We start from the raw sequence: 115343 nt of genomic DNA on the forward strand, positions 1-115343 counted from the left end.
CTTCTTCGGCGGTATTCACGAGATCTACTTCCCGTATGTCCTGATGAAGCCAGCCCTACTGATCGCGGTGGTCCTCGGCGGCGCGACCGGTGTCGGCACGAACATGGTCTTCCACGCCGGCCTGCGAGCCCCCGCATCCCCGGGCTCATTCATCGCGATCATGGCCCAAACCGCGAGCGACAGCTATCTCGGTGTGATCCTCTCGGTCATTCTCTCCGCCGCGGTCTCCTTCCTCGTGGCCGCATTTATCCTGAGGCTGTCGCGCAAGCGCGACCTTGAGACAGAGGATGCGCTGGCCAAGGCAATTGCGCAGACCGAGGCTAACAAGGGCAAAAAGTCGGATGCACTGTCTGGCTTGGCAGCGTCCGGCGCCTCCGCAGGTGCGGGCGGAACTCAGGCAGCAGCAGCGACGGCCTCGGGAACCGCGGCAGGCGCATCCCCGTATGCCTCGACAGGTGAGGCGAGCGCCGGAGCGGGTGGCGCATCCACCCCGGCCACCGCGACCCCCGATCGCGAGATCAAGAAGATCGTCTTCGCCTGCGATGCCGGAATGGGGTCGAGCGCGATGGGCGCGAGCGTCATGCGCAACAAGATCAAGAAAGCCGGGTTCGATGGCATCGAGGTGACCAACCTCGCGATCGCGAACCTAGATACCTCCGCCGACCTGATCATTACCCAGAAGGAACTCACTTCGCGGGCGCAGATGAAAAACCCAGACGCAATCCATGTTTCGGTTGATAACTTCATGAATTCACCACGCTATGACGAGGTCGTGGAGAGAATCCGCGAACAACGCAGTGCTGATGGCGGCGCTGGTAGCAGTGCCGATAGCGAATAACGAACCACCATTAAGGAGAACCGCATGTCCGTGCTAACCCCCGATCGCGTATTTGCCAGCAGCCCGATCACCGACAAGGACGAAGCGATTCGCGAGGCGGGCCGCCAGCTCGTCGGCGCGGGCGCGGTGACCGAGTCCTATGTCGACGCCATGTTTGATCGCGAGAAAACCCTGTCCACCTATATGGGCAATTTGCTCGCGATTCCGCACGGCACGAATGAAGCGAAGGACGAGGTGCTCGACTCGGCGCTCGTGTTCATCCGGACCGCGGCGCCCATCGACTGGGACGGCAATGAGGTGCGGTTCGTGGTTGGCATCGCGGGGAAGGACGGCGGCCACCTCGAAATTCTCTCGAAGATTGCGCTGGTTTTCTCGGAGGAAGAAGAGGTCGAGAAGCTGCTCGCGGCGAGTGATGCTGCCGAGCTTTATGAGCTGCTGGGATCGGTGAACGAAGAATGACGAAAACAGCTGTCCACTTCGGCGCGGGCAATATTGGTCGCGGATTCATCGGACTCGTCCTCCACGAATCCGGCTATGACGTGGTGTTTTCCGACGTCAATGCCGAACTCGTCGACGCCCTGAACACGGCCGGTACCTACGAGGTTCACGAGGTGGGTGCCGAGGCGAAGACGCACGTGGTTGATCGCTATCGCGCAGTGAATTCGGCGGCCAATGAGGCGGATGCGGTGGCTGCGGTTGCCGAGGCAGAGATCATTACCTGCGCGGTCGGGGTGGGGATTTTGAAGTTCATTGCCCCGGTGATCGCGAAGGGGCTTGCGGCGCGTTCGGCGGATGCGCCGAAGGCGGTTGTGATGGCCTGCGAGAACGCGATCAACGCGACCGACCAGTTGCGCGAGCACGTGCTTGAAGCTGATGCTTCGGTCGCGGCGAAGGCCGTGTTCGCGAATACCGCGGTGGACCGAATCATTCCGGCGGTCGACGCCAAGGGCGTGGACGTGGTCGTCGAGGACTTCTCGGAATGGGCCATCGAACGCGGGCCGTTCGCCGGCCGGGAGCCTGAGTTGTCAGGCGCACACTATGTCGACGACCTCAGCCCCTATATCGAGCGGAAGCTCTTTACCGTGAACACCGGCCACGCCACCGCGGCCTATTGGGGCCACCTCGAGGGGGAGCGGTCGATCGCTTCGGCGCTCGCGAACCCAAAGGTTCGGGCCGAGGTGGATGCGGTGCTCGCCGAAACGAGCGCCTTACTGATCGCAAAATACGGCTTCTCACGGGAAGAGCACCAGGCCTACGTGGATCGCACGATCCAACGATTCGAGAACCCCGAATTGCCGGACACCCCGGTCCGGATCGGCCGGCAACCGATGCGGAAGCTCGGGCGCCACGACCGATTCGTGCAGCCTGCGTATGAACTCGCCGAGCGAGAGATGTCCTATGACGCGCTGCTGCGCGGGATTTCCGCGGCGCTACGTTTCCGGGAAGATTCGGATCCGCAGTCGCAAGAGCTGTTCAAAGTGCTGACCGGATGCACGGCCGAGAGTGTCTTGGACCGTGTATTTAGTATCGACCAGGGCGATCTGCTCTACGACGAGCTCGTGAAGATCGTGCTGGCAGCGAAGAAGGACTTGGTTTAGGACCGATTTTGTTCTAGGTCGAATGCAACCTTCGCGAACCTGACCCAAGCCCAAGCCCGAGCCGAGCCTAGGCAGGGTCTGAGCCCGCCGCATCCACGTTGATCAACTGAGATATTCGACAAACTGATCCGAAGTCAGGATCGGCGCGAAGAAGTTGTTGATCCGTCGGAATGCGGCGGGCTCGTCTTCTTGACGGTGGCATCCGGTGGCATCGCCAATGATGATCGGCAAGAGCCCGTGGTCGCGGGCCGCGCGAGCGTTGCCCTCGATGCACCAATCGAGGTGGATGCCCGTGATCACGAGCACCTCGACTCCGAAGCGTGCGAGCGTGCCCGGAAGATCCGTCCCGACGAACGCCGTCTGGAGCGCGGTCTCGGGGAACTCGCGGTCACCGGGCTCGACGAGTTCCTTGAGCTCATCGACGAGCGCATCGTCCCACGCGATCTGTTCCGGAGTGGCGTCGATGTCGCCGGTCCAAGCGTTGTACTGTGCCCGATCAAAAGCGCTCTGCGGGTAGCCCGAACGGAAGATTGTGTAGCCAATCCAGTTGAAGAGTTCGAAGTTCCCCGTAGCTCGCGCGGCTTTGGCCACCTTGACCGTGGCCTCGAGGCTGCCGCGGAAGGCGTGACCTTCGGCGTACTGCACACCACCGGGCTTGTAGAGCGAATTCGACTGACTGACCGACAGGAACGCAGCCTTGCGCGAGAGGATTTCACGAAAATCAAGGTCCTGCCAGTGCTTCGCTAGCTCCGGAATCGACGCCAGATTGTTCGGTTGGAGCGGCGGATTCTGCGCGGCAGGGTCGAGCGCGACTGGTTCAAATGGGGTGATGCGTTCTTGCGCGACGGTGAGCGTGGTCATCAATTCTCCTAGGTGTCGCTGGGCAACCAACAGTGTTCAGGCTGCGTTCGGACAGTGTTCAGGCTAGGAGGAAGCGAGGGGATGCGCTCGCAGTGTTTCGAATTGTGTCGGAATGTGCCTGATCGCTTGGGTTTGATTTGGCACCCGAGCGACTGCAGCTCTTGCGGCGACGGTTGCAGTTACTGCTGCAACCGTCGCTGGGGAGAATGGTCAAAAATGAGGCTGGTGTTGGTCGCGGCGACTTCTTCGCGGGTGCTGATCTGATCCGAGACGAGTGTTCGCAGAGCCCCGGCATCCCGCACCGCTACGTGCATGAGAAAGTCTCGCTCACCGGCGACGAAGTACACGTGCTTCGACTCCGGCAGCCGTTCGAGATAGGCCTGAAACTTCCGCAAGGTGCCGCGGGCATGTGGATGGATACGGATCGAAATAAGCGCTTCGATCTGTAAACCGATGGCGGCGGGGTCGACTTCGGCATGGAAACCGGTGATCACGCCACTGTCCACGAGCGCGCGGAATCGCTTATGACAGGTTGAGTCGGCGATGCCAAGCCGAGACGCGAGCTGACTATTGGAGATCCGACCGTCCCGCTCGAGTTCACGAATCATCGCGAGATCAAGCTCGTCGAGGGTTCGGCGCACGGTATCGGAAGAATCAGTCACGTCGGCGTCCTTTCAGCATTGAAAATTCACAGGAGGAGAGTCGTACTCGAAGAATCTACCGTGACCCGCAGCCTCGAGGTGTGCCAGACGCACATGATCCAAGAACGCAATGTGGCCGACTTCGAAATCGAAGCCGGCCACAGCATCCTGCATGTCCCTCAGTGAGGTAACGAAGCCCCGTCGGATTACTACCGGCCAGGTGCCCACGCCACCAAGAATTACAGCGAAATCCGCTCGCTTTCGCCAATGCCGAGCGCGATCACAGTGTCAGGAGAGCCTGACGTGGCAAATAGCTCGCTAATACTCGCGGCATCTTGGCTAAAGTGAGCCCAGGAGTCCTCATGTACCGCGATCATCTTCTTTGCCCCGAGGATTCGCGTGGCCTCGAGCGCCCGCTCATTGCTGAACGTGATGTAGGCACCGTCGGCGATCACATCGAATTTCGCGCCACCCACATTGAGCACCGCGACGTCGATATTCGGGTGGTTCGCCGCGATACCTTCGATGATGTCGAGTTCGGAATTGTCGCCGCTGAAGTAGATCGTCGGCGCGCCCTCGACCTCGAGCACGAAACCAATCACTGGCCCCAGCGCTTCCCAGACACCTTCTGGGCCGTGATGGGCCGGAACCGCAGTGATCTTCATTGAACGGCCATCGGGTAACGCCAAGTCATAGGTCTGACCGTCTTCGAGACCAAGCACGTTCGCACCGAAATTGCTTGCCGTCTCGACAGTCGTGAGCGTCAGCGGCATCATCGTGAGAAAGCCGCGGCCCGCGACATCGAGGTTGTCGATGTGCTCATGCGAAGCCAGAATCAGGTCGATCGCGCCGAGCTCTTCGGGCGTCATCGCCGGACCGTTCTTCTTGATGACGGGCCCGGCTATCGGGTGGTGATAGGTCTGTGGCGGGTCAAACGTTGGGTCGGTGAGGATACGGACTCCCGCGTACTCGATGAGCAGGGTTGGACCGCCAATGAGGGTGACGTTGATTTCATCCATGGTGTTGTGCTCCAAAAGTTGTTGGCTATCGCGCGTTCTGCGCCTTCATCTGTTCGGTGATGTCCTCCGCGCCGTGCAGGACATAGAGAATTTCGCCCGCATCATCGAGCACCGGCGCATTGAGCGGCTGAAACCATCGCTCGTTGAAAGTGCCATCGCCCTCATCGAGGTCGTAACGAACGGCAGGCAAGATATCGATTTGTTTCGACGCGAGCACCCGCTCAATCGATTCGCGCAGAATTGTCGTTCCCTTGGCCTCGGGGTCATCCGGGTTGTCTGGAAACACCTCAAGAATGTCGCGGCCCATGGCACCTTCTCGGGTGCGCGCGGTCGACTCGAGGAAGCTATCCGTCGCGGCCACCACAATTCGGTTCGGGTCCACGACAATGTACTGACTCGGCAGCGCTTCAAACATCCGCTTGAAATCAGGTTCGGTGTTGGTCATGCCTCACGGCTCCTTCAACTTCGTTGTTGTTTGTGGAGGTTGAGAGTGTTCTTTCACTCTTGGAAGCAAGTAGACGCCAAGGGAAAACCTTGGACTAGTGCGAAATCTGTACCGGTAGTGACGCAATTTCTTCGCGACGACAGGCGGTTGGATGCGGTGCCTCCCGCATCCAACCGCCTGTCAGGTGTCAGACCGCGCGCAAGTATCAGACCGCGCGAAGGTGACGACCCCGTTCCGCAGTAAACCAGCTGCTGAACGATAGCGAGTACCGCGTGGGACCATCGAAGCCGATATCGCCTCTGAGGCGCGCATCCTCACATTGGCGATAGCCCCACCACAGCTCGTGCAGGATGCGTGGGGCGACAGTGACTCGCAGGTCCAGGTCGACCTCATGCGGGCCGATCGCGGCGACCGGATTGCCTGCCCGCGCGCGGATCCAGCCGAGGGGCGCATCCGAGTCAAGAAACTCGAACCCGATCGTCAAATCATTCGCCGGCAACTGCTCGAAATTGAGGTTGTCCGACATGTGCTGCAGGATGCGCGCAATTGCGTGAGGTTCCTCGCCCGAAATCATCGGGCCCCAGTCCCGGGCCCAGATTCCATAAGCATCGAGCAGCGGCCGCAGCGCGAGGCCCGCGGGCGTCAACCGATAGTCTCGTTGACCGCGCGCATGCTCAGCGGGCGACCGTTCAAGGACTCGGATGCTGGCAAGATACTTCAACCGGGAGGACAACAGGGTGCGCGAGAGCGCGGGCAGTGCCCTCGCGAGGGCATTGAACCCGCAGGATGCGATCATGAGTTCCCGCACGATAAGCAGCGACCAGCGGTCAGCGAGGATGCGCGTGGCGAGATCCAGCGGATAGAAATCGAGCGGATCGAAATCGAGTGCGGGACCGGGTTTCGGCGTATCTTCGCGGTCGAAACGACTACCTGGATGCATTAGGTCACCATCCGTTCTTGGTGCTGGTGCTGGAGCTGGTGCTGGCGTTCGCTGAGCAGTGCAAACCCTCCTTCGATCTGGTCGCGGACCTCATCGAGCACCTCGCGGATTGCGTGCGTGATGGTCTCGAACTCGACGTCTTCGGCGACGAGTGGTGGTGCGACATTGATGATGGGAATGTCATCGTCGAATGCGATTCGGGTGAGGACCCGGCGCTCGCGGAGCCGTCCGGTGATGTCGGCGTCCTCGTACACACTCCGGGTCGCATCCCGTCTCAAATGCTCCGGCGAGCGCAGCTCGATCGCCCAGAGGAACCCCGCGCCACGCACCTGGGCGACGAGCGGATGCGACGCGAGGGAACGCATCCACCCCTCGAGCGCGGGTGTGCGCGCTCGCACCTGCGCTGGCAGGCCGATGCGCGTCATAATCTCGAGGTTCTTGAGTGCGACTGCCGCCATGACCGGATGGCCGCCAAAGGTATTGCCGTGCTGGAGCAAGGCACCCGGCTCGCGGTACGGCTCGAGCACCCGGTCGTGCACGATCACCGCACCGATCACGGCGTGGGCCGAGGAGAGGCCCTTGGCCGTAACGATGATGTCGGGATCGAATCCGAAGGACTCCGACGCGAACCATTCGCCGACGCGTCCGAACGCCGTGATGGTCTCGTCTGCCACGAGCAAGATGCCATAACGGTCGCAGAGGGCTCGCAAACCTCGGGCATAGGACTCGGGTGCGTGGAGCATCCCACCGTGGTTTTGTACCGGCTCGATGATCAGCATCGCGATAGTCTCTGGACCTTCACGCTGGATTGTGGCTTCGACCTCGGCGAGGATGCGCTGGACCGCCGCCGCTTTCTCCGCCGCGGAATCGGCCAAGGCGACTTCGCGCGTATTGGACACCTGCACGCCGCCGCGAAGCAGTGGCTCGAAGGGCTCGCGGAGGTGATCGATGCCGTTGAGGCCGAGCGCGCCGAGGGTCGTGCCGTGGTACGCCGTCTTTCGCGAAATCCCCTTATACCGATTTTCGCCGCGCAGAAGGAAGTATTGCCGAGCGATTTTCCAGGCGGCTTCCACTGACTCGCCACCACTCGGGGTGAAAAAGACGCGGTTGAGCCCCGCCGGAGTCATCTCCGCGAGCCGCTCCGCGAGTTCGATCGTCGCGGGATGCGCATTGCCCCAAGTCGAGAGAAACCCGAGTTCTCGATACTGCGCGAGCGCTGCCTGGCCCAGCTCTTCACCATAGGAATGCCCGAGGTTGACGCAGTACAGATCGGATAGCGCATCCAGGTAGCGGTCGCCATTCGCATCAAAAAGGTAGGACCCCTCGCCACGAACAAAAATCTGCGGTGCGGGCCCAGCGACCGGGGCGAAGTGTCGCCACAGATGCGCCTGTGAACGATCTGCCCAAGCGAGTGCATTCATTGAACTGCTCCGAACTATTTGGGGTTGCACTATAGGGGCGCCGACTGGTGATCTACCCCGATGACACGATCGCCGAGGAAGAACCGCACGCCATTCCGCGGGCCATGGCCGCCGATGCCACTCGTGCCCCAGAACGTCTGTCGTGAGCCTTCCGCGAGATCGACCATATAGGTGCCATTAATCCGCACTTCGCCGGCCCGGATGCGCGAGGCGAGTGAGAGCGTCGCCTCGCGGTCGCTCCCGAATACGAAGGCATCGAGCCCGGTCACCGGGCCATTCGCGTGGCGCAGCGCCTCCTCGGGGGAATCGACCGCGTGAACCGTCACGAGCGGACCGAACAGTTCCTCGGTGGCATCCTCAGGGCGAGTGCCGGTCACCATGCCGGGCAGCAAGAACCAGCCGTCCATCGGCGGCAACGTGCCGGGGGCGACGAGTTCGCCACCCAAGGACGTGAGCCGATCGACGGCCTTAGTCAACGCATCCCGGTGACTTTCAAAAGCCAAAGGACCGACCTCGGTACCTTCCTCGAGCGCGTCGCCGAGCTGCAGGGTGGCGAGGCGATCTCGCATCGCCGCCACAAAGGCATCATGGATGCTCGCGGCCACGAGGATCTTGCCGGGCGCCTCGCACCATTGCCCGTTGATGCGGGTCATGCCAGCGACGACGGCATCCGCAGCGGCGGTAACGTCCGCATCCTCGAGGATAATGGCGGGGTTATTCGATCCGAGCTCCATTTGCGCCACGGCGAGATTCGCACCGGCGGCGCGGGCGACGGTGCGCCCGGCGGCATCGCCACCGGTGAACGAGATGACTTCGATTCTGGGGTCTTCGGTCAGCAACGCACCGATTCGTGAACTGCCGTGGACGAGTTGGAAGGCCCCAGTCGGGAAGCCCGATTCTGCCATGGCAGCAACGATGATTTCGGAGAGGAGCTGGCAGCCACCGGGAGCGTTTTGTGAGGGCTTCAGGAGTACGGGGCAGCCGGCTGCGATGGCGGCCGCGACTTTGCCGACCACGGTGAACGTCGGCGCATTCCAGGGCGCGACGATGAGTGCAGGCCCGAGCGGTCGGTGGAGCAGCAGTACCGGCCGATCGCCGTCGTGCAGCGTCTCGGATTCGCCGAGGTCTACTGCATCGGCAATAGCGCCGCGTACCCGGTCACCGAGCGAACCGGCGATGATCCGCGCCGTCGCGATCGGAGTACCGGTGTTGATGGAGTCCTGCTGCGCGATCGCCTCAACCGCGGTATCGAGGGCATCCGCCACGCGGTTGAGCAGCGCTACCCGATCGGCGAGCGGTATCGCTTCGAGCGTGCCGTCCGCGTGGATCGCCGCAGCCGAAGCTAGAGCCCGTTCGACGTCGGCCGGGTCAGTATCGCGTTTCGGTTGCCGGTCCTCACCGGTGTTCGGATCGGTGAGCATTGCGGAACTGGGTTCAAGTGTGAGCCAAGCGCCGTCGATGAACGAGCGTTGTTCGACGAGGGCGGGGGAGATTCGGGACAATGAAGCCTCCTGTGTTTGCGAGTGAGCTGTGGTGGGTGCCGGATCGGCCTAAAACATTGGGACGGCTGCGAAGGTCAGGACGGCTTAGAACGTCACGACGGCGCGGATGGAGTCGGGCGACCGCATTGCGGCGAACCCGTCGTTGATATCGGGGAATGACCAGTGCGAGGTCACCATGTCGACGAGGTTGAGGGTGCCCCGTTCAAAGTGATCGGCGAAGGCGAGCATGTCGCGCGAAAGCTGATTCGCGCCCATGTATGCACCCGCAATCTTGCGGTCGCCCTCGATGAGTTTCTCGGCATCGATTTCGATGCGCTTGCCGGCGGCTTGCAACCCAAGGATGGTGGCGGTACCACCAGGGGCAAGAATGTCGAATGCCAGCCCGGCCGTGGTGGGCGACCCTACCGCTTCAAAGGACTTATCCACGCCACCGGGACACAGCGCATCCACCTCGGCTACCAATTCGGAAGTCGAAAGCAGCGTGTCGGTGGCCCCAAACTTCCGTGCCCGATCGAGCTTCTCTGCATGCAAGTCGATGGCGATAACCCTTCGGGCCCCGGCAATCCGCGCGGCCTGGATTGCAGCGATACCGACCCCACCGCATCCCAACACCGCGACCGTATCGAGCGCGGATACCTCGGCGCCATGGACGACCGCGCCAAAACCCGTCGCGACACAGCAGCCCAGTAGGCAAGCGGATGCGGAATCGAGGGTATCGGGCACCGGCACGGTTGCCGACTCGGGCACGATGAATGCCTCCGCGAAGGCACCGATCGAACCGAGCAGGTTGATAGGTTGGCCGTTGCTATCGAGCAGTTTGGGGCGCTCGCGGATGCGCATTTCAGCGGTTCGAAGACAGCGAGTGGCTTTTCCGCTGACACACTGCGGGCATTGCCCGCAAGACGGGGTGATGCTCGCGATGACTCGATCGCCCAGCTGCAGTGACCGACAGTCTGGGCCGACCTGTTCGACCTCGCCGACGACTTCGTGACCGAGCACCGCTGGCGTCTCAATGGCTAAGCCGCCCTCGAGGTAGTGGAGGTCACTGTGGCAGAGCCCCACCGCCAGGGTCCGGATGCGTACCTCGCCCACCAGCGGCACGTCGATAAAGGCTTGTTCGAGCGCCAATGGTTCGCCCAGGGTGCGGAGGACTGCGGCGGTGATCTCGGTTCTGTGATCGCGATCACGCTGGGTTCCGCTGACCGAAGTCGATATCGATGTCATCCTCGACACCCTTTCTGTGCTTGCGTTCTTTGCTTACGAACTCTGCTTACGAACTCTGCTTACGACGCCGATATGCGCCCGTGCTTCTCGTGACGATCACGATACGAAGAAATTCAGGTGCGCAGGGCATTATCGAAATACGTTCAACAACCGCCGCGAGATATCCGTGGATTTCGAAGAAAAGAATCAATTCGGCAAATTTTGTCGAGGAATCTTCGCAATATCCGATGCTTCGTCGAAAGATGCGGATACTTGGCCGAAAGCATTCACGGCAATTATCGCCGCATCGGTTGCGATTGAACTAAGGAGGAACAATGCGCACTGCCATCGTTGTCGGAGCAGGCATCGTCGGACTCTCAACGGCCTGGCACCTGCAGGAACGGGGCTACGAGGTCACGGTCGTGGACGGTAAGGGGGTTGCCGCAGGTTCATCCTGGGGTAACGCCGGCTGGTTGACGCCCGGGAAAGCAATTCCGCTTGCGCACCCGAGCCTGTGGCTCAGTGGCCCGCAAGGCCTGCTCGACCCGGACGCTGCGCTCCACGTGCCGCTTCGTTTTGACCTCAACCTCTGGTCGTTCTTTGCACGCTTTATGGCGCACGCGAACAACCGTTCCTGGGATAAGACGATGGCGGGACTCACCCCGATCGACAAGATCGCCCTCGAGCACTTCGACGAAATGGTCGACGGTGGTGTTGACTCGTGGACGCGTGAGGGACCATTCGTGATCGGCTTTGAGGAAGAAAAGCAGGCGGTCGGGTTCAAGCACGAGATCGCGGGCGTGGTGCGGCACGGTCAAGAGGTGCCATTTGAGCGACTCAGTGACCCGAGCGAACTCGCGCCCGTATTGTCGGAACGCGTGAAGTCGGTGTACCGCCTCGATGGTCAGCGCTTCCTCGAACCGGGTCCCTTCACGCACGCGCTGGGGGACGCTGTGGCCGCGCGTGGTGCGAAGATGAAGTTCGGACACAACGTCAGTGCGGTGCTTCAGGGCCGACAGCCCGCGGTGCTACTCAAGAATGGGGAACAGCTTCGCGCGGACAAGCTCGTGCTTGCCACGGGCGCCTGGCTGCCGAAACTCGCTCGTCAATTCGGCGTACGCACTCGCGTTCAAGCAGGACGTGGGTACTCCTTCTCGGTGGCAACCGAGAAACCACAGAATTACCCGGTTTACCTGCCGCACGCGCGTCTCGCCTGCACGCCGTACCAGGGCCGATTCCGCATTGCCGGAACCATGGAGTTCCGTCGTCCGGACGAGCCGCTCCAGCCCCGCCGCATCCAAGCGATCGTCAAGCAAGCAAGTCAGCTCTTTACGGGCGTGGACCTCTCGGACCGCAAGGACGAATGGGTTGGCTCTCGACCTGTTACCCCGGACGGGCTGCCGCTGGTCGGTGCAACCCGAGCAGAGAACATCTTTGTTGCGGGTGGACACGGCATGTGGGGCTTCGTCCTCGGCCCCGCCACCGGCAAGCTCCTCGCCGAGAAGATCGACACGGGCCGTACCAACCCGGCGATCGCACCGTTTGACCCGCTGCGATGAGCGATAACCAAACCCTCACTGACGCAGCCACGCGCTTTCGTCACGCGATCATTGATACTGCAGCGATCACTGAGAACGTCGCGCACCTCAAGTCCCTTGCAAGCGTCGGTGAGTTCATTGCAGTAGTCAAGGCTGACGGGTATGGCCACGGCGCCGCACGGGCCGCCCGCGCGGCGATTGCCGGTGGCGCGACGCGAATCGGTGTGGCGGATCTTGATGAGGCGCTCGACCTCGTTCGGGCCGGGCTTCGTGAAGTGCCCGTGTTGGCCTGGCTGCATCCGCCGGGCGAAGACTTTCGCACCGCCGTCGATGAAGGGATCGAACTCGGGATTGGCACGGAAGCACAACTCGAGGCGGTAGCTGCGGCGAGCGCCACGGTTGGACCCGCAAACGTGCACCTCAAACTCGAAACGGGTCTCGGCCGCGGTGGCGCGGCACCCTCGACCTGGACCGAACTATTCGCGCGGGCGCGTCAATTCGAGGCTGCCGGGTTGCTCGAAGTCGTTGGCATCTTTAGCCACCTGTCGGGCACCTCGGCCGAGGATGATCTCGCACAGCTTAAAGAGTTCACCCGGGCCGTGAGGCTCGCACAGGATGCGGGCCTACAGCCTCAACTCACGCATCTCGCGGCCACTGCGGCGACGATTTCGCTTCCGCAGGCCAGGCTCAACGCCGTGCGAGTCGGGCTCGGCATCTATGGCCTATCGCCCTTTGCTGACCGGTCTGCATCGGACCTCGGCCTGCGGGCAGCCATGACCTTGCGTGCACCAGTTGCCGCAGTGCGTCGTGTTCCCTCCGGGCAGGGCGTGTCCTATGACTACAAATATCGCGCGAGCCGGGAAACCACACTTGCACTCGTTCCGCTGGGCTATGCCGATGGCATTCCTCGGCAAGCGAGCGGGCTCGGTGAGGTCTCGATCGCTGGGAAACGTTATCCGATTGCCGGGCGGGTGGCGATGGACCAATTCGTGATCGACGTGGGGGATGCACCCGTCGCGGTGGGAGATCTCGTGACCGTATTCGGCGACGAACGCGAAAGCATCCCGACGGCGGCAGATTGGGCGGACGCGGCGGGCACGATCAACTACGAGATCGTTACTCGCATCGGTCATCGCGTCACCAGAGTCGAACGATAAAACAAATTGAAGTTCCCGGCCTAAAAAGCCGGGAACTTCAATTTGGCGGCACGTAAGCCTTGAGTACTAAAAGAGTCGCCTAAGTTGGGCTAGATGCTTATCGGTGTTGGCCAGCGCGGAGCTCAGCGCGAATGATGCTGGGGACGCGAAGCGTGAGCGGTGCGAGCTCTTCACCGACGGCATAGGTATCGTCAAAGAGGTAAGCGCCGGCTTCAGTGAGTGTCGTTTTCGCGTCGCGCCAAGTGGAGGTAAGACCGTCATCTTCTGGATTGGGGAGCGCCACATGCGCGACGTGCAGCCAGGTCACGAGGCCGGATGCTTGAGCACGCTCGGTACCAGATCCACCGGCCGTCGAACCGCCGCCCTCAGGACCGTGGTCTTTTGCTCCAACAGCTCCAACCGTCACGGCCGCGTCACCGCGATGAACTGCAATCGCGAGCTCTGCGGACGATTCTCGTAGCAAGAGCCTTGGGTTTCGGAGCGTGACATCGAGCATCCCGAAATGGGCTTTGAACTGAACTGCACCGCGAAATGCGAGCCGGAGTTCGTCCGGCTGTTGGTCGTACTGCTCGAGCCCAAATTGAAACTGTTCGCGAACTGTGCCCGAGTGGTTCTCCGAGGCCTGAACTTCAGCCTGAACCGCAGCACCGTCAGCAGACTCTGCGGAGCTGCGCGACGCCGTCAACTCGCTCGAGACCAAAGCTGCGCCATCAGCCAGCGCGATTTGGCCATCCCGAGCGGACCGAATATAGCGGACAAAGCTATCTTTGACGGCCCAATAAAGTCCAAGCCCGGCTCGGTTCGGGCCGTCGCCCGCCTGGCCCGCTCGGCCCGCAATGTTCTGCGTCATTCCTGTCTCCATCGACGGTGATTACTTCTTTGACTGGCTCGTAATTCTCGACGGGGCAGGGATAGTACCCATGTGCACAGTGCCCATACCCCTGCGGCCGGACGTGCCGCCGAGACACCATCAACAGGGATTCTTCCCGTGAGATGAGTGACGCAATGACGCATGCCCGTTGTGCTTCCTTGCGCTTAAAAGCCATCCAATGAAAAGAGGAATGAATGAACACATCAGTAGGCGCTGAGGAAAAGGTGCGCACTACGCCGACGGGGCCAAAGATCTTGGTCGTCCAACCTGACGTGCGCTGTGACATGGCTCGAATCGAAGACTGGATTGCGGAGTCGGCGACCGAGGTGGAGCTTGTGCGACCCTTTCTTGGCGAATCTGTCCCCGCGCATCCTGACGCGGATGGCGTGATTGTGCTGGGTGGTTCGATGAACGTGGGCGAGGAAGACCGTCATCCTTGGCTCACGGATATTGCTGTGATGCTTCGCGAAGCCGAAAAAGACGCCTTGCCATCGCTCGGGATTTGCCTCGGTGCGCAGCTCATGGCGGATGCGTTTGGTGGCGTCGTCGAAAAAGGCCACGACGGACTCGAATCCGGAGTAGTGGAGCTGCAGCGGACTGAGGCTGGTAAAGCTGACGCGCTGTTCGGTGCTCTCGACGATACTTTCCATTCGGGGGAGTTCCACTATGAGGCGATTTCGCGCCTGCCTGATCGTGCTGTGCGACTCGCAACGGGATCGCGGTATCAGAATCAGGCTTTTCGCGTTGGCCAATCTTGGGCAGTGCAGTTCCATCCGGAAATTGGTCCGGAGCGATTTCAGGAATGGGCCGAGCACGACGGTCGTGATGACCCGGCACGCGCCGCGGAATTTGAGCGTCAACGGGGAGAATTTCTCCGTTTGGATGCGCAAGCCGCTGAGTCGAATCAACGATTGATTGGCCGGTTCCTTGCGATTGTGAGCGAAGCGTGCGCCGCTCGGTAATAAGAACCGGGTGCATGGCGGGAATGTGACTGGTCACAATGCACATTCCCGAACTTGCACGAGTCAATGCGCACATATTCACTGGGCACATAAAACGCGGCGACAGTGTTCATTTCTGCCGCATTCCCGACCTGGCCGCGGCGGATGATTTCCTTCAGGCAGCGTGAAAGTCGCATTCTCTGAATTCAGTGAATGGTGCAGTCTCGGTGGCAATTAGCTCAGCAGCAATTAGCTCAGTGTCGTTCGAAGCACAGTGTCGCTCGAATTTCAGTATCGCTCGATAAATGGCACGGAGTAGTGCCAGGGAATTGCTCGCTGCTACGTACTCAATGGAGAGGCAATAAAACAATGACCATGAGGAATACTCATTCGGACGTGGCAAGTGCAAAGGCACCAGCCGAAGTCTCGACCAATTTGCTGAAAGGATCGATTCGCATCGTCACCATTGTCCTGATGGTGACCGCTGCGGCAGCCCCGCTTGTCGTGGTGTCCACCTATATCCCGATTTCATACGGCTATGGTTCCGGGTTTGCGACCTCGCTTACTTACCTCGCCGCGATGCTCATTCTGCTGCTCTTTGCAGTTGGCTTCGCGCAAATGGCGAAACGGATTACCGCCGCAGGGGCGTTTTATAATTTCACCACCCAGGGGCTCGGCCGTCCCGCGGGTCTCGGCGCCGGCTGGACGGTGATGCTGGCCTACAGCATGATTGCTCCGGCGATCAGTGGCGGGTTTGGTTACTTCACCTCGGCAATGTTCCGTGATTATCTCGGGCTCGATATCCCTTGGTGGGTCTGCAGCATCGGTGGCCTCGCCCTGATGTTCTTGATGTCTTATTTCAAGGTCACCTTCGCCGGCAAGGTGTTGGGAATTGCCCTCGGTCTTGAAGTGCTGGTGGTGTTCTTTGTGGCCACCGCCATCATCGTGCAGGGTGGGGCGGAAGGCCAGATGGTCGAGGCCCTCAACCCAGCAGCCTTCCTCGCAGCTCCCGCGGTTGGCCTGGGATTCTTCTTCGCCTTCTGGTCCTGGATCGGTTTCGAAACCACGGCAATCTACGGTGAAGAAACCAGTGACCCGAAGAAGTCCGTACCGAAAGCCACCTACATCGCGGTAATCACCTTGGGTCTCTTCTACGCGTTCGCGGCCTACGCCGGCATCGTCGGCTTCGGAAGTGAAACTCCAGAACAAGCCACGAACCTGCTCGGCGAATACTTCTTCGTGCTCGCCGACATGTACACCTGGCCGGTTGTCGGCGTGCTCATGGACTTCCTGGTGATCACCGGATTCTTTGCCTGTGCGTTCGCATTCCACAACAACGCATCGCGTTACTTCTTCTCGATGGGTCGCGACCGAATTCTTTCCCCGAAGCTCGGCCGCACCCACAAGGAACACAAGTCTCCTTACGTCGCGAACGCGGTGCAGGCAGGAATCGCGATTGTGACCGTGTCAATCTTCGCGCTACTGGGCGCTGACCCGCTCTTGCACCTTGGTACCTGGTTGCCGATCTTCTGCACGGCTGGCGTGGTCTTCGTACAGATGACCGTATCCATTTCGGTGATCGCCTACTTCAATCGGATCGGCAGAACCGGATGGCTGGACCGATGGAAGTCCTTCATTGCACCACTCTTAGGGGCTGTGGCGCAGTTCATCGTGCTCGTGCTGCTCACGATCTACATTCCATTCATTGCTGAGCACGACATCCTCGCGCTCAACCTCATTCCGCTCTACGTGATCCTGATCTTCGGGTTTGGTGTTGGCTATGCGCTTTACCTGAAGCGACGCCGTCCGGAGACGTACCAGCGCATTGGCACCATCTACGAGGATGAGGAGGATGCTGCCGTGCAGCCCGAAACTGTTGCCGCGAAGACGCGCTAAGCCGCGCATCCATAGCTAAATCGCGCAGCCAATAAGCCCAGCGGGCGTTGCCAGATCTACCCATCTGGCAACGCCCGCTGTTGTCTTTCCACGGCTCCCTAACCCCTGTGCCGGGGATGCACTGGGGCCGAAAAGATCATGTGCAACTTGCACATTGCTGCGGGGTTGCGCCCCCGTACCTTTATCAAAAGCTAAGCATCGTCAAAGAGATGAAAGTGAAGGAAACGCTTTGAACAACGTCGTTCAACGCGATGAGACGAAGGAACTCGTCGAATCGCTCATTGAAGAAAACCAGGCTGACGCGGCGAAGAAATTCGTCGAATCATTCATCGAAGAAAACCAGATCAAGGTTGTCAAGATGGGTGCTGTCGACACCGACGGACTGTGGCGAGGCAAGCGCGTAGCGGTGCGATACTTCGCTGACGCGGTGCACGCAGCTGGATCGAATATCTGCGACATCCTGTTCGGTTGGGATATCCAGGACACCCTGATCCCTAACCTGACATTTACGGGCTGGCACACCGGATACCCGGACGTCAATCTCCGCCCAGACCTGTCCACGCTGCGCGTGGCACCGGGCGAACCGAACACCGCACTCGTGATTGCCGACCTCTACACCCGCGAGGGTGAGCCGCTGGCGATCTCGCCCCGCGGCGTACTCCGCAAGGTCATTGAGCGCGCGAACAAGCTCGGCTACAAGCCGATTGCGGCATACGAGTTCGAGTTCTACATTTTCGAAGGCACCCCGCGTGAGGTCGCACGGGCAGGCTACCGCAACCTCGAGCCATACTCGGTTGGATCGCACACGTACAGCGTCTACCGCGACTCGGGCTCCGAGTTCCTGCTCGGCACGATCCGCGACCGACTCGCGCAACAGGGCATCTTCATCGAAGCCAGCAACAGTGAAAACGGCCCCGGCCAGTTCGAGGTGAACATTCACTACGGTGATGCGCTGCGTGCCGCGGACGACGCCCTCATCCTCAAGAACACGGTCAAGGAAGTTTGCGCCGACCTCGGCTACACGGCCTCCTTCATGGCCAAGATCAACGACGACCACGCGGGTTCCTCGGGCCACGTGCACCAGAGCCTCGAGAGCCTCGAGGACGGCACCGCGCTGTTCGCCAACAAGGAAGACCCGAAGACACTCTCGAAGCTCGGCCAGTCCTACCTCGCCGGTCTCGTCGAGACCTCGAAGGAATTCACCGCACTGAACCTGCCGACGATCAACTCGTACAAGCGAGTCGAAGGCGGCCAGTGGGCCGGATCTAGCGCCACCTGGGGTTATGACAACCGCACTGTCGCGATGCGCTCCATTCCGTCCTCCGGCGCAGCTGCTCGGGTTGAGAACCGTACCCCGGGAGCGGATGCGAACCCGTATCTCGTCCTTGCATCCACCATCGCCGCTGGTCTCTATGGCATTGAAAACAACCTCACGCCACCCGAGGCCGTCTATGGCAACGCTTATGACCTTGATGTCGCCGAAGAACTCCGCTTCCCGAACTCGCTGATCAAGGCAACCGAAATGCTCGAGAACAGCGCCGTCGCGAAGGAATACCTCGGTGAGGAATTCGTCCGCCACTACAGCGAGACCCGTCGCTGGGAAGTGCACTGCGCGGCAACCTCGGTTACCGACTGGGAGGTCGCTCGCTACCTCGAGCACATCTAGATCGCGGCGGCCGAGTCGCTGAGGTTGATTCTCTTAGGCTCGCCCCGCTCCCACACTGACTCATCGATCAAACCACTAGCCAGTTACATCGATTCACCCAATGGCGCGTCGCCACGACGTTCGTCGCGCCTTCGCAACTTATCCGACAGGACACTTTTATGACCAACCGACTCCAGGGCCGCATCGCCGCCGTGACGGGTGCCGCTTCCGGCAACGGCCGAGCCATTGCTGAAAAGCTGCTTGCTGAAGGGGCGCGCCTGGCCGCGATCGACCTCAACGCCGACGCCCTGAACAGCGTCTTCGGCGACCGCGACGACGTGCTCTGCGTACAGGCCAACGTGACCGACGAAGCCTCGCTTCGCGAAGGCTTTGCGCGAATCAAGGAAGAATTCGGTCAACTCGACATCCTCGTCAACAACGCGGGCATCGCGAAGTTCGGCACCTTCGAGGACCTCTCGACCGAAGAGTGGAACCAGGTCTTCGCGGTCAACTCGACCGGACCCTTCCTCGTCTCCCGCGAGGCGTACCCGCTGCTGACCTCGGGCGAAGGCGACCACACCCGCGCGATCGTCAACATCACCTCGGTTGAGGCCCACATCGTTATCTCCAGTAGCGGACACCCACAGGTGCACTACAACGCATCCAAGGGCGCGCTGCTGCAGCTCACTCGTGCGCTTGCCGTCGAGGGCGCGGGGAAGAACGTCCGAGTCAACGCGGTTGCCCCCGGCTTCATCGAGACGCCGTTCACGGCGGAGACGCTCAAAGCACAGGAGACCCGCGACTGGCTCATCGAACGAACCCCGCTCGGTCGCATTGGCCAGCCGGAGGATGTCGCCAATGGCGTGGCGTTCCTTGCCTCGGATGAGGCGAGCTGGGTCACCGGTACGACGCTCTTCGTTGACGGCGGCTGGACGGTCTACTAATGGCCGCACCAATCATCGGACTCTCTGCCGAACGCAGTGTGCAGAACTCGGCCTTCGGGCCGAAAGAGTCCATCATCCAGGTCTTTGAATATGCGGAGGCCGTCGCGGCCGCCGGCGGCAGGCCGGTCCTGCTGCCCGCGACCACGCGAATTCCCGAAGGCGTACTCGAAGGAATCGACGGGCTCGTGCTCGTCGGCGGGGGAGACCTCACCCCGGAGCTCTACGGCGAAACCGCCGGGGAGCACAACTACGGGATGAGCCCGATTCGGGATGCCTTCGAAGTTGAACTCGTCAATGACGCGCAACGCCGCGGCTTGCCGATCCTCGCGATATGTCGAGGGATGCAGCTCATTAACGTGCTGCGCGGCGGTAACCTCATCCAACACATCGAAGGCCACTGGCAAGAACAGTCGCCTAATGAGGTGCACCACGAGGTCGAGATCGACGCAGATTCAGAGCTCGCGCGCGTGGTCGGATCGACTCGCATCGGCGTCAACAGCTACCACCACCAAGGTCTTGGCCGCATCGGTGAAGGGCTGCGCGTCGTGGCCCGAGACGGCGAAAGTATCGAGGCGGTCGAGGACCTTGACCACAACATCCTGGCTGTGCAGTGGCACCCAGAGCACCTTGCCCTCACTTCGCCTACCCAACGCGCGCTCTTTGAAGACGTAATCGCCCGCGCCGAACGTCGGCGCAGCCAACACCACAATCAGCAGAAAGGGGTTGCGACTCATGTCTGACAACCAAGCCGTAATGAACGACTTCGATTTTCACGGCAAAGCCCTCGACACCATTTTTGACGACTACGTGGAGATGCTCGACTCGAAGCCGGTCGGGTACTCCAATAAATATGGCGGTTTCTGGTACATCGCCAAGAGCGACGATATCTTTGACGCCGAACAGGACCCGGAGACTTGGTCAGTAGGACCATCCATGCTCCTGCCTTCCTTCGGTACCGACATGCCGCTCATCCCGATCGACATTGACCCACCGACGCACGCCGGATTCCGCAAAATCCTGCTGCCGATGTTCACCCCGATGGCCGTGGCGAAGCTCGAGCCGGGGATGCACGAAACGGCACAGTCGCTCGCGGATGACGTCATGAACTCCACCGAGGAAGCCGTCGATGTCTCGGCGCTCTTTGCCCGGCCCATGCCGACGATCATCTTCAGCCGCCTGGCCGGGTACCCCGAAGAGGACTGGGTGCTCTTCGACCGCTGGGTCGACGAGATCATCTATGACCGCACCACGCATCCTGAGCGCGCGCACGCGGCCGGCGATGAATTGATCGCGTACATGGACAAGCTGATCAACCAGCGTCGCAACGACCCCGCGTCCTATGACGACATCACGAACCAGCTGCTGACGGCGAAAACTGACGGTCGCGAGCTCACCCACGAAGAGCTCCTGTCCTACGGATACCTCCTCTTCCTCGCCGGTCTCGACACGACCGCTTGGGCCATCCGCGCGGCACTCTGGTACCTCGCCCGGAACAAGGACGCGCAGCAGAAGCTCCGCGAAAACCCGAAGCTCATCCCGAACGCAACCGAGGAGTTCCTCCGCACGCTGTCGCCGGTACAGGCGATGGCCCGCACTGCACTCAAAGACACCGTGGTGCGCGGTCAGGAAATCAAGCAGGGCGAGCGCGCGGTGCTGGTCTTCGGCGCGGGCAACCGCGACCCGGAGGTCTACGAGGCCCCGAACGATATCGACATTGAGCGCGAGAACAACCGTCACCTCGCCTTCGGTGGCGGCATCCACCGCTGTCTCGGTTCGAACCTTGGCCGCAAGGAAGTGGTCATCTCGCTCGAACACTTCCTCGCCACCGTGCCCGACTTCGAGCTCGCCGAGGATGCACCTTGGCACGGCGTAGGTCCACTCAAGATCAAGATTAACAAGGAGCACTGAAATGGCTGAACTCTACGTCGACCAGTCTCGCTGCCAGGGACACGCGCGCTGCTACATGCTCGCGCCGGAGACATTCATGATCGATGACGAAGGCTACGGCTTCGTCCGCGAGGGCCGCGAAGGCTCTTACGACGAAGAGAACGTCCGCAAGGCGATCCGTAACTGCCCCGAACGCGCGATCAAGATTCGCGGTGAGGAAGAAGCGAAATGACCGATGGAATCGTCGTGGTCGGCGCCTCGGTCGCCACCACCGCTTTCTTGGAACGACTGCGGGAGCTTGGCAACAAGGAGCCTGTCCAGATCGTTGATTTCGATGGCGATGCACCGTACGACCGGCCACCGCTGTCGAAGCAGTATCTCGTTGACGGAGATACCGAAGCGATCCGCGTTGACTGGGCTGATCTCAATGCGCAGCTCGTCCGGGCCCGTGCCGTCGGTGTCGACGCTGCGGCTCGAACGCTCGCGGTTGAAGATGCCGTAACGGGCGCTGCCACGTCGATTCCGTTCAGCCAACTCGTCCTTGCGTGCGGGGCAACCCCCGCACGCCTGCCCTTCGAGCCGAGCAACACGCTCGTGCTCCGAAGCGCACAGGACGCTCGGGCACTTCGCGAATCAATCGCTCCGGAAGGCTCGGTACTCGTGATCGGCGCCGGCGCGATCGGCGTGGAACTCGCTTCCTCGCTCGCCGCGCGCGGTGTCACCGTCACCGTGCTCGATCGCGCGACCGGCCCACTCGAGCGATTGCTCGGTGGTCACCTCCAAACTGACATTGTCGATTGGCTTGCGGATGCAGGGGTCACCACGCGCTTCGACGTCGGCATCCGTCGGGTCGAGCAGGTCGGTGACGGCTGGGAGATCGAGATCGATGAGGGCGAGATCCTCCGTGCCGACCGCGTGATCAGCGCGGTGGGGGCTCGGCCCGCCGTCGCTTGGCTCGAGAACTCTGGCTTGCTCACCGATGGTGCACTCCTGGTGGATGCATCGGGCTCGGTCCTCGTGGACGGCCAACCTCTCGAGGTGGTCAGCGCGATCGGTGACGTGGCTTCCCGCCATACCGGTGGCGAACGACCCACTCGAACCGAGAGCTGGGCCGCGGCGAGAGAACAGGGCACCAAACTTGCCGAGCGGCTGTGCGGCGCTGAAGCCTCACCCACCGGCTGGGACTACTTCTGGACCGAAGTCGCCGGACGACGCGTCCAGGTAGTTGGCTCCCTCGACCCGAGCGGCGAACTCGTCCTCGAAAGTGAAAACCCCGAACGGCGGTCCTCGCTGTACCGAGTCGATACACCGACCGGCACAACAGGGTGGCTCGGCATCAACGCCGCCCCCAAAATCGCCAAACTCCTCATGGCTCCGACGACGTAGCCGAACGCATCCGCGGGCACTGCACTGCACAGTACTGAACTGCACTGCATTACCCGCAGACAAGACTCTGCGGGCTTGCCCCGCGCTAAGAAAGTGAGCACCGATGACGGACTCCAAAATCGACGTGTGGAACCCCGCGACCGAAGCAAAGATTGACGAGGTCAAGGCATTTACCCGCGAAGAAGTTGCCGATGCGGTCGAACGGGCACAGCGCGCACAGCGCGAATGGGTCGCCCTGTCCTTCGCCGCACGACAGCAGCTGCTCTACGACATCGCCGATACGGTCATGCGCCACCGCGACGAACTCGCCCAGCTCGAATCGCAAGACGTTGGCAAACCGATGCGCGCGGCACTCGCCGAAGCCGAAAGCGTTGCGGGGGTCTTCCGCTACTACGCAGGCGCAATCGACAAGCTTTCGGGCGAGAGCATCCCGGTGGATGGTGGCGTCACCCTGACCTTCCACGAACCGGTTGGTGTCGTGGGCATCATTACCCCGTGGAATTTCCCACTCCCTATCGCATCCTGGAATATCGCTCCTGCGCTCGCGGCCGGTAACGCCGTGATCGTCAAGCCAGCGAGCCTCACGCCGCTATCCACCCGCCGACTCGGGGAACTCGTCGAAGAGATCAGCCCGGTTCCAGGCCTCCTGCAGGTCGTAACCGGCGGTGGCGGTTCGGTTGGCAGCACGCTGATCGAGCATCCGGGCGTCCGGAAGATCAGTTTCACCGGTTCCACCGAGGTCGGGCGATCAATTCTTCAGTCGAGCGCACAAGACTTCACCCGCGTGACCTTGGAACTCGGCGGCAAATCAGCCAATATCGTGTTTGCGGATGCGGACGTCAAAGCGGCCGCACAGGCCGCACCTTGGGCAGTCTTCGACAACAGCGGGCAGGACTGCTGTGCGCGCAGCCGCATCCTCGTGCAACGAGATGCGCTGGATGAATTCCTCGAGGAATTCGTCAGTGCCACTGATGCGCTGCGCGTCGGCGACCCGGGGCAGCTCGAAACCGACCTCGGCCCGCTTGTCTCTGCGGAACACCGCGACACGGTCCTGAGCTTCATCGATGATGACCTCAACCTGCTGTTTAAGGGGCGTGCCCCGGAGGGTAAGGGTCACTGGCTCGCACCGCATATCGCGCTTGACGAGTCCGGGGCAACCCGCGCTGCCCGCGAAGAAATCTTCGGACCGGTCGCGGTGGTCATCCCCTTTGACACCGAGCAGGATGCGATTCGGCTCGCGAATGAATCGGTCTACGGCCTGAGCGGCTCGATCTGGACTGGCAACGTCGGTCGTGCACTGCGCGTCGCCCGCGGCGTGGAAAGCGGAACGCTCGCGGTCAATTCGAATTCATCCATCCGTGTGCAGACGCCATTTGGCGGTTTTAAGCAATCGGGCATCGGCCGCGAGCTGGGGATGGAAGGCCTCCGCGGCTACACCGAACTCAAATCGGTATTCCTGAACGGACAATCATGAGCACCACAACGATCACCAGCAGCGAGGGCAACACCATGACGGAGGACTCTACGCCCGTCGCCGATCTCAAAATCCTCTACGGCAGCGAGACCGGCAACGCGGAATACCTTGCCTATCAAATCAACGAGTTCGCAGGCGAGCAGGGGCTCACGAGCGAACTCCAGAGCCTTGAAGACTGGCTGCACGACGAAGATCACCGCATCAGCCGCTTACTGATCGTCACGTCCACGCATGACAACGGTCACATGCCGACGAACGCCGAGGACTTTTGGGGCTGGCTCGGGCAACTCCCGGCTGGCGCCTTCGAGGGCCTGCCCTATGCGGTGCTGTCGATCGGCGACTCGATGTACGAGGACTTCTGCAAGGCGGGCCACGATATCGACGGTCGACTTGCCGAACTGGGTGCCGTACGCGTCACCGATTCGGCCGACTGCGATATCGACTTCGACCTCACCGCCGCCGACTGGTATCCGGCAGCACTCGAAACGCTTCGCGAGACGGCGGCCTGGACGGGCACGATCGACGATTCTGGAGCTGATTCGGCTGAGCAGATCGCCGAGGACCGGCCTCAGGATGCGATGGTCACCGCCCGTGTGGTCGCGGCTCGTCGCCTCTCGGGCGAGGGTTCCGCCAAGCACGTCACCCACTACGAACTCGAATTTGAGGATGACGCGTTCCAGTACGAACCCGGCGACTCGATCGCGGTGTTCCCGCGGAACTGTGATGCGCTGGTCGACGAATGGATGCAGTTATTCAACGTCGCAGAAACCGACACCGTCACGGTCGGTGGCGCCGAAATCCTCGCCCGCCAGGCGTTGCGCGAAGAAGTCGAACTCAGCCTGCCGCATCCTGGCCTGCTGATTTCGATCGCTCGGGTGCGGCCTGGCAATGAGCTGGCACAGGATGCGCTGCGAGTAATCCAGGAAGGCGACCGGGAGACCCTCGACCGCTGGCTTTGGGACAAGGACATTATCGATGTCCTCGCCGAACTCGATTGCTTGAACGTCACGCTGCAGGATGTGATCGATGAACTGCGTCCGATCCAACACCGTGCCTACTCGATCGCCTCGAGTCCACTCGTGGACGGGAACCGCGTGCACCTCACCGTCTCCGGCGTGGAATATGAATCCTTCGAGCGTCACCACCGGGGGACCGCAAGCGCGTTCCTCGAACAGGCCGCCAAAACGGGCGAACCGTTCGCCGCGAAACGGCTACCAGCACACGAATTCCGGATCCCTGAGGAATCGGCGCCCGTGGTGATGATTGGCCCTGGCGTCGGCGTTGCCCCGTTCCGTTCGTTCCTCCGCCATCGAGTCGGGAGCGAAGCTTCGGGCAAGAACTGGCTGTTCTTCGGTGACCAGCATCGTGAGTGTGACTACCTCTACGAGGGTGAATTCACTGCCCTGGAAAAGGACGGTCGACTCGATCGCTTGAGCCTCGCGTTCTCGCGTGATCAGGCCGAGAAACACTATGTGCAGGACGAGATGCGTCGACACGGTGAAGAACTCGCGGCCTGGCTCGACGAGGGCGGTTACGTGTTCGTGTGCGGCGATAAAGCGCGCATGGCTCCGGACGTTGACCGAGCCCTCTTCGATGTGCTCGAAGCGCAGCTCGGTGCGGATTCCGCCGAAGCACGGATCGCGGAATTGAAGGCCACAGGTCGTTTTGTGAAGGACGTCTATTAGGACTGGTCGTCACCGGTTGGCCTGATCGTCAACCGTTGGGCCAACTACCGGCAAAACCCCAACGCGAGGAAGCAATCTCTATTGCTTCCTCGCGTTGGGGTTTCAAGCACCTTTAGGCAGCATCCACGCGGCTCTCCGCAACCCGGGCCGCCAGTGCGAGCCCGAGCCAATCAACATCGGCGAGAAAATCCGCGCCGAGAATCTGCTCGATTCGTTGGGTGCGTTGACGGAGCGTGTTGCGGTGAATAACCAGCACCTCGATCGTCTTGGCCACGGCACCGCCCTGGGCCGCAAATACTGACAGCGTTTTCACGAGTTGTGAGCCGTGTTCGATGTCGTAACGCACGAGTGGCTCGAGCGAACGCACCAAATCGACCACCGCATCCGTCAGCCCACGAAATACCTCGGGAAGTCGCACGACGTCCTCGATATCGCTGTATTCGGCGATCGGGAAAGTGCCCGAGGGCGTCGTCGATACTGCCCAATTTAAGGCCGCCTTCGCGTTCCTCATGGCGAAGAAAAGCCGCCTGTGATCGCTGGTCGTGGTGCCGATGCCGATTGCAATGCGCATCCGGTGTTCGGCATGCAACCGTCGCGCGGCCTGCGAAATTTGGCCATAGAACTCCGAGGGCACGCGACCGCCAGGGCTGTCAAGCAGCACGATGCCCGAGATGGAATCGATCAGCACGAGGGAACGCGGGCCAGAAACCTTCGCCAACTCTTCCTTGAGGTGACGGCTCGCGGTCTCCCAATCACCGTGCATATCGAGGATGCGAAAGGTCACGGGGCAGATCGAGCCCTCGACCGCGAGCTCGGACAGAATTTGCGCGGTCTTCTGCTCGGAATCGGCAAAGAGGAGCGCGGCAGCGTGCGAGGCACCGACCATGCTGAGGTCGATCGCTTCCAGGAGCACCTCGAGTTGGCCCGCGAGGGCGCTCACCTGACTCATGTCATTGGTGCGAAATCGCGATCGGCGATACAGCGTCAGCACGCCACGGGAGGCCCCGATCCCGAGCGTCACCGAGGTGCTCTCAAGCCCCTCGGTCCGTTCTTCGATCGCGGTCTGTGCTGCGGTTCTCGAGTGGGTGGTCCAGTTCCGGTGGCTGCCAGACTCGGGCTCGCGGAACGAGAACGTGATCGGCGTCGCGGTGTTGTCGCGGCGGCTCATGTAGTCGAGCATGCAGACTTCCGCGCCGACGAGTTCCAGGATGCGGCCAGCCGCGTACTGCAGAGCTGTCACCAGCGAGGTGGTCGAGGACAGTGGGAAGTCGATGAGGAAGCGCGCATTGGCGGCATTTCGTTTGAGCGCTTCACTCGTTTCGGCACGCACGAGGCCGAAAGCGAGGAGACCGCCGACTTCGACCGCGATGCTGAGCTCGTTCTCGCCGAAAGAATTGGGCTCGGTGGAGTACAAAGCGAAGACGCCCAGGAGGCGCTCATTTTCATCGATGATCGGGACCGCGAGCATTGAATTAAATTCGTCTTCGACGAGGGAATCCACTTCGAAATAGCGCGGATCTTGGCTCGGCTGGTGGGGGAGGATGACCGACTCTTGACGCAGTGCCGCCCAACCGGTGATGCCTTCGCCAAGCTGCAGCTTGACCGTGCCCACGCCCTTTTCTTGGCGCCCAGGTGTGGCCGTTTGCAGGACTAGCCGCTTTTCCTCTTCATCCCAGAGGTACACGAAGACCGAGGTCGTCCCCAACGCATGACCCACGAGCTTTACAGCCTCATCCGCGAGCGAAAACGGGTCCATTCCTCGCGTGAAGAGCAGGACGAGTTTCGACAGGAGGGACGCGCGGCGGTCCGCAAAACTGGAATCGTGGTTGGAAATCACTGGGGTCCTTAAACGTTTCTATTACGGCTTCTTTGCCCACTACGCTTCTTTGCCTACTAATAGGTGCCTAGTGCAGGTGCCTTGCTTTGTCCGGGACTCAGCTCGGGGACTTAGCCCGGAGACTCAGTCCGGAGACTCAGTCCGGAAGCCCAGTCCTGAGACTCAGCTCGAAGACTCTTTCCGGTTCGGGTGCAAGGCCTCGTGGAGAGGAATGTACCTGTGAACGGGCAAGGGTATTTGTGCGTTGAGTTGTGTGAGCAGCTGCCGTATGTGCAAAGAGTACATAACCTCGCCGCCGGTGGTGGGATGTGCTGGTTTTCCCCGGGTGTCTAGATCCAACCCTGGTCGTAGGCGCGCGCGGCGGCCTCGTGACGAGTCCGTGCATCCAACTTGGTCATCGCTTGGGACAGATAGTTGCGTACGGTGCCGGGCGCGAGCTTCAGCTCCTTGGCGATCTCGTCCACGGTGGTGACGCTGCGACTCACGCGCAGCGCATCCGCTTCGCGTGCGGTGAGGGGAGAGCGCTCGCCGACGAGGGCCCCTGCCGCGATTTCGGGATCGACCCAGCGGCCGCCCGCGGCAACTTTGCGGATGATTTCGGCGAGTTGCTGCGCCGAGACTGACTTCGGCGTGAATCCCGAAACCTTCGTTGCCAGCGCCCGCCGGAGGACCCCGGGGCGCGCGTGACGGGTGACGATGATGACCCGAGTTGGGACCGCGCGCAGGATCCGCTCGGCCGCTTCGACCCCATCCATCCCCGGCATCTCGAGATCAAAGAGGCAGACATCGGGCTGGAGCTCGGCAGCCAGTCGCACCGCATCGGCGCCGTTATCGCAGCTCGCAACAATCTCGATATCCTCTTCGAGGTTGAGCAGGGTCTCGAGGGCAGTGCGGATGAGTTCCTCATCGTCAGCAAACAGGACGCGGATCATCGCGGCAGCCTTCCAGTCAGGGTGAATTCGTCTCCGACGAGCGTGCTTTCGACCTCGCCATTCGCCTCGCGGAACGCCGCGTTGAGGCCGGCGATTCCGGAGCCATTTGTGGCCCGCGCCGAAGCAAGCGTAGTCGGGGCAGCGCCGTTGTTGCGCATCCGCACAATCCAGGTGTTGGATGCGCCGGTCACCTCGATCGAGGCAAAGGTCGCCTCGGTCGCGTGCCGCAGGAGGTTGGTGGTGCCTTCGCGGACAAGCCGCGCGAGGAGCTCTTTCGCGGGACCATTTTCGGGAGCCTCGTCGATCTGGAGCGTGCACGTGGTCCCGGCAGCTTCGAGCACGTCGACCGCATTCTTGAGCTCGTCCTCGAGCGAAACCTGCTGGTAGCCGCGAGCGATCGAACGAGTATTGGCCAGTGCATCCGCCGCGAGTTGCCGCGCGTCGCGGAGCTGTGCCCGAGCCGCCTCAATATCCGCGTCGAGGAGCCGCTCGGCCAGCTCAGTCTTCAGCGCGAGCACCTGCAGCGTGTGGCCCTGGGCATCGTGCAATTCATTCGCAAAGCGCAGGCGCTCGCGGGCGATCGCGAGATCCCGTTCGGTCTGGCGGGCGTCGTCGAGTTTTAGGACGACATTGAACGCCCACATGGACATATAGATCGTGAATGCGATGAACACACCCAGATAGATGGAGAACGCGCTGCTGGAAGAGGGGAAGTACAAGAAGTGCAGGACGGGCAAGAGACACAGGACCGTCATGATTGTCAGCGTCACGGGGCGAGGGAAGAGGCACGCAATCACCGATCCGGTCATCACCAGCGGAAAGGTTCCGAGCGCGAAATCCATATTCGCGAAGATCATGTAACCGAACACCACGAGGGAGCACAGCAGTGCGAACCCGAGGCCGAAGAGCTGTACGGGATGCGCGTGCTGGCCGAGCTGCCGAATGTCGCGTTGATGAATCCCACCGCGCAGGATCGTGACGCCAAGGCAGAGCCCGACGAGTATCCCGAGGACCGGCACCGTGACCCAACCGGCCATGCCCGCTTGCCTGCCCTCGAGCAGCACCACGATTGCGCCGAGGATGAAGATGCACACGAAGCTGATCACGGTGTAGAGCCAGCTCGCGAGCACGCTGCGGGCGGGGGCTGCTGTGCTTTTGGTCGTTGCGTTGCCTGCTTGATGTACGGCGTCTGCTGGTGTTGGCGGCGGGGTGCTGCTGGGCGACATGGTGGCGAGTGTACGGCAGTGACAAATGTCATGAATCGGGTGTGACACCGCCACGGAGAAGAGGTGTGATTACGACGCTACTGGGGAAGTGGCGATTCCGAGAACCTTGTATCAACGCCGCGGAGGTCGCGGCAATCGGATCAGTCCAACGAGAGGAATCACTTCATGTTCAGCGAATTCGTACCCCAGCTTCAGGCCTTCGTCGAAGGGCTCCCGGTCGCCGTGCAGTTCCTCGCCGTCGCGCTGATCAGTGCAATTCCGTTTGTTGAGTCGTATTTCGGTTCGGCCGTGGGCGTGCTGGCCGGGCTTCCGGCACCGCTTGCCGTATCCGCGGCGATCGTCAGGAAACCTGACCACAATGCTGCTGATGGTGTTCGGTGCGAGCGCAGTCCGTCAGCGTGCGACAGCGAAGCGAGAGCCGATCGAACCCAGCCGCCGTCAGCAGCGCATCCGCCGCATGCTGGACCGCTGGGGCGTGCCGGTGGTCAGCCTTGCCGGCCAGACCGTGCTGCCGAGCCAAATTGTCGCGGGGACCATGGTCTCGCTCGGCGCGAAGCGGAACCGCGTAATCGGCTGGCAGGTGCTGTCGATCGTGCTCTGGGGCGTGATCTTCGCCACGCTCGCCTCGCTGGGGCTGCTCGCGATTGGCTAGCGAGCGCCGCGGCGCTGTGCTGCGCTGTGCTGCGCTGCGCTGTGCTGTGCCGTGCCGCGCCGCTACGCTACGCTGCGCGATGCTGTGCTGTGCTGCGCTGTGTCGCGCGGTGCGGTGCATCGCAGTCCCGAACAGACCTGCGATACCACCGAAACTGCAGGATACCAATGCCGGGAAAGTGGTCTCTTGCATTGCGGGTGGTACTCAAGAGGAATCAGCTGCCCAGCGAGTGGTACTCAAACGGAATCAGCTTCTCAGCGGGTGGTACTCAAGCGGAATCAACTGCCCTGCGGGGTGGTACTGCGCGACCTAGGGCTTCGCGGCGGGGTGGTATCCAGCCAGGTCGTCCGTTGCGAACTTCTCGCGGACCGTCTCGAGTTCATCCCAGTCGACGTAAACCACAGACTGGTCGCCCTCCATGCCGGTGCCGGTGGTGGGGAGCGTGAAACTATTGACGTCGCGCGTGCGGATTGAAGTCATTGAGGTCGCGAGATTGAACATCGCGGTGCCATCGAGCGAAGAATCCGTGGCGACATACGGGGTTACCGAGCTCAGGAGATCGTTGAGTTTCCCTGGGTTGGTCAGGGTATCGCGCGAGATGAGCTCTGACATCACGGCCTTGAGATACAGCTGCTGGTTCGCGACGCGTTGGTAGTCGCCGTCCGTGAATGAATAGCGCTCTCGGACGAACACCAACGCCTGTTCGCCATCCAGGGTGATTGGTCCGATTGGGAAGTCATATCCCGCCGACGAGAACTCGTACTGGTTGTGCACGGTCACGCCGCCCAGTGCATCCGTCACGCCCTTGAAACCGTTGAAGTCGATCATCGCGACGTGGTCGATCCGCTGATCAATCAGACCTTCCACGGTCTGGACCATCAGCGGCACACCTCCAAGAGACAGCGCGGCGTTGATTTTCATCTCGCCGTGCCCGGGGATTTCGACGTACGAGTCGCGCATGATCGACATCAGCTGGATGCTCTCGCGGTCACCAGAAATGTGGGCGACCATGATGGTGTCCGCGCGGCTGCCGAGGTCAGTGAGCAGGGAATCCGAGGAGTCCTCGCGAGAGTCGGAACCGAGCAGCAAGATATTGAGCGGTGCTTCGTCGCCGTCGAACGCATCCGGTCGGAGGTTCTCGTCCGGGAAGGCGTTTTCGATCGTCTCGATCTCGTTGAGTTTCGACTGAACGTGCCACCAGAGAAGGCCCACGGCGACCAGCAGCAACACGAGTACCGAGGCGAGGGAGATCAGTGCGATTTTCTTGCCACGGCCCTTGGTGGCCGTTTTCACAGACGACATGACGCCAATTATCACACGGTAGAACTATGAATGTAACGCCCACGTAACGGTCGAGCACGGCTCGGCTGTACCATTGAAGGGCGTTCCACACTAGTGGATCGAAGTGAGCTCGGCAGCCTTCCGGACGGTCGGCGAGCCGGGCTTCGCGCGTTTCCCGCTACACCTTTCGCAGCAACACTCGATCGACCGTGTGGTCGGGGGCCTTGCGCAGGATGAGGCGGGCGCGAGAGCGGGTGGGGAGGATGTTCTCCTCGAGGTTCGGGAGGTTGATGGACTCCCAGATCCCGCGGGATGTTTCGAGCGCTTCTTCGTGCGAGAGATCCGCGTAGCGGCGGAAGTATGAGGAAGGATTCGAGAAGGCGCGCTGCTGGAGCCGCAGGAAGCGCTCCTGGTACCAGCGCGTGATGTCTTGGGTACGCGCATCCACATAGATCGAAAAATCGAACATATCGCTCAAGGCGAGGGAATTTTCCCCTGGAGGCTGCAGGACGTTTAAGCCCTCGACGATGAGCACATCCGGTGCATTCACGACGATTTCGGCGTTCGGCACGATGTTGTAGACCATGTGCGAATAGAAGGGAGCGCGAACTTCGGGAGCTCCCGACTTCACCTGCGTGACAAAACGCAGCAGCGAGCGGCGGTCGTAGGACTCGGGGAAGCCCTTGCGGTCCATGAGCCCGCGCCGCTCGAGTTCTTCGTTCGGGTAGAGGAAGCCGTCGGTGGTGATCAACTCGACCCGCGGGGTGTCTTCCCAGCGACGCAGCAGTTCGCGCAGGAGACGTGCGACGGTCGACTTACCCACCGCGACCGATCCGGCAACGCCAATCACAAAGGGCGTCGGGGCGCTTCGTTCGCCGAGGAACGATGTGGTCGAGCGCCGCAATTCGCGGGCGTTCGCAATATAGATATTGAGCAGACGAGACAGCGGCACGAAGACCTCGCGGACCTCGTCGACGTTCATGGGGTCGCCGAGTCCTCGAAGTCGGTTGACGTCAGATTCGTCGAGCGTGAGCGGGGTAGTGGGCGCTAATTCGGCCCAGTCTGCACGCGCAATCTCGACAAATGGCGTCGACCACTTCGTCTCGTCACTTCGGCCGGGAGCAGGCATAGATATCGAGTCTACTTGGTATCCGGCAGCCTAAATTCCGTCTACAAATCGCAGATTTTTTGGCGCGGATGTTGGGGTGCAGCCAGATGTATGCGCAATACTTATCCGCATGTGTGGAATTGTTGGATATGTCGGAGACCGACTCAGCCAGGACATCCTTCTCGGTGGCCTTGGCCGCCTCGAATATCGAGGCTATGACTCCGCCGGTATCGCTGTGGTAGACCCCGAGGGTCAGCTTCACCACCGCAAGCGTGCTGGCAAGCTGCAGGTGCTCCGCGATGACCTGATCGAAACTCCCTTGCCTGACGGCAACGTTGGTATCGGTCACACGCGCTGGGCTACCCACGGCGCCCCCACCGACGCGAACGCCCACCCGCACCTCGCGGATGACGGCAAGCTCGCAGTCGTACACAACGGAATTATCGAAAACTTCACTGCCCTTCGTAATGAACTTCTCGCCGACGGCGTCACCCTCCTGTCCGAAACCGACACCGAGGTCGCAGCCCACCTGCTCGGCCGCGAGTTCCGCAAGGTCGGAAACCTCGAAGCGGCCTTCCGCAACGTGGTCACCCGCCTCGACGGTGCCTTCAGCCTCGTGGCCGTCCACCAGGACCAGCCCGATGTGATTGTCGCTGCCCGCCTCAACTCGCCGCTCGTGATCGGCATCGGCGAGGGCGAAAACTTCCTCGGCTCGGATGTCGCGGCATTCGTGGAGCACACTCAGAAGGCGATCGCGGTCGGCCAGGCCCAGATGGTCGTGGTCCGCAAGGAATCGGTCGAGATCACCACCTTCGACGGTCAGCCCGCCGAGGGCGAGGCATTCGACGTCGACTGGGATGCAGCGGCCGCGGACAAGGGCGGTTGGTCGTCGTTCATGGCGAAGGAAATCGCCGAAGACCCGCAGGCTGTCGAAGACACTATCCGTGGTCGAATTAGCAACGGTACGGTGCGCCTGCCTGACCTCGAAGCGCTCAGCGACGAATACTTCCGCGACATTGACCGCATCCTGCTCATCGCTTGCGGTACCGCTTACTACTCTGGCCTCACCGGCGCTTACGCGCTCGAGCAGTGGACCCGCGTGCCAGTGACCGTCGAGCTTGCCCACGAGTTCCGCTACCGCGAACCGGTCATCTCCGACCGCACCCTCGTGGTCTCGCTCTCGCAGTCCGGCGAGACGATGGACACCCTCCTCGCGGTGCGCTTCGCCCGTGAGTCCGGCGCGAAGACCATCTCGATCTGCAACACGCAGGGCGCAACCATCCCGCGCGAATCCGACTCGGTGGTCTACACCTACGCCGGCCCCGAGGTCGCCGTGGCCTCGACCAAAGCCTTCGTGGCCCAGATCGCCGCGATCTACCTGCTCGGCCTGCACATCGCAAAGGTCCGCCAGACCCTCACCGATGAAGAAATTCGCGTGGAGACCACCGAATTCCAGACCATCCCGGACAAGCTCCGCGAAACCCTGACGCACCACGAGAGCATCAAGGAACTCGCTGGCTGGATGGCCGACACCCGCTCGGTGCTCTTCCTCGGGCGCCACACCGGCTACCCGATCGCGCTGGAAGGTGCGCTCAAGCTCAAGGAAATTGCGTACATCCACGCCGAAGGCTTCGCCGCCGGCGAGCTCAAGCACGGCCCGATCGCGCTGATCGAGCCGGGCCAGCCCGTGTTCGTGATGGTCCCCAGCCCGCGCCACGACAACGGACTGCACGCGAAGATCGTCTCGAACATCGAGGAGATCCGAGCCCGCGGCGCCCACGTGCTCTCGGTCGCAGAAGGCGGCGACGCATCCGTGCTGCCGTACAGCGAGGCCGTCTTCGCGACCCCGCCTACCTCGGTCTTCTTCGAGCCGTTCCTCAAGGTCGTGCCGCTGCAGATCTTCGCGCTCGAGCTGTCGACCGCGAAGGGCCTCGACGTCGACCAGCCGCGTAACCTCGCGAAGTCCGTCACCGTCGAATAGTCCACAGTGATTCACGGCATCGGGGTTGACACCGTCGAGCTCAGCCGTGTCGAATACGCGCTCGCCAATCCTCGGTTTGGCGAGCGCGTGTTTGCACCGGAGGAGCTCGCGCTGCCGCTGTCATCGATCGCGGCGCGATTCGCCGCGCGCGAGGCAGCGGTGAAGGCGTTGCGCGGGCTCCACGGGCTCACCCTGCGCGACCTCGCGGTGCACCGGAACCACTTGCAAGCTCCCGAGTTCTCGCGCAACGCGAAGTTGGATGCGGTGCTCACCTCCCTGGGGATCAAGCGGCTGCATCTCTCGCTCTCGCACGACCGCGACTACGCGACCGCATTCGTCGTCGCCGAGGGCCACGACCGATGATGTGGCGCCGATCATTGAGAAGCGGCCGGAGGGATCTTGTTCGGTCATTGAGTAGCGGCCGGAGGCCGCGTATCGAAATGACCTGCACGCTGTCGCGTTTCGATACGGGCTTGGCCCTACTCAACGAGCGGCATGAAAGGAAACGTCCGTGAAGCCCGTCATTGAGGTCGATCTCGATGCGATCCGCGACAACTATCGCGCGTTCGCCGACGCACTCGGCGTGCAGGTGATCCCCGTCGTGAAGGCGGAGGCATACGGCCACGGCGCGCTCGCGGTATCCCAAACCTTGGTCGCCGCGGGTGCGCCGATGCTCGGCGTCGCGGATGCGCGCGAGGGCACGACGCTTCGGGATGCGGGCCTCGACGTGCCCATCCTCGCTTGGCTCCACTCGCCGATGCAGGACTGGGACGCGACCTTTGCCGCAGACCTCGAAATCGGCGTCTCGTCGTTCGACATGCTCGCGCGGGTTGGCGATTACGCGAGCCGGGGTACGCGGCGGGACCTGCGCATCCACCTCAAGCTCGATACCGGACTCGGCCGCAATGGCATCCGCGAGGTCGACTGGCTCGCGGTCTTCGCGCAGGCCTGCGAGCTGGAGCGCGCCGGCCACCTCACCGTCGCCGGGCTCATGAGCCACATGGCCGGTGCGGGCGAATCGGAAGACTTGGCCCAGATCGCGGCGTTCGAGCGCGGAATCAACGTCGCGGCGTACGCGGGCCTGCATCCCGAGTTGCTGCACCTGTGCGCGACCGGCGCTGGCCTCAGGTACCCGCAGGCGCGCTACGACGCCGTGCGTGTGGGGATCGGGCTCTACGGTCTTTCGCCGTTCGACGCCGGCGAGGATCCGGGCATCACGCTCCGCCCGGCGCTCGCGCTGCGCGGGCCCATCGAGCACAGCGAGGCGGGCTGGCGAGTCGACGTTGGATCGGCCGACGGACTCGCCCCCTTCGCGAGCAACTCCGAGCCGCTGCCCCCGCTGATTGATAGCCACGGAGACCGCTGGCGCATCGCGAGCCTCGAGGCGACTCACTGCATCCTGGAACCGCTTGAAGCAATCGCCGAGCCGCCGGCGAAAGCCCGAGGCGACCGGCGCATCCTGACCCTGATCGATCGCGAGCCGGGCGGCTCCGCGACGGCGGACGACTGGGCCGCGGCCGGGGGCACGATCAACTACGAGATCACGACGCGGCTGTCGGGGCGGATCGACCGCGCGTACCTCGCGCCGGAGCCGCTGCAGGCGGCGGATGCGCAGGTCACCGGCGGCGACCACCGCACGGCGCCGCTGCGCAAGGCGCTCATCGACCTCGACGAGTTGCGGTTCGGGCTGCAGGAGCAGTTCGCCCCGGCGGATCTCAGCGCGGACGCATACGGTCACGGCGCCGCGAAGCTATTGCCGCTCGTGCTCGAGGCCGGGCGCGACGTGATCGGCCGGACCCGCGTCGACGTCGCCCGGCTTCGCGAGCTCGGCGCGCGGGATGCGCAGCTCCGGGTGGATGCGGGGCCCGAGACTCGCGAGTTCTACGGCTTCGGCGATGGCACGCGGCACGCCGCGATATCGCTGCGTTCGGAACTCATCAACGTGAAGCGCGTGTTGCCCGGCCAGGCCGTGAGCTACGGGTATATGTGGCGCGCGAGCCGCCACACGACGATCGGCCTCGTGCCGCTCGGCTATGCGGATGCGATCCCGCGCGCGGTGTTCGAGCGCGGCTACGTGAGCGTCGGCGGCGCGGTGATGCCGATCGTGGGTCGGGTCGCGATGGACCAAGTGGTCGTCGACCTCGGCGATCACGACTGCTGGCCCGGGATGCCCGTACACATCTGGGGCTCTACGACCGGCGACGTGAGCCTGCACGACTGGGCCGAGTGGACCGGGCTGAGTCCTGAGGCGCTGTGCGCGACGTTGGGCACGCGCGTGAACCGCGTGTACATGACGACGGAGCCGTACGAGTCGGCCGGGTTTGGCCGCTCGACCGTGCGCGTCATTTCGCAGGAGCAAGGAGACCACGCATGACCGAAGTGACCGGAACCATCCCGACCGCGGAGGCCATGGAAGCGTTCGGCGCGCGCCTCGCGGGGATGCTTCGGGCGGGCGACGTGGTCGTCCTCACCGGTCCGCTCGGCGCGGGAAAGACGACGTTCGTGCGCGGTCTCGGGTCGGCGCTCGGCGTGCGGGGCACGGTCGCGAGCCCGACGTTCGTGATTGCTCGGACGCATCCATCAGTGGTCGGCGGGCCGGCGTTGATTCACGTGGACGCATACCGGCTCGGTTCTGCGCTCGAGCTCGACGATCTCGACCTCGACTTCGAGACATCGGTCACCGTGATCGAGTGGGGCGCCGAGTTCGTCGCGGCGATCGCTGACTCGTGGCTCGAGATCGTGTTCGAGAGGCCGCGGGCGGGTGCTGCGGATTCTGCAAGTTCTGCGGACGAGGACGACTCGGACGACCCGCGCTCGGTCACCCTGCGCGCCGTCGGTGACCGCTGGTCTGATGTGGCGCTTCCGGTCATTGAGTAGCGCGCGGGCTCCGTCGCTGGCCGAGTAGCCGGAGGCGTATCGAGGTCTGGCTCGTTTCGATACGGGCTTCGCCCTACTCAACGAGCGATATGGGCTTCGCCTACTCAACGAGCGATACGGGCTTCGCCCTACTCAACGAGCGATGCGGGCCGCGTAGACTGACCCGTATGCTTCTCGCCATAGACACGTCCGCTGGGACCGATGTCGCCGTGGTGTCAGAGGGTGGTCGAGTTCTCGCGCAATCGCGCACCGTCGATACCCGTCGCCATGCCGAGATCATCGGCCCCAGCATCAGCTTTGTGCTGCGCGAGGCCGGAATCGGCCCGCAGCACGTCACCCAGGTCGTCAGCGGCATGGGCCCGGGATCCTTCACAGGACTGCGCGTCGGCATCGCCGCAGCGCGAACCTTCGCGTTCGCGCGCAATCTCCCGCTCATCCCCATGCCGAGCCACGAGGCGATCGCCCACGAGTGGCGGGCCGCGCATCCTGAACACGACGGCGCACTCAACGTGACCACCGACGCCAAGCGACGGGAGCTCGCCCTCACCCACTTCGCCGCGGGGGAGACTGTCGCGGGCGACTTCGTGCTGGTCCAGCCGGATGCACCGGAGCTTTCTTCGGGCGATGCGACGCACGTGCCCGCAACCCAGGTCTCGGCAGCGCACCTCGCGCTCGCGTGGCTCGACCGCGAGGCCGCGGGGGTCGAAGCGGCGGCGGATGAAGTGCTCTATTTGCGTGCGCCGGATGCGAAGCCCGGCGCCGTGCCGAAGCGGGTGACGGGTTGAACAAGATTGTGATTCGGACGTCGACGCCCGAGGACGTCGCGGCGATCTCGCGACTCGAACAGGCGGCGTTTCCAGAGGATGCGTGGAGCGCGGCGACCATTCGCTCGGAGATCGAGAGCGACCACACCGGTTATTGGACGCTCACCGACGGCGACGACGTGTACGGCTATGTCGGCGTGCTCGCGGGGCAGGGTTCGGGCGAGGCGGATGTGCAGACGATCGTCGTGGCGCCCGAGGTCCAGCGCGACAACTGGGGCACGCGGCTGCTGCTCACCGCGCTCGAGTGGGCGAGTGAGCGCGGCGCGAAGCTGGTGTTTCTCGAGGTCAGCGAAGGCAACGACCCCGCCCGCGCGATGTACGAGCGGCTCGGGTTTGAGTCGATCGGCCGCCGCGAGGGCTATTACGCCGGGAGCGGCGAGGCGGCCATCCTCATGCGCGGCCAGGTCGATCGCGTGCTGACTGCCGCATCCGCCAAGCTGCTGCCCCCGTTCCCGCTCGAACCGCTTGTGCTCGGCATCGAGACGAGCTGCGACGAGACCGGTGTCGGGATCGTGCGCGGCACGACGCTCCTCGCCAACGCGGTCGCGTCCTCGATGGATGAGCAGGCTAAGTACGGCGGCGTCGTCCCCGAGGTCGCGGCGCGCGCGCACGTCGACTCGATGGTGCCGGTGCTGCGCGAGGCGCTCGAGACCGCGGGCGTCACGCTCGACGAACTCGACGCGATCGCGGTGACTGCGGGCCCAGGGCTCGCCGGCGCGCTCATGGTGGGCGTCGGCGCGGCGAAGTCGCTAGCGATCGCCGCAGATAAGCCGCTCTACGGCGTGAACCACCTCGTCGGCCACGTCTGCGCCGACCTCCTGCGCGAGGAGGGTGAGCCGGTGCAGTTCCCCGCGATCTCGCTGCTCGTGTCGGGTGGACACACGTCACTGCTGCGCTCCGACTCGCTCACCGGCCACTCGGTGCTGCTCGGCGAGACGATCGACGACGCCGCGGGCGAGGCCTTCGACAAGGTCGCCCGCGTACTCGGCCTCCCATACCCGGGCGGCCCATCCATCGACAAGGTCGCCGCCGACGGCGATCCCAAGGCCTTCCGCTTTCCACGCGGCCTCACGCATCCGAAGGACCAGGTGAAGCACCGCTTCGACTTCTCATTCTCCGGGCTGAAGACCTCGGTCGCGCGGCAGGTCGAGAAGTTTGAGGATGCGGGTGAGCCAGTTCCAGTGGCTGACATCGCCGCATCGTTCCGCGAGGCGGTAGCGGATGTGCTGATCACCAAGGCGATCGACGCCTGCAAGGAGTACGACACGCCCCGACTGCTGCTCGGTGGGGGCGTCGCGGCAAACGCACGCGTGCGCTCGCTCGCGGCGGAGCGGTGCGCCGACGCGGGAATCTCGCTGCACATCCCGCCGCTCAAGCTCTGCACCGACAACGGCGCGATGATCGCCGCGCTCGGCGCCCAACTGGTGATGGCGGGGCGCGAGCCCTCGACCCTCGAGATCGGGGCCGACTCGACGCTCCCCATGACTACAGCGCAGGTTGACGAGGCGTTCGAATAATCTGCGACTTCAGTAGCTAGCTAGGTTCGGCGCAAGTGGGAGACCATAGGATGATCGCATCCACCAGGGGAGGAGCCTCGGCGATATGACCGACACGAACGGTGCGAAGGGCGAACCTCGTCTGCATCACGAAGATGAGCAAGAGACGATCGTCCCCGCGGGTGGCGGCACGTTTGGCGTCGACGGCGATGCGTCGGGGTTCGGGCAGGATGCGGGGGCCGGCGCGGCTCGCGAGGATGAGGGTGCTTCGGATGCGACTGGGTCTGCCGGTGCGGGCTTGGCCAGTGGCGAACAGCCCGACAGCGACGATCCTGCGAATGCCGAGATCGATGCATCCGGCGCGGAAGCCGGTGGGGCCACGACCACCGCGAGATACGACAGCAATATCGACTTGAGCGGCATGGACCGCGATCTCGACGCGAACGGGAACGGCACGAACGCGGTGCCAGCCGAGGGTGGCACGTTCGGTGTGACGCACGATGCATCCGGATACCAGACCGCAACCGGGCACCCGAACGCTTCGCCCTATGGCGACGGCTTTGGCGCAGGTCCGGGTGCTCAAGGGAACGGCCAGTTCGGTGCATTTTCGCCGCCCGCGGAAACGCCCGCAATGGCGCCGCCGCAGTACGGCACGCAGGTGGATGCGCGTCCCCGGCCCACAAGCACCGATTACGTCGCCGCGGCGCTCGGAATTATCGCGCTGCTGCTCATGCTTCTGCCGTCGTTTGCATACATGGTCGGTGGCGTGCTCGGCGTCGTCGCGGTCGTGCTTGGCGGTATGCGCCTGCGCGGTCCTGGCCGGACGTACGCGTTGATCGCGGTCATCACCGGCTGCATCGCGGTCGCGATCGCCGTCGCGACCGCGCTGCTCGTCTACGTGTTCTAGCTGGATGCGCTCGCGGAGTATGTGGCGCCTCGCCCAGTGACTAGTGGCCCAGTGCCGCTAGCGCGCCGTGATGAACGGGAATGTCGCCACAGCGTCTATTCCCGTACTGGCCGTGCAGCGGCGTACGGAAGCGAGCCAAGTGTTCCGTACGCTATCCGCGTACATACTGCCCCGCTTTGAGTGGCAGCATCAGCCTTCGACACATAGACTCGAGTTAGCACCCTCAGGGTGAGAGTGCTAACTTTTGAACTTACACACAGAGTTACGCCTAGAAAGAGGTCAACAGTGTCGGTGAACATCCAGCCGCTCGAAGATCGCATTGTCATCCAGCAGGTCCAGGCAGAACAGACCACTGCTTCTGGTCTTGTCATCCCGGACACCGCTGCAGAGAAGCCCCAGGAGGGCGAAGTTGTCGCAGTCGGCCCCGGCCGCTTCGACGAAGACGGCGACCGCATCCCCATGGACGTTGCGGTAGGCGACAAGGTCATCTACTCGAAGTACGGCGGCACCGAGGTGAAGTACGGCGGCAACGAGTACCTCATCCTCTCGGCACGCGACGTGCTCGCAAAGGTTCTCTAAACCTTTCGTGATTCTTGCAGCGGGCTCCGACTCCGGTCGGGGCCCGCGGCATTTTCCGTCGCCGTTGCCAGGGTGCGGCACTTGCGATCGCGGGTGTTCCGTTCGCGAACCATTCGCAAGTAGCAGTGACTCTTTGCGATCGTGACGAGCCATGTTGTCTGAACACCCTGGTTCGTCACGATCACACTGGCTCGCGGATCCGTGGCCCTGGCTCGGGGATCCGTGGCCCTGGTCCGTGGCGCATGGAACCTGTCACACGTAATCGCAGCCTGGCGTTGGCGCAGGGGTTGCGTTTTACCCACCCGGCGTCTGTGGCCCTTGCCGTTAGCGCTCGTTGGGGCCGGTACTTCGGCATGGGGCAGCGTTATCTGCAATGGCTCGCTGTGGTTGGTGCAAGGGTTGCGCGTACCTACCCCTCATCCGCGGCCGTGCCGTCGCGTCGAGGCCCCGGCAGCGCCGCGCATCCAGGAAAATAGGCCGCCGCTACGCGCGCTCGGCGAGGAGCGCGACCCGGCGATCTCCGACGCGCGTGCAGATCAGTGTGGCGGATGCATCCCCCTTGAGCGCGAGCTGCTTGCGGAAGGCCGCGGGGTCGAGATCGACGCCGCGCACCTTGATCTCGAGCGTGCCGATGCCGCGGGCCTTCAGCTCGCGCTTCAAAACCTGCTTGTCCAGCTTGAACTGCTCGAGCACCCGGAACGACTGAGCGAAGGGCGACGTCGCCGACTCGTCCGTCGTGATCCACGCGATCTCGGGCGCAATCATCCGCCCGCCGAGCTGCCGCGCGAGATCGCCGATGAACCGCGCCCTGATAATCGCGGGATCGGGCTCGTGGAGCCATTCGCCCAGGTCGCCGACCGGCGCATCGACCGCTTCGTCGGCGGATGTGCGAGCCGACAGCTCGTTGCTCTTGCCATCGCGGATGCTCAGCACCGACCTGCGGACACCCTCGCGTGCCGCTGGCCCCAGCCACACCGCGCACTCGACAAGCTCGCCGCCTACCGACACCCACTGTGCCTCACCATCATCCGGGAGCAACTCATGGGGGATCGCGGGGCCGAGCTTCACGCCAACCGCCCGCGCCGCATCCTCACCCATGGTGCCGAACGCGAAATCGAGCGAAGGCGACCAGTCGGCGGGGTCGGCGAGGCGGCGGGATGCGCCGTGTTCCGTCGAACCCTCGCGCGCGGTGCGCCGGGCCGGGTCGAGGAACACGCCGTCAAACTCGGCGAGATCGATGTCCTCGGCGCGGGCGTGGCGTACCTCGGCGTTCGGGAAAGGGGCGAGGTTGTGTGTCGCGATCGCGGCGGTGACCTCATCCATCTCGACCGCGACGACGTCGAAGCCGAGCGCGGCGAACGTCATCGCATCCGCCCCGATGCCGCAGCCGAGATCGGCGATGCGGCGGACCTCCGCGGCGCGAAAACGGTTGCCGTGGTGCGCCGCGACCTGCAGCCGCGTGGCCTGGGCCAGTCCGTCCTCGGTGAAGAGCATCCGGCCCGCGAAGTCACCGAACTTGGCCTTAGCCTTTCGCCGCAGCTTGAGCTGAGTGAGGATTGCGGCGCTGGTGCGCGCATCCACCCCCGCCTTGCGCAGGGAAGTGACTGCGCCGAGCGCGTCGCGAGTCGTGGCGAGATCTGCGAATTCGTCGAGTAGCCGCATTGTCTCGGAGGTGAGCAGGGCGGTCAAGTCTTCGCGATCCATGCGTCCTACGGTAGTCGGTGTGTACCCACCCACTAATCGCAGTTCGACACGGCGCTTCGCGCCTACTCACTGAGCGGGCACGCACGAAATATTCCCCGCGCATCCTCGCCCACAGCGTAATTGCGCTCGGGTGCCGAAATCTCAATCCGCGCGTAGGATGAATTACCCGCCGTTATTCGCAGGCGAACGCGGCCGCCGCGTGCTGCGCGAAACGGCCGGTCGTTTCTCCTGCGACGCTATCGCTGAATAAGCAATCGCCGAACAAGCTGAACAACTGGAGAACCCGTCAATATGACCGAGCACGACCCATTCGCGTTTACTGGACTCACCTACGACGACGTCCTGCTGCTGCCGGAAGAAACTGACGTCATCCCCTCCGAGGTCGACACGACTACGCAGCTCACCCGCAACATCTCGGTGAAGGTGCCCCTCATCTCCGCCGCCATGGACACCGTGACCGAATCCCGCATGGCCATCGCGATGGCCCGTCAGGGCGGTCTCGGCATCCTGCACCGCAACCTCTCGATCGATGACCAGGCCGCGATGGTCGACCGCGTCAAGCGTTCGGAATCCGGCATGGTCACCAACCCCATCACGACCTCGCCTGACGCGACCGTCGCCGAGGTGGATGCGGTGTGCGGCCAGTTCCGCATCTCCGGTCTGCCCGTGGTCGATGGTGCGGGCAAGCTCGTCGGCATCATCTCAAACCGCGACATGCGCTTCGTGCCCGACAGCGAGAAGGCAACCACGAAGGTGCACGAGGTAATGACCTCGGGCGACCTCGTGACGGGCCACGTCGGCATTACCGGCGAGGAGGCCTTTGCGCTCCTCGGCAAGCACCGCATCGAGAAGCTCCCGCTCGTTGATGACAACGGCATCCTGACCGGCCTCATCACGGTCAAGGACTTCGACAAGATCGACAAGTACCCGGACGCGACGAAGGACGAACAGGGTCGCCTCCGTGTCGGCGCCGCCATCGGCTTCTTCGGCGACGCATTCGACCGTGCCGTCGCGCTGCGCGACGCGGGCGTCGACGTGCTTGTCGTCGACACGGCCAACGGCCAGTCGCGCGGTGAGATCGACATGATCCGTCGCCTCAAGAGCGACCCGACCTTCGCCGGCGTCGACATCATCGGGGGCAACATCGCGACCCGCGAGGGCGCGGCGGCGCTCATCGAGGCCGGCGCGGATGCGGTGAAGGTCGGCGTTGGTCCCGGCTCGATTTGCACGACCCGTGTCGTTGCAGGTGTCGGCGTGCCGCAGATCACCGCGATCTACGAGGCATCCAAGGCCGCGCGCGGCACCGGGGTGCCGATCATCGCCGACGGTGGTCTGCAGCACTCGGGCGACATCGCGAAGGCGCTCGTCGCTGGCGCCGACTCGGTGATGCTCGGCTCGCTGCTCGCGGGCACGGACGAGTCGCCCGGTGACCTCATCTTCGTCAACGGCAAGCAGTTCAAGCAGTACCGCGGCATGGGCTCGCTCGGCGCGCTGCAGACCCGCGGCAAGAAGACGTCCTACTCGCGCGACCGCTACTTCCAGGCGGATGTGCCGAGCGACGACGACCTGATCGCCGAGGGCATTGAGGGCAAGGTGCAGTACCGCGGCACCGTGCGCCAGAACGTGTTCCAGCTCACCGGCGGCCTGCACCAGTCGATGTTCTATGTCGGCGCACGCACCGTCCCCGAGCTGAAGTCGCGCGGCCGCTTCGTGCGTATCACGCCCGCCGGCCTCAAGGAATCGCACCCGCACGATGTCCAGATGGTCGTCGAGGCGCCGAACTACCGCAAGTAGTTGTGGTGGATGCGCTGCTCACCGTGGCAGCGCATCCTCTCTGGCCGCTGCGCATCCTCGACCAGCCGCTGCGACAGCTTCCCATTGCCGGTAGCGCTCTCCCTTGTTCGAGTACGGGCAATGGTAAGCGCTACCGGCAATGGTGCTTTTCCGGGGGTTGCAGGTAGCGCTCATGATGGCCGAAGCACCGGCCAGTGCGGGCGTTACCGGCAAGGGCGATGATCTTGGCGACCGCCGCAGCACCCCGTCGCAGCAGGCCGGAGAACCAGCGGAAACGCAAAACGGCGGGCTAGCGCCGAAGCGCTGACCCGCCGTTTCACAGGGCGAGCAAACCTACGCGAGCTGGCTCAGGATGCTGTTGAACGCATCCGACGGACGCATCACGGCCGAGACCTTGTCGGCGTCGGGGCGGTAGTAGCCGCCGAGGTCGACGGCAGGACCCTGCAGCGACACGAGCTCCGCGTCGATCGCCGCAAGCTGCGAGGCGAACTCCGAAGCAACCGGCTTGAACGCCGCAGCGAGCTCCGCATCCTCGGTCTGCGACGCGAGGGCCTCGGCCCAGTACGCCGCGATGTAGAGGTGCGAGCCGCGGTTGTCGATCTCGCCGGTCTTGCGCGAGGGCGACTTGTCCTCGTCGAGCAGGCGCTCGGTGGCCTGGTCGAGCGCAGCGGCGAGAACCGCGGCGCGCGCGTTGTCGTTCGTCGTTGCCTCGTGGCGGAAGGACTCTGCGAGCGCGAGGAACTCACCGAGCGAGTCCCAGCGCAGGTGGTTCTCTTCGACGAGCTGCTGCACGTGCTTCGGGGCCGAACCGCCAGCGCCGGTCTCGAAGAGGCCGCCACCGTTCATGAGCGGCACAACCGAGAGCATCTTCGCCGAGGTGCCAACCTCGAGGATGGGGAAGAGGTCAGTGAGGTAGTCGCGCAGCACGTTGCCGGTCACCGAGATGGTGTCCTCGCCGCGGCGGATGCGCTCCACCGAGAACTTCGTGGCCTCGATCGGGGAGAGGATGCGGATGTCCAGGCCCTCGGTGTCGTGGTCGCCGAGGTACTCGTTCACCTTCGCGATGAGGTTGCGGTCGTGCGCGCGGGACTCGTCGAGCCAGAACACGGCCGGCTGGCCCGAGACACGGGCGCGGGTGACAGCGAGCTTGACCCAGTCGCGGATCGGCGCATCCTTGGCCTGGCAGGCGCGCCAGATGTCGCCAGCCTCGACGTCGTGCGAGATGAGCACCTCGCCAGCCGCGTTGACGACCTCGACGCGACCCGACGCATCCAACTGGAAGGTCTTGTCGTGCGAGCCGTATTCTTCGGCCTTCTGCGCCATGAGGCCGACGTTCGCGACCGAGCCCATCGTGGTGGGGTCGTATGCGCCGTTCGCCTTGCAGTCGTCGATGACGGCCTGGTAGACGCCCGAGTAGCTCGAGTCGGGGAGCACGGCGAGAGTGTCGTCTTCCTCACCCTTCGGGCCCCACATGTGGCCGCCGATGCGGATCATCGCGGGCATCGAGGCGTCGACGATGACGTCGCTCGGGACGTGGAGGTTCGTGATGCCCTTGTCGGAGTTCACCATTGCGAGGCGCGGGCCTTCGGCGTAGCCCTGCTCGATCGCGGCGAGGATGCCGTCGCGCTCGGGGAGGTTCTCGGCACCGGCGATGATCGCGGCGAGGCCGTTGTTTTCCGAGAGGCCCGCGGCATCGAGGACGTCACCGTACTGCTCGAAGAGCGCCGGGAAGAAGGCACGCACGACGCGGCCGAAGATGATCGGATCGGAGACCTTCATCATGGTCGCCTTGAGGTGCGTCGAGAACAGCACGTCGTCGGCCTTCGCGGCAGCGATCTGCTCGGCGAGGAACTTGTCGAGGGCGGCGGCGCGCAGCACGGTGCCGTCGATGACCTCGTCCGCAAGCACCTTGAGGCCGTCCTTCAGGATGCGGGTCTCACCGTCGGTGACGAAGCGGATCGTGAGGGTGTCGTCAGCAGGCATCACGACCGACTGCTCGTTCGCGCGAAAGTCGTCGGCCGACATGGTCGCGACGCGGGTCTTCGACGCAGCGGTCCATTCACCCATCGAGTGCGGGTGCTTGCGGGCGTAGTTCTTCACCGCGATCGGAGCGCGGCGGTCCGAGTTGCCCTCGCGCAGGACGGGGTTTACGGCCGACCCCTTGATCTTGTCGTAGCGTGCGCGCACATCGGCAGCTTCGGCGTCGTCGTCTTCGGGGTAGTTCGGGATGTCGTACCCCAGCGCCTGCAGCTCGGCGATGGCGGCCTTGAGCTGGGGGACCGAAGCCGAGATGTTCGGGAGCTTGATGATGTTCGCCTCGGGAGCCTTCGCGAGTTCGCCGAGCTCGGCGAGGGCGTCGCCTACGCGCTGCTCCTCGGTGAGGTTCTCGGGGAAGGTTGCCAGGATGCGGCCGGCGAGCGAGATGTCGCGGGTCTCGACTTCAACGCCTGCCTTGGCGGCGTATGCCTGAACGATGGGGAGGAAGGAGTATGTCGCGAGGAGGGGTGCCTCGTCGGTGTGCGTGTAGATGATCTTCGCCATGCGCGGAAACTCCGTAATCAAGTGGGTTTCGGGTCGATGCCCTTGGTCGAGATATCTCGATGTCGAGATAACCTCATCATCCTACCGAAGTCGGGTAATGGGATGCGAGGGGGTCTGATTCGCAAGCTCCTCGCTATGCTTCATCGAGCGCGAAAAGCGAGAGTGTGAAGTCGAGGCCCAATGTCGAACCCGTTTGCGAACCCCAAGTCGGCCGGCTGGTATGCCGACCCGATTAGGCCGGGCGTCGAGCGCTACTTTGACGGCGTCGCGTGGTCGGGTGAAGCGCGCGACACGAACGGTCCGGGCGAGGGCGGTCAAGTGGATGCGCGCAGTCGTCGCGCTGGATCGTCGCGGGATGCGCGTGGCCCAGTCGCGGAAGATCGCGCGCCCTATCGACGACCAGAGAATGAGTTCTCGCTCGGGGTGGATTCCTCTTTGGGTGTGGATTCCTCATTGGGTATTGACGCGCCGCTTCGTGCCGGGCCTTCGCTCGGGGTCGAGCCCGTTCGGCCGCTCGGGGCTGAGCCCGCGATCGATGTCGCGCACGAATCTCTCTTTGTCACGGCGGAAGCCATGGACCCCGCAAGGGCACCGGCCCGGCAGCCGCATCAGCAACAGCCACCGCATTCAGAACAACCGCAGCCGCAATCGCAACAGGTGCAACAGCGGCAGCCGCAACAACAACAGCAGCAACCGCAATCGCAACGGGTGCAACCGCAGCAACCGCAAACCCCGCCGAATGCCTACCAGCAGCGGCAAGGGGATCGGGCCGCGCGCCGAGCCACCGTCGAGGAAGCCCGCCGAAAGGCGCAGGAGGAGACACAAGCCAAACTTGAGCAGGCGAAAGCATCAGCAGGCAGTGTTGCGAAGCCGGTGGTCAAGAAAACAGGCACCGGATGCTTGTGGATCTTTTGGATGCTCGTCATGGCCTTCATCCTCTGGGCAATCTTCTCGGGCGGATCAGACTCGGACGACGCAGGCGATTCCAATTCATCCGTAATCGACACGAACTCCTCGAGCAGCGACACTGCATCCGGCGCCGAGAGCGAGAACCCGGAGGAAGTCGCACAGTATTACCTCGACGCGGAGGCCGTTGTGGCTGCCGTTGACGGCTCCGGCATCGACTGGCAAGAACAGGCCGTCGAGAAGGCGCAGTCATACATCGACAGTCTGGACTTGAGCGGCCAAGAACTATACGACCAGCTCGAATATGAACAGTTCACACCCGAACAGATTGAGTATGCGCTCAACCAAGTCGACGGATAACGGCTGATCATGCGCATATCCCACCCGACACGGGTGGCGCGTATTGAGAGGAGCAAGGCGCATCCCGCACCATGTGCGCGGCGTACGACTCTGGCACGAAATCGGGGCAATACCACCGTAGGCGGTGGTTCGGCTTTCGCCCGATCGGTAGTATTCACCGTGTTAGGGAGTGGCGAGTTGATCGGCACTGATACTTCGATTGGGGTCGAGATTGAGCAATTCGTGGCAAAACCCGCCGTCCGCAGGGTGGTACCCAGACTCGCAGAACCCGAGCCAGGAACAGTACTTCGACGGCGTCACCTGGACCTCGAACTTCCGTCCTGTCGCTGGCGCTGACGGCGCTCAGTACGGCGCCGGTGATGCGCCGACCCAGCAGTATGGCGCGGGTCAGGCGGGTGCCGAGCACGATTCGCAAGGCTCGTACGGCGGTGGCCAGTACGGTGCGGACCAATCGGGTGCAGGGGATGCACCGACTCAGCAGTACGGAGCCGGCCAGTATGGCGCAGGCCAGTACGGCAGCGATCAGTACGGCAGCGATCAGTACGGCGGGAGCGCAGGTGACGCCCCGACTCAGCAATACGGCGCCGGCCAATACGGCGGCGACCAGTATGGCTCGGGCGCGGGTGACGCCCCGACTCAGCAGTACGGCGCCGGCCAATTCGGCAGCGACCAATACGGTGCCGGCCAGTACGGCTCGGGTGACGCCCCGACCCAGGCATTTGGCGCATCCGACGCCCCGACTCAGCAGTATGGAGCTGGCGACTACAGCGCCTCGCAGCCGGACGGCTCAGGACAGTACGTCTCGGGCGCATCGGATGCGGGCGGGTACGACGCAGGCCAGCCAGGCCAATACGGCTCGGGACCGCATGGGGCACAGGATGCGCCGACGCAGCAGTTTGGGGCATCCCCCTACGGCGCGACCGGACAGTACGGCAGCGACCAGTACGGCGGGCAGCAAGGCGGCGACCAATACGGCAGCGACCAGTACGGCACTGGCCAGTACGGCACCCCGCCGAGCACGAACGCCGGAGGCAGTTACGGCGCGGGCGGCTACGGCGGCGGCCAGTACGGTCAGGGCGATCCAAACCAGGACCCGGACGCGGCGGCCAAGAAGAAGAAAAAGATCCTCGCGTGGTCGATCGGTGGCGGCGCGCTGGCAATCGTCCTCATTGTCGGCGCAATTTTCCTGACGACCTCCCGAGGCGGACCGGACGAGACGGATGCGCCGATCGCCGAGGAGCCGACTACGGAACCGACGGACCAGCCTGCGGAACCTACGCAGCAGCCAGCGGAGCCAACGCAGGATTCGGGCAACTCGGGGTCCGGCTCTGGCACCGCCGAGCAGCAAGACGCGCTCGATTCGGCGGAGGATTACATCAATGCGATGGCCTTCTCCCGAGACGGTCTAATCGACCAGCTCGAGTACGAGGGGTACTCGACCGATGACGCCACGTGGGCAGTCGACCAGCTCAACGTTGATTGGGACGAGCAGGCAGTGCTGTATGCCGAGCAGCTCATCGACTACGGCACGGGCTATTCCGAGAAGGGTCTCGTCAGCTCGCTCGTATCGACCGGGTTCACGAGTGACCAGGCGAACAACGCCGTCGGATCGCTTGACGTGGACTGGAGCGAGCAGGCCGTCCTGTCGGCAGAGTCAAGCCTCGAATACGGCAGCGGCTATTCCGAGAAGGGCCTAATTGAGATGCTTACCTACAGCGAGTTCTCGACCGAGGACGCCGAAGCGGCGGTCGCGTCGCTCGACGTGGACTGGAATGACCAGGCGGTGCAATCGGCGGAAAGCTACATGCGGGCGATTCCCGACATGACGGAAGACGAACTGTACGACCAGTTGATCTACGAGGACTTCACGCCGGAGCAAGCACAGCACGGCGTCGACAGCGTCGACTTCAAGTAGGCGGATGCGCGCTGGGGCTACCAGCCGCGCCGCCACATCCTGAGGCCAGCCAGCCAGCCAGCCAACCAACCGGACACCAGGCGGTCTCCCACAGCTACGCAAGATCGAAGCTGCGGGAGACCGCCTTTCGCCATTCCCGACGAAGCCGTGCCCGTTCATCCGGTGACATCGCGGGTTCAAAGCGACGATCCTCGCGCCACAGCGCGCGCAGCGCATCCAGATCGGCCCAGAACCCGACCGCGAGTCCGGCGGCGAAGGCCGCGCCGAGCGCGGTCGTCTCGGTGATGACGGGACGCACCACGGGCACGCCGAGCACATCCGCTTGAAACTGCATCAGCGCGTCGTTTACCGTCATCCCACCGTCGACGCGCAGCTCCGTGAGGGGCTCATCCGCATCCGCGTTGCACGCCTCGAGGACGTCCGCCGACTGAAATGCCGTGGACTCGAGCGCAGCACGGGCGATGTGACCCTTGGTGATGTAGCGGGTGAGGCCCACGATGACGCCGCGCGCATCCGGCCGCCACCACGGCGCGTAGAGACCGGAAAAGGCGGGCACGATATAGCAGCCGCCATTGTCGTCGACGGATGCGGCGAGCGGTTCGATTTCGGCCGAGGTCGAGATGAGGCCGAGGTTGTCGCGCAGCCACTGCACGAGCGAGCCCGTGACGGCAATCGATCCCTCGAGCGCGTAGTGGGTTGCGCCGTCGCCGAGCTTGTACGCGACCGTCGTGAGTAGCCCATGTGAGCTCAATACCGGTTCGGTGCCAGTGCCGTACACGAGGAACGAGCCCGTGCCGTACGTGTTTTTCGCTTCGCCCTCGTCAAACGCGGCCTGGCCGAACGTGGCGGCCTGCTGGTCGCCGAGGATGCCCGCGACAGGCACGCCAGCGATCGGCGTCCACTCGGCGCAGTGGCCGTACACCTCGCTCGATGAGCGGATCTCGGGGAGGGATGCTCGCGGAATCCCGAAGGCGGCGAGGAGTTCCGCATCCCACTCGCACGAGTCCAGCCGCATGAGCAGGCTGCGGGATGCGTTGGTCACGTCCGTGACATGCACCCCGCCCTTCGGGCCGCCTGTGAGCTGCCACGTGAGCCAGGTGTCGACGGTGCCGAAGAGGACCTCGCCTGCATTGGCGCGCTCGCGGAGGCCCTCGACGTTTTCGAGGAGCCACGCGATCTTCGTCGCCGTGAAGTAGGCGTTGAGGGGGAGGCCCGTGCGCTCGCGAAACTGGTCGACGCCGCCGTGTTCGGCGATGCGGTCCACGATGCCCTGCGTGCGCGTGTCTTGCCAGACGATCGCGGGATGCAGGGGGCGGCCGGTCTTGCGATCCCAACAGACCGTCGTCTCGCGTTGATTGGTGATGCCGACCGCCGCGATATCCGCGGGGGTGAGCTGCGCATCCGCGAGCACGAGGCCGATGCAGTTGCGGGCGTTGCGCCAGATTTCGGTGGCATCGTGCTCGACCCAGCCCGGCTGCGGGAAGGACTGGCGGTGCTCGCGCTGCGCGGTCGCCACGATGCGGCCGTCGCGGTCGAAGATGATCGCGCGCGTTGAGGTCGTGCCCTGGTCGAGGGCAAGGATGTGGTCGGCCACGGTGCCTCGCAAGGTTGTCGCTGGTTGAGTAGAGCCCGCAGGGTCGTGCTCGCTGGTTGAGTAGAGCCCGCAGGGCTCGTATCGAAACTAGCGGAATCGTGGTCCAATTCGCCGCATCCCGCCCGCATCCCGACCGCATCCCGCCCGCGCGCATTGCAGGTAGCGCGCATCCCGCCCGGAGTACGGGCAAGGGGTGGCGATAGCGGCAATGGGTCGGTGCGCTATCGGCAAGGGCCACAGATACCGGCAATCCGCGCACGGCGAGTGGCCAACACGGCCCGGTCGGCGCATCCAGTCAGAGACCGATAGGCTTAGCGGGTGACTGAATTTGAGATTGGCCGTGCCAAGCGCGCGCGACAGGTGTATTCGCTCGACGACGTTGCCATCATTCCTTCGCGACGCACTCGGGACCCCGAGGATGTGTCGACGACGTGGAAGATCGACGCGTTCGAGTTCCCGACGCCGCTCGTCGCCGCACCGATGGACTCTGTGATGAGCCCAAGCACGGTCATCGAATTCGGCAAGCTTGGTGGCCTCGGGGTCCTCGACCTCGAGGGCCTGTGGACGCGCTACGAAGACCCAGAGCCCCTGCTCGCGGAGATCGCAGACCTGCCCGCGGCCCAGGCGACCACGCGCATCCAGGAGATCTATCGCGAGCCGATTAAGGGCGAGCTCATCAAGGCCCGTTTGCAGGAGATCCGCGACGCGGGCGTTGTCGTCGCGGGCGCGCTCTCGCCGCAGCGGACGCAAGACCACTACGAGGATGTGCTCGCCGCTGGCGCCGACATCTTCGTGATCCGCGGCTCGACGGTGTCGGCCGAGCACGTCTCGGAGAACCGCGAGCCCCTCAACCTCAAGAAGTTCATCTACGAACTCGACACCCCCGTCATTGTCGGCGGTGCCGCGAGCTACACCTCGGCGCTGCACCTCATGCGCACCGGCGCGGCCGGCGTGCTGGTCGGCTTCGGCGGCGGCGCGGCCTCGACCACCCGTCGCGTGCTCGGCATCCAGGCACCGATCGCGACGGCCATCGCGGATGTTGCTGGCGCGCGCCGCGACTACATGGACGAGTCGGGCGGCCGCTACGTGCACGTGATCCCGGACGGCGGCTTCGGTACGTCGGGCGACATCGTCAAGGCCCTCGCACTCGGTGCGGATGCGGTCATGCTCGGGGCAGCGCTCGCCCGCGCGAACAACGCTCCCGGCCGCGGCTGGCACTGGGGCGCGGAGGCACGGCACTCGAAGCTGCCGCGCGGCAACCGCGTCGAGATCGGCCAGGTTGGCACGCTCGAGGAAATCGTGCAGGGCCCCGCCCGTCAGGCCGACGGCACCGAGAACCTCATGGGCGCGCTGCGCTACGCGATGGCGACGACCGGTTATACCGACCTGAAGTCATTCCAGAAGTCGAACATCGCCGTCATCCCCAGCAGCGCGCAGTAACTTCGCTCCACGCCGGCCCGGCCGGTTCCCCAACAACCCCAGGAAACGTATTGCTCAAGACCATGGTGAAGCCGAAATGGCTTGCCCTCCTTGTTGGTGCGCTCTTGGTGGTCGTCGCCTTTTTGCTGCTCGGGCGCTGGCAGCTCAACGCCGCATTTGAGTCGTCGACCACCGCAGTCGACAGCGAGGCGTACGAACAGGTTGTGCCGCTCGGCGAACTCATCCAGCCCGCGCAGGGCGTGACCGATGAATCGGTCGCGCGCGCGATCTCGGTGTCGGGCTGGCTCGTGCCGGGCGACTTCGGCGTCGTGTCGAACCGCGTGCAGGATGGGGAGACGGGCTGGTGGGTCGTCGGCCACCTCGCCGTCGCGAACGACGGCGTCACCGAGTTTCAGGCGCAGCAGCCGGAGGTGACCGAGGAGTTCCAGGCGAGCTCCGACGCATCCTCGTACCCCGGTCTCGTGGTGGCGGTGGGCTGGGCCCCGACGGAATCCGAAGCCCTCGCGGCCGCCGACTCACTGGCCGCATCCACCCCGACGGTTGACGATACAACCGAGCCGGTCGAGTTCACCGGCAAACTCGAGGCGCTGCAGGAGCCGACCATCGACCGGGATACGGACAATCCCACCGCGGTGAACGCAATGGCGGTCGGCCAGCTCATTAACCTGTGGCAGGAACCCGCGGTGAGCTACTACTCCGGCTGGGGCCTGCTTCAGGAGGGCGTCGACCTGCCCGCCGGCCTGGAGCCAATTCACGTGGTCGCGATTGACGACAGCTTCCAGCTCGACCTGCTCAATATCTTCTACGCCATCGAGTGGCTCGTGTTCGCCGGTATGGCGATCTTCATCTGGTGGCGGCTCGTGCGCGACGACTACCTCGCCGAGCAGTCGCAGGACCCGGTCGCCGACCTTGCCGAAGAGATTCGCCGAGAGAAGCTGCGCGAGCTAGCCGCCGAACGCGAATCGGGCGCTGCCGCAGCCAGCCCGACCCCCGCATCCACCCCCGAACGAAACTGAGTGTGACGATGTCGAGAATCCCTCGCCCCGAAGAATTCCCCGGAATCCGCGCGCGGCTGCGCTTTTACAAGATCACCGCGTGGATCACCGGTATCTTGCTGCTCGCGCTCGTGGTCGAGATGGTGCTGAAGTACGCGTTCCACCTCGAAATCGAAATGTTCGGGCCGTTTGGCTTCTTCGCCCTTGTGCAGGAAGGCACCGTGACGGCGTTCAACCTGTCGCGCTGGATCCTGATCATTCACGGCTGGTTCTACGTCGTCTACCTGATCGCGGCCTACCTTGTGTGGCTCAAGATGCGGTGGGAGCTCATCTGGCTGCTCGCCATGGCGGGCGGTGGCGTCGTGCCGTTCCTGTCCTTCATCACCGAGTCCCTCATGCACAAGCGTGCGGTTCGCGAACTCGACCAGGCGCAGCAGTACTGGGATGAGCGCGAGGCCGAGGATGCGAAGCTCGCCGAGGTCGAGGGGTCGCTCAGCGACGAGCAGCGCGCCGAGCTTGATGCCGAGGTGGATGCGGAAGTGCGTCGCCGCGTCGAGGACCAGTAGCGGGGGCTATGCGGGACTCTGTACGCCGGGATCCCGGTGCACAATCCACGGGGTAACCCCGTACCGAAGCGGTCGACGATCGGCTTCGCTTAACGTGTGAACCTAAAGTACGCACGGAACGATTTACGAGGGAACTGGGGCGCGAGCCTCGCCCTCTTGATCGTGCTTGCGCTGAGCGCGCTGCTCATGTCGACCGGTGCCATGGTGATGGAGCGCATGTCGGGCGCCGTGAATCAGCTGTTCGAGGAAGCCAAACCGCCGCACTTCCTGCAAATGCACAAGGGCGACTACGACCAGGCAGAGCTCGATGCTTTCGCCGCAGCGCATCCTGAGATCACGTCCTGGCTGATCGAGGAGATGATCGGCTTCGACAGCGCCTTCTTGTCGTGGGAGCGGTCGTCTTCTGGCGAGTCGGGGGACCTGTCCGAGAGCCTCATCGACAACCTATTCGTGGTGCAGAACGAAGGGTTCGATTTCCTGCTCGACGAGCATGGCGACATCGCGCACCCCGGCGCTGGCGAGATCTACGTGCCGGTCGCCTACCAGCAGTCCTTCGGGCTACTCGAGAGCGATACTTTCCGCGTGCGGACTGACAGCGGCGTGCAGGAGTTCCAGATCGCGGGCTTCGTGCGGGATGCGCAAATGGCTTCCTCGTTGTCGTCCGCGACGCGTTTCCTCGTGTCGGATGCCGATTTCCAGGCGCTCACGACCGCCGGGGGAGGTACCCCGGAGATCATCGTCGAGTACCGCTTGGGCGATCCCGCGCTCGGCGGCGCCCTCCAAACCGCATACGAGGCGAATGACCGGCTGCCGATGAATGGTCAGTCGGTCACGTTCGACATCATCCGCCTTGTGAACATTTTCAGCGAGGGGCTCGTCGCCATCGCGCTAATGTTCATGAGCGCGCTGCTCATCGCGATCGCACTGCTCAACGTGCGATTCGTGATTCGCGGGACGCTCCAAGATGAGGTTCGGGAGATTGGCGCCTTGAAGGCGATCGGCATCCCGAACCGGAGCATCGCGGGACTGTATCTGTCGAAGTACACGCTAATGACGCTGCTCGCGTGCGCCGTCGGTGGTGTGCTCGCAACCTTCGCGTCCCGGGCACTCACCGCGGGCGTGCAAGCAAACTATGCCGAGGCGCCGGTCACTGCGATGACCGTGATCGCACCGCTCCTCGCGCTGCTCGCGGTGTTCGCGCTCGTCATCGGGATCGCGTGGGGAGTGTTGCGCGCGGTGAATCGCATTGAGGTCGTGAACGCGCTCGTGCATGGCTCGACTCTGACCGAGAAGCAGGCGGCGCGGCGCGCGAGGCGCGGCGGCCGTGGCGTCGAACGCTCCGCCTTCCGTCGTTTTCGCGGCGGCAGCGTGAACCTCGCGCTCGCGCGGACCGATCTGCGGCGCGGATTCGGCGACTGGGCGCTCATCCCAGTGGTGTTCGCCCTCGCCGCAGTGCTCGTTGCATTGCCGATGAGCCTGCTCGGGACGTTTCAGAGCCCGCAGTTCGTGAGCTACCTTGGTGCCCCGACCAGCGATTTTCGCCTCGACCTGCAGTACTCGGAAAACGTGGGGAAAACCTACGAGGAGGTCACGGCCGCGATGGCGGCGGATGGCCGCTTCGAGAGCGTCACGGGCTACGCGAACGCGGTCTACGAAATCGAGGGGGAGTCCGGTTGGGAGGTGTTCCGCACCGAAGTCGGCGACTATTCGGGGAACACGGTGTCCTTCTCTTCGGGGGAAGCGCCCGGGGCCGGACAGATCGCGCTGTCCGTGCTGAATGCGGAGAACCTCGGGGTCGCGGTCGGTGACGTCATTACCCTGCGCGACGGCGACGACCTCGTCGATGTCGAGGTGAGCGGCCTGTACCAAGACGCCACCGCCGGCGGACTTACTGCGAAACTCGCGGGCGACTTACCAGAAGACGCGACCGGCTACGTCGTGTACGCACAGACGGGTTCGGGAGTGGACGCGGATGCACTGGTCGATGAGTACGCCGCCGCGTATCCGGACGCCAAGGTGTACCCCATGGCGCGTTATGCCGAGCAAACGCTCGCGTACGTCGTGGATGCCTTCTCCGCGGCGGCGTGGATCTCGCTCGCGCTGACGCTCGGGGTGGTCGCGCTGATCACCTACCTCTACTTGTCGCTCCGACTCGCGCGGGAGCGAGGACGCAACGGGGTGCTGTCCGCGCTCGGGTTCTCGGGCGACGAACTCGCGGCCGGGCTCCAAGTCAAGGCAATCTCGATGATCGTGCTGGGTGTGTTCGTCGGCTTGGTCGCTACGGCGATCTGGGGCGAATCACTCGTGAGCGCAGCGCTCTCGGCCACGGGCTTTGGTATCACCAAGCTCAGCTTCTTCCCCAAACACCTGCTCGTGCACGTGCTCTTTCCCGTGCTGCTCACCGCTGCGGGTGCCGTCGCTGCGTTGATCGTCTCGATGCGATTACGCAGCAACGACACCAGCGCGTGGCTCAAGGGCTAATGCCACGGGCTATCGACAAGCGTTAATGACAACGGCAATCGACAAGGACCCCGCGATGATCATGACCCAATCCGAGAACCCGACCTCCGCATCCACCCCGAGCATCGCGCTGCAGGCGAGAGGCATCGAGAAGACGTTTTTCACCACCACGCCACCGGCGCGAGTCCTGGGCGGCATCGATCTCGATGTCCGCGAGGGCGAGTTCGTGGCAGTAATGGGCGCATCCGGTTCGGGAAAATCGACGCTGCTCTATTGCATCAGTAGGATGGACCGCCCCACCGAGGGCACGATTTCGCTCGGGGGTAACGACCTCACGGGCCTGAGTAACGCCGCCATGAGTCGCGTGCGCCTGCTCGACATGGGCTTCATCTTCCAACAGGCCCATTTTCTCGCGAATCTCAACGTGCGCGACAACATCCTGCTGCCCGCGTTGAAGGCCGACCCGCGGAACCGCGCCGCCGTGGAGGCCCGGGTGGATGCGCTGCTCGCTCGCTTCGGCATCGATCACGTCGCCAACCACGGCATTACGCAAGTCTCCGGCGGCCAGCTGCAACGCGCATCCATCTGCCGGGCGCTCGCGACCGAGCCGAAGATTTTGTTCGCCGACGAGCCGACCGGCGCGCTCAACGCGAGTACGACTGAAGAGGTCATGGATGCGCTCGTCGATGTGCATCAGGACGGCACCACGATCGTCATGGTGACCCACGACGCGGCCTGTGCTGCGCGGGCTGATCGGGTGCTCTATCTGCGGGACGGCATGGTCGTCGACCAGGCGGAGCTTGGTCCGTGGTCGGATGAGGCGCGCGCTCCTCGCGAGGAAACGCTCCTGCGCTGGCTGCGCGAGCACGGATTCTAGGCGGGTGGCAGCGGGGCTAGACTGTGTCGGGTGACTGATGAATCTTCTTCGACCGACGTTCGGCCGGTACTCGTCGTCGATTTCGGCGCGCAGTACGCGCAGCTGATCGCCCGCCGAGTGCGCGAAGCTAACGTGTACTCCGAAATCGTCCCGCACACGATCACCGCTGCCGAGGTTGCCGAGAGGCAGCCCCTCGCGATCGTGCTCTCGGGCGGCCCCTCGAGCGTCTATGCCGAGGACGCCGCGGACTTCGACGCCGAGATCTTCTCGCTTGGTGTCCCGGCCTTCGGCATCTGCTACGGCTTCCAGACTATGGCCGTCGCCCTCGGCGGCGAGGTCGCGCAGACCGGAAGGCGCGAATACGGCTCGACCCACGTCGTGCTGACCGACCAGGCCGCATCCTCGAGCATCCTCTCGGGCCAGCCCGCCAACCAGATCGCGTGGATGAGCCACGGCGACTCTGTCGCGAAGGCGCCCGAGGGTTTCGAGGTGCTCGCCTCGACCGAGGACACCCCGGTGGCAGCCTTCGGGAACGAAGAGCGCAAGCTCTACGGCGTGCAGTGGCACCCCGAAGTCCTGCACTCCGAGCACGGCCAGGAAGTGCTCGCATCCTTCCTGCACCGGGCCGCGGGAATCTCGGATGACTGGAACCCCGGCTCGATCATCGACGAGCAGGTCGCGCGCATCCGCGAGCAGGTCGGCGACGACGAGGTCATCTGTGGCCTTTCCGGTGGCGTCGACTCGGCTGTCGCGGCCGCGCTCGTGCAGCGGGCGGTGGGCGAGCAACTCACCTGTGTGTTCGTGGATCACGGTCTGCTCCGCAAGGACGAGCGTCGCCAGGTGGAAGAGGACTTCGTCGCCGCGACCGGCGTGCGCCTCGTCACGGTCGATGCACGGGAGCAGTTCCTGGGGCACCTCGAAGGCGTGACCGACCCGGAAGAGAAGCGCAAGATCATCGGCCGCGAGTTCATCCGCGTGTTCGAGTCGACCGCGGCTCGCCTCGTAGAGGAATCGCGCACCGACGATATCCCCGGTGAAATCAAGTTCCTCGTGCAGGGCACCCTCTACCCCGACGTCGTCGAGTCCGGCGGCGGAACGGGCACCGCGAACATCAAGTCGCACCACAATGTCGGCGGCCTGCCGGAGGACATGAAGTTCGAGCTTGTCGAGCCGCTGCGCGCGCTGTTCAAGGACGAGGTTCGTGCCGTGGGCCGCGAGCTCGGCGTGCCCGAGGTCATCGTCTCGCGCCAGCCGTTCCCGGGGCCCGGCCTCGGCATCCGCATCATCGGCTCGGTGAACGAGGAGCGCCTCGCGATCCTGCGCGAAGCGGATGCGATTGCTCGCGAAGAGCTGACGGCTGCCGGCCTCGACAACGAGATTTGGCAGTGCCCGGTCGTGCTGCTCGCCGACGTGCGCTCGGTGGGCGTGCAGGGCGACGGCCGCACCTACGGTCACCCGATCGTGCTGCGCCCGGTCTCAAGCGAGGATGCGATGACCGCCGACTGGACTCGCCTGCCGTACGACGTGCTCGCAAAAATCTCCAACCGCATTACCAACGAGGTGCCCGACGTGAACCGCGTCGTGCTCGACGTCACGTCGAAGCCGCCGGGGACCATCGAGTGGGAGTAGGCTGCTCTGCTCCTTGAGTAGGTGGCGTAGCCGCCGTGTCGAAAGCGTTCCTTGAGTAGGTGGCGTGGCCGCCGTATCGAAAGGGGCAAGGACGAATCGCCCCGCAGTCCGTATCGAACTGCGGGGCGATTTGCGGTTGGAGGTGGCTCGCACCGGGCGCTAGCGAGTGTTACTCCGCAGCCTGACGACGCGTCTTCCACGCAAGGCCAGCACCGGCGAGCAGGAGCGCCGAGGCGAGCGCCACAACGGGGACGAACTGCTCCGCACCGGTCTGCGCGAGCTTGTCGTCGCCGGCTTCGGTCGAGGTACCATTCTGGCCGTTGGTCGAGTCGTTCGCGGCGGGAGCCTTGGTGCCGTCCACCGGTAAGGTCGTCTCGTTGTCCGTCTCGACTGGTGCTTCTGTCTCGGCGGGCGCTTCCGTCTCGACTGGTGCTTCCGTCTCCACTGGCGCTTCCGTCTCGACTGGTGCTTCTGTCTCGACTGGCGCTTCAGTCTCTTCCGGGACTACCCACGCATCGTTCAGCAGCCACTCGGCGACCGAGGTGTTGTCGAGGTAATGGTTGCGGACCGGGTCCATGCCCGTCGCCGCCGCGGCGAGTGCATCCGAACCGGCACCCTTGTAGAAGAACGGCACGAGCTGGTTCGTGTGGTTGCCGCTGTTCCAAGTGTGCGCGGCGGAAGCATCCGCTACGTCACTCGGCACGATAGAGCTGAAGTCACCCGCCTGCTCACCGTAGAGGTAGCCGGTCTCGTGGTCGGCGGTGACGATCACGAGGGTCTCGTCCCAGCTCGAATTCGTTTCAACCCAGTTGATGACCGAGTCGACGGTGTTGTTGAAGTCGTGCACCTCTTCGAGGTCGCGGTCGGTCTGGTTGGCGTGGCCAGCCCAGTCGATCGCACCGCCCTCGACCATGAGGAAGAAGCCGTTCTCGTTGTTGTCAAGGACATTCAGCGCGCCCTTGGTCATCGTGTCAAGGTCAACGACGTCGTTGACGGGGCGACCTTCGTCGCGACCCTGCTGGAGAGTGTCAGCAACCTGAGCGGCACCGAAAACCGACTCGGGGGTGTCACCCGTTGCGAGCGCAGCGAAGTCTGCATCGCTCTCGATGAAGGTGCGGTCCGTCTGGCCGGTCGAGACGGCAGTCCAGTCTTCTTCCGAGATGTACTGGAAGTTGCCGTCGGCCCGCGGCTCACCGTTCTGGTCGTAGTAGGGATGCGCTGCGCCGAAGACGACCTCCAGGTCGCCGTAAATCTGCTCGTTCGCGATCGCGTGGTAGTTGTTGCGGTTCTCGTTGTGTGCCGAGAACGCGGCCGGGGTGGCGTGCGAATACGGTACCGAAGACACGACGCCCGCGCTGAGACCGAGGAGCTCGGCACGCTGCGAGAGGTTCTCGAGGTCAACACCGTCGGGGTTCTGGCCAAGCATGCCGTTATCGGTCTTCACACCGGACGCCATCGCAGTGCCGGCTGCAGCCGAGTCCGTCGCACCATCCATGTTCCAGGCGAAGTCCGCCCACGAAGCGGCGGGGTCGTATGCCGTGCCATTCGCCGAGTGCGTCGACATCGCGAGGTGGTCCCAAGCCTGCCAGCCAGTCGGCGTCACGTTCTGACCCGACGGGATGACCTTGTTGTCGCCACCGTGCTCGACCTGCCAGTAGGTCTCGCCCTTGTCCTCGGCATTCATGAGGTCGAGGTGGTTGTAGCCCATACCGTCACCGATGAGGTAGATCACGTTCTTGGGAGTGACGGCTGCGGCCGAAGCCGGAGCGGCAAGTGCGGTGCCTGACACCGCGATGCAGGCTGCAATGCCCGCCGCGGCAAAAGACTTACCGAGATTAATGGACTTCACGGGTAACCTTCCAGTTCAATAGACTTACAAATTGCACGCGATGGCGGCAACCGAAGGCGAAACTATTGCGTCAGTGTCTCGAATTGGTTTCATTGAGTGACATCAAGGTAAACAATCGATTGTGTCATCACGCCGCGCGTTGAGTAGGCGGCGAAGCTATCTGCACCGGTCCTTGGGTAGGCGGAGAAGCCGCTGTATCGAAAGGGCGCACTTCGATACGCGCCTTCGGCGCTACTCAGTGGGCGTGGGGAGCACTTCGATACGTGCCTTCGGCGCTACTCAGTGGGCGTGGGGCGCACTTCGATACGTGCCTTCGGCGCTACTCAGCGGGCTTGTCGTTTCGATACGCCGCTTCGCGGCTACTCAATGACCGTGCTTTCGCCGTCGCGGCTACCCAACGAGCAGTCGATAGGATTAGCGGATGCAGAAGATTCGTAGCGCGTATACGCGCAAGGCTTGGATTCCGCTCGTCGTGGATGTCATCCTCGTGATCGTTTTCGCGGCGACGGGCCGGTCGAGCCACGACGAGTCGCTCGGGCCGATCGCGATTCTCGGCACTGCAGCCCCGTTCCTCGCGGCGCTCGTCATCGCCTGGCTGATCGTCCGGCTCACGAAGCTTCAGCCTTCGGCGGCGTGGCCCCCTGGCGTATTGATCTATGCCGTGACCCTGACGAGCGGCCTCGCCCTGCGCATCCTGTTCGGTGCAACCGCGGCCGTGCCGTTCATCCTCGTGACCGCGGGAGTCCTGGCCGTTTTCCTCATCCTGCCCCGGCTCCTGCTGCACTCGAAGCGCGCCCTCGGTGCGACCTCGGATGTACGAGATGCCGAGGAAACAACCGCCTGAGGTCAGATTTCCGGAAAGCCGGAGGCCTTAGTAGGGAATGCTGGATCGAACTCGGACGTTGTCTCTCTAGACTGTCGAATAGCGGCCACCCGTCAGTCGCATGACAAGAGACCGGAGACCAAACTAGATGGCGAGTTCAGCACTTCAACGAAACCCGTACTTCAACGGCCAAGCCCAGCAGCAACAGCAAGGCTACGGTCAGCAAGGTTACCCACAGCAGGGCTACGGACAGAACGCGCAGTACGTGCAGGGCACGTACCAGCAGGCCCCCTACCAGCAGGGCCAGTACCAGCAGACCCCGTCGCCAGAGGCGATGGATCACCAGTACAACATGCCCTCGCCGTCGCAGGACCAGCTTGGCCGGATGACCGTCGAGGACACTATCGCGAAGAGCGCGACACTCTTCGGCGTGGTCATCGCGGTTGCCGCGGTCACCTGGTTCCTCGGCCCGAGCATCGGCATGATGCTCGCACTCGCCGGCTCGATCACCGCCTTCGTGCTCGGCATCATCCTCGCGTTCAAGAAGGAACCGAGCGTGCCGCTCATCATGCTCTTCGGCGTCGCAGAGGGCATGCTCGTGGGTGGGTTCTCGGTCGCACTCGAGGTGATGTTCCCGGGCATCGTCGTCCAGGCTGTGCTCGCGACACTCATTGTCGTGGGCGTGACGCTCGCGCTGTTCACCTCGGGCAAGGTTCGCACCTCTCCGAAGGTGACGAAGTTCTTCCTCATCGCCGGTGGCGCCTACCTCGTGTTCTCGCTCGTGAACGTCGTCCTCATGTGGACGGGCGTCTCGCAGGACCCGTGGGGTCTGCGTACCGGCGTCGAGATCTTCGGCATCCCGCTCGGCGTACTCCTCGGTATCTTCGCGGTCGTGATGGGTGCGTACATGCTCATCGGTGACTTCGAGTACATCGAGAACGGCGCGCGCTCGGGCGCTCCCCGCAAGTACGGCTGGATCGGTGCCTACGCGGTCGTCTCGACCGTGGTGTTCATCTACATCGAGATCCTCCGCCTGATCGCTATTCTGCGCGGAAACGACTAATCAACGCGGAGCAACATAAGGCGGGGTCACCACACGGTGGCCCCGCTTTTTGTATGTCGACCTTTGCCGTGCCCGCATTCTTCGCTGCGGCTTATCGGCAGACACGTTTCGGCTGATCGATGAACGCCGTTCACCGCCTCGTCACGCGCATCCTCGAATATGACCGCATGCGACCGCTGATCATCGCCCACCGAGGCGCGCCCGGCTATCTTCCCGAACATACCGAATCGAGCTATCGCCTCGCGATTCGGCAGGGCGCCGACTTCGTCGAACCCGACGTCGTCCCGTCCCGCGACGGCGTGCTCATCATCCGTCACGAGCGCCGGCTCGACGACACGACCGATATCGCGAGTCAACCGGAATTCGCCGACCGTCGGCGCGATTTCGACGAACTGCACGGCGAGGCGGGCTGGTTTGCCGAGGATTTCGATTGGGCCGAGCTGCAGCAACTCCACGGCGTCGAGCGCGTCCCCGAGATCCGGCCAGCGTCGGCCGCGCACTCGGGAGAGGAGCGCATCCTGCGCCTGCGCGAGCTCATCGAGATCGTAGAGAGCGAGGCCCAGGCCCGCGGCCGCCACTGCGGTCTCGTCATTGAGCTGAAGCACGACGCGCACTGCCTCGCGAAGGGCTTTGATTTCGTCGAACTTCTCGCGCGTGAACTTGACGGGCTTTGGGATCTCGACCCGCTGTCTGACCTGCGGATCGAGAGTTTCGAAGCGCCTGTGCTGGATCGCCTGCGCGACGCGGGATCGGCAGCGAAACTCATCGTCCTGGTCGGTGCCGCTGGCGAGACACTCCCGACGGAAGAGGATCCGCGGCGGCTGACGCCCGCTGGGCTCGAGGACGCGGCTGCCCGCTTCGACGGCATCTCGGTGCGGACTTCGCTGCTTGGGCAGGACGATCCTCTCGATGCCGAGGCCTGCGCGCGCGGGCGGGAACTCGTCGCCGCGGCACACGACCACGGGCTCGAGGTGCTCACCTACACGCTGCGCGCCGAGGATGTGTTCCTCCCGGCAGCGTATGCGGGCCGCCCGGTGGCGTACTGGCAGGCGCTGATCGACACCGGCATCGACGGGGCATTTGCGGATGCGCCGGATCAGGTTGCCACGCTCCGGGCACACGACGGAGCCCCGATCCCCGAGTAGGCCGAAGGCCATGTCGAGGGGGCATGCTGCGCCCTGGCACCGAGAGCGCGCACCCGCTTAATTCGACACGAGTCGCTTCGCGACTCGTTCAACGAGCTTGCGCAATTAGCCGAAAGCGATCCGCGGCATGTCGGTGGCGCGGCCTAGGATGGATGGGTCATGACGTTCTTTTCGCCCACCGCCATCCCCGCCGATCTCGTTGAGGGCCTCAACCCGCCGCAGCGTGCCGCAGTCGAGTACCGCGGCGACGCCCTGCTCATCATCGCGGGAGCAGGCTCCGGTAAGACGCGCGTGCTCACGCACCGCATCGCATCCCTCATCGCGACGCGCGAGGCCTGGCCGAGCCAGATCCTCGCCATCACGTTTACCAACAAGGCTGCGGCTGAGATGCGGGAGCGCGTCGGGCACCTGCTCGGCGAGGCGGTCGAGGGAATGTGGATCTCGACGTTTCACTCCGCGTGCGTGCGCATCCTTCGCCGCGAGGCGGAGAAGTTTGGCTACACGCAGGGCTTCACGATCTACGACTCGGCCGACTCGAAGGCGCTGCTCAAGCGCATCGTGAAAGCGCTCGAAGCCGAGTCGATGGGCGTCACGGTATCGACGGCGCAGAATCGCATTTCGGCGCTGAAGAACGAACTCATCGACCCGGACGGCTTCGCGCGCCAGGTGGACTCGACGAACCCGCGCGACCAGCTCATCCTCGAGATCTATCGGCAGTATCAGCGCCAGCTCGAGCGCAATAAGGCGTTCGACTTCGACGATCTCATCGCCCAAACGGTGTGGCTGTTCCGCGCCTTCCCCGAGATCGCCGCGCTGTACCAGCGACGGTTCCGGCACATCCTTGTCGACGAGTACCAGGACACGAACCACGCGCAGTACGCGCTCATCCGCGAGCTCACCCGTGGGGCCGAGCCGCAGCACGTGCCCGCCGACACCCGCATCCCGCTTGCGGCTGACGGCTCGATTCCGCCGGCCTCGCTCACGGTCGTGGGTGACTCCGACCAGTCGATTTATGCGTTCCGCGGGGCGGACATCCGCAACATCACGGAGTTCGAGAAGGATTTCCCCGGCGCCGAGACGATTCTGCTGGAGCAGAACTATCGCTCGACCCAGCACATCCTGGACGCCGCGAACGCGGTGATCGGCAACAACTTTGACCGGAGGCCGAAGAACCTGTGGACTGCGGCAGGCGAGGGCGCGAAGATCGTCGGTTATACGGGCTACTCGGCGCACGACGAGGCGCAGTTCGTCGCGGATGAGATCCATAAGCTGCGCGACGGCGGCATCAGTTTCAACGACATGGCCGTGTTCTATCGCACGAACGCGCAGACGCGTACGCTCGAGGAAATCCTGATCCGCTCGGCCGTGCCCTACCGGCTCATCGGTGGCACCAAGTTCTATGAGCGTGCCGAGGTCAAGGACATCGTGGCGTACCTCATGACGATCGCGAACCCCGCGGATGAGCTCTCGGTGCGGCGCATCATCAACTCGCCCAAGCGCGGCATCGGGCCGACGACCGAGACGGCCATCTCGATCTTCGCGCAGGACAACGACATCACCTACCGCGAGGCGATGGGTCGCGCAAAGGAGCTTGGCCTCGGACCGAAGGTGACGAACGCGATCGGCGACCTCGAACACATCCTGGCCGAGGCCGAGGAATCGATAGACCCGTCGCGCAACACCGGCGCGGTTTCGGTCTCGGACATGCTCGCGAAGCTCGTGCAGCGGGTGGGATATGTCGAGAAGCTGCGCGCCACGGGGAATCCGCAGGACGACGCGCGCGCCGAGAACGTCGAGGAGCTCATCAACGTCGCGAAGGAGTTCGACAAGCAGCACCCGGACGGCACGCTCGTGGACTTTCTCACCGAGGTCGCGCTCGTCGCGGCGGCGGATGACCTCGACGACGAGTCCGGGGCGGTGTCGCTCATGACGCTGCACACCGCGAAGGGACTCGAGTACGACGCGGTGTTCATCACCGGTGTCGAGGAAGAGCTGCTGCCGCACCGCATGAGCGCGGATGAACCGGGCGGGCTCGCCGAGGAACGCCGCCTCTTCTACGTGGGCATCACCCGTGCCCGGAAGGTGCTGCACCTCTCGCTCGCGATGACGCGCACGCAGTATGGCGAGTCGTCGGTTGCGATGCCGAGTCGCTTCCTGCAAGAGATCCCGGATGCGCTGATCGCGTGGCGGCAGTCTCCCGGCATGGCGACCTCGCGCGGGGGAGAGCGGCCGCGGGCGCTCAACGCGACCGGTTTCGGTGCGGGATCTGGTGGCCGACGCGCTGTCGGGTCGCGCTCGTACGGCGAGATGCCGCGCGGCGAGGGGCTCAAGAGCGAGTTCAAGCCCACGCGCGGCAATCGGCAATTCGACAACCAGATCACGGGTGCGGTGAAGGACAATTCCGACCTCGTGCTTGAGATCGGCGACCGCGTGAAGCACACCGACTTCGGCGAGGGTACGGTACGCAACGTGACCGGCCTTGCGAAGAAGCGAATTGCCGAAGTCGAGTTCGACGACGTGGGGCGAAAGAAGCTGCTGATCAAGGTCGCCCCGCTCGAAAAGCTATAGGGGGCTGGCGCGGGCCGGCTGAGGTTTGGCTCGGGCTCACTCCGGCGTGGCTCGGGCCCCGCTGCGGCGTGGCTCGGCCCCCACTCCGCAAACCCGTCACTCGATGCTGTCGGCGGCGCTGGGTGTGCATCGAGCGACGGATCCACGGGGGTGGTGGTGCAGGCTCGTCACTGGATGCAGTTGGTGGCGCTGGGTCTGCATCCATCGACGGATTTGCGAGGGTGGCAGCGCAGGCTCGTCACTCGATGCAGTTGGTGGCGCTGGGTCTGCATCGAGCGACGGATCTACGGGGTGGGGCACGTGCCGCGCATCAACCGTCCTGCCCTGTGACGTGCACGGCATACCCGTCGCAGCCCGCGGTCGACCAGTGGTATTCGTAGTTCGGGTCATAGTCGGGGCTCATGAAATCGTTCTCCCCCCAAAGTGCGGCTTGGAAACCGGCAGTCTGGTCGTCCCAAGTGCCGGGGATGACGTATCCGTCGACCGGGGTCGCGTCACCTTCACCGCCTTCGTTGCCGAAGCTGCCTTCAAAGCGTGGATCGTAATACACCCATCGCCACTCGAACCCGGCGTCGGCCATGCAGTCCGCGACGTAGTACATCTGCAGATCCCAGACATCCACCAGCCCGTTTTCGTCCGCTAGCTGCTGGCCTGCGAGGGAATCGAGCTCCGGCAGTTCGGGCAGTGAATCGATCGGTTCCGAGAGGAAGTCGTCGGGGTCCTGCGGAAGGTCGAGAATTGCGACCTCGTCGGAGTACACCCAGGCATTCGTCACGGAATCAATCTCGATGCCTTCAGGCGCATTCGCCGGAAGTTCGACGGGTTCCTGAGACTGCGTCTGTGGCGGGTCCGAGGCCTGAGCCTGATCCGGCGCTGAAGTCTCGTCCGCGGTTGGGGTAACCGATGCGGGCGAGGGCTGTGCCGCGCATCCACTGAGAAAGAGAAGGACGCCGGCCGATATCGTGACTGCGGTCCTAGGTCGGAACTTGAACATGATGAGGCCTTCCTGTTGCGGCGATGCGGGGAACATTCAGACCTCCGAACGCAACATGGTCGAGCCAAAGGTTGAGGCAGTGCCCGCTCGAACCATAACAGGCCCTGGTCAACCCGCATATCGCGCTGCTCGACCCCGATTAGCTCTCCTTGAGAGGCTGCGGTCCCGCAGGCTCGTCACTCGATGTAGTTGGCGGCGCTGGGTTTGCATCGAGCGACCGATTCGCGGGGGTCGTCCCGCAGGGTCGTCACTGGATGTAGTTGGCGGCGCTGGGATTGCATCGAGCGTCTGATTTGCGGGGGCGGCGGTGCAGGCTCGTCACTGGATGTAGTTGGTGACGCTCGGATTGCATTGAGTGACGGATTCGCGGGGGTCGTCCCGCAGGCTCGTCACCGGATGCATTCAGCGACGCCGGGAATGCATTGAGTGACCGATTTGCGGGGGTGTGGCGCAGGCTCGTCACTGGATGCAGTTGGCGGCGCTCGGATTGCATCGAGTGACGGATTTATGCGAACGAGGCAGCATCGCCACCCTCAGTTTTCCGACAGTTGTAGTCAGATGCCTTCGTTAGGCTGACCGCGACGGGAATGCTTGAGACGCGGACGGAAGCGGACACAGTGACTAGCGTGAACGAACCCACACAGGCCAGCACGAGTGCCACCGGCGGCACGATCGAAAAGGCCTGGCAATTGCCCGGCTCGGAAATCGCCGCGAGGCTCGACACGGATGCGGGGGTCGGACTCACGAGCGCCGAGGTTGCCGAACGCCTCGACAAATACGGCCCGAACGAACTCGACGATTCCGAACAGGAAACCCGCTGGCAGCGATTCCTGAAGCAGTTCAAAGACCCCCTGGTATCGCTCCTCTTCGTCGCCATCGCGATCTCGCTCTTCGCGTGGCTCCTCGAAGGAGCGCAGGGTGCTCCCGTGGATGCGATCGTCATCGCGGTCATCGTCCTCGCGAACGCGATCCTGGGCTACGCACAGGAGAGCAAGGCGGCGGATGCGGTGGCCGCGCTGTCGAGCATGACGGCAGCCACATCCACGGTCATTCGAAACGGGCATAGGGAGCGCATCCCCTCGAGCGAGCTCGTGCCGGGCGACATCCTGTTGCTCGAAGAGGGCGACGCGGTGGGCGCCGACGGGCGACTCCTCGAGGCGACGAACCTGCGCATCCAGGAGGCCTCGCTCACGGGCGAGTCCGTCGCAGTCGATAAGCAAGTTGAGCGGCTCGAGGGTGAGCCGCCGCTCGCCGAGCGCGACAATTGCGTTTACAACGGCACGGGCGTCGTCGAGGGCGTTGGTCGCGCGGTTGTCACGGCCACGGGGATGCAGACGGAGATGGGTGCGATCGCGTCGCTCCTCGACGAGACCGAGCAAGATGAGTCGCCGCTCAAACGCGAGATCAACTTGATTTCGAAGTGGCTCGGTATCTCGGTCGTCGCGATCGCGATTGTGGTCATGGCCGTGCTCCTGATCGTGAGCGATCTGCAGAGCCCGAGCGACTACGTCGAGATTCTGGTGCTCGGCGTCTCGCTGGCCGTTGCGGCTGTGCCCGAGGGCTTGCCCGCGATATTGTCCCTCGTGCTCGCGATCGGCGTGCAGGCACTCGCGCGCCGCAATGCGGTGATGAAGGATCTCCACTCGGTGGAAACCCTCGGCGCGGCGAGCGTCATCTGCTCGGACAAGACGGGCACACTCACACGCAACGAAATGACACTCACAAGCGTCGTGTCCGCGAGCGGCAAGGTCGAACTCAGCGGCACCGGCTACGACCCTACCGAGGGATCCGTCGTCGAGCGCACGAGCGAGCAGGCCCAGTCGGAGGCCGAATTCACCGTCCTCATCGGCGCGGTCGCCAACAACTCGCAGCTCGATCGCGAAGAGTCGGGCTGGGAGATTCTCGGCGACCCGACCGAGGCGGCATTCCTCGTGGCCTGGCCGAAGTTCGAGGCTCACCGGGCTATGCCCGGTGAGCGTGATGCCGAAGTGCCATTCAGTTCCGAGCGTAAGCGAATGTCCGTGATCGTCGACGGGCGCATGTACACGAAGGGCGCCCCCGACATCATCCTCGATCTGTGCTCGCACGAGCTCGTTGGGCAGGAGCGCCGCGAGCTCACGCAAGCGCGCCGCGACGAGATCTCGCAGGCCGTGATCGATCTTTCGGCAAAGGGGATGCGCACCCTCGGCACCGCCTTCAAGGATGTGGGGGAGCGGGCCGAGTTCACCGAGGCGGATGAATCGGCGCTGTGTTTCGCAGGCTTCGTCGGCATCATCGACCCGCCGCGCGAGGAGGCGAAGCAGGCGATCGCCGAGGCGCACGGCGCGGGTATCCGCACGGTAATGATCACCGGTGACCACCCGGTTACCGCCGCCAGTATTGCGGAGCAGCTTGGCGTCTCGGCGAACGACCGAGTCGCGACCGGGGCCGAGATCGACGCAATGACGGCCGAGGAACGCAAGGACGTGGCGCACGAGGTCGACGTGTACGCGCGCGTTGCCCCAGAGCACAAGCTCCGGCTCGTGGATGCGCTGCAGCGTGATGGCCACATCGTCGCGATGACGGGCGACGGCGTCAACGACGCCCCGGCCGTGAAGTCGGCGGATATAGGTGTGGCGATGGGCGTGACCGGTACCGAGGTGACGAAGGAAGCGGCGCGGATGATCCTCGCCGACGACAATTACGCGACGATCGTGGACGCGGTCAAGCGCGGCCGCGTCGTGTTTGACAACATCCAGAAATTCCTCCGCTACCTGCTCAGCTCAAATATGGGCGAGGTCTGCACGGTGTTCTTTGGCGTCGTGCTCGCCGGGGTGATCGGCCTCACGGACCCGAACAGTACCGGCGTTGTGCTGCCGCTGCTCGCAACCCAGGTGCTGTGGATCAACCTCGTGACCGACTCCGGCCCGGCGCTCGCGCTCGGGCTCGACCCCGCCGACGGCGATGTCATGAAGCGCAAGCCCCGCAGCCTGAACGACCACGTCATCGACCGGGCGATGTGGCAGCGGGTCATCTTCATCGGGCTCGTGATGGGTGCCATCACGCTCCTCACGATCGACATGTTCCTCCCGGGCGGGCTCATCGAGGGCTCCGACTCGCTGGATGTGGCGCGCACCGCCGGCTTCACGACCCTCGTCCTCGCGCAGTTGTTCAACGTGTTCAACTCCCGCTCGGCCCACGAATCCGCCTTCACCAACCTGTTCACGAATGGCTGGCTCTGGGCATCCGTTGCCCTCGGCTTTGTGCTACAGATCGCCGTCGTGCACGTGCCATTCATGCAGGTGGCGTTCGGCACCGCATCCCTCGACCTCCAGCACTGGCTCATCGCCATCGCGATGGGCTCGATCGTGCTGTGGGCAGAGGAGCTCATGAAGGTGATCTACCGTGCACTGCGGGCGATGCGCCGTGCTAGGGAAGAATTGGCCGCCGGTAAGTGACTCGTTCGCGAGCATCCACCAATTCCTCATCCACTAACGTCACTCTGTACCGCAACGAATGATCACGATGGGCCGGAGATTTGCCCCGCGCCCACACCGACCGAGGAGACACTCATGCGCACACTCATCATCACGGCCTTCGTGTCGGCCGACGGCGTCATGGAAGCACCGGGCGGCGAGCAAGGCTATCGGAACTCTGGCTGGACATTTCGCTTCGTGAAACACGACGACAAGGCCTACGAAATCAAGGGCCGAGAGGAGAACGAGGCGGGGGCCCTACTGCTCGGCCGGAAATCCTACGAAGCGTTTGCGCCGATCTGGCCCGAGATGAAGGACTTCGCACGCTACAACACGTTGCCGCGCTACGTCGTCTCACGCACCCTCGAACAGGACGACGAGCGTTGGCCCGCGACGATCCTGCGTTCGGTTGAGGATGTGGCGAAACTGAAAGAGACCGAGGGCGGGCCGTTGCTCGTGCACGGCTCGGGCGAGCTCGGGGCGGCGCTCGCGGATGCGGGACTCGTCGACCGCTACCACCTCCTGGTGTTCCCGCTGCTGCTGGGCTCGGGAAAACGCCTGTTCAGCAACGCCGAGCACGACGCCACGAAGCTCGCCGTCGTCGAACAGGAGGTCTACGACAACGGCATCATCAAAGTGGTCTACGACGTCGTGCGGGAACCCGTCAAAACCGAGTAGCCTCGCAAGCCCACGTGCGTACGGGCGCAATGTTTACAGACGCGTCGGTCAGTTGGAGTAGGCTGTGGATTCGGATGCGCTGATGCGTCGGAGATGTTGAGTGAAACCTAAATTCCGGTGCGCGGCCGGTCCATCCATTAGTCACTAATTTCGTGCTCTTGCGAGCGACACAACGCGGCAATTGCCGTGGATGGGAAGAAACGTGGATCTTTTCGAGTATCAGGCGCGCGACCTGTTTGAAGCACACGGTGTGCCGGTTCTGGCCGGCATCGTGGCTGACACCCCCGAGGACGTCCGAGCAGCTGCCGAGAAGCTCGGCGGCGTTACCGTCGTCAAGGCGCAGGTGAAGGTCGGCGGCCGCGGTAAGGCTGGCGGCGTCAAGGTTGCCAAGAATCCGGACGAGGCTTTTGCTGCGGCACAGTCCATCCTGGGCCTCGACATCAAGGGTCACGTCGTTGAGCGAGTCATGGTTGCCGCTGGCGCCAACATTGACGAGGAGTACTACTTCTCGGTGCTGCTCGACCGTGCGAACCGCAACTACCTCGCCATGTGCTCGAAGGAAGGCGGCATGGAGATCGAGCAGCTCGCGGAGGAACGCCCCGAGGCACTCGCTCGCATCGCTGTCGACCCCATCGTCGGCATCGATCAGGCCAAGGCCGAGGAGATCGCTCGCGCTGCTGGCTTTGACGACGAGCAGGTTGCCAAGCTGGCTCCCGTGTTCGTGAAGCTCTTCGAGGTCTACCGCGAAGAAGACGCAACGCTCGTTGAGGTCAACCCGCTCGTCAAGACCGCTGAAGGCGACATCATCGCGCTCGACGGCAAGGTCACGCTCGACGACAACGCCGAGTTCCGCCACGAGCAGCACGCAGAGCTCGCTGCCGTTGCCGGCAACCTTGACCCGCTCGAGGAAAAGGCCAAGGAAAACGACCTCAACTACGTAAAGCTTGACGGCCAGGTTGGCATCATCGGTAACGGCGCAGGCCTCGTGATGTCGACCCTCGACGTCGTCGCTGGCGCGGGTGAGAAGCACGGTGGCGTCAAGCCCGCCAACTTCCTCGACATCGGTGGTGGCGCATCCGCCGAGGTCATGGCCGCTGGCCTCGACGTCATCCTGGGTGACGAGCAGGTCAAGAGCGTATTCGTGAACGTGTTCGGCGGCATCACCGCGTGCGATGCCGTTGCAAACGGCATCGTGGGCGCGCTGAAGACCCTCGGCGACGCGGCGACCAAGCCCCTCGTTGTGCGTCTCGACGGCAACAACGTCGAAGAGGGTCGCCAGATCCTTGCCGACTACAACCACCCGCTTGTCACCGTCGTCCCGACCATGGACGAGGCCGCTGACAAGGCCGCAGAACTCGCGAACGCCTAAGCGCGCCAAACACGGATAAGGATTAGTAGAACTATGTCGATTTTTCTTGACGAGAACTCCAAGATCATCGTTCAGGGCATCACCGGCTCGGAAGGCTCGAAGCACGCGACCCGCATGCTCGAAGCTGGCGCGAATGTCGTAGGCGGCACGAACCCCCGCAAGGCGGGGCAGACCATCGAGCTCGCGGGCAAGGAACTGCCGATCTTCGGCACCGTGAAGGAAGCCATGGAGGCGACCGGCGCCAACGTCACCGTCATCTTCGTGCCGCCGGCCTTCGCCAAGGGTGCGATCGTCGAGGCAGCGGAGGCAGAGATCCCCCTCGCAGTCGCGATCACCGAGGGCATCCCCGTGAAGGACTCGGCCGAGGCTTGGGCGCGAGTGCAGGAGCTTGGCAACAAGACCCGCCTCATCGGCCCGAACTGCCCTGGCATCATTACCCCGGGCGTCTCGCTCGCTGGCATCACCCCCGCGAACATCGCGGGCACCGGTCCCATCGGTCTCGTCTCGAAGTCGGGCACCCTGACATACCAGATGATGTACGAGCTGCGCGAAATCGGCATCTCGACCGCAATTGGTATCGGCGGCGACCCCATCATCGGCACGACGCACATCGACGCACTCGAGGCGTTCGAAGCTGACCCCGAGACCAAGGCGATCGTCATGATCGGTGAGATTGGTGGTGACGCCGAGGAGCGTGCCGCTGAGTTCATCAAGGCGAACGTGACGAAGCCGGTCGTCGGCTACGTCGCGGGCTTCACCGCGCCGGAGGGTAAGACCATGGGGCACGCAGGTGCGATCGTCACCGGTTCGGCGGGTACCGCAGCAGCGAAGAAGGAGGCCCTCGAGGCCGCCGGCGTTCGCGTGGGCACCACGCCGACCGAGACCGCCAACATCATGAAGGAGATCATCGCGGGCCTCTAAGCCTCGCGAAGCGCCCGGCGATTCGGCCGGGCGCGTCCTTCTCACACAGTGCACGGGACGTGCCGGATTCGCCGCTGTTGCGGCGGGAACCGACTGTCCCGTGCACTGTTTGTTTTGCGAATGCGCTCGGCACGGAGTGCGCGTAGACGATCTTCAACCGCCCTCTACTACTCTTTGCATAGCCATGACCCGCATTCCTTCTCTTATTGCTGCCATCGCTGACGCAGCGCTCACCGTCGCAATCGGCTTCGTGATTCCGCTCGCGATTACCCTCGCGAGCTGGCTGATCACGGGCGGTTTCCAGACGACGGCTGTTGAGCTGCCAGTGACCGTTGCCGCGTCGATCTGGGCGCTCGGCCTTGGTGGGGGAGTCGGGTTCTCGATTAGTCCCGAGACGTATCCAGCGCTCGGGATCGCGGAACCTTTCCGGTTCGTCATCTCGGTCGCGCCCCTCGCGTTTACGGCATTTATCGCGTGGATGGGCTGGCGCGCGGGGGATGGACTCAGCGACGACGACGCACCGTGGGCTGGCCTCGGGGCGAGCACCGTGACCTTCGCGCTCGCCTCTTGGCTCTCGCTGGCCTTCGCTACGGCGGAGCCGATGCGCATCGACGTCGCGGGTGCCGTCGTCGTCGGTACGTGCACGTGGCTCGTCATGCTGCTGTTCGGCCTGCGGGTCTGGGAATATCTGCCCTGGGAGAAGTGGCTTGGCGCCCGGGTCTCGGACCTTACCGACTTGGCACCTCGAGCGCTACGGATCGCGACCGGTCTCGTCGTTGGCACGCTCGCCCTCGCCACGATCGCGCTGCTCGTCGCGCTCGTGACCAGTATGGGGCGCGTCATCGGACTGATGGAGGCATTGCAACTCGATGTCGCGAGCATCATCGGCATCGGCCTGCTGCAGCTCGCCTATTTGCCGACGATGATCGTTTGGGCCGCGGCCTGGTTGCTCGGCCCCGGCATCCAGCTCGGTGCGGGATCAACGGCGACGCTCGGAGGCACGGACGCGGGCCCGCTGCCGGTCCTGCCCTTGCTCGGCATGCTGCCGGAGGGTTCCTCGCCGTATCTGTGGGCGCTGATCGCGCTTCCCCTGGCACTCGCCGCGGTGATCGCGCTCATCGCACGCAACCGAAACCCTGGCATTGATGCTCGCGTGTGGTGGGAGAGGCTGCTGCCTCCCGCGGCGGGCGCACTCGCCGCGGCGGTCGCGCTCGCGGTAGCGGCGCAGCTCTCACGGGGTTCGCTCGGGCCAGGGCGCCTCACCGAGTTTGGCCCCGAGCCGTGGTGGATGCTCTTGGCTGCGTTCGGCCTGTTCACCCTCGGTGGTGCGATCGGCGCCTTTCTCCCACTTGAATCGAGCGCTGATGTGGACTCGAGGGATGCGGACTCGAGGGATGGGGTTCGCAAGGACAGCGCGCGCAAGGACAGCGCTCGCGAGGAGCGCGTCGAGGCCGACGAGGAGTCGCACGCGGACGAGTCCGACCCGAGGACGCGACCCCACGTCATCCCCTTCCAAAGTTTCTTCGATCGCATCCTTGGCGGTCACGACGACGAGGATGAGGACGACGATGAGCGGGAGACTGCTTCGGCTGCGAGACAAGACGACGAGGGTGATTCGGCGTCCCAGGACGTGGAGGTCGGTGACGTGGACGCTGCAAAGGCGGCGGAAAAGCGGCCCCGGGTCAGCCCCTACGCCCGCCCGAAACAGCGCATCGAACTGCGCGACGCAGTGAATCGATCTGATGAACCGGACATCTACGCCGACATCGATCCGAGCGAGGATCCAAAGTAACAATCCGGGGCGCGGTAGGATCGGTTAGTGCTCAAGCTCGTCGTTCTCATTTCTGGCACGGGGTCAAACCTCCGCGCACTCCTCGACGCCATCGACACCAGCCGCGACAGCGAGCAGCCCATCGATGCCGAAGTCGTGGCCATTGGTGCCGATACGCCCAAGGCAAACCTTGCGCTGGCGACCGAGCGGGGCATCCCGACCTTCGTCATCGAGCCGCGCAACTACCCAAATCGCGAGGCGTGGGGTGACGCGCTGCTCGCCGAGATTCAGCGCTGGGAACCCGACACGACCATCCTGAGTGGTTTCATGCGGCTCGTACCGCCGCGCGTTGTCGAGGCGCTTTCGCCCAACCTGCTCAACACGCATCCTGCCCACTTGCCGGAATTCCCCGGTGCGCATGCCGTGCGCGACGCGCTCGCGGCCGGCGTCACCGAGACCGGCGCCACGATCATGATTGTCGACAACGGCGTCGATACTGGGCCGATCATCGATCAGCGACGCATCCCCATCCACCCCGATGACGACCAGGATGCGCTCCACGAGCGAATCAAGATCGTCGAACGCGAACTACTTACCGAAACGGTGCGCAACCTGGCCTTGGGCACCATCAACCTCAAGGAGATTGCCGCATGAGCGCACCCAAGATCACCGAACACCGCCGCGAACGCGACCAGATCAAGATCAGCCGCGCGCTGATTTCGGTCTCGGACAAGACCGGGCTCGAGGAACTCGCGAAGGCGCTCGGCGCGGCAGGTGTCGAGATCGTCTCGACTGGCTCGACGGCGCAGAAGATTCGGGATGCGGGGGTTTCGGTTATCGAGGCGTCGGAGGTCACCGGGTTCCCCGAGATCCTTGATGGCCGCGTGAAGACGCTGCACCCGAACGTGCACGGTGGGCTGCTCGCCGATCTGCGCCTCGAGAGCCACGAGAAGCAGTTGAACGAGCTCGAGATCAAGCCATTCGACCTGGTGGTTGTCAACCTCTACCCCTTCGCAGAGACGGTCGCCTCGGGTGCCGCGCCCGAGGACGTCGTCGAGCAGATCGACATCGGGGGACCGGCCATGGTGCGCGCCTCGGCGAAGAACCACGCCAACGTCGCGATCGTCGTTTCGCCCGAGCGGTACGCCGAGATCATCGACGCGGTCGCAAACGGCGGCACGAGCTTCGCGCAGCGCCGCCAGCTTGCCGCGGCGGCCTTCGCGCACACCGCCGAGTACGACGCCAACGTTTCGGATTGGTTCGCGCTGCAGCTCGCCGCCGAGAACGGCACCGAGGGCGACGCGCCCGAGGCGAGCTTCCCCGCATCCCTCTCGGTCGAGGTGAGCCGCGAATCGACGCTTCGCTACGGCGAGAACTCGCACCAGCAGGCCGCGCTGTACCGCAGCGACGCCGGTCGCGGCATCGCGCAGGCGCGCCAGTTGCACGGCAAGGAAATGTCGTACAACAACTACGTGGATGCGGATGCGGCGTTGCGCGCGGCGTACGACTTTGCCGAGCCCGCCGTTGCGATCATCAAGCACGCGAACCCGTGCGGCATCGCGGTGGCTCCCGAGGGACTTGACGAGGCTTCGGCCATCGCCGAGGCACACCGCCGAGCACATGCGTGCGACCCGCTGTCGGCATTCGGTGGGGTTGTCGCGGCGAACCGCGAGGTATCGCTCGAGATGGCGCAGACGCTGAGCGAGATCTTCACCGAGGTCGTCGTGGCACCCGGCTTTGCCGAGGAAGCCGTCTCTCTGCTCGCGCAGAAGAAGAACATCCGTCTGCTCGCCGTGCCGGCTGACTTCGCCCGCGAGGACATCGAGCTGCGCCAGATTTCGGGTGGCTTCCTCGCACAGACGCCGGACACCTTCCCGCGTGAGGGACGAATCAGCGACAAGTGGGAGCTCGTCACCGGCGAGGCCGCGGATGAGCAGACCCTGCGCGACCTCGAGTTCGCGTGGAAGGCCGCGCGCTCGGTCAAGTCGAACGCCATCCTGCTCGCGAACGAGGGCGCCTCGGTCGGTGTCGGCATGGGCCAGGTCAACCGCGTTGACTCGTGCCACCTCGCGGTAAACCGTGCGGGAGACCGCGCCGCGGGGTCGGTCGCAGCATCCGACGCCTTCTTCCCGTTCGCAGACGGCCTCGAGGTGCTCACCGCCGCGAACGTGCGTGCGGTCGTGCAGCCCGGTGGGTCGATTCGCGACGACGAGGTGAAGGCCGCAGCCGAGAAGGCTGGCGTGACGATGTACTTCACCGGCGAACGCCACTTCTTCCACTAAGCATCCGGCCCCCGAACGAACAAAATAGGACACCGTGACTCAACCCGCCTCAGCCACCTCTGGATTCCGCGTCAACGCCATTCTCAGCGCGGCCCTCGCCGCCTCGGCAATCACGTTGCTCGGCACCCTGTTCTCCACGAACCAGCGTGACCTCACGTTCGTGCTGTCGCCGTGGGAGACCTTCGCGAACGCGTTCGGCCTGGCAGCGCCCGCGGTGGGGATCTACCTCATTGTGCTGATCGCGCTCGGGTTCGTCGGGGCGTTCCGGACGTGGTGGACGGCGGCGATCGCGGGTGTCATCTCGGTGCTCGTGGGCGGCACCGTCGCCTACATCATCCAGATCCTCTCGAACGGGCTCGATTTGAACGGTGAGGCGTGGACCGCGATCTTCGGCGAGTTCCTCGGCCTCAACTTCCCGTTCACGGTCATGGGTATCGTTGCGGCGACGCTCGTGGGCCCGCCCGTGTACCGCGCGGTGAGCGGGGAACCGCTTGCGGGCGTGCCGGTCCAGTATTCGGCTGGGCCGGGGGCGCCGTCGTCGATCACCGATAGCGGCTCGGCGTTTGTGCGCATCCCGTCGGACGCAATGCTCGAGGGCAAGGATGACGACGATCGCGCGATTGCGAATGGCCAATGGGAAGACCTGGTCGCCGCGTTCGAGGAGCACGACTGGGGCACGCAGGCCGTTCCCGAGGCGGCGAACGAGCCTCGCGCGGTGTTCGTCGGTGACATGGCGCTCGTGCTCGGCGAACAGGTGGTGCTCGCGAAGCCAAAGGGCGACGCCCGTCGCGTTGAGTTGGCGACGGTTCGCGAGACGCTGAGCGACGCCGGCGCGGTGTTCGATGAGCTCGAGGCACCCGCGATTTTCGACCCGGCGGATGTCGTCGAAGGTCCGGGCGTGCTCTACGTCGGCGTCGGCGCGAGTACCAATGGCTCGGCCATCCGCGGGCTTCGGAAGATCGTCGCCGATCGTGGCTATCGCGTCGTTGCCTTGCCGGTCGCGGGCAAGATCGCCCTGTCGGATGCACTGTCGATACTTCCCGATGGAACGAAGCTCGCGTGGTCGCCCGCGATCGAGCACCCCGAGCTGCTCGGGGAGTACATTGCGGTCGAAGAGCCTCGTGGCGCGGCGGTCGTTGTGCTCGACGAGCAGACTGTCGCAGCCCCCGCATCCGCTCCTGGGACGGCGAAGCTGCTCGGCACGCTTGGCTATCAGGTCAAGGCGCTCGATATCAGCGCGTTCGAGGATGCGGGCGGCACGCTGCCACGTATGTCGCTGCGCTCCCGCGACTAGCGCTCCTCGAGTAGGTGGGATTCACTCCGATCACCGCGGTTTGGTCGCACGCACGCGGTAGTCCGTGAGGGTCAAACCGAGCAAGGCGCGTGCTTCGTGACTGAGGTGTGCTTGATCAGCGGGACTGCTATTTCGGCCAAAGAATCGGCAGGGTTCTCACGGGTCCATTCCACTGCTTCTTGAAGGCGTCGTCTGCGGATCATATTGTAGGGAGACAGGCCCACGTACTTGGTGGCGAGGCGGTTGACCGTGCGTGTTGAGACCCCAATGGCACCTGCGAGATCCGACACAGTGCCAATAGTGGAGTCGGTGATGGCCAGCTCGGCCAACTGATTGGCTTGATATGCCTCATCGGTGATCGGCCCCACATGGTCCGCAAGCCACGTCTCCACCTCATCCACGACGCCGGCGAGGTTGCTGGCTGATGCCCTGACTATCCCATGCAGGTCGGGTGTGGCGACGGGGAAGGAATCATCACGACAACTTGCCGGCTGCTTGGTGAAAGCCGGCACTGCTGCTGGGCGGAGTAATGCACCTAGTACCCAGCCTTGCCCGACGAGGACTTGTGTGGAGCGTCGCGTGCTGGGCCCCCAGAACCGTACTTCGTCGTCTTGGAAGGCAAGGTTGCTTGCGGGGAACGCCAGGATTTCCTGGGCTGAGTGTTGCCCTGGGGAGATTGCCCACGTGGTGGTCCACCACCACGCCACTAGATCCTTGGCGGTGGAACCCGCGAGGAGCCGGGTGAAGTTCACGGGGAGCTCGGACGGGAACAACGGACCGCGTCCAGCGAGATCAGTGTGGGCGGCCATGGCAGGATTTTACAAGACCGGCGCGCAGTCGAGGGCTAACCTCGAAGCCATGACTAGTTCATTCACCCCTGCCAACGGCCAGTACACCGAGAACGGTCGACCGAAGAGCTTCTCCAGCCTGACTCCGTTCGTTGCACTCAAGGACCCGAAAGCTGCGCTGGACTTCTATACCGAGGTGTTCGGCGCTCGCCTGGTGAATTCCACCGAGGTGGAGGGCCTGATCATCCACGCCGAACTCGATTTCGGGTGTGGTCGTCTACAGCTGGGTGCCGCGCAGCAGGCCTATCACTTGCTTGCGCTGGACCCGGGGGCCGAGGACGTGCAGTTCTCGTTCGGTATTTATGTCGCGGATGTCGACCGCGTCGTCGAGGCTGCAATCGCTCGCGGTGCCGTACTGCGCGAGGCGGTGGTGGAGTTCGTGTCTGGCGATCGTTTCGGGAGTATCCGTGATCCGTTTGGCATCCGGTGGTCGGTGATGACACGCGTCGAGGACCTCAGCGATGAGGAATCTGCTCGGCGGGTCGATGACTGGGCCGCGGCGATGAGCGCCCAGGACAACTGACCCCTCTCGGTCGCCCTGCGGCCAAGAGCTTTTGATGAGCGGTCACCGCAAGGTGACCGCTCACTTGTCAGCTAAGCCCTGAGGGAGCGCTCGCCGATGACCTCACCGTACGGCGTCTCGCCGACGATCTTGAAGCCCATCGCCTGGAAGAACTTGCCGGGGCCGAGCTCGCCTTCTTCCCACACCGCAACGACCTCGTTGAAGCCGCGTTCGAGCGCCTCGGTGAGCACCGCATCCACGGCGAACGCACCGATACCTTGCCGCTGGTGCTCCGCATCCACATTCATGCGCAGGATCGTGGCACGGTAGAGCGGGTCGTCCGACTCGTCATTGAACGTCGCCATGATGAACGCGACAACGTCGTCCCCATCGACGACGACGCGCGGCCACATCGTGTCTTGATTGACGTAGGCTTCCGCGATCGAATGCGAGACCGGGGCTACGAAGTTCTCCTGACCGGGCTTCAGCGAGAGCGCATTCGCGGCCACGATGTTGTCGGCGGTGAGCGGGGCAAGACGCAACGAAGTCATGTCATGCAGGGTACCCCCAATGACCGGAAATTAGGCTGATCGCGAACTGTTCTCGCCCTTCGCCTACAACGAGCGCGGCGAACAAGGTATTTCAAGGTGCCAATCTAGAATCGGCACAGCAGACTTTCGCGGGACAGCTTCACACTCGGCACCCGCGCTCAGGGAGGGTAAACATGGCGCAAGAGATGTCACAAACCGGCCGCTCACTCGTGGCACTGGTTCGTGCCGACGGTCACGGCGAGCTCCGTGACGGCGATCGCGTCATCCGGATGAACGCGGGCAACTCGGATGAGCTGCGCGGCCAGCTCATGGAGCGGGCCATCGCGATCGCGGTCGATGAAGGCCGTGAGATCGACCTCAAGACGATCGACGTCGATGGCATCTACTCGCTCGTGTGCTATCCGAACGGCAACCTTGAGCAGGTCGGGGACGTGCAGCCGCTTGGCCCGGGCGACATCGAGCTCACGCCCGAGGCCGACTCGAACGCGGCCGATGGCGGGTACGCCCAGCTCTTTGGCAGCGGCGGCAACGATGGTGAGCGCGACGCCGATTCGGTGCACGAGACCATCCAGTTGCCTCGCGAGGGGATGCTCGCGAAGCAACTCGAGGTCGAGGAACGCGAGCAGGCGGCGGCCGCAGCCGCGGCTGCGGATGACGATGATGAGGACCTCGAGGAGGAATTCCACGACGAGGGCCTCGACCACGATTTCGACGATGTCGACGAGGATCCGCAGCAGGTCGACTCTGCGACGGCGAACGGCACCCAGGATGCACAGGACGAAGGCGGGGCCTCGGTCGCGCAACCCGACGCGGGCGTGGCATCGCGCGCGCCGGAGCCGAAAGTCACCGAGACGCCCACCTCGGGCGAGGACTTTGTCGCCGCCGCGATGCGCGACCCATACGAGGTCGAGCCCGGAGAACCCGAGGCCGAAGATGACTGGCGCCCGGCCTTCACTCGCGGCGACGCGCGACGCTCCGAGCCGCTCACGAAGAACGACGACGAGGACCTGCTCGCAGCATCCGAGAAGCAGCGTGGCCGCAAGATTGCGCCCCAGCCTGCGGCCTCGACAAGCAACGTGCCGACGCTCGATGACTTCCTGTCGTCGAAGCAGTCGAGCCAGAACCAGCTCGCCGAAAGTGGCTGGCGCGCCCGGGTGCGTCGCGCATCCGGCGGGTTGATCAAGCTCGGCCCGGGTAAGCAGGAACGCACCATCCGGGAAGAAATGGATCAGATCCAGAAGTCCTTCGACGGGACTAGGACGATCGTGGTCGTGAACCCGAAGGGCGGCGCACACAAGACGACGGCGACGCTGATGATCGCCGCGGCATTCGGCACGATGCGCGGCGGCTACACCCTCGCGTGGGACAACAATGAGACCCGTGGAACCCTCGGCTGGCGTTCGCGCGCCGGGGTCACGAACAATACCGCGGTCGACCTGCTGCGTGAGCTCCCGCACTTCGAGATTTCGGGTGGCGCGACGATCTCGGATATCGACCGATACGTGCGCAATCAGGGCAACGCGAAGTTCGACGTGCTCGCGAGTGATGACGATGCGGCCTCGGCGGCAATCATCGACGACGATGCCTTCAGTCGGCTGCACCGGGTGCTCTCGCGCTTCTACCGCATCATGGTCATCGACACCGGAAACAACATGCGCGCCTCGAACTGGGAGGCCGCGCTCAACATCGCCGACCAGCTCGTGATCGTTTCGACCGCGCGTGAAGACACCGCCGCATCCGCAGCCTGGCTTGCCGACGGACTCCGTGAGCGCGGCTACGGCCAGCTGCTTGCCGACGCAGTGACGATTCTGTCGTCGCCGTCTGCCAAGGAAGATCCCGAGCTCACTGAGAAGCTGCACAGCCACTTCACGCAGCTGACGCGCGCGGTCGTGTCGGTACCGTACGATCAGGAATTCGTCGGCGGTGGGGAGCTGAACATCCCGAACCTGCAGCCAGCGACACGTGACGCCTGGCGCCACGCGGCCGCGGTGATCGCGCAGGGCCTGTAGCGACGCTTGCCGCGTTGGCCGAGTGCGCCCGGCGGGCAACCTCGTTGGCCGAGTGCGCCCGGCGGGCGTGTATCGAGGTCAGCGTCCCCGGGCATTTCGATATGCCGCTTCGCGGCTACTCAATGGCCGGTGCCAGTCGGCACTCAACGACCCTGCCGTTCAGCGTAGGATTCGAGAGTGCTTACCGTAGTTGCCTCAGACCGAGTTGCCGAACCGTCCGAGATCGATGACATCATTGCGGGACTCGATGACCGCGCGGGTGTCGTGCTGGCCTCGGGCGTCGAGTACCCGGGGCGCTACACCCGATGGGACATGGGCTTCATCGACCCACCGCTCGTGATCGAGGGCCGCGGCTTCACCGTGCAATTGCGCGCCCTCAACGATCGCGGACTCGTGCCACTGCGCGCGTTCACCGACATCCTCAGCGGGGTCGAGGGCTTCGCGCTTGAAGTCGCAGAACGCGAGACGACCATCACGATCACCCCGCAGCGCGACGACATCCTGCCGGAAGAGGAGCGCACACGTCGCCGCTCGTCGTTCGCCGTGCTCCGGCATCTCCTCGCGGCGCTCCCTAAGGATGCGCAACACCTCGGGCTCTACGGCTCGCTCGGGTATGACCTGGTTCGACAGATCGAGCAGTTGGACGAGCCGGCGGGGGGAGACCAGCGGGACCTCGTGATGTACCTGCCCGACAGCATCATCGCGGTGGACCGCCAGCGCGACGATGCTCGCCGCTACGAGTTCGAGTTCAGCTACGAAGGTCAGCACACGGCTGGCATCCCGCGCACCGCGACCAAGGCGCCGTTTGTCGGCCCCGCGGCCGATGCCACCGCATCCCGCGACCACGAAAGGGGCGAGTACGCCGCACTGGTGCAGGATGCGAAGCAGTACTTTGAGCGCGGCGACCTCTTTGAGGTCGTCCCCGGCCAGGCTTTCCGCGAACCCGTGAGTACCTCGCCATCGGCGATCTTCCGCTCGCTCGTGAAGAACAACCCCGCGCCCTATGGCGCCATCATGAACCTTGGCGAGAACGAGTTCCTGGTTACCGCATCCCCGGAGATGTTCGTGCGCGTGCAGGGCGACCGCGTTGAGACGGCCCCGATCTCGGGTACGATCGCCCGCGGCGCGGACGCGATCGAGGACTCGGACCAGATCAAGACGCTCATCAACAGCGACAAGGACAAGTCGGAGCTCACGATGTGCACCGACGTCGACCGCAACGACAAGTCGCGGGTGTGCGAGCCCGGCTCGGTACGCATCATCGGCCGTCGCCAGATCGAGCTGTATTCGAAGGTGATCCACACCGTCGATCACGTTGAGGGCACTCTTCGCGAAGACTTCGACGGCCTAGATGCGTTCGCGACGCACATGTGGGCCGTGACGGTCACTGGCGCGCCGAAGATCTGGGCGATGCGCTTTATTGACGAGCACGAGCGCTCGCCCCGCACGTGGTACGCGGGTGCGCTCGGTGTGCTCTACGCCAACGGTGACGTCAACACCGGGCTCACGATCCGTGCGGCCATGATCCGCGAGGGCATTGCCGAGGTGCGCGCGGGCGGGACCCTGCTGATCGACTCGGTTCCCGAAGACGAGGAGCGCGAGACCGAAATGAAGGCCTCGGCGCTGCTCGAGGCGATCCAGTCGGACCCGAGCGCCGAGGCTGCGGAAGAGCCCGAGCCCGCGGCGAAGCGCGGTGCCGGCCACCGCATCCTGTTCTTCGACCACGAAGACTCGTTCGTGCAGATGCTCGCGGGCTACATGCGCGAGACGGGCGCCGAGGTGCGCACCGTGCGCGTGCCGAAGGGCGGCGTACCGGTGGAGCGCATCCGCGAACAGCTCGATGCGCTCGACCCGACACTCGTCGTGATGTCGCCGGGGCCGGGCTCGCCGAGCGACTTCCGTGACAGCGACATCCTTGCTGAGCTGGATGCGCGTGGCTTGCCGGTCTTCGGCGTGTGCCTCGGCCAGCAGGCGATCGGCGAGTACCTCGGCGCCTCGCTCGGGCAGCTCGGCTATCCGCTGCACGGGCAGGAGCGCGAGGTCGAGGTCATCGAACCTGGCTTCCTCGACGAGATGCCGAAGCGGTTTGTGACTGGTCGCTACCACTCGCTGTACGTCGAGCCGGCCACTGTTTCGGGCGGGCTGAAGATCATCGCGAGCGACGACGATGGCATCCCGATGGCGGTCGAGCACACCGAAAAGCGGTGGTTCGCCGTGCAGTTCCACCCGGAGTCGCTCATGACCCTCCGCGACCGCGCCGGACACCGCATTATTGACGCGGTAATGGAGCGAATTTCTTAGCCAGGTTTCATTTCCCTGACCAGGGGTTTTCTGCCGCGCAAAAATTGTGCCGCCGTTCGTCAAGATTTTGCTTTACGCGGTGAAAATTTAGGCCGTAGTATTCCCTTCGGCGCGCATCCGCGCCCGTAAAGGATGCGTGCCGCGGCAGTGGTGCGCACTAGGCATGAATTGAGGACCTGGTTGAGCAACCGCATCGACTTTCGCTATCTCTCCGAGCCCGACATGATCGAGGCCGGAGTGATGGATATGGCCAGCTGCGTGGACGCGATGGAAGAGACTTTCGCGCTCTATGCTGCGGGGGATTACCGCATGGCTGGGCCGAACAACGACTCGCACGGGGCGCGCATGATTTTCCCCGACGAGCCGCCGTTCCCCACGATGCCGAAGAACAGTGACGATCGTCGATTTACCGCGATGCCCGCATACCTCGGCGGCAGCTTCGGCACGACGGGGATGAAGTGGTACGGCTCGAACCTCGCGAACCGCGAAAAGGGCCTGCCTCGCTCGATCCTCATGTTCATGCTCAACGATACCGAGACCGCGGCGCCGCTCGCGCTGATGTCGGCCAACCTGCTTTCTGCGATGCGCACCGGCGCCGTCTCGGGTGTCGCTGCGCGTCACTTCGCGCGCGGGGATGCTCGGGTCGCCGGAGTGATCGGCCCCGGCGTCATGGGGCGAACGGCGCTGGCCGCGCTCGCGGTCGCGTGTCCGATGCTCGACACGGTCAAGGTCCGCGGCCGCAGCCAGCGTGGCATCGACGACTTCAAGACCTGGGTCGCGACCTACGTACCGCAGATCACCTCGATCGAGCAGGTCGAGTCTGACGAAGAGGCAGTTCGTGGCTGCGACGTCGTCACGGTGTGCGCGACGACCAAGGCCGGCGACCTCGACACCTATCCGATGATTCGCCGCGAGTGGCTCGAGCCGGGCGCGCTCGTCACGATGCCTGCCGCCGCCAACATCGATGAGGGGCTCGAGGCACAGGACGTTCGCAAGGTCGTGGACTCCTACGGCCTCTACGAGGCATGGGGCCTCGAGTTCCCGACCCCGACGCACCACCACGTGGGGATCATCGGCAACAAGTTCCTCGACCTCGTCGCCGAGGGCAAGATCCGCCACTGGGACATCGAGGAGCTCGGGCCGGTCGTCGAGCGCCGCGCCGAGGGCCGCCGCAATCCGGAGGAGATCGTCATTGTGTCGATCGGTGGGCTGCCGATTGAGGACGTGGCGTGGGGCACCGTGGTGTACCGCAATGCGATCAAACGCGGCATTGGCACGAGCCTGCCGCTGTGGGACGCCCCCGCGATGGCGTAGTCCTTCAGGCTATTGAGTAGGTGCCGTAGGCGCATATCGATCCCCGAGTAGCGCCGTAGGCACATATCGAGGGGTGCTGACCCGCGAAGCGTATCGAAGAGTGGCCTCTCGATACGCTTCGCTACTCGAGGATCGAAATGGCTACCGGAAGACGATGGTGCGGTGGCCGTCAAGCAGGATGCGGTGCTCGGCAAACCACTTGACGGCCTGCGTGAGCGTGCGTGATTCCTCGTCCTGGCCCATCGCCTGCAGCTGCTTGACCGTGTCAGTGTGGTCGACACGGCGCACGTTCTGCTCGATGATCGGACCTTCGTCGAGATCGGTCGTGACGAAGTGCGCCGTGGCACCAACCACCTTCACGCCCCGCTCGTGCGCCTGGCGGTAGGGGTTCGCGCCCTTGAACCCTGGCAGGAACGAGTGGTGGATGTTGATGGCCATCCCCTCGAGCTCCTCGCAGAGTTCGGGGGAGACGATCTGCATGTAGCGAGCGAGTACGACGAGTTCGATGTCGTCCTGAGCGATCACCTCGCGCACGCGGTTCTCAAACGCGAGCTTGTCCTCTGGGCTCTTGATCGGCAGGTGCTCGAACGGCACCCCGTAGAATTCGGCGATGTTGCCGAGGTTCGGGTGGTTCGCCATGAGGCGAGTCACCTCGATGGGCAGGTGCCCGGTGCGCTGGCGGAACAGCAGGTCGTTGACACAGTGCTCGGCCGTTGACCCGAGGACGAGGGTGCGCACGGGGCGGCCCACCTCATCCAGGTGAATTTCCGCGTTGAATCGCTCGGCGACGGGGTTGACCTCGGCGAGGAGCGCACCTTGCGTGACCGGGGAATCGATTTCGATCCGCATGAAGAAACGGTCGGTGTCGAGCGAAGAGAACTGCTGCAGCTCGACGATGTTTCCTGCCGACGCCACGATCGCGGCGGTCATCGCGTGCACTATGCCCGGCTTATCAGGGCAGACGAGCGTGAGGACGCGGTGATTCGGGGAAGGCTGCTGTGCGGGGGTAGTCGATTCGGTCACAGTCGCTAGGGTACGGGAGAACGGCTTAGATTCCCGAGGGCGTACCGCGCGGGCCGCGCATCCACCTTCGCGCCGCTCCTACCCCGAGAGCCAGTCGCGACGTAGGATCGACCGGTGACGACACAAACTAGCTCGAAACTGCCTTTGGGCCCACTCGTGACCCTCGCCACGGCCACGTTCATGTCGATCACGATCGAGATGCTGCCGACCGGTCTGATGCACCTCATGGCGCCGGATCTCGGCGTTGCTGAATCGCAGATCGGCTTGCTCATGTCGGTGTTCGCGTTTGCGGTAGTCCTCACCTCGACACCGCTCACGATGCTGCTGCGACGGGTGCCGAAGCGCATCCTGCTCGTAGGCGTGCTGACATTCTTCTCGATCAGCACGATCCTCACCGCCGCTGCGCCAAATTACGAGCTCGTCCTCGCGAGCCGCATCATCAACGGCATCGCGCACGGGGTGTTCTGGTCGTCCGTCACGTCGTATACCGGATCGCTCGTGCGGCCGAACCAGCTCACGAAGGCGGTCTCGATCACCGGCGGTGGTGGTGGGCTCGCGTTCGTGCTGGGTGTGCCGCTCGGCACCGCGCTCGGCCAGTGGATCGACTGGCGCGCGACCTTCGTGGTACTCGCGATTGTGTGCCTGATCGTCGCGGCGACGCTCTGGGTCGTACTGCCGAAGGGTGTGGGGGACAAGCCCGCTCCCGCGACCGCGCCTGTCGAGCTTCCGACCCCTGGCGCGATCAGCGACGTCGAGGTCATTACCAACAGCATCCCCGTGACACGCCGGTCTCGGAAGTCGATGGGACTGGTCATCACGCTGTGCATCCTCGTGATGGTCGTCATGACTGGCCACTACTCGTTCTACTCCTATATCTCGCCGTACCTACTCGGGCCGGTCGGCTTCTCGGAGGCGTTACTCCCGATTGCGCTGTTCGCCTACGGCATCGCATCCGCGATTGCCACCGCGCTCACCGGCACCCTTTTCACCGGTCGCACGGGCGCGGGGTTCTACGTCTCGTTCGCGCTGTTCCTCGTAGGCGGCGGCTCGCTCGCGTTGTTCCCGCAGATCTCGTTCCTCGCGGGGATGGGACTCATCCTTTGGGGCTTCGGGATGGGCTTCCTCCCCACCCTGCTCCAGTCGCGACTGCTGGCCGTTGCTCCGTCTAAGCACCGCGACCTTTCGAGCGCGATGTACACATCCGGCTTCAATGCCGGGATCGGACTCGGCGCGCTGGTCGGCGCGATCTTGCTTGACAGTTACGGCATGGGGTCGCTCGGGGTGTCGTTCCTCACGTTGACGATGGCTGGTGTCGTGATTAATATCCTCGTCGACCTGCGAAGTGCTCGAAAAACTGCCTAGCCTGGCAGCAACGGCTGCGCATGATGCGTTTAGACTGATCTGGTCGCGACTGGCGTCAGGTGGGGCACCATCGGGAAGCGGCACACGGATCACGAGCCGCACGCCTGGGCTCGCCGACACTCAATGATCGCCCGGTCCCATGAACTGGAATCCGACTAAGGAGTCTCAAGTGTCCGACTATCAGAATCTGCCGCTCTCGCAGGTCGACCCCGAAATTGCAGGTGTCCTCCGTGATGAGCTGACCCGTCAGCGCAACACCCTCGAGATGATCGCGAGCGAGAACTTCGTGCCGCGCTCGGTGCTTGAAGCCGTAGGCAGCGTCCTCACCAACAAGTACGCCGAGGGCTACCCGGGGCGTCGCTACTACGGCGGCTGTGAGGTCGTCGACATCGCTGAAGACCTCGCCCGTGACCGCGCGAAGGAGCTCTTCGGTGCACAGTTCGCGAACGTGCAGCCGCACTCCGGCGCAACGGCGAACGCGGCAGTCCTGCACGCCCTCGCAACGCCCGGCGACACGATTCTCGGCCTTTCGCTTGACCACGGTGGTCACCTCACGCACGGCATGAAGATCAACTTCTCGGGCCGTCTCTACAACGTTGCGGCATACGGCGTCGACTACGGCACCGGCCGCATCAACATGGATGAGGTTCGTCGCCTCGCGCACGAGCACAAGCCCAAAGTGATCATCGCCGGTTGGTCGGCGTACCCGCGCGAGCTCGACTTTCCGCTCTTCCGCGAGATCGCGGACGAGGTCGGCGCGTACCTCTGGGTCGACATGGCGCACTTCGCGGGTCTCGTTGCCGCGGGCCTCCACCCCAACCCCGTCGAGCACGCGCACGTCGTGTCCTCGACCGTGCACAAGACGATCGGCGGCCCGCGCTCGGGCTTCATTCTCACGAACGACGCGGATCTCTCGAAGAAGATCAACTCGGCAGTGTTCCCCGGCCAGCAGGGTGGCCCGCTCATGCACGTCATCGCAGGTAAGGCCGTTGCCTTCAAGCTTGCGATGACCGACGAGTTCAAGGACCGTCAGGAGCGCACGAAGCGCGGCGCGCAGATCATCGCCGAGCGCCTTCTGCAGGACGACGTCCGCGAGGCTGGCGTTGCGCTGACGACGGGCGGCACCGACGTGCACCTCGTGCTCGTCGACCTGCGTGACTCGCCGATCGACGGCAAGCAGGCCGAAGACCTCCTGCACGAAGTCGGCATCACGGTGAACCGTAACTCGGTGCCGGACGACCCGCGCCCGCCGATGGTCACCTCGGGCCTGCGCATCGGTACGCCGGCGCTCGCGACCCGTGGCTTCGGCGACGAGGAATTCCGCGAGGTCGCTGACGTGATCGCGCAGACGCTGAAGCCCGGCGCCGACCTCGAGTCGCTTCGTGCCCGCACCGCAGTGCTCGCCGAGAAGTTCCCGCTTTACGCAGGCCTGGTCTACGCATGAGTGAGGCCACGAGCGGGCAGGCCGTTCGGCTCGACGGGAAGAAGGCATCCGCCGAGATTAAGGCCGAGCTCCGTGAGCGCGTAGCGGCCCTGCGCGCTCGCGGGATCGTGCCCGGCCTCGGCACCGTGCTGATCGGTGACGACCCGGGTTCGCAGCTCTACGTCGCGGGCAAGCACCGCGACTGCGCCGAGGTGGGCATCGAGTCGATTCGCGTCGATCTGCCCGCGACGGCAACGCAGGAGGAAGTCGAGGCGGCGATCGACAGCCTCAACGCCGACCCCGCTTGCACCGGTTACATCGTGCAGTTGCCGCTGCCGAAGCATCTCGATCAGGATGCGGTCATCGAGCGCATCGACCCGGACAAGGACGCGGACGGCCTGCATCCGACGAACCTCGGACGCCTCGTGCTGAACGTGAACAAGCCGATTACGTCGCCGCTGCCGTGCACCCCGCGCGGTTGCATTGAGCTGCTGCAGCGCAACGACATCTCGCTCGACGGGAAGCACGTCGTGGTCGTTGGCCGCGGCGTGACCGTAGGCCGCTCGATCGGGCCACTGCTGACCCGCCGCGAGTACAACGCGACGGTGACGCTGACGCACACCGGCACGCGCGATCTCGGCGAGATCGTGCGCTCCGCGGATGTTGTGGTCGCGGCTGCCGGCTCGGCCGGCCTCGTGAAGGCCGAGTGGATCAAGCCGGGTGCAGCGGTACTCGACGTGGGGGTGTCTCGCGTGGAGGACCCGGAGACCGGCAAGTCGAAGGTTCGCGGAGACGTGGACCCCGGCGCGTGGGACGTCGCTGGCTACATGTCGCCGAACCCCGGTGGGGTTGGTCCGATGACCCGGGCGCTCCTGCTCGCGAACGTCGTCGAGACCGCGGAACGCTCCGCCAGCTAGCGCCTCATCCACTAACAATCATTGCCCGTACGTCAGCTCCTTGCTGAAGTACGGGCAATGCTTGTCGTTACGGGCAATGACGCCGAGCGCTACCGGCAATCACGCCGCGCTACCGGCAATGACGGTGTCGCGCCCCGTGCTACGCCGCCGAATCGTTGCTGTAGTCGTAGTGCTTCGTCTCGTTCGAGAAGAACAGTGCGATGAGCGTGAGCACCGCGGCACCGGAGAGGTACACACCGACCCAGAAGGGCGACCCATCGCCGAAGCTCCACAGCGCCACGAAGACGGTCGGCGCGATACCGGCACCGATCACCGAGGACATGTTATAGGCGATCGCCGAACCCGTGTACCGCGTGTTGGCGGGGAAGTACTCCGGCAGTACCGCACCCATCGGCCCGAAGGTGAGCCCCATGAGTGCCATGCCGATGATGAGCTGCGCCTGCACGCCCGTGTGGCCGAGGCTGAGCAGCGGAGTCATCGCGAAGCCAAAGATGAAGATCAAGATCGTCACGGAGATGAGCATCTTCTTGCGGCCAAAGCGCTCGGCGAGCGGGCCCGAGATCAGTGTGAAGAGACCGAAGAAGACCACGCCGACGATCAGCATCAGCAGGAATTCTGTCTTCGGGTAGCCGAGGCCGCCCACGTAGGTCGAAGCATCAAACGCGGTGCCCGATTCAGCAGCGGTAGCGGCGGCCTGTTCCGTGGTCGGCGTCGATCCGTACGTAAGCATGAACGACGTCATCATGTAGAACAGCACGTAGGTGGCCACCATCACGAACGTGCCGAGGACGATCGCGCGCCACGAGTGGCGAAACACCTCGACGAGCGGTGCCTTGACGACGTGGTCCTCCGCCTGGACCTTCTGGAACGCCGGGGTCTCGGTGAGCTGGATGCGCACCCACAGCCCGACGATCACGAGCACTGCCGAGAGCAGGAACGGGATGCGCCAACCCCAGGTCATGAACTGGTCGTTCGTGAGGGTGAAGTTCAGGATCACGAAGAGAGTGTTCCCCAGGATGAAGCCGATCGGTGCACCGAGCTGGGGGAAGGTGCCGTAGATGGCGCGCTTGTTCGCGGGCGCGTTCTCAGTGGCGAGCAGGGCTGCGCCCGACCACTCGCCGCCGAGCCCGAGGCCCTGGCAGAATCGCAGGATGACGAGCAGCGTGGGTGCGAGCACGGTCATGTTCGCGTTGATGCTGCCGTCCGCGTTCGCGGCGGTCGGCAGCAGGCCGATCAGGAACGTTGCGATCCCCATAACGAGCAGTGTGCCGACGAGCGTGCCTTTGCGGCCAATTCGGTCGCCAAAGTGTCCGAAGACGATCGAGCCAATCGGGCGTGCAATGAATGCGACGCCGAACACGGCGAAGGATGCGAGCAGCGCGGTGACGTGGTCATCGCTCGGGAAGAACAGCGCGGGGAAAACGAGCGATGCCGCGGTGGCGTAGACGTAGAAGTCGTAGAACTCGATCGATGTCCCGACGAGGCTGGCCGTAATGACCTGCCACGGCTTGTTCTTCGCTGGTTGTTCGGCCGGGACGGCCGAACTCGTTGGGGTAGTGGCGGTGTCCTGTGACACAGAAAGACTCCTGCACGATTGAAAAATGGCGCGAAATACCTCCGTCTCAGGTCAGATCCTGGATGAGGAGGTGGGCCAAAGGCGCAGGCCGGCGTTGGCAATGCGGATGCGCGGCACCGGGTAGGTGCGGAGAGCGCATCCGACGGTGAGAAAGTCGCGATTTGCGAACCCTCAGGTTACACCTGCTATGCACCGATGCCAAAGAACTCCCGGATTCGGCGTAGCATTATGGGCCGTCCTGTATCGATGCAGCCGTCGCAGTGCTGCGGTTGCCCAGCCGATTGAGAGTGCCATGGCCGCCGAGTCTGCCGCATCCGAGAACTCCTCGTCCGAATCCGACGCAGCCGAGGCGAACGCAAAATCCGGCCGGCAGGCCCGACGAATCGCGGTGCTGGGTTCGAGCGGTGGCAACCTGCGGAGCCACGGTGGTGACGACCCGGTGAAACTGCTCGGCGATATCCGAAAGCAGTTGGGCGCCGCGGGATTCGAACTCGCCGAGGTGCAGTTTGTGGCGGCCGACACCTCGATGGACGGCGCATCCGAGCGATCGAAGGCGGCACTCTGGGCATTGGCCGATGAGACTGGCACGGGCACAATCACGCAAATCGCGACCGGTGCGCTGGCCGAGATCAACGACATCGCGCGGGAGCGCGACGCTCAGCTCGCGGCGCGCATTGCAGCAGGGCAGGTGGATGCGCTCATCCTCGTCAGCGCGGACCCGTCGGACACGAATAACAAGGCCGTGCTCGCCGCCGTCGAGGCGGGTATTCCTGCAGCGGGCACTGGTGGCACGTCAATCGCGACCGCGCAACAGCTTGGGCTGAACCTTGTCTCCGCATCCGGCACTACCGGAACGACGAGCACGACCCGTGCGGTCGCCTACGTCTCGGGCCTGGCCAGGCACTGGGGCGTGAAGTATCGCCCGGCGCTGGGCTCCGCGGTGTCGTCATCCGTCGATGAACCGGCGTGGAAGCGAATCAGCATCCGCGGCATTATGGTCGGTTCGATTCCTGCGTTTATTACGCTCGCGCTGATCCTCGCGGTGAGCAAGATCCCCGTACTTTCTGGGTTGTCCGAGGTATTCGACCTCCTGATTGGTGCGCTCCCGATCGTCGTCGCGGCGGTCGCTGCGCGCCGAATCTCCGGGCTGGATGAGGTGGGTCTCGTCGCCGGGGCGATCGCGGGCATCCTCTCGCAACCGGGTGGGATCCTCGGTGGACTTGTCGGCGGCATCCTGGCGGGCCTGCCCGCATCCTGGCTGATCAAGCTGTTCCTGGGATGGCGATTCCCGGCCACGACCGCAAATATCTTCACCGGCGCCATCGCTGGTGCGCTGCCGGGCCTGCTCGTGTTCTACCTGCTCGCACCGTTCACGAATTGGCTCGGCGAGAGTGTGCAGGAGGTCATCAGCTGGGCTGTCGCATTCTCGCCGCTCCTCGCGGGCGCAATTGCGGGGATCGTCATCTGGCCGGCGATCATCGGTGGCGTGTACCACGCGGTGATTTTGCCGCTCGTGCTCCTCGAGATGTCCGAAAAGGGGCACAGCTTCTTCGGTGCGATCGACATGGTGTCGCTCGTGATGGTCTCGTTCGGCATCACGCTTGCGAACGTGCTCGCGCCGCGGACCTCGGGGGAGCGGGCGCTCGCGGGCTCGGGTGCCGCCGTGAACTTTTTCTTCGGCACGTTCGTCGAGGCGTCCTACCCGTTCATGTTCGGGGACAAGCGCGTGTTCGGTGTGGCGCTCGGCGCAGCCGCCGTCGGTGGCGCAGTTGTCGGGCTGGTCGGCGCCGAAGCTACTGCGTACCTACCTGCCGTCGTCGCGCCCTTTGTCGCGACCGCACCGGGCGGCATGGTGTTGGCAATGTTGACTGGCGCGGGGCTTGCGTTCGTGGGCACTCTGCTGGTGAATCTCGCGGCACGCAAAAAGGCCCGCGCCGCGCTTTAGGCGCGATGCGGGCCGTCGGGCAAGAAACAACTAGTTCATCGAGACGAGGATCTTGACCTCGCTGCGGTCCTCAAGGAGCTTCTGGTAGCCCTGCTCGACGATGTCGTCGACCTTGATCTTGCTCGTGATGAACGGCGCGAGGTCAATCAGGCCCTCCTGGACGAGGCGGATCGACTCGGGGTGGTCGTCGGCGTAGCCGATAGACGAACCCATCGAGCGGTCCTGCATCGTCAGGCTGCCCGACACGTTGAGCACGTAGGGCTTGGTGTGGATCGCAACGACCTCGAGACGCGCGCCCGGACCGAGCGCGCTGAACAGTCCATCCAGCACGACGCCCACACCGGCGGCATCAAACGCGACGTCGGCCATCGCACCGTCGGTCTCATTGCGCACGACCTCGGCGAGATCCTCAGCCGACGGGTCGACGACAACATCCGCGACGCCCGACTCGAGCGCCTTGTTCCGGCGAACTTCCGAGACCTCGCTGACGATGGTCTTGAGCCCGTACGCCTTGAGCACGGCACTCGTGAGGAGGCCAATCGGGCCCGCGCCACCGACCACGGCCACCTTGCCCGCGCTGTCGGGGCCGATGCCAGCATGGCGGACGGCGTGGACCGAGACCGAGAGCGGTTCGATCAGCGCGGCCTGGTCGAGGGGGATGTCGCCGACGTTGTGGACCCAACGCTGCTCGACCACGATGTGCTCCGAGAGACCACCGCCGAGGCCCGAGATGCCGATGAAGCCCATCTTCTCGCAAAGGTTGTATTTACCCGCCTTGCAGGCGTTGCAGGTGCCATCCACCATTAGTGGCTCTACGGCGACGTGATCGCCAACCGCGATCCCCTCGACGCCCTCGCCGATTTCCTCGACGACGCCGGAGAACTCGTGGCCGAAGACGACCGGGAGCTTCTCGCCCGACATGGGGTGCGCCTCGGTCTCGGTGGGCGCGGGCGGAATCGGGCCGCCGTGGTAGAGGTGGAGGTCGCTGCCGCAAATTCCGTTGAAAGCGGGGGCGATTTTCACCGTTCCAGGACGAACGGTGGGCTCTTCAATCTCTTCGACGCGAACGTCTTCTTTGCCGTAGTACCGGGCTGCACGCATGGTTTCACTCCTGAGGAAAGGTATACGAAATGCTGCTTTTCCAGGCTATCCAGCCGCGTATGCACACTTCCTGACGATCGGGGACTACGCTGCCCCAGCTGTGCATCCAAGACTCAGGATCGCGCGCTACGCGTCGCGGCGGGGCCCCTCGGAAGACGAGATCTGGTACACCTTCGGCGCATCCCAGCCGTACTCGGCGTACGCCGCGTCAATCGAGTTGCGGAACTGGTCTTCGTGTTCTTTCGGGAGGAGTACGAATACCGATCCGCCGAATCCCGAGCCGCTCATCCTGGCGCCAAGTGCACCCGACGCGAGCGCGAGCTCGGTCGTGAGATCGATGCGCTCCGAGGTCGCCTCGAACTCTTCGCGCAGCGAACGCTGCGACTCGTTAAAGAGGTGGCCGGTGGCCGCTGCGCCTTCGGTTCGGACGAGTCGAACGAGGTCCAACACGCGCTGGATCTCGCTCACGACGTAGGTGGCACGCCGCCGGTCGGTTTCGTCGAGTTCTGCCGCGTTGTCGAGCTCCTCCGGCTGTGCCTCGCGCAGATACTGGTACCCGAGGGTCTTCGCGACGCGCGTGCACGCCTGGTGGCGGTCGATGACGACGCCCTCCCAGTTGCGGTGTACCTGGCCCGTCTCAACGAGAAGCTGAAGGAGTCCCTCGTCCGCGGTGTTCGGGCCGTCAATGAGAGAGACGTCCTGGCCGCGCGAGTCGTAGAAGACGTCCTTGCCCTTCTCACTGAACAGCACGGTCACGTGGTCGGACATTCCGGTGGATGCGCCGATGAAGTCGTTTTCGACGCGGTAGCCAAACTCCGCGAGTTCGATGCGGTCGAGCCCGAGCCCCCAGAGATCGTTGAGCGCCATCGCAATTGCACCGCAGATGGATGCGCTCGATGCGAGTCCGCCGCCGATCGGCAGGTCGGTGGTCACAAAGAGATCGAGCCCGGTCGGTGTGGGTGCCGGGGAGTCGTCAACGTTCTCGTTCTCGAGGAGGTGTTTGCCAGCCGCCCAGATCGTGCCGAGCGGGTAGTCGCGCCAGCTGTGTTCCCTTTGCGGGACGATTTCGTCCAGCGTCGTTTCAATGTGCTCGGTCGCGAGGTCGGTCACGACCCGCACTGTTCGGTCTTCGCGGCGCGAGACTGCCACGGCCGAGCGTGCCGGATGCGCGTAGCCAAACGTCAGGCCGTCCTCGAGGTCCGTGTGGTCGCCCATCAGACTCACTCGTCCCGGCACCGACCAGACTCCCTCGGCTGCGCTCCCGAAGGTGGCGACGAATCCGTCCGCCGCGACCTCACTGGTATTGCGAAACATTCTTCCCCCGTATCAGGACATGAACTCGGCCGGGACACGACGCGAGCATAGAGAGACTCTACGACGCAATGCTGAAGCGAGCACTTGAACCACGGAGGGCATCCTTTCACCTTCGCGTTAGGATTCGCTCCCCGCAAGCTCAAGAAAAGCCGCTGAACCGATGGTAGTTGCCCCGAGCGCTTCGACCCGCGTGCGTAGCGCCCGATCACTTGTGGCGACTAGGACCGGGGAATTTCGCCTCGCATCCCGCGACCGGCGAACAATGTCGACGATCTCGTCGTCCCCCGAACCCTCGGCAGGGATGACATCGACCCGCCCGGGGAGTGGGCCGAGGCCAGCCGCCGCGCCCGACTGCTTGCCCTCGACAACGCAGGCGAGCGCGGGCCAACTGGTCTGGGCGTCGAAGCCGAAGAGGGATGCGGGCACACCGTGTTCGGCGACGCGCGCGATGCGGTGGATCGTGGTTCGAGCCGCGGCGGCGGGACTGCGCCACCAGCCATTTGGTGTTGTACCGACGAGGTTGGCCACATCCACAACGATGAGCGGTCGCGCTTCGAGGAGCGGTTCGAGGGTTGGCCACGCCTTCGCGAAACCGGGATGCAGCTTGAGACGGCGAAACTCCTTCGGAACCACCCAGGCGAGCCCCGCGGATTCATCGTCGGTGATTTGGGCTTCGAATGGCCGCAGCGTCTCGACCACAAAAGTCGTATACGACCAAAAGCCCAGATCCACGACCCTCGAGAACAATGGGTCGAGCGCATCCGGAGGCACGAGCGCCTCCTCGTGCGCCTCACGAACGGCCGCGTCGAGGGCCGTCTCGCCCGCGTTGAGCGCGCCACCGGGGATTCCCCAAGTTCCGCCGTAGTGACTCCAGAGCGCGCGGTGCTGCATCAGGACTCCCCGAGCGGTGTCGAACGTGAGCAGCCCGGCCGCGCCGAATCGTCCCCACATCTTCGTGCCGTCGGGACCAACCGCCCAGTAGTCCCCTTCGTCGCGGACCTTGGGCTCGTTTGTGTAGTGGTCGGGAAGATGCTCAGACCGCGCCTCCGGCGAGCCTGGCACGTACTGCGAGAACACGGGGATGTATCCCGTCTTCGCGCCGAGGTCCTCGGGAGTCTGCTCGCTGGACATCCGCACCTCCCATGCCGTTGCTTACTCAGCGTCAATGGTACGTCTGCTGCGGATGAGTGCGCGCTGATGGCGACGGGAATTCGGCGCGACGATCGTGGCCCGGAAACGGCGTCGGCCGCAAGAGCCGGGAGCTCCTGCGGCCGACGCGAACGACTGCGGTTACTGTTCCTTGACGAGCGAGAGCTCGAACTCGAGGGTGATCTTGTCACTCACGAGCACACCGCCGGAGTCGAGTGGGGTGTTCCATGAGACGCCCCAGTCCTGGCGGTCGATGCGGCGCGTACCCTCGAGGCCGGCGCGGACGGCGCCAGAAGGGTCGGATTCGATACCGATGAGCTCGAGCGGCACCGAGACCGGGCGCGAAATCCCATGGATGGTCAGCTGGCCGGCGACGATGTAGTTGTTGTCGCTGATTTCGTCGATCGAGTTGGACTCAAACACGATCTCGGGGAACTGCTCGACGTCGAGGAAGTCGGGGCTGCGGAGGTGGTTGTCGCGGTCGCCCTGGCGCGTGTCGATGCTTGCGGCCTGAATGACGACACGGACGGTCGACTGGTCGATTGCTTCCGCGTTGAGGTTTGCTTCACCCGACACCTCGTTGAAGGCGCCTCGAACGCGCGCCACCATGGCGTGACGTGTCGAGAAACCAATGCGAGAGTGGGCCGGGTCGATGTTCCACTTGCCGGCGTACTGGGGGTCAATAGCCATGGTGTGGCTCCTTATGAGTCGTTCGCGAAGCTTCCGCGCCATTATCCGATACATTCAAATTCATACATAACCAGCGCTGCAGATTTGACGTCGTAGAGCAAGAATAGCGCGGTGGAGCCACAATCCCTTGGTGGATGGGTGCAAAACGATGAGTTTTCTGAACGGCCCAACGGTATTGGTTCGAGGAGGTCAAGGTCCTCGGGCTGCGGTCCGTGCGGGATAATGGTTTGATGCCATCCCTCGAGCACGAGTCGGGCGGCGCGGCCACGGTAAGTGGCAAGCGCCCCACAATCCGCGATGTCGCGGCCCGCGCGGGCGTCTCGAAATCGCTCGTGTCGCTCGTGTTCTCGGGCGGGAGCGTGAGCGAGGAACGACGCACGCGAGTCATGGTTGCGGTCGAGGAGCTTGGCTATCGACCGAACACTTCCGCGCGATCTCTCGCGGCGGCCGAGGGCGACTTTACGGGCATCCTCGTCGCGGACCTCCACAACTCGATCTTCTCCGACATCGTGGATGCGGCGCGCAGCGAGCTTGCGGCGAATGGCCGCGGAGTGCTGTTTTCTTCGGCCGCAGTACCGGATGCACGCGGCCAGATGCAGCTCGACCAGCGGGCGCTCGAGGTATTTGGCGACCTCCGCCCGCGGAACCTCATCATGGTGGGCACCGGGCCAGGCCTTGAAGAGGTCGCGAGAATCGCCCCGGGCATCCCGATTGTGCTTGCAAGCACGATCGCGAGCCGTTTTGAGGTCGCCTCCACCGTCCGTACCGACGACGAACTCGGGATGCGGCTCGCGGTCGAGCATCTCGTGCAGGCAGGCCACCGCAGGATCACCCACGTCGGCGGGAACGGCGGGCTCGTCGCCGCGAAGCGAGCGGATGCGTATCGGCAGACGATGGCGGACCACGGGCTGGCCGAATACATCCGCGTCGCGCGCTCCGACTACACCGAGCAGGGCGGTTACACGGCGACGCGCGAGTTATTCGCTCGAGGGGATGCGCCGACCGCGATTGCCGCGGTGAACGATCTCTCGGCGATCGGGGTGCTGGATGCTATCGCGGATGCGCGGCCCGGCGCGGCTATTGCCGTCACCGGCTTCGACAATTCGCGGATCTCGCAGCTGCGGCAAGTGTCGCTTTCGAGCGTGGACCCGAATAACGCGGCCATTGGTAGGGAAGCCGCCCACCGCATCCTCGAGCTCGAAGAGACGGGCAGCGTGAGCGAGGCCGAAACGCTCGTCGCGCCGAGCCTGATCGTGCGCCGAAGTTCGGCCGCACTGCTTCGTAGCGTCCCGCAATCCACCGATAATTAGTCCTATTCACTTTCACGAAATCGAACGGAGACCATCGTGGCGACAAGAACCCCGGGCGAACAGCTCACCGTTGACGAGGTGCTGGCCGAGCTCGCGGCCCTCGAAGACCCGAAAGTCCGCGCCGTAAATGAGAAGCACGGCGACGATCACGGTGTGAAGCTCAGCGAAATTCGGGCGATCGCCAAGCGACTCAAGACGCAGCACGAGTTCGCGCTTGAGCTCTGGGCGACCGGGCATACCGGTGCGCGGCTCGTTTCGCTGCTCATCTGTCGGCCGAAGGAATTCACGCTGGAGCAGCTCGATGCGATGCTGCGCGAGGCGCTGGCGCCGAAGGTGCACGACTGGCTCGTGAACTATGTGGTGAAGAAGAGTAAGCATGCCGAGGCTCTGCGCGTGCAGTGGTTCGCAGATTCGGACCCGGTCGTCGCCAGCGCCGGGTGGGCGCTCACGAGCAACCGGATTACATCCAGCCCGGACGGGATCGACCTCACGGGCATGCTCGACACCATCGAGGCCGAGATGAAGGATGCGCCGGAACGGCTGCAGTGGGCAATGAACGAGAATCTCGCGCAGATCGGTATCACGAACGAGGATCTGCGCCCGCGGGCACTCGACATTGGCGAGCGCCTCGAGGTGCTCAAGGATTATCCGACGTCGCCCGGATGCATCTCGCCGTTTGCGCCGATCTGGATCACCGAGATGGTGAAGCGGCAGGAGTCCTAGCTCCGTCGCCTAGTTGTATGGCGGGCTGATCGCGAGGAGCAACACCGCGACCCAGTGGCACAGGAACGCGAGCACGGTCGCGGTGTGGAACAACTCGTGGAAGCCGAAGACTCCCGGGGCGGGGTTCGGTCGCTTCAGCGCATAGAACACCGCGCCTGCGGTATAGAGCAGTCCGCCGACGATCACGAGGACCATCGTCGCGACGTTCACCTGCACGAGGTCGCCGAGGTACATGACGGCCGCCCACCCGAGCAGGATGTATAGGGGCACGTAGAGCCAGCGGGGCGCGCTCAGCCAGAAGACACGGAACCCGATGCCGAGCAGGGCTCCTGCCCAGACCAAGCAGAGCAGGATGACGCCCTTTTCAGGCGGTAGCGCGAGCGTCGCGATGGGGGTGTAGGTGCCGGCGATCAGCAGGAAGATGTTGGCGTGATCGAGCCGACGGAAGACGGCTTTGGTCTTGGGCTTCCAGTTGAAGCGGTGGTAGAGCGCGGAGACGCCGAACAGCAGCATCGAAGTCAGCATGAACACGGCCGACGACCACTTCGCCACCGGTCCCTCGGCGAGCACGATGAGCACGATGCCTGCCGCGATCGCTACCGGGAACGTTCCCGCGTGAATCCACCCGCGCCACTTCGGCTTGATGTCCTCTGGCGCGTGTTCCGCGGCCTCGGCGACGAGCGGGATTCCCGGAAGGCCGGCCGCCGGTTCGGCATCGGGGTTGGATGCGCGACTCGGCTCGGCAGCGTCGTGCGCGTGGTCGGTCTGGCCGTATCCGGGGGAAGTCATTCAGTCAGAGTAGGTCACCGAATTGCGGGTCAACACAGGGTTCATTGCTTGCGGCCGCCGAAGAACTGCTCAAGGGGAATCGAGTCGTCAACCCACGGTGTCAATACCCACACCACGATGTAAGCACCAACACCGAATACGGGCAGTAGGAACGACAAGAGGACGAGCAGGCGTACGAGCCACACGTTGAGGCCGGAGGCGCGTGCAATGCCGCCCGCGATACCGCCGACCATTCGTTCGGGGCCACGACGAAAACCGATGCTGCGGATGGAATCGAAGAGGTTCATGTCTTTGACATTACGGCGACACGCTGAGCGTTGGAATCGTGCTCGCCCGCGAATTGCCGGGGGAAAACCCGCCGTTTCCGCGTTGTGCTCGACATGGCGCTCAGTGCTTGTTGCCCGCGGCGTGTAAACGGGGCGCTAACCAAGGCTTGCTCGGCACGAACCAAGGCGCCGCCGTGGCGAACCAGGGCGCCGCCGTGGCGAACCAAGGTGACGTTGACACGAACCAGGGCGAGGCTGACGCGCCAGGGTGTCCTAGAAACCTGGTTGGTCACGATCCCCCTGGGCGGGCGCGACAGTGCAATGGTTCGGCCGTGCGTCGACCTGGCTCAGCGCGACGACGCGGCCAACCAGAACTAATGTGCCCGATCTATGCCCGCTCACTCGGCTAGAACGACGATGTGCCGCGAAGATCGTTGCAATCTCGCGGCACACGGTGGGCCCAGTGGGGCTCGAACCCACGACCCACGGATTAAAAGTCCGTTGCTCTAACCAACTGAGCTATAGGCCCGCCCACTAGATTAGCGTGATTTTTCGCCGCTCGTGTCGCCATTCGACGAGTCCGCCCCACCGTCGTCCGACGGGTCGTCCATGAGGTCGCCGATTTCGACCGGTTCTGCTTCGTCGAGTTCCTTGCTCGTGAGGCGGATGCGTCCTCGGCGCGGGAAAATACCGCGTTCGCCACGTCGCCACCAGTTCCACATAGCGACGGCGGTGAACGCCATCGCCATCGCGGTGATGAGCGCTCCCCACGTCACTGGGAACACACCGAGCGTCGCGTTGAGGCGAGCCCAGCCGACCACCATCAGCCAGCCGATCGTGATGAGGGCGAGCAGCGCCCAGAGCGCGACGATGTGCGCCGGGATCGCGCGGGGCCGGATGACTCGGACGATGAGGAGCGCGGCCACGATCAGAACGGGAACGGTCGTCATCGCACCAAAGAGCACGTTTCCGAACGCACTGAATCCAGTGAGTGGCGCGTAGCCACCGATACCGAACCCAAGAATGAGGAGATCCCAGCCACTGAGGTGGTCCGTTTGCAGGAGCAGCTCACCCGAGGTCTTCCACCACGGCGCAAACATCGCGCCAATGATGATGACGGTCAGGATGGCCGCGGTTATTCGCTTCTCGTTGGACTCGGGTACGGCCCGCTGGCTTGGCGAAGCATTGAGCGTGTCTTGCGCGTCGGGGGTATTGTCGACGGGGTCGCCCGGGTGATTTGGGGTGTCGGGGGATGAGCTTCGCAATGCCATACCCACCAGCTTATCGGTGCGCCCTCCGCGGAATTCTCGCGGAGCCCTCGCGAAGCGAAGCGCACCCCGGCAGACTTGTGTTAGGACGACCGCACCAACATCGAAACCGCCGAACCGACACCTCTCGAAGGGAGGCACCATTGGAGAAATTCGATCGACCGGTCAAGATGCCAATCCAGGCATTTGACTCGTTCATCGGGGGCGAAGACCCAGCCCATGCATCCCGCCTTGCCCGCAACACCGCGCAAGCGCTGCTGCATCGCGTCCGCGAGGCCGATGACCCGGAGGTGATCGAACGCACGGTGGGTTACGCACGCACGAACGGCCTGGCCGATCTTGCCGAGCTGTGGTCGAACGCCAACCCACACTCGCTCGCTGGGTCGCTGTGGCGCCTGTACCTCGTGCACGAAGCGATCTCGCAGGACCCTGAGACGTCGAGCTACATATACCGCCGCGGTGCCGCCGTCGACAATTCGATCCACCACATTGTTGCGGGTGCCGTCGAACCAACCGGTCCGCTCGAGATCCGCACGCTCACCGAGACGATCTTCCGAGGCGCTTTCCACGGTGACTTCGAGGATGCGCTCGATCGCGCGGCAGCTTTCTGTTCGGTCATGTCGCTCGGATCGGCGAGCATCGCCGCAGACTACGAGACGAGCAACCCGGAGCGCGCGGCAAAGGCAACTCGCCGCTCAGCCCGGTATCTCGGTTTCGCGAAGGACCTCTCGGCCTCCGCACGCCTCTGGCGTCGGGGCCTCCTCGACTAGTTCGGCGGGCTCGACCGGTCTGCGGGAAAACGTCGCCGAACGGATGCATATTCCCAATTTCGCTGACAGGCGAAGGGACTTGCATCCGAATGGTGAATCAATACACTTGACGAGTCAGGTCGCATAACCCCGGGCTCCAATTTTTGCCGCTTCGAGCGGCCTTCCGCCGAGAGGCGTTTTGCGGCCTGGCTCTTTCTTTAATCGGCTGGCGCTCTTAATCGCCTGGCTCTTTTGTCGGCTGGCTCTCCAAGTCGGCCGGGAGCCGAACGCCGCTACTGGATGCGTAGCTTCTGCCCCACGTAGATCAGGTCGGGGTTGGCAATCCCATTCAGCGCGACGATCGCTTTCACCGTCGTGCTGTGCGCGGCGGCGATGCCGGAGAGCGTGTCGCCACTACGAACCTCGTAGGTGACCGCGGCGTTCCCTTTCGGCAGTTTCAGCACCCAGCCGACATCGATTCGGTCCGGGTGTTTGATGATCGGATTCACCGCCTGAATCGCGGCCACGGTCGTGCCGTGCTTCTTCGCAATTGCGGTGAGGGTATCGCCCGACCGAACTGTGTAGCTCGCACCGGATGCGCTGGTCGCGTCCTCGGGCTTGACCTTTGGGTCTTTAGGCTGCGGGGGCTTCGGCGCGGGCGCCGGCTTTCCGCCTGCGTACGCATCCCAGTCAGCCGCCGAACCGTAAAACACATTGAGGTCGAGGTCGCCAGCGTGTCCGTTGAGCCGCCCGGTGGCGGTGAACTGAAACATATTGGCCTTTGGCCACGACCCCGATTTGGGGCGCCCCGGCGCGGCGCCGAAGTGCCGACGCGAGCCATCGCCGTATGCGGCGATCCACAACCACGAGCCGAGATCGACGATCGAACTCAGATCTTTCGTTTGCACGTAGTTCGCGTAGGAGTAGAACACGCATGTCTTGCCGGTCTTCTCACGGACGCGCTTGATGAAGTCCGCCGCCCAGCTCACCGGTAGCTGCGTGGCATCCGCCTCCCAATCGAGCACCAGCACGGGGTTGTGCCGCAAGTGCGGGCGTACGGTGGCCGCGAAGTGATCTGCCTCGGCGCGCGCGCCTTCGTTGTCAAAGCCATCCAAGGCGAAATGATAGAGACCGACCCGGCGTCCCTTGGCAACGGCATCCGCGACCTGCTGCGTATGCGTGTTTGAGACGAACGAGGGTCCGCCGGTTGCCTTCACGATCGCGAAGTCATACTCGTCGATATCGCGCAGTACGCGCTGGTGCTGCCACGAGGAGACATCCACACCGTGGAGCTTCGACTTGGACGCGGGCGTCGGCTTCGGTACGGGCTTCGGGTTAGGTGCCGGCACTGGTGCCGCCTCGAGCAAGACGTCGTGCCCCATCATCCAGTCGGTCCACCCGAGGTATCGCCTACCCCATTTACTCGCCAGCGCGTCGATGGTCGTGACGCCGATGGTGCCGTTTTGGGGGATATCGGTCGAGACGATCTTGCCGCCACCGTACGACAGGCAAATATGGCCGTAGCCGTTATTCGACGCCGAGAAGAAGACGACGGCTCCCTTGGGTGGTCGCTTGTCGGAGCGTAGCCGCGACTTCGGTGTTCGCTCATAGACGCGAAGCGCATATGTGTAGTACCCCGGTTTGTCGCTCGTGAGGGAATAGGAACCGAGTGCCTTGCTCACCGCCTCCAGGCACATACCCGGGGGATAGGTTGCGAAGGCCAAGAGCTTGTCCGCGCCAGCCGGCCCGTTCAGGCGGGCCGCTCGTGCCTCGGGCTCTCGGCCTCGACCCTGTTCGATAACACGCGAATCGGCGGCGTTGTCGTCGGCAAGTGCCAGGTCGGCATCGCCTAAAGATTCAATCTCGGCTTCGTCATAAACGTGGGCATCTGACATGGCAACCCCCTTGGTGCTTCGAGCGAAAATATCCCGGTCGTGTGGGAAATCTCGGTGAATTTCCGAGGATGCACGGGATCGGACGTCGATGTTGCAGCAGACTGCGCACCGCAGCAGGGGATGCGTGATCTATTTTACGAATGTAAAGTAGTGTCGTGACAGTTCGCAACGATTCCTCGACCACGCCGCAGCAAGATCCGCGCGCAGCGCGCTCATACGACGCGCTCATCCAAGCGATGCTTGCCGTGCTGCGTCGAGGAGAAGACCCGGCTGCGGTCTCGATTACCGAGATCGTGAAGGCGGCGAAGGTGAGCCGTCCGACGTTCTATCAACACTTCGCGGACGTGCCGGACCTCATCCGTGCGGCGACGCTCCACCGTCTCGAATCGATCTTTGCGCGCATCGCAGCTGCGGAATTGGGCGGCACCTGGGAGGATTTCGCGCGGGCCAAGCTGCGCATCCTGCTCGGGGCGCTGCAGAGCGACGCCGAGACCTACCTCCGCGTGCTGCGGGGGCCGGCCGCGGCGCGGGTAATCCGCGGGGTAATCGACTTCCTCGCCGACCAGCTCCTACACCACTCGCCGCTCGGCACCGCCGTTACCCGCAAAGTGTCGAACGAAGAGGCACATGCGCGCGCCGAATTCCTCGGTGCCGGGGCCACCTGGCGCGTCGTCACGTGGCTCGAGAGCGACTTCACCGGGAGCAACAGCCTCGACGAAATGGTCGAGCGGCTAGCGGCCAACATCCTGCTCGCGAGCGGCGCGACGTCAACGGAAAGTGGCGCGGCCGCGCCCAGAAGCGGCGAGGGGCTTCCCTAGTCGCCGCGGGCCGCTCCCGCTGGCCGCGCACCGCAGCCGATCGTCGCGTCACGCAGCCGACCGACGCATCCACCCACATACATTCACCTCGGCAGCAACCGAGAGAATCGCAGACTCAACCATGACTTCGTCTCACACTGAAGCGCCGACACCCGGGGACTCCCGGGGAAAGCGGAAAAGCCGGATTTGGAAGGTCATCGTGCTCATCGGGCTCGTGACCATTCCGGTCATCTACGCGTCACTCCTCACCAGCTCGTTCAGCGACCCGATAAACCGGCTCGACAATGTCCCCGCCGCGGTCGTGAATCAAGACGTCGCGGCGAGCGCCAACGGCACGAAGCTCGATATCGGGGCTACGCTGACCGACGAACTCGTGAGCAGCACCGCGAAGAACAACTTCGTCTGGCGCGAGTACGGCGCCGAGGAAGCATCCGCGGCACTCGACTCTGGCGAGGTGTATGCGGTACTGACGATCCCGCGCAGCTTCTCGTCGGATGCGCTGTCGGTGGCGGGCGATCACCCCACGCCCGCGAAGCTGAAGATTGAAACGAATGACGGGGCAAACATGTTCGCGGGCACGATCGCGAAGCAGCTCGGTACAACTGTGGCGGACACCCTCGCAACACAGGTATCCGAGGAGTACCTCGGCAATATTTACGCGGGCTTCAACAGCGCCCACGATGGCTTCGCGAACGCCGCAGACGGCGCGACGCAACTCGCCGATGGCACGTCGGAGGCGAGCGACGGCGCGGGCCAGCTCAACATGGGCTTGGACCAACTCGTGACCGGGAGCGCGGATCTCGCGGACGGGACGGTAGCGCTCGCCGACGGCGCGGAGCAAATCGATAGTGGAGCGCAGACGCTCGCCGATGGCGGATCCGCATTGCACGACGGTGCGGTGCAGCTCGCAGATGGTGCGGGCGTCGTGAATACGGGCGCGGAGCAGCTCCGCGACGGCGCAAGCCAAGTCGCGGACGGGACCCAGCAGCTCGCCGACGCGGTGGATGCCGTGAACGAGGCAGTATCGCCGCTCGCGCAAAGCGTGGCCACGCTCTCGGAGGACGCGAGCACGCTGACGGACGGCGCGAGTGGCGTTGCAACCAGCGCCGATGACCTCCTCGCCAACTGGGATGCACTCGGCGACGACGAAAAACGGCAGCTCGTCGAGCAGCTCTCGACCGACGCGGGCGCGGTCCGGGACGGCCTCGATGGCGCGCTGGCGAGCATGGGACAGACCGATCTCTCGGGCGTCGATCAGCTCGGGAACCTCAGCACCAGCATCCACGACCTCAACGATGGCGCGCAGCAGGTCGCAACGGGCGCGGCCGACCTGGCCGATGGCACGAGCGAACTTGCGGGTGGCGCCGACACCCTCGCCGATAAATCGGGGGATCTCGCGAACGGCATTTCCGACCTCGCCGACGGCACCGGCACGCTGTACGACGGGGCGATCCAGGTTCGGGATGGCGCGCAGCAACTTTCGGACGGCACCGTGGGCGCTGCGGATGGCTCGGCGTCACTCGCCGATGGCCTCATCCAGCTGGTGGGCGGCAGCGACGAGCTTGCGACCGGTCTCGAAGACGGTGCCGAACAGGTGCCGACGTACTCCGACTCGGAGTCGGACCAGCTCAGCGAGGTCGCGGCTGATCCCGTGCAATTCGACGAGCTGCGCCGAAACGAGGTTGCGAGAAACGGCGACGGCATGGCGCCGTACTTCATGGCGCTCGGGCTGTGGGTCGGCGGGATCGGCTTCTACCTCATGAACGAACCCCTCGCACGGGCGAAGGGGAGTGGGCCGTCCTTCGTGGATGCGCTGCGCAGCTTCCTGCCCGGCGCCGCCATGGCGGTCGGTCAAAGCATCCTCCTCTTCGTGGCGATCCACGGCCTCGTTGGGGTCGAGTACGCGAACCCCGCTGGACTGCTCAGCATGATGCTGCTTGCGAGCGTGACCTTCATCGCGATCAATCAGGCGCTGATCGCGTTACTGGGCGCTCCAGGCCGATATTTCGCGCTCATCCTGATCGTGCTGCAGCTCGCCTCGGCGGGCGCGACCTATCCCGTCGAAACTGCCCCCGAGCTCTTTCAAGCGTTGAACCCGTGGCTGCCGCTGCCGTACGCGGTGGATGCGTTCCGGTCGCTGATCGCGGGCGGCAGCATCGGTGTTGCTGACGCCGTGACACAGCTACTTGTGTGGCTGGCAGTGGCGCTCGCGATGACGACACTCGCGATCATGCTGAAGCGTGTCAAGGACGGGAAAACGAGCTGGGGAAGCAACCCGAAGGTTACGTCCCCAGCTGTGAAGGACTCGGCGAGCGCCAGCCCTCAAGGCGAACTCACGGTCTAGCCGAAGCGGCCGGTCACGTAGTCCTGCGTCTGCTCGTTCGACGGGTTCTCGAAGATCGTGCGAGTGTCATCGAACTCGATGAGCTTGCCCGGCTTACCGGTACCCGCGATGTTGAAGAAGCCGGTGCGGTCCGAGACGCGCGTTGCCTGCTGCATGTTGTGGGTCACGATCACGATCGTGTACTCACGCTTGAGCTCGTGGATGAGGTCCTCGATCGCGAGGGTCGAGATCGGGTCGAGCGCCGAGCAGGGCTCGTCCATGAGGAGTACGTCAGGCTTCACGGCGATCGCGCGAGCGATGCACAGACGCTGCTGCTGACCACCCGAGAGGCCACCGCCCGGGGCGTCGAGGCGGTCCTTGACCTCTTCCCAGAGGTTTGCGCCGCGGAGCGAGTTCTCGACGAGTTCGTTCGCCTCCGAGCTGCTGATGCGCTTGTTGTTCAGCTTGACGCCCGCGAGCACGTTCTCCTTGATCGACATCGTGGGGAACGGGTTCGCGCGCTGGAACACCATGCCGACCTGGCGGCGGACGTTCACGGGGTCAACGTTCTTGCCGTAGAGGTCGTCGCCGTCGAGGAGCACTTCGCCGTCCACCCATGCGCGGGGGATGACCTCGTGCATGCGGTTGAGGGTGCGGAGCACGGTCGACTTGCCACAACCCGACGGGCCGATGAACGCGGTAACCGATTTGGGCTCGATGACCATGTTCACGCCTTCTACAGCCTTGAACTTGTCGTAGTAAATGTTGAGGTCTTTGATCTCAATGCGCTTAGCCACTGATTTTTCCTTTGCTGTGATGTGCCCCGGCCGACCTAGCGGTCGCCCTTCGGCGAGAAGAAGTGGGAGACCAGACGGCCCACGACGTTGAAGAGAATGACGATGATAAGGAGCATGAGCGCGCCACCCCAAGCGAGCATTTCACCCTCGGCGGTACCAAACTTCCACTGCTGGTACACGAAGGTCGGTAGCGCCGACATCTGGCCCGAGAAGAGGTTTGCGTTCATGTTGATCGTCATACCCGCCGCGACCATGAGCGGCGCGGTTTCACCGATGACACGCGCGATTGCGAGCAGCACACCGGTAACGAGGCCGGCAAGAGCGGTGGGGAGCACGATCTTTGCGATAGTGCGCCACTTCGTCACGCCGAGTGCGTAGGACGCTTCACGGAGGTCCATCGGCACGAGGCGGAGCATCTCTTCAGCGGATCGAACGACGGTCGGGATCATCAGCACGAGGAGCGCGATCGCACCCGCGAAACCGGAGTTCACGCGCGTCGTGTCACCGCCCGTGGCCTGCGTCACCATCATGAACAGGGCGAACGCGAACAGACCGGCAACGATCGACGGAATACCCGTCATGACGTCGACAAAGAAGTTGATTGCCTTCGACAGCCAGTTGCCGTTGCCGTATTCGACGAGGTAGATCGCGGTAAAGATACCGATCGGGACTGCGATGATGCTGGTCGCCAGCGTGATCAGTAGAGTACCGACAATTGCGTGGAGCGCACCGCGCTGGCCAGGCGTCGCTGCGTCGTTCGTGAAGAAGTTGGCCGAGGTCACACCTTCCCAACCGTTGACGACGAGCGTGAACAGGAGTGACAGCAGCGGGATCATCGCAAGGACGAAGGCCGTCGTAACGCCGCCAGTGACGAGGCGGTTTGTTGCCTGGCGGGGGCCTTCCACGGCGCGCGAGATCGACCAGATAGCAATGAGGTAGAGCACCGCACCGAGTGCGAGCCAGCCACCCCAGTTGAAATTGATTGTGACCTTACCGCTGCGCTCCACGACCGTGAGGAATGGTTCGCCAGTCGACAGCCAGATGATCAAGAACAGTACGAACGATACGGCGAACGAGGCGATGAGAATCGCCGGGCCATGCCAGGGCTGGAGCTGCCCGGCGGTGAGCGCACTGTCCGTGCGCTTGGCCGTCTGAGAAGAAGTCTGCGTAGTAGTAGTCATGTCCTTGTCCCTACTTCTTCGTCTTCGCGATGATCCAGCGGCCGATCGAGTTGACCGCGAGCGTGATCGCGAACAACACGAGACCACCTGCGATGAGGGTGTTCGAGTTCATTCCGGAGGCCTCCGGGTACTGGTTCGCGATCTGTCCCGCGATGGTTTGCGAGTTTTGCGAGGTCAGCAGCTGGAACGTCACGAGGCCGGACGCGGAGAGCACCATTGCCACGGCCATCGTCTCGCCGAGGGCTCGGCCGAGGGCCAGGATGGAGGATGCGAAGATACCGGATCGTGCGTAGGGGAAGACCGCCTGCTGCACCATTTCCCAGCGCGTGGCGCCAAGTGCCAGCGAGGCTTCCTCGTGAAGACGCGGGGTCTGGAGGAAGATTTCGCGGGTGAGCGACGTGATGATCGGCAGGATCATGATCGCGAGGACAATCACCGCGGTCATCATGTTGCGGCCACTCGCGAGCGGGGTACCCGAGAAGAGTGGGAACCACTGCAGGTAAGTGCCCAGCCACTGGTAGAGCGGGCCGGCGATTGGTGCGAACACCAGGATGCCCCAGAGACCGAAGACTACGGAAGGCACGGCCGCGAGCATGTCGATCACGAAGCCGAATGCACCCTGGAACTTCTTGTCCGAGAAGTGGCTGATGAACAGCGCGACGGAGAGGCCAACGGGGATTGCGATCAGCATGGCAAGCAGCGAGGACCAGATCGTACCGAAGACAAGCGGTCCGATGTAGCCCCAGAAGTTACCGTTGTTCGCGCGGAAGGTGTCCGAGTGGCTTTCTGTGTCCACCGGCGTCACGATGGCGGGAAGGCCCTGGGCAAGGAGAAAGATGAACACCGCGGCGAGAATCGCGAGGATCAGTGAGCCGGATGTCGTCGAAATGGTCTGGAATACGGTGTCACCGATGCGCCGAACGGAGGACCGAGACGATTTGGGCGCCTCGGGAGTTTTCGTCACGGAGTCAGTACTCGTCATCGGACAAGCCTTCCTAAAGTACGGGGTGGGAATTGCTCACCGGTAGGTGAACAAATGGGTGGTAAAACTCACGATGCCCGGTACCGGCGGAATTCGCTCGGCACCGGGCACGGATGGAGTCCCTGTTCAGTGGAAACTCCAGGACTGCGAGGTAGTCCTACTACTGGATCGCGTCGATCGCGGTCTGAACCTGCGTACGCAGTTCGTCCGAGAGCGGAGCGTTCTGGGCTGCAGCAACGGCTGCATCCTGACCCTCGGCGCTGACAACGTAGCTGAAGTACGCCTTGACGAGCTCAGCCTTCGCGTCGTCCTGGTAGTCGTGGCAGCCGACGAGGTACGAGACGAGAACGATCGGGTAGCCACCCTCAACGCCGGTGTAGTCGAGGTCGTAGACGACGTCGGTCTCGGCGCGACCCTCTTCGAGCGGCGAGCCAGCAACAACTGCTGCAGCGGCCTCAGGGGTGTACTCAACGAAGCCTTCACCCGACTTGATTGCAGCAACCTGAAGGTCGGCAGCCTGCGAAGCGTCGAGGTAGCCGATCGAACCTTCACCAGCCGAGATAGCGGCAGCAACGCCGGCGGTCTGCTGTGCAGCCTCGCCACCGAGGTCGGCCGGGAACTCGTCCTCGGTGCCGAAGGTCCACGCCTCGGGAGCTGCGGACTCGAGGTAGGAGAGGAAGTTACCGGTCGTACCCGAAGCGTCACCGCGGTGTACCGCGTTGATCGCGGTGTCGGGGAGTTCGGTGTCCGGGTTCAGCTCGGCGATGGCCGGGTCGTTCCAGGTGGTGATCTCGCCAGCGAAGATCTGCGAGATGACGGTTGCGTCGAGGTTCAGTGCGTCAACCGAGGGGAGGTTGTAGGCAACCGCGATCGGCGAGATGTATGCGGGGAACTCGACCAGGTCGGTGCCCTCGGCGCAGAGCGGGAAGGTCTCCGACTCGATCTCGTCGAGCTTGAACGCGCGGTCCGAACCGATGAAGTCCGAGGTGCCGGCGACGAAGTTGTCGCGGCCGGTACCCGAACCGGTAGCGGTGTAGTTGACGGTGACGTCGGCCTCAACGGCCTTGAATCCGGGAACCCAGCCGTTGAGCTGAGCGAGTTCCTGCGACGATGCGCCGGTGGCGTTGAGCTCGCCAGAGAGGCTACCCGAAGCGGCAGCGCCGTCGGTAGCACCCGAGGCGGGGTCAGTGGTCGAGGCCGTGTCGCCACCGCCGGCGCAGCCAGCGAGTGCGAGTGCGGCAATGGCGGTCATGGCAACCGAGGTGCCAACGCGCGAAAGCTTCATTAAAGTTTCCTCCATTAAGAAACGTTGCTGAGAATCTGATTGGATTCGGGAGCGAATTTATGGGGAGAGGGTGACGCGCGGGCGCTTAAAAGGTGAACGCAGGGTAAACGGCGGGCGGAACTTCCTTATATTTCCATGGGACTCGGGCCCTAAATCAGCGGGCCAAATGTTTCGGCCGCAACTAATTCGAGACCGAGGTCGGCCTTCCTCACGTGAAAGATCGATGCCTCGGCGGTTGAGAGCAGCGCTCGCCTCGCCAAATCGTGCGCGGATGTGCGGGTGAGTTGGGCCACGGCAGCGACGAGCTCAGGCATGACCGGGGAGTGACTGCAGAAGACGGTACCGAC

General features: G+C 64.0%; 94 protein-coding genes, 1 tRNA gene and 1 riboswitch (2 of these 96 cut by a window edge). Of the genes, 58 read left to right on the plus strand and 37 right to left on the minus strand.

Going from position 1 to position 115343, the window contains the following annotated elements; all coding sequences use genetic code 11:
- The 3 genes in view from GMOLON4_RS15200 to GMOLON4_RS15210 are tightly spaced (at most 24 nt apart) and all read left to right on the plus strand, a layout consistent with a single transcriptional unit that may run on beyond the window.
- A protein-coding gene (locus GMOLON4_RS15200; RefSeq protein ID WP_322745122.1) for a PTS mannitol transporter subunit IICB crosses the window boundary here: on the plus strand, positions 1–838 show its final stretch. 839 nt of this gene lie to the left of the window's left edge; only the last 838 of its 1677 coding nucleotides appear in the window; the start codon falls outside the window, past its left edge; it ends in the stop codon at positions 836–838.
- A gap of 24 nt (positions 839–862) precedes the next feature.
- Entirely contained in the window at positions 863–1297 is a 435-nt protein-coding gene (locus GMOLON4_RS15205; protein ID WP_026935923.1) for a PTS sugar transporter subunit IIA, read from the plus strand.
- Complete coding sequence (locus GMOLON4_RS15210) at positions 1294–2436, plus strand: mannitol-1-phosphate 5-dehydrogenase (protein ID WP_026935922.1); 1143 nt, start codon at positions 1294–1296, stop codon at positions 2434–2436. Before GMOLON4_RS15205 ends, GMOLON4_RS15210 begins: the two co-directional genes overlap by 4 nt.
- A gap of 102 nt (positions 2437–2538) precedes the next feature.
- Here GMOLON4_RS15210 and GMOLON4_RS15215 read toward each other — a convergent pair whose 3' ends face one another.
- From GMOLON4_RS15215 to GMOLON4_RS15250, 8 genes are all read right to left on the minus strand, one after another.
- Entirely contained in the window at positions 2539–3297 is a 759-nt protein-coding gene (locus tag GMOLON4_RS15215; protein WP_026935921.1) for a cysteine hydrolase, read from the minus strand.
- 179 nt (positions 3298–3476) lie between these two features.
- Positions 3477–3959, minus strand: a complete 483-nt coding sequence (locus GMOLON4_RS15220) for an Lrp/AsnC family transcriptional regulator (protein ID WP_026935920.1) — start codon at positions 3957–3959, stop codon at positions 3477–3479.
- Between the two features lie 218 nt (positions 3960–4177).
- Positions 4178–4957, minus strand: a complete 780-nt coding sequence (locus GMOLON4_RS15225; RefSeq protein WP_035731648.1) for an MBL fold metallo-hydrolase — start codon at positions 4955–4957, stop codon at positions 4178–4180.
- 25 nt (positions 4958–4982) lie between these two features.
- Positions 4983–5402: a PAS domain S-box protein gene (locus tag GMOLON4_RS15230; protein ID WP_026935919.1), complete on the minus strand. Its 420-nt coding sequence runs from the start codon at positions 5400–5402 to the stop codon at positions 4983–4985.
- A 205-nt stretch (positions 5403–5607) separates the two neighbouring features.
- Positions 5608–6342 (minus strand): winged helix-turn-helix transcriptional regulator, encoded by a 735-nt coding sequence (locus GMOLON4_RS15235; protein ID WP_051266091.1) that lies wholly within the window; start codon positions 6340–6342, stop codon positions 5608–5610.
- Positions 6342–7763, minus strand: coding sequence for an aminotransferase class III-fold pyridoxal phosphate-dependent enzyme (locus tag GMOLON4_RS15240; RefSeq protein ID WP_051266088.1), 1422 nt, complete (start codon positions 7761–7763; stop codon positions 6342–6344). Before GMOLON4_RS15240 ends, GMOLON4_RS15235 begins: the two co-directional genes overlap by 1 nt.
- A 29-nt stretch (positions 7764–7792) precedes the next feature.
- Positions 7793–9265 carry an aldehyde dehydrogenase family protein gene (locus GMOLON4_RS15245; protein WP_026935918.1) on the minus strand — a complete coding sequence of 491 codons (1473 nt, stop codon included), beginning with the start codon at positions 9263–9265 and terminating at the stop codon, positions 7793–7795.
- Between the two features lie 84 nt (positions 9266–9349).
- Entirely contained in the window at positions 9350–10489 is a 1140-nt protein-coding gene (locus GMOLON4_RS15250; RefSeq protein ID WP_084147310.1) for an alcohol dehydrogenase catalytic domain-containing protein, read from the minus strand.
- 314 nt (positions 10490–10803) lie between these two features.
- Between GMOLON4_RS15250 and GMOLON4_RS15255 the strand changes: the two genes are divergently transcribed.
- A complete protein-coding gene (locus tag GMOLON4_RS15255) occupies positions 10804–12027 on the plus strand; it encodes an NAD(P)/FAD-dependent oxidoreductase (RefSeq protein ID WP_026935916.1) in 1224 nt (407 codons plus the stop codon).
- Entirely contained in the window at positions 12024–13163 is a 1140-nt protein-coding gene (gene alr / locus GMOLON4_RS15260; protein WP_051266085.1) for an alanine racemase, read from the plus strand. Before GMOLON4_RS15255 ends, alr begins: the two co-directional genes overlap by 4 nt.
- 97 nt (positions 13164–13260) lie before the next feature.
- On the opposite strand, the gene GMOLON4_RS15265 is transcribed toward alr, so the two are convergent.
- On the minus strand, positions 13261–14013 hold the full coding sequence (locus GMOLON4_RS15265) for an HtaA domain-containing protein (protein ID WP_026935914.1): 753 nt from the start codon (positions 14011–14013) through the stop codon (positions 13261–13263).
- 215 nt (positions 14014–14228) lie between these two features.
- Here GMOLON4_RS15265 and GMOLON4_RS15270 point away from each other — a divergent pair, with 215 nt between their 5' ends.
- The 10 genes from GMOLON4_RS15270 (at position 14229) to GMOLON4_RS15315 (ending at position 25892) form a co-directional block, all read left to right on the plus strand.
- Positions 14229–14996 (plus strand): type 1 glutamine amidotransferase, encoded by a 768-nt coding sequence (locus tag GMOLON4_RS15270; RefSeq protein WP_084147308.1) that lies wholly within the window; start codon positions 14229–14231, stop codon positions 14994–14996.
- Between the two features lie 192 nt (positions 14997–15188).
- Positions 15189–16871 carry an APC family permease gene (locus GMOLON4_RS15275; protein ID WP_211222670.1) on the plus strand — a complete coding sequence of 561 codons (1683 nt, stop codon included), beginning with the start codon at positions 15189–15191 and terminating at the stop codon, positions 16869–16871.
- Positions 16872–17100: 229 nt separating this feature from the next.
- The gene (locus tag GMOLON4_RS15280; protein WP_245575340.1) at positions 17101–18537 is read left to right on the plus strand and encodes a glutamine synthetase family protein; all 1437 of its coding nucleotides are present in this window, start codon (positions 17101–17103) and stop codon (positions 18535–18537) included.
- Between the two features lie 158 nt (positions 18538–18695).
- A complete protein-coding gene (locus GMOLON4_RS15285) occupies positions 18696–19460 on the plus strand; it encodes an SDR family NAD(P)-dependent oxidoreductase (RefSeq protein ID WP_026935911.1) in 765 nt (254 codons plus the stop codon).
- On the plus strand, positions 19460–20200 hold the full coding sequence (locus GMOLON4_RS15290; RefSeq protein WP_051266080.1) for a gamma-glutamyl-gamma-aminobutyrate hydrolase family protein: 741 nt from the start codon (positions 19460–19462) through the stop codon (positions 20198–20200). Before GMOLON4_RS15285 ends, GMOLON4_RS15290 begins: the two co-directional genes overlap by 1 nt.
- Positions 20193–21368 carry a cytochrome P450 gene (locus GMOLON4_RS15295; protein WP_026935910.1) on the plus strand — a complete coding sequence of 392 codons (1176 nt, stop codon included), beginning with the start codon at positions 20193–20195 and terminating at the stop codon, positions 21366–21368. Before GMOLON4_RS15290 ends, GMOLON4_RS15295 begins: the two co-directional genes overlap by 8 nt.
- Position 21369: 1 nt before the next feature.
- On the plus strand, positions 21370–21579 hold the full coding sequence (locus GMOLON4_RS15300; protein WP_026935909.1) for a ferredoxin: 210 nt from the start codon (positions 21370–21372) through the stop codon (positions 21577–21579).
- Complete coding sequence (locus GMOLON4_RS15305; protein ID WP_051266076.1) at positions 21576–22733, plus strand: NAD(P)/FAD-dependent oxidoreductase; 1158 nt, start codon at positions 21576–21578, stop codon at positions 22731–22733. The genes GMOLON4_RS15300 and GMOLON4_RS15305 overlap by 4 nt, the downstream gene beginning before the upstream one ends.
- Before the next feature lie 103 nt (positions 22734–22836).
- Positions 22837–24207: an aldehyde dehydrogenase family protein gene (locus GMOLON4_RS15310; RefSeq protein ID WP_026935908.1), complete on the plus strand. Its 1371-nt coding sequence runs from the start codon at positions 22837–22839 to the stop codon at positions 24205–24207.
- Positions 24204–25892 (plus strand): diflavin oxidoreductase, encoded by a 1689-nt coding sequence (locus tag GMOLON4_RS15315; RefSeq protein WP_051266073.1) that lies wholly within the window; start codon positions 24204–24206, stop codon positions 25890–25892. The genes GMOLON4_RS15310 and GMOLON4_RS15315 overlap by 4 nt, the downstream gene beginning before the upstream one ends.
- A gap of 112 nt (positions 25893–26004) precedes the next feature.
- Here the strand turns inward: GMOLON4_RS15315 and GMOLON4_RS15320 are convergent, their stop codons facing one another.
- From GMOLON4_RS15320 to GMOLON4_RS15330, 3 genes are all read right to left on the minus strand, one after another.
- Positions 26005–27729, minus strand: a complete 1725-nt coding sequence (locus GMOLON4_RS15320; protein WP_106486564.1) for a helix-turn-helix domain-containing protein — start codon at positions 27727–27729, stop codon at positions 26005–26007.
- 329 nt (positions 27730–28058) lie between these two features.
- Complete coding sequence (locus GMOLON4_RS15325) at positions 28059–28661, minus strand: response regulator transcription factor (protein WP_026935906.1); 603 nt, start codon at positions 28659–28661, stop codon at positions 28059–28061.
- Positions 28658–29887 (minus strand): sensor histidine kinase, encoded by a 1230-nt coding sequence (locus GMOLON4_RS15330; RefSeq protein WP_084147307.1) that lies wholly within the window; start codon positions 29885–29887, stop codon positions 28658–28660. The genes GMOLON4_RS15325 and GMOLON4_RS15330 overlap by 4 nt, the downstream gene beginning before the upstream one ends.
- Before the next feature lie 358 nt (positions 29888–30245).
- Here GMOLON4_RS15330 and GMOLON4_RS16345 point away from each other — a divergent pair, with 358 nt between their 5' ends.
- Positions 30246–30539, plus strand: coding sequence for a hypothetical protein (locus GMOLON4_RS16345; protein ID WP_322745123.1), 294 nt, complete (start codon positions 30246–30248; stop codon positions 30537–30539).
- A 309-nt stretch (positions 30540–30848) separates the two neighbouring features.
- On the opposite strand, the gene GMOLON4_RS15340 is transcribed toward GMOLON4_RS16345, so the two are convergent.
- Both GMOLON4_RS15340 and coaA read right to left on the minus strand, forming a co-directional pair.
- A complete protein-coding gene (locus GMOLON4_RS15340) occupies positions 30849–31841 on the minus strand; it encodes an LCP family protein (RefSeq protein WP_051266064.1) in 993 nt (330 codons plus the stop codon).
- A 157-nt stretch (positions 31842–31998) separates the two neighbouring features.
- A complete protein-coding gene (gene coaA, locus GMOLON4_RS15345) occupies positions 31999–32949 on the minus strand; it encodes a type I pantothenate kinase (protein ID WP_035731642.1) in 951 nt (316 codons plus the stop codon).
- 109 nt (positions 32950–33058) lie between these two features.
- Here coaA and glmS point away from each other — a divergent pair, with 109 nt between their 5' ends.
- The 8 genes from glmS (at position 33059) to groES (ending at position 41592) form a co-directional block, all read left to right on the plus strand.
- Positions 33059–34909 carry a glutamine--fructose-6-phosphate transaminase (isomerizing) gene (gene glmS, locus GMOLON4_RS15350; RefSeq protein WP_026935904.1) on the plus strand — a complete coding sequence of 617 codons (1851 nt, stop codon included), beginning with the start codon at positions 33059–33061 and terminating at the stop codon, positions 34907–34909.
- A 6-nt stretch (positions 34910–34915) separates the two neighbouring features.
- Positions 34916–35272 carry a holo-ACP synthase gene (gene acpS, locus GMOLON4_RS15355; RefSeq protein WP_026935903.1) on the plus strand — a complete coding sequence of 119 codons (357 nt, stop codon included), beginning with the start codon at positions 34916–34918 and terminating at the stop codon, positions 35270–35272.
- Between the two features lie 148 nt (positions 35273–35420).
- Complete coding sequence (locus GMOLON4_RS15360; protein WP_051266059.1) at positions 35421–37283, plus strand: alanine racemase; 1863 nt, start codon at positions 35421–35423, stop codon at positions 37281–37283.
- Positions 37280–37786 carry a tRNA (adenosine(37)-N6)-threonylcarbamoyltransferase complex ATPase subunit type 1 TsaE gene (gene tsaE / locus GMOLON4_RS15365; protein WP_026935902.1) on the plus strand — a complete coding sequence of 169 codons (507 nt, stop codon included), beginning with the start codon at positions 37280–37282 and terminating at the stop codon, positions 37784–37786. Before GMOLON4_RS15360 ends, tsaE begins: the two co-directional genes overlap by 4 nt.
- A 167-nt stretch (positions 37787–37953) precedes the next feature.
- Positions 37954–38571: a tRNA (adenosine(37)-N6)-threonylcarbamoyltransferase complex dimerization subunit type 1 TsaB gene (tsaB, locus tag GMOLON4_RS15370; protein WP_026935901.1), complete on the plus strand. Its 618-nt coding sequence runs from the start codon at positions 37954–37956 to the stop codon at positions 38569–38571.
- The gene (tsaD, locus tag GMOLON4_RS15375; protein WP_084147306.1) at positions 38568–40127 is read left to right on the plus strand and encodes a tRNA (adenosine(37)-N6)-threonylcarbamoyltransferase complex transferase subunit TsaD; all 1560 of its coding nucleotides are present in this window, start codon (positions 38568–38570) and stop codon (positions 40125–40127) included. Before tsaB ends, tsaD begins: the two co-directional genes overlap by 4 nt.
- 85 nt (positions 40128–40212) lie before the next feature.
- Positions 40213–41013, plus strand: coding sequence for a hypothetical protein (locus GMOLON4_RS15380; protein ID WP_026935899.1), 801 nt, complete (start codon positions 40213–40215; stop codon positions 41011–41013).
- 285 nt (positions 41014–41298) lie between these two features.
- Complete coding sequence (groES, locus tag GMOLON4_RS15385; protein WP_026935898.1) at positions 41299–41592, plus strand: co-chaperone GroES; 294 nt, start codon at positions 41299–41301, stop codon at positions 41590–41592.
- A gap of 483 nt (positions 41593–42075) precedes the next feature.
- Here the strand turns inward: groES and GMOLON4_RS15390 are convergent, their stop codons facing one another.
- Positions 42076–43296 carry a class I SAM-dependent methyltransferase gene (locus tag GMOLON4_RS15390; protein ID WP_026935897.1) on the minus strand — a complete coding sequence of 407 codons (1221 nt, stop codon included), beginning with the start codon at positions 43294–43296 and terminating at the stop codon, positions 42076–42078.
- 291 nt (positions 43297–43587) lie between these two features.
- Between GMOLON4_RS15390 and guaB the strand changes: the two genes are divergently transcribed.
- Positions 43588–45090 carry an IMP dehydrogenase gene (gene guaB / locus GMOLON4_RS15395; protein ID WP_026935896.1) on the plus strand — a complete coding sequence of 501 codons (1503 nt, stop codon included), beginning with the start codon at positions 43588–43590 and terminating at the stop codon, positions 45088–45090.
- 333 nt (positions 45091–45423) lie between these two features.
- Here guaB and GMOLON4_RS15400 read toward each other — a convergent pair whose 3' ends face one another.
- Positions 45424–47631, minus strand: a complete 2208-nt coding sequence (locus GMOLON4_RS15400; protein WP_026935895.1) for an NADP-dependent isocitrate dehydrogenase — start codon at positions 47629–47631, stop codon at positions 45424–45426.
- Between the two features lie 180 nt (positions 47632–47811).
- Here GMOLON4_RS15400 and GMOLON4_RS15405 point away from each other — a divergent pair, with 180 nt between their 5' ends.
- Positions 47812–48897 carry an Ltp family lipoprotein gene (locus GMOLON4_RS15405; RefSeq protein WP_026935894.1) on the plus strand — a complete coding sequence of 362 codons (1086 nt, stop codon included), beginning with the start codon at positions 47812–47814 and terminating at the stop codon, positions 48895–48897.
- 211 nt (positions 48898–49108) lie between these two features.
- Complete coding sequence (locus GMOLON4_RS15410) at positions 49109–50812, plus strand: Ltp family lipoprotein (RefSeq protein ID WP_051266056.1); 1704 nt, start codon at positions 49109–49111, stop codon at positions 50810–50812.
- Positions 50813–50906: 94 nt separating this feature from the next.
- On the opposite strand, the gene glpK is transcribed toward GMOLON4_RS15410, so the two are convergent.
- Positions 50907–52406 carry a glycerol kinase GlpK gene (gene glpK / locus GMOLON4_RS15415; protein WP_026935893.1) on the minus strand — a complete coding sequence of 500 codons (1500 nt, stop codon included), beginning with the start codon at positions 52404–52406 and terminating at the stop codon, positions 50907–50909.
- Positions 52407–52724: 318 nt separating this feature from the next.
- Between glpK and GMOLON4_RS15420 the strand changes: the two genes are divergently transcribed.
- From GMOLON4_RS15420 to guaA, 6 genes are all read left to right on the plus strand, one after another.
- Positions 52725–53846 carry a GuaB3 family IMP dehydrogenase-related protein gene (locus GMOLON4_RS15420; RefSeq protein WP_026935892.1) on the plus strand — a complete coding sequence of 374 codons (1122 nt, stop codon included), beginning with the start codon at positions 52725–52727 and terminating at the stop codon, positions 53844–53846.
- A 50-nt stretch (positions 53847–53896) separates the two neighbouring features.
- On the plus strand, positions 53897–54862 hold the full coding sequence (locus tag GMOLON4_RS15425; protein ID WP_026935891.1) for an SURF1 family cytochrome oxidase biogenesis protein: 966 nt from the start codon (positions 53897–53899) through the stop codon (positions 54860–54862).
- 8 nt (positions 54863–54870) lie between these two features.
- A complete protein-coding gene (locus tag GMOLON4_RS15430) occupies positions 54871–55407 on the plus strand; it encodes a DUF3817 domain-containing protein (RefSeq protein ID WP_084147320.1) in 537 nt (178 codons plus the stop codon).
- Between the two features lie 96 nt (positions 55408–55503).
- Positions 55504–57888 (plus strand): FtsX-like permease family protein, encoded by a 2385-nt coding sequence (locus tag GMOLON4_RS15435; RefSeq protein ID WP_026935890.1) that lies wholly within the window; start codon positions 55504–55506, stop codon positions 57886–57888.
- 25 nt (positions 57889–57913) lie between these two features.
- On the plus strand, positions 57914–58744 hold the full coding sequence (locus GMOLON4_RS15440; RefSeq protein WP_245575339.1) for an ABC transporter ATP-binding protein: 831 nt from the start codon (positions 57914–57916) through the stop codon (positions 58742–58744).
- Between the two features lie 30 nt (positions 58745–58774).
- Entirely contained in the window at positions 58775–60373 is a 1599-nt protein-coding gene (guaA, locus tag GMOLON4_RS15445; RefSeq protein WP_026935888.1) for a glutamine-hydrolyzing GMP synthase, read from the plus strand.
- Positions 60374–60542: 169 nt separating this feature from the next.
- Here the strand turns inward: guaA and GMOLON4_RS15450 are convergent, their stop codons facing one another.
- Positions 60543–62222 (minus strand): alkaline phosphatase, encoded by a 1680-nt coding sequence (locus GMOLON4_RS15450; protein WP_051266049.1) that lies wholly within the window; start codon positions 62220–62222, stop codon positions 60543–60545.
- Positions 62223–62643: 421 nt separating this feature from the next.
- Between GMOLON4_RS15450 and GMOLON4_RS15455 the strand changes: the two genes are divergently transcribed.
- From GMOLON4_RS15455 to GMOLON4_RS15470, 4 genes are all read left to right on the plus strand, one after another.
- On the plus strand, positions 62644–63066 hold the full coding sequence (locus tag GMOLON4_RS15455) for a DUF3054 domain-containing protein (protein ID WP_035731627.1): 423 nt from the start codon (positions 62644–62646) through the stop codon (positions 63064–63066).
- A gap of 127 nt (positions 63067–63193) precedes the next feature.
- Complete coding sequence (locus GMOLON4_RS15460; RefSeq protein ID WP_026935886.1) at positions 63194–64108, plus strand: Bax inhibitor-1/YccA family protein; 915 nt, start codon at positions 63194–63196, stop codon at positions 64106–64108.
- A gap of 119 nt (positions 64109–64227) precedes the next feature.
- Positions 64228–65253, plus strand: a complete 1026-nt coding sequence (locus tag GMOLON4_RS15465) for a glycerophosphodiester phosphodiesterase family protein (protein ID WP_051266045.1) — start codon at positions 64228–64230, stop codon at positions 65251–65253.
- A 159-nt stretch (positions 65254–65412) separates the two neighbouring features.
- Entirely contained in the window at positions 65413–67821 is a 2409-nt protein-coding gene (locus tag GMOLON4_RS15470; RefSeq protein WP_026935884.1) for an ATP-dependent helicase, read from the plus strand.
- Positions 67822–68131: 310 nt separating this feature from the next.
- Here the strand turns inward: GMOLON4_RS15470 and GMOLON4_RS15475 are convergent, their stop codons facing one another.
- Positions 68132–68851, minus strand: coding sequence for a hypothetical protein (locus GMOLON4_RS15475; protein WP_026935883.1), 720 nt, complete (start codon positions 68849–68851; stop codon positions 68132–68134).
- 590 nt (positions 68852–69441) lie between these two features.
- On the opposite strand from GMOLON4_RS15475, the gene GMOLON4_RS15480 reads away from it, so the two are divergent.
- The 8 genes from GMOLON4_RS15480 (at position 69442) to GMOLON4_RS15515 (ending at position 80585) form a co-directional block, all read left to right on the plus strand.
- Positions 69442–72252, plus strand: a complete 2811-nt coding sequence (locus tag GMOLON4_RS15480; RefSeq protein WP_245575338.1) for a cation-translocating P-type ATPase — start codon at positions 69442–69444, stop codon at positions 72250–72252.
- A 114-nt stretch (positions 72253–72366) separates the two neighbouring features.
- A complete protein-coding gene (locus GMOLON4_RS15485; RefSeq protein ID WP_026935881.1) occupies positions 72367–72948 on the plus strand; it encodes a dihydrofolate reductase family protein in 582 nt (193 codons plus the stop codon).
- Positions 72949–73150: 202 nt separating this feature from the next.
- On the plus strand, positions 73151–74317 hold the full coding sequence (sucC, locus tag GMOLON4_RS15490; RefSeq protein ID WP_026935880.1) for an ADP-forming succinate--CoA ligase subunit beta: 1167 nt from the start codon (positions 73151–73153) through the stop codon (positions 74315–74317).
- A gap of 33 nt (positions 74318–74350) precedes the next feature.
- The gene (sucD, locus tag GMOLON4_RS15495) at positions 74351–75238 is read left to right on the plus strand and encodes a succinate--CoA ligase subunit alpha (protein WP_026935879.1); all 888 of its coding nucleotides are present in this window, start codon (positions 74351–74353) and stop codon (positions 75236–75238) included.
- A gap of 184 nt (positions 75239–75422) precedes the next feature.
- On the plus strand, positions 75423–77030 hold the full coding sequence (locus GMOLON4_RS15500) for a cell division protein PerM (RefSeq protein WP_026935878.1): 1608 nt from the start codon (positions 75423–75425) through the stop codon (positions 77028–77030).
- Between the two features lie 27 nt (positions 77031–77057).
- Positions 77058–77663: a phosphoribosylglycinamide formyltransferase gene (gene purN, locus GMOLON4_RS15505; RefSeq protein ID WP_026935877.1), complete on the plus strand. Its 606-nt coding sequence runs from the start codon at positions 77058–77060 to the stop codon at positions 77661–77663.
- Positions 77660–79291 carry a bifunctional phosphoribosylaminoimidazolecarboxamide formyltransferase/IMP cyclohydrolase gene (gene purH, locus GMOLON4_RS15510; protein ID WP_026935876.1) on the plus strand — a complete coding sequence of 544 codons (1632 nt, stop codon included), beginning with the start codon at positions 77660–77662 and terminating at the stop codon, positions 79289–79291. Before purN ends, purH begins: the two co-directional genes overlap by 4 nt.
- A gap of 34 nt (positions 79292–79325) precedes the next feature.
- Positions 79326–80585, plus strand: a complete 1260-nt coding sequence (locus GMOLON4_RS15515; RefSeq protein WP_051266042.1) for a hypothetical protein — start codon at positions 79326–79328, stop codon at positions 80583–80585.
- Between the two features lie 71 nt (positions 80586–80656).
- On the opposite strand, the gene GMOLON4_RS15520 is transcribed toward GMOLON4_RS15515, so the two are convergent.
- Positions 80657–81394: a helix-turn-helix domain-containing protein gene (locus GMOLON4_RS15520; RefSeq protein ID WP_051266039.1), complete on the minus strand. Its 738-nt coding sequence runs from the start codon at positions 81392–81394 to the stop codon at positions 80657–80659.
- Between the two features lie 49 nt (positions 81395–81443).
- Between GMOLON4_RS15520 and GMOLON4_RS15525 the strand changes: the two genes are divergently transcribed.
- Complete coding sequence (locus GMOLON4_RS15525) at positions 81444–81956, plus strand: VOC family protein (RefSeq protein ID WP_026935875.1); 513 nt, start codon at positions 81444–81446, stop codon at positions 81954–81956.
- Positions 81957–82027: 71 nt separating this feature from the next.
- On the opposite strand, the gene GMOLON4_RS15530 is transcribed toward GMOLON4_RS15525, so the two are convergent.
- On the minus strand, positions 82028–82486 hold the full coding sequence (locus GMOLON4_RS15530; protein WP_026935874.1) for a GNAT family N-acetyltransferase: 459 nt from the start codon (positions 82484–82486) through the stop codon (positions 82028–82030).
- Between the two features lie 173 nt (positions 82487–82659).
- Here GMOLON4_RS15530 and GMOLON4_RS15535 point away from each other — a divergent pair, with 173 nt between their 5' ends.
- The 3 genes from GMOLON4_RS15535 (at position 82660) to GMOLON4_RS15545 (ending at position 88110) form a co-directional block, all read left to right on the plus strand.
- A complete protein-coding gene (locus tag GMOLON4_RS15535) occupies positions 82660–84495 on the plus strand; it encodes a MinD/ParA family ATP-binding protein (RefSeq protein ID WP_051266036.1) in 1836 nt (611 codons plus the stop codon).
- Positions 84496–84672: 177 nt separating this feature from the next.
- Complete coding sequence (locus GMOLON4_RS15540; RefSeq protein ID WP_026935873.1) at positions 84673–86796, plus strand: anthranilate synthase component I; 2124 nt, start codon at positions 84673–84675, stop codon at positions 86794–86796.
- 180 nt (positions 86797–86976) lie between these two features.
- Positions 86977–88110 carry a tyramine oxidase subunit B gene (locus GMOLON4_RS15545; protein WP_026935872.1) on the plus strand — a complete coding sequence of 378 codons (1134 nt, stop codon included), beginning with the start codon at positions 86977–86979 and terminating at the stop codon, positions 88108–88110.
- A gap of 141 nt (positions 88111–88251) precedes the next feature.
- On the opposite strand, the gene purU is transcribed toward GMOLON4_RS15545, so the two are convergent.
- Entirely contained in the window at positions 88252–89133 is an 882-nt protein-coding gene (gene purU / locus GMOLON4_RS15550; RefSeq protein ID WP_026935871.1) for a formyltetrahydrofolate deformylase, read from the minus strand.
- Positions 89134–89247: 114 nt separating this feature from the next.
- Here purU and GMOLON4_RS15555 point away from each other — a divergent pair, with 114 nt between their 5' ends.
- From GMOLON4_RS15555 to GMOLON4_RS15565, 3 genes are all read left to right on the plus strand, one after another.
- Positions 89248–90495, plus strand: coding sequence for an MFS transporter (locus GMOLON4_RS15555; RefSeq protein ID WP_035731623.1), 1248 nt, complete (start codon positions 89248–89250; stop codon positions 90493–90495).
- A 35-nt stretch (positions 90496–90530) separates the two neighbouring features.
- A riboswitch (ZMP/ZTP riboswitch) is annotated at positions 90531–90612 on the plus strand.
- 22 nt (positions 90613–90634) lie between these two features.
- Entirely contained in the window at positions 90635–91939 is a 1305-nt protein-coding gene (gene glyA / locus GMOLON4_RS15560) for a serine hydroxymethyltransferase (protein ID WP_051266028.1), read from the plus strand.
- Positions 91936–92835 (plus strand): bifunctional methylenetetrahydrofolate dehydrogenase/methenyltetrahydrofolate cyclohydrolase, encoded by a 900-nt coding sequence (locus tag GMOLON4_RS15565; protein WP_026935869.1) that lies wholly within the window; start codon positions 91936–91938, stop codon positions 92833–92835. Before glyA ends, GMOLON4_RS15565 begins: the two co-directional genes overlap by 4 nt.
- 139 nt (positions 92836–92974) lie before the next feature.
- Here GMOLON4_RS15565 and GMOLON4_RS15570 read toward each other — a convergent pair whose 3' ends face one another.
- Positions 92975–94411: an MFS transporter gene (locus GMOLON4_RS15570; RefSeq protein WP_026935868.1), complete on the minus strand. Its 1437-nt coding sequence runs from the start codon at positions 94409–94411 to the stop codon at positions 92975–92977.
- 292 nt (positions 94412–94703) lie between these two features.
- Between GMOLON4_RS15570 and GMOLON4_RS15575 the strand changes: the two genes are divergently transcribed.
- Entirely contained in the window at positions 94704–96356 is a 1653-nt protein-coding gene (locus GMOLON4_RS15575; RefSeq protein ID WP_211222669.1) for a hypothetical protein, read from the plus strand.
- A 30-nt stretch (positions 96357–96386) separates the two neighbouring features.
- Here GMOLON4_RS15575 and GMOLON4_RS15580 read toward each other — a convergent pair whose 3' ends face one another.
- The 4 genes from GMOLON4_RS15580 to GMOLON4_RS15595 form a co-directional block, all read right to left on the minus strand.
- Positions 96387–97457, minus strand: coding sequence for a 2,3-butanediol dehydrogenase (locus GMOLON4_RS15580; RefSeq protein WP_026935866.1), 1071 nt, complete (start codon positions 97455–97457; stop codon positions 96387–96389).
- A 126-nt stretch (positions 97458–97583) separates the two neighbouring features.
- Positions 97584–98771: a galactokinase gene (locus GMOLON4_RS15585; protein ID WP_084147303.1), complete on the minus strand. Its 1188-nt coding sequence runs from the start codon at positions 98769–98771 to the stop codon at positions 97584–97586.
- A 117-nt stretch (positions 98772–98888) separates the two neighbouring features.
- Entirely contained in the window at positions 98889–99902 is a 1014-nt protein-coding gene (locus GMOLON4_RS15590) for an NUDIX domain-containing protein (protein ID WP_084147302.1), read from the minus strand.
- A gap of 159 nt (positions 99903–100061) precedes the next feature.
- Positions 100062–100610, minus strand: a complete 549-nt coding sequence (locus GMOLON4_RS15595; RefSeq protein WP_026935865.1) for a YceI family protein — start codon at positions 100608–100610, stop codon at positions 100062–100064.
- A gap of 230 nt (positions 100611–100840) precedes the next feature.
- Here GMOLON4_RS15595 and GMOLON4_RS15600 point away from each other — a divergent pair, with 230 nt between their 5' ends.
- A complete protein-coding gene (locus GMOLON4_RS15600) occupies positions 100841–101920 on the plus strand; it encodes a LacI family DNA-binding transcriptional regulator (protein ID WP_051266022.1) in 1080 nt (359 codons plus the stop codon).
- Between the two features lie 36 nt (positions 101921–101956).
- Complete coding sequence (locus GMOLON4_RS15605; RefSeq protein WP_026935863.1) at positions 101957–102643, plus strand: DNA alkylation repair protein; 687 nt, start codon at positions 101957–101959, stop codon at positions 102641–102643.
- 9 nt (positions 102644–102652) lie between these two features.
- Here the strand turns inward: GMOLON4_RS15605 and trhA are convergent, their stop codons facing one another.
- The 4 genes from trhA to GMOLON4_RS15625 all read right to left on the minus strand — a co-directional run bounded on the left by trhA (position 102653) and on the right by GMOLON4_RS15625 (position 104969).
- Positions 102653–103432 (minus strand): PAQR family membrane homeostasis protein TrhA, encoded by a 780-nt coding sequence (gene trhA / locus GMOLON4_RS15610; protein WP_084147301.1) that lies wholly within the window; start codon positions 103430–103432, stop codon positions 102653–102655.
- A 41-nt stretch (positions 103433–103473) separates the two neighbouring features.
- On the minus strand, positions 103474–103719 hold the full coding sequence (locus tag GMOLON4_RS15615) for a PspC domain-containing protein (protein WP_026935861.1): 246 nt from the start codon (positions 103717–103719) through the stop codon (positions 103474–103476).
- A 434-nt stretch (positions 103720–104153) separates the two neighbouring features.
- A tRNA-Lys gene (locus tag GMOLON4_RS15620) sits at positions 104154–104227 on the minus strand.
- Between the two features lie 10 nt (positions 104228–104237).
- Complete coding sequence (locus tag GMOLON4_RS15625) at positions 104238–104969, minus strand: hypothetical protein (protein WP_026935860.1); 732 nt, start codon at positions 104967–104969, stop codon at positions 104238–104240.
- A gap of 140 nt (positions 104970–105109) precedes the next feature.
- Here GMOLON4_RS15625 and GMOLON4_RS15630 point away from each other — a divergent pair, with 140 nt between their 5' ends.
- Positions 105110–105736, plus strand: a complete 627-nt coding sequence (locus tag GMOLON4_RS15630) for a DNA-directed RNA polymerase subunit beta (protein WP_181244083.1) — start codon at positions 105110–105112, stop codon at positions 105734–105736.
- Between the two features lie 272 nt (positions 105737–106008).
- On the opposite strand, the gene GMOLON4_RS15635 is transcribed toward GMOLON4_RS15630, so the two are convergent.
- Positions 106009–107610, minus strand: coding sequence for a LysM peptidoglycan-binding domain-containing protein (locus GMOLON4_RS15635; RefSeq protein ID WP_026935858.1), 1602 nt, complete (start codon positions 107608–107610; stop codon positions 106009–106011).
- Positions 107611–107765: 155 nt separating this feature from the next.
- Between GMOLON4_RS15635 and GMOLON4_RS15640 the strand changes: the two genes are divergently transcribed.
- Positions 107766–108428: a TetR/AcrR family transcriptional regulator gene (locus tag GMOLON4_RS15640; RefSeq protein ID WP_026935857.1), complete on the plus strand. Its 663-nt coding sequence runs from the start codon at positions 107766–107768 to the stop codon at positions 108426–108428.
- A gap of 199 nt (positions 108429–108627) precedes the next feature.
- Positions 108628–110772, plus strand: a complete 2145-nt coding sequence (locus tag GMOLON4_RS15645) for a YhgE/Pip domain-containing protein (RefSeq protein WP_026935856.1) — start codon at positions 108628–108630, stop codon at positions 110770–110772.
- Here GMOLON4_RS15645 and pstB read toward each other — a convergent pair.
- The 5 genes from pstB to GMOLON4_RS15670 all read right to left on the minus strand — a co-directional run.
- Positions 110769–111548: a phosphate ABC transporter ATP-binding protein PstB gene (pstB, locus tag GMOLON4_RS15650; RefSeq protein WP_026935855.1), complete on the minus strand. Its 780-nt coding sequence runs from the start codon at positions 111546–111548 to the stop codon at positions 110769–110771. The genes GMOLON4_RS15645 and pstB overlap by 4 nt on opposite strands.
- 35 nt (positions 111549–111583) lie before the next feature.
- Entirely contained in the window at positions 111584–112729 is a 1146-nt protein-coding gene (pstA, locus tag GMOLON4_RS15655; RefSeq protein WP_026935854.1) for a phosphate ABC transporter permease PstA, read from the minus strand.
- Positions 112730–112739: 10 nt separating this feature from the next.
- Positions 112740–113711 carry a phosphate ABC transporter permease subunit PstC gene (pstC, locus tag GMOLON4_RS15660; protein ID WP_026935853.1) on the minus strand — a complete coding sequence of 324 codons (972 nt, stop codon included), beginning with the start codon at positions 113709–113711 and terminating at the stop codon, positions 112740–112742.
- A gap of 160 nt (positions 113712–113871) precedes the next feature.
- Positions 113872–114996 (minus strand): phosphate ABC transporter substrate-binding protein PstS, encoded by a 1125-nt coding sequence (gene pstS / locus GMOLON4_RS15665; RefSeq protein WP_026935852.1) that lies wholly within the window; start codon positions 114994–114996, stop codon positions 113872–113874.
- Positions 114997–115145: 149 nt separating this feature from the next.
- Positions 115146–115343: the final stretch of an NUDIX hydrolase gene (locus GMOLON4_RS15670; protein ID WP_026935851.1), read on the minus strand. The gene runs 750 nt beyond the window's last position; the window shows 198 of its 948 coding nt (coding positions 751–948); its start codon lies beyond the right edge, outside the window; it ends in the stop codon at positions 115146–115148.

This window comes from Gulosibacter molinativorax, assembly GCF_003010915.2.
GTDB lineage: Bacteria > Actinomycetota > Actinomycetes > Actinomycetales > Microbacteriaceae > Gulosibacter > Gulosibacter molinativorax.

Coding starts and splice junctions, on each gene's coding strand:
- GMOLON4_RS15205 (WP_026935923.1), top strand. CDS start 863: ATGTCCGTGCTAACCCCCGATCGCGTATTTGCCAGCAGCCCGATCACC.
- GMOLON4_RS15210 (WP_026935922.1), top strand. CDS start 1,294: ATGACGAAAACAGCTGTCCACTTCGGCGCGGGCAATATTGGTCGCGGA.
- GMOLON4_RS15215 (WP_026935921.1), bottom strand. CDS start 3,297: ATGACCACGCTCACCGTCGCGCAAGAACGCATCACCCCATTTGAACCA.
- GMOLON4_RS15225 (WP_035731648.1), bottom strand. CDS start 4,957: ATGGATGAAATCAACGTCACCCTCATTGGCGGTCCAACCCTGCTCATC.
- GMOLON4_RS15230 (WP_026935919.1), bottom strand. CDS start 5,402: ATGACCAACACCGAACCTGATTTCAAGCGGATGTTTGAAGCGCTGCCG.
- GMOLON4_RS15235 (WP_051266091.1), bottom strand. CDS start 6,342: ATGCATCCAGGTAGTCGTTTCGACCGCGAAGATACGCCGAAACCCGGT.
- GMOLON4_RS15240 (WP_051266088.1), bottom strand. CDS start 7,763: ATGAATGCACTCGCTTGGGCAGATCGTTCACAGGCGCATCTGTGGCGA.
- GMOLON4_RS15250 (WP_084147310.1), bottom strand. CDS start 10,489: ATGACATCGATATCGACTTCGGTCAGCGGAACCCAGCGTGATCGCGAT.
- GMOLON4_RS15255 (WP_026935916.1), top strand. CDS start 10,804: ATGCGCACTGCCATCGTTGTCGGAGCAGGCATCGTCGGACTCTCAACG.
- alr (WP_051266085.1), top strand. CDS start 12,024: ATGAGCGATAACCAAACCCTCACTGACGCAGCCACGCGCTTTCGTCAC.
- GMOLON4_RS15265 (WP_026935914.1), bottom strand. CDS start 14,013: ATGACGCAGAACATTGCGGGCCGAGCGGGCCAGGCGGGCGACGGCCCG.
- GMOLON4_RS15270 (WP_084147308.1), top strand. CDS start 14,229: ATGAACACATCAGTAGGCGCTGAGGAAAAGGTGCGCACTACGCCGACG.
- GMOLON4_RS15275 (WP_211222670.1), top strand. CDS start 15,189: ATGGTGCAGTCTCGGTGGCAATTAGCTCAGCAGCAATTAGCTCAGTGT.
- GMOLON4_RS15285 (WP_026935911.1), top strand. CDS start 18,696: ATGACCAACCGACTCCAGGGCCGCATCGCCGCCGTGACGGGTGCCGCT.
- GMOLON4_RS15290 (WP_051266080.1), top strand. CDS start 19,460: ATGGCCGCACCAATCATCGGACTCTCTGCCGAACGCAGTGTGCAGAAC.
- GMOLON4_RS15295 (WP_026935910.1), top strand. CDS start 20,193: ATGTCTGACAACCAAGCCGTAATGAACGACTTCGATTTTCACGGCAAA.
- GMOLON4_RS15300 (WP_026935909.1), top strand. CDS start 21,370: ATGGCTGAACTCTACGTCGACCAGTCTCGCTGCCAGGGACACGCGCGC.
- GMOLON4_RS15305 (WP_051266076.1), top strand. CDS start 21,576: ATGACCGATGGAATCGTCGTGGTCGGCGCCTCGGTCGCCACCACCGCT.
- GMOLON4_RS15310 (WP_026935908.1), top strand. CDS start 22,837: ATGACGGACTCCAAAATCGACGTGTGGAACCCCGCGACCGAAGCAAAG.
- GMOLON4_RS15315 (WP_051266073.1), top strand. CDS start 24,204: ATGAGCACCACAACGATCACCAGCAGCGAGGGCAACACCATGACGGAG.
- GMOLON4_RS15325 (WP_026935906.1), bottom strand. CDS start 28,661: ATGATCCGCGTCCTGTTTGCTGACGATGAGGAACTCATCCGCACTGCC.
- GMOLON4_RS15330 (WP_084147307.1), bottom strand. CDS start 29,887: ATGTCGCCCAGCAGCACCCCGCCGCCAACACCAGCAGACGCCGTACAT.
- GMOLON4_RS16345 (WP_322745123.1), top strand. CDS start 30,246: ATGCTGCTGATGGTGTTCGGTGCGAGCGCAGTCCGTCAGCGTGCGACA.
- GMOLON4_RS15340 (WP_051266064.1), bottom strand. CDS start 31,841: ATGTCGTCTGTGAAAACGGCCACCAAGGGCCGTGGCAAGAAAATCGCA.
- coaA (WP_035731642.1), bottom strand. CDS start 32,949: ATGCCTGCTCCCGGCCGAAGTGACGAGACGAAGTGGTCGACGCCATTT.
- glmS (WP_026935904.1), top strand. CDS start 33,059: ATGTGTGGAATTGTTGGATATGTCGGAGACCGACTCAGCCAGGACATC.
- tsaE (WP_026935902.1), top strand. CDS start 37,280: ATGACCGAAGTGACCGGAACCATCCCGACCGCGGAGGCCATGGAAGCG.
- tsaB (WP_026935901.1), top strand. CDS start 37,954: ATGCTTCTCGCCATAGACACGTCCGCTGGGACCGATGTCGCCGTGGTG.
- GMOLON4_RS15380 (WP_026935899.1), top strand. CDS start 40,213: ATGACCGACACGAACGGTGCGAAGGGCGAACCTCGTCTGCATCACGAA.
- GMOLON4_RS15390 (WP_026935897.1), bottom strand. CDS start 43,296: ATGGATCGCGAAGACTTGACCGCCCTGCTCACCTCCGAGACAATGCGG.
- guaB (WP_026935896.1), top strand. CDS start 43,588: ATGACCGAGCACGACCCATTCGCGTTTACTGGACTCACCTACGACGAC.
- GMOLON4_RS15400 (WP_026935895.1), bottom strand. CDS start 47,631: ATGGCGAAGATCATCTACACGCACACCGACGAGGCACCCCTCCTCGCG.
- GMOLON4_RS15405 (WP_026935894.1), top strand. CDS start 47,812: ATGTCGAACCCGTTTGCGAACCCCAAGTCGGCCGGCTGGTATGCCGAC.
- GMOLON4_RS15430 (WP_084147320.1), top strand. CDS start 54,871: ATGTCGAGAATCCCTCGCCCCGAAGAATTCCCCGGAATCCGCGCGCGG.
- GMOLON4_RS15440 (WP_245575339.1), top strand. CDS start 57,914: ATGACAACGGCAATCGACAAGGACCCCGCGATGATCATGACCCAATCC.
- GMOLON4_RS15455 (WP_035731627.1), top strand. CDS start 62,644: ATGCAGAAGATTCGTAGCGCGTATACGCGCAAGGCTTGGATTCCGCTC.
- GMOLON4_RS15460 (WP_026935886.1), top strand. CDS start 63,194: ATGGCGAGTTCAGCACTTCAACGAAACCCGTACTTCAACGGCCAAGCC.
- GMOLON4_RS15465 (WP_051266045.1), top strand. CDS start 64,228: ATGAACGCCGTTCACCGCCTCGTCACGCGCATCCTCGAATATGACCGC.
- GMOLON4_RS15470 (WP_026935884.1), top strand. CDS start 65,413: ATGACGTTCTTTTCGCCCACCGCCATCCCCGCCGATCTCGTTGAGGGC.
- GMOLON4_RS15475 (WP_026935883.1), bottom strand. CDS start 68,851: ATGTTCCCCGCATCGCCGCAACAGGAAGGCCTCATCATGTTCAAGTTC.
- GMOLON4_RS15485 (WP_026935881.1), top strand. CDS start 72,367: ATGCGCACACTCATCATCACGGCCTTCGTGTCGGCCGACGGCGTCATG.
- sucD (WP_026935879.1), top strand. CDS start 74,351: ATGTCGATTTTTCTTGACGAGAACTCCAAGATCATCGTTCAGGGCATC.
- GMOLON4_RS15500 (WP_026935878.1), top strand. CDS start 75,423: ATGACCCGCATTCCTTCTCTTATTGCTGCCATCGCTGACGCAGCGCTC.
- purH (WP_026935876.1), top strand. CDS start 77,660: ATGAGCGCACCCAAGATCACCGAACACCGCCGCGAACGCGACCAGATC.
- GMOLON4_RS15520 (WP_051266039.1), bottom strand. CDS start 81,394: ATGGCCGCCCACACTGATCTCGCTGGACGCGGTCCGTTGTTCCCGTCC.
- GMOLON4_RS15525 (WP_026935875.1), top strand. CDS start 81,444: ATGACTAGTTCATTCACCCCTGCCAACGGCCAGTACACCGAGAACGGT.
- GMOLON4_RS15530 (WP_026935874.1), bottom strand. CDS start 82,486: ATGACTTCGTTGCGTCTTGCCCCGCTCACCGCCGACAACATCGTGGCC.
- GMOLON4_RS15535 (WP_051266036.1), top strand. CDS start 82,660: ATGGCGCAAGAGATGTCACAAACCGGCCGCTCACTCGTGGCACTGGTT.
- glyA (WP_051266028.1), top strand. CDS start 90,635: ATGAACTGGAATCCGACTAAGGAGTCTCAAGTGTCCGACTATCAGAAT.
- GMOLON4_RS15565 (WP_026935869.1), top strand. CDS start 91,936: ATGAGTGAGGCCACGAGCGGGCAGGCCGTTCGGCTCGACGGGAAGAAG.
- GMOLON4_RS15575 (WP_211222669.1), top strand. CDS start 94,704: ATGGCCGCCGAGTCTGCCGCATCCGAGAACTCCTCGTCCGAATCCGAC.
- GMOLON4_RS15580 (WP_026935866.1), bottom strand. CDS start 97,457: ATGCGTGCAGCCCGGTACTACGGCAAAGAAGACGTTCGCGTCGAAGAG.
- GMOLON4_RS15585 (WP_084147303.1), bottom strand. CDS start 98,771: ATGTTTCGCAATACCAGTGAGGTCGCGGCGGACGGATTCGTCGCCACC.
- GMOLON4_RS15590 (WP_084147302.1), bottom strand. CDS start 99,902: ATGTCCAGCGAGCAGACTCCCGAGGACCTCGGCGCGAAGACGGGATAC.
- GMOLON4_RS15595 (WP_026935865.1), bottom strand. CDS start 100,610: ATGGCTATTGACCCCCAGTACGCCGGCAAGTGGAACATCGACCCGGCC.
- GMOLON4_RS15600 (WP_051266022.1), top strand. CDS start 100,841: ATGCCATCCCTCGAGCACGAGTCGGGCGGCGCGGCCACGGTAAGTGGC.
- trhA (WP_084147301.1), bottom strand. CDS start 103,432: ATGACTTCCCCCGGATACGGCCAGACCGACCACGCGCACGACGCTGCC.
- GMOLON4_RS15615 (WP_026935861.1), bottom strand. CDS start 103,719: ATGAACCTCTTCGATTCCATCCGCAGCATCGGTTTTCGTCGTGGCCCC.
- GMOLON4_RS15625 (WP_026935860.1), bottom strand. CDS start 104,969: ATGGCATTGCGAAGCTCATCCCCCGACACCCCAAATCACCCGGGCGAC.
- GMOLON4_RS15635 (WP_026935858.1), bottom strand. CDS start 107,610: ATGTCAGATGCCCACGTTTATGACGAAGCCGAGATTGAATCTTTAGGC.
- pstA (WP_026935854.1), bottom strand. CDS start 112,729: ATGACTACTACTACGCAGACTTCTTCTCAGACGGCCAAGCGCACGGAC.
- pstC (WP_026935853.1), bottom strand. CDS start 113,711: ATGACGAGTACTGACTCCGTGACGAAAACTCCCGAGGCGCCCAAATCG.
- pstS (WP_026935852.1), bottom strand. CDS start 114,996: ATGAAGCTTTCGCGCGTTGGCACCTCGGTTGCCATGACCGCCATTGCC.